This is a genomic window from Pedobacter sp. Hv1 (genome assembly GCF_001412215.1).
GTDB lineage: Bacteria > Bacteroidota > Bacteroidia > Sphingobacteriales > Sphingobacteriaceae > Pedobacter.
On the sequence record NZ_LLWP01000011.1, the window covers coordinates 56,792 to 168,545 of the forward strand.

A 111,754-nucleotide genomic window follows, 5' to 3' on the forward strand; every position below is an offset into this window, starting at 1 on the left:
CATCAAAAACAAATAAGTGAATCAAAAGGATACTTTATTTAAGGAAATTTTCGACAAGAACTCTAAAAAGATTTTTCACTTATGCTATGGTTACACAGGAGATAAGGATTCTGCAAACGATCTTTTACAAGAAACTTTTTTAAAGGTTTGGCAAAATCTGGATAAGTTTAGAAACAAGTCTCTAATTTCTACCTGGATTTACCGTATTGCGGTAAATACTTGCTTAACTTATCTACGTTCGGAGAAAAGACAGGCCAAAGACGAGCTCACAGAAAACATTATTGAAAATAAAATTGAAGAGTTTTCTGAAAAAAACGAACAGGTGGCACTACTCTATAAATCGATCTCGAAGTTAGAAGAAAACGACCGTTTGATCATTACCATGGTACTAGATGAATTGCCATACAATGAAATTGCCGATATCTCTGGAATAAGTGAAGGAAACCTAAGGGTAAAAATTCATCGCATTAAACAAAAATTGACCGAATTATACAATCAGTATGCAGGAATTTGATCATATAGAAGCTCTTTGGGCGCAGCATACGGTTAATGTAACCATATCAGCCGATGAGATGCTGAAACAGGCTAAAAAAGAAGTTAACGGGATGCGTACCCGCTCGCTACTCAACATTGTTGGGATGGGACTTTCTTTTGTAGCTGTAGCCTGCTTGTGGCTTTTTGATTTCCAATCGTGGACCACACATGCTGGAATTGCCATTATTGCCATTGCCGTAGCCGTTTATACTGTTATCTTATACAATAACCACAAAATTATTGCTAAAAGCGATTTTACCGCACATCCAAACGAATTTATCAGTACCCTAAAACATTATCAATTAAATCGCCTTGCCATTTATAACCGTCTCTATTGGTTTTATACTGTTGCGCTTTCTTTAGGAATGGTTTTCTTCTTTGTTGAAATTTCAGGACACATGGAGCTATGGCTCCAACTTCTATTTGTAGTTATAAGTTTTGGTTGGATGCTTTTCTGCTCTACCTTGGTACGTAAGGCTGTAATTAAAAAAGACAAAGAAAGAATTGCCTTATTGATAGAAAAATTTGAACGCATTAGCGATCAGTTTAAAGAACACGAATAATTTATTGGCACGGCTTTCGTTCTATACCTTCAAATGAAGAACAGATTGACCATAACTAAGCTCTTTGCAGCGCTTGTATTTGTTTTTTTGAGCGGATTTAAGACGCAACAAGAGGTAATTCCGACACAATTAGACTGGGACACCCATTTTAAGGCCAAACCCGATGAGCACTCTCCCTATGTTGCATTAACGGCCACTACTTGGCAATACAGCTATTCTTCTACCGTAGGCCGTAACAAGCTGTTAAATATTGATTTTAAATTTGCTGCCGGCGTCGAGCCAGAAAAATCGTGGGTTAAACAGAATAGGATCATTGATAAAAAAGCAAATAGGCAATTGTTAAACCATGAGCAGGGCCATGTTTACATTAATTTTCTACTTTTAAAAGAAGGAGAAATTGTTATTCGCAACCAGAACTACACCCTAACAAATTACAAAAAATTGATCCAAACTACAGCCAACAAGGTCAGTAAATATTATAGTGACATGCAAAGCCGTTACGATGAAGAAACCAAACATGGTGCCGACCCACAAGCCCAAAGCCAATGGGACGATTTTTTAAGAGATCAGATGAATAAATTAAAATAGTTCAATGGTTCATTAGTATAAAGTAGTTAGTATAAAGTATAAAGACGCAATAGCTTGATAGTATAAAGTACATAGACATCACAGCTTAAAAGTATAAAGTACTTAGTACAAAGTATAAAGACACCACAGTTCAATAGTACAAAGTATAAAGACATCCCAGCTTTATAGTATGTAGTACTTAGTACAAAGACATCACAACTCAATAGTTTAACTCAGAAACACCAACTACTCCGGACTCTCGACTTCAGACTATTTACTATTTACTTGAACTTTGGACTCCGGATTACAGACTATTCCCTATTTACTATTTACCCTCAACTCCCGGACTCCAGGCTTCCGACTATTTCCTATTCCCCATTTCCTATTCACCCTCAACTTCCGGACTTCGGACTGCAAACTACTCTTTCACCTCACTTGTAGAAAAGCTATTGCCACTTAATCGATATTGTAAGGTTTTAATTAAAGTTGTTGTTTTGCCGCTATCTATGGTTACTACAGGCACCGAACGAAATAGGTCTCCATTCTTAACAAAAAACTTATCATTGCCTTGGTATCCTTTTTTAAGATTGCTGCTTAAACCGGGGAAACTGATTTTATTGAAGCTATTGCCACTAAACTCGTAAACATTTAAATCGTTTACATTCTTTCTAACTACATATTGAATATACAATTCTGGATTCCCATCATTATCCAAATCCATATTCCATGCATCAGTAATAATCCCTTTCCTTTCATCGGAAAGGGATTTATAATTGTTTTTGATCGAATCAGACATCAATATCAAGTAACCGCCAACGGTATCTACTCCCTTGCCCCAACTTACCACCTCAAAATGATAACCGGGCTTAATTTCGATACTTTTGTAAAATGAAAATGGATTTCCAGATTTTGCTTTTCCTGTGTCTGTTTTCACCACAGCAGTTGATTTGTCATCAGTACTGCAAGCAGTATAAAATAGCATTGTTCCAATCGCTAGAAAGCTAAATTTAAGGGTATCGATCAATTTCATTTGTTAGGTTGGTTTTAAAAACCCAATTTATAAGATTTACTGATGCTTTGCAAAAATTATTAAACTATTTTGTCTTTACCTCTGGTGCGCCATTATTCAGTGTAGTTTCTGTAACCACACTTCTTTTTCCACTTGGTGCAATTACAATGGTCTTCAGTGTTTTCTTTTGTCCTTGTGGCACCACTACTTTAATTGGTGCTTTATATTCTGCCGCATTTTCTGAAGGACGGTAACCATCAAGGGTATAGAATATTTTAGCACCCAATATTGGCGATTTGAGTTCTATGTTAATGTTTTCGCCATTTAATACTGCATCATTCTGACCAATTGGTGTAGGCACCCAATAATTGGCGCTGGTTTGATCCAATTTGGCCAAATGCAAAGGCACTCTTTCTTCGGTAAAGTTTTTAATATCTTTTCTTGCTACTGGGGTCCATGCAATTTCCGAAAGTGCAAATATTCTTGGCAAAATCTGATATTCAACTTTAGCAGGGCTTTCCAAATATTCGCTCCACATATTTGCTTGTACACCAATTACATATTTTCCTTGATCGGCAGTTAATTCTTTCGGAACTGGATCATAATTGTAAACTTTGGTATAAGGGGCAAAACCTCCAATGGTTAATGGCTCGTCTGGAGAATTAGATTGTTTATGGTCGAAATATAAACCTGCAGAACCTGGGGTCATAATTACCTCGTGGCTTTGTTGAGCTGCCTCAATACCACCTTTCTCCCCTCTCCACGACATTACGGTTGCATTTGGCGCCAATCCACCTTCTAAAATCTCATCCCAGCCAATGATAGATCTTCCTTTAGCATTGATGTATTTTTCAATTCTTTGAATGAAATAGCTTTGTAAACCGTGTTCATCTTTAAGGTTGTTATCCTTGATAAATTGTTGACAAAATGGCGATTGCTTCCAATACTCTTTTGGGCATTCATCTCCACCAATGTGGATATATTTTGATGGGAATAAAGCAATTACTTCATCCAATACATTTTCTAAAAATTTGAAGGTATTTTCAGTAGGTGCAAAAACATCGTCGAAAACACCCCAGGTTTGCTGTACTTGTTTACCTTTTCTGCTACCAGACCATGGTGTGTCACCAGAAACAAAGGTATCTCTATCTGGAAAACAACTAAGCTCAGGATAAGCTGCAATGGCTGCAGAAGCATGTCCTGGCATTTCGATCTCTGGCACTACAGTAATATATTTTGTAGCAGCATAAGCAACCACCTGTTTAATTTCTTCTTGTGTATAATAACCTTTGTAGGTCTCGTTATCTGTACCACCAGTACCTGGATAGTTACCTACCACTGTTCCACTTCTAGTTGCACCCAGTGTAGTCAGTTTTGGATATTTTTTAATCTCAATTCTCCAACCTTGGTCATCAGTTAAATGCCAATGGAACTTGTTCATTTTATACTGCGCCAACAAATCGATATATCTCTTTACAAAAGAAACCGGGAAGAAATGCCTAGCTACATCTAAATGCATTCCACGATATTTAAAACGTGGATAATCATTAATTTCTGCTGTTTGAATGGTAATCTTATCCTGATTTTTATCAGGCATTAACTGCATTAACGATTGTACTGCATAAAACAAACCTGCTTCCTTGCCCACCACTTTAATATGATTGGTAGTAATTTGAATGGTATAACCTTCGGCAGGTAATTTATCCGCTCCTACTGAGGTTAACACAATTGATTTTTGTCCGGCAGTTACCGATTTTGCCTCTCTTAAAGCAAAGCCACCCTTGGCTACTATAAATGCGTTTAACAAATCTGCTGTTTTGGCATTTTCAGTTTCATTACTGATCAGCGCAACAGTTTTATCCAGTTGGAATACACCGCTTGTTTTTTTAATCGCAACCGGAGCTGGGATAATGCCCATATTCGCATCGGTTTGGGCGTAAGTGTTTAGCGTTAATAAAGTTGGTAATAACATCAAAAAGATTTTTTTCATAGTTTTCAAGTATTTGGTATGCCCAAGATATAAAATTTACAGGAAAAAATGATGTTATTAAAACGATTTAGTTAAACTTAAAAAAATGAGGTCATCTTTATCTAATTAGCATCTACAGTGAGGCATTTCTTTAGGGTAATATTAACAAAAAAAGGCCAGCTTAAAGCTGGCCTTTTCGTATGCTTTATAATTTTAAGCAACTATTTCTTTTACGGTATCTTCTTTTGCAGCCAAATAACGTTCTGCATCTAAAGCGGCCATACAACCAGAACCCGCAGCCGTTACCGCCTGACGGTAATAATGGTCTTGAACATCTCCACAAGCAAATACCCCTTCGATATTAGTTTTAGATGTACCAGGTATCGTATTTAAGTAGCCAGTTTCATCCATATCTAACCAACCTTTAAAAATATCAGTATTTGGTTTGTGGCCAATGGCTACAAAAAACCCTTCTACATCTAAGGTACTAGACTGTTCTGTTTTGTGGTTAAATACTTTAACACCAGTTACGTTTTTACCATTACCAATAATCTCGGTAGTTTCTGTGTTATAGATAACTTCAATATTTGGGGTGTTCAATACGCGATGAACCATAGCTTTAGAAGCTCTGAACTCATCTCTACGTACCAACATGTATACTTTTTTACACAATTTAGCTAAATAGGTAGCTTCTTCTGCTGCTGTATCTCCAGCACCCACAATGGCTACATCTTGTCCTTTAAAGAAAAAACCATCGCAAACGGCACATGCCGAAACACCAAAACCATTATATTGTTGTTCGCTTGGTAAACCTAACCATTTGGCGGTAGCACCAGTAGCAATAATTACGGTATCAGCAGTAATTGTTTTAATTTCGTCTACCACTACTTTATGTGGCAATTGCGAGAAATCTACAGAACTTACATAACCAAAACGAATTTGGGTACCAAAACGTTCTGCTTGTTTCCTAAAATCTTCCATCATCTCTGGGCCCATAATTCCATCAGGGTAACCTGGAAAATTATCTACATCGGTAGTTTGTGTTAACTGACCGCCCATTTCCATTCCGGTGTACATTACAGGTTTCAAATCTGCACGTGCAGCATAAATTGCTGCAGTATATCCTGCCGGACCTGATCCTATAATTAAACAATTTACGTGTTCTATTTCTTGTTGTTCTGACATTTTATTTTACTTGAGTATACAAATTTAAGGTTTAATTTACGAATGGCAAAGTGCCGTTAGCAAGCCAAAAGTAAAAAGATGGGGCAAAGCATGAAGCTTTTATTTAACTGCCTTATTTGCTTTAAGTAAGCGTACAAAATTACCTCCTAGTATTTTGGTAACTTCTGCTGTTGTATAACCACGTTTAAGCAAAGCAGCAGTTATTTTAGGATAATCTGCCACGCTATTGATACCTAATGGAAATGATTCAGCACCATCAAAATCTGCACCCATACCTACATGGTCAACCCCAATCATTTTAACAATGTAATCCACATGATCAATCAATATTTCGATAGCAGGTCTTGTGGCATCTGCATCTTTTGGGTGTAGGGCAATTAAGGTGTCTATGGCATTGCTACGTCCGTATTTTGCACTTAACGATTTTAATTCTTCCTCATATTTTGCAAAAAATGCTTTTTGCTTGGTATTATAGGTAGAATCTAAAAAACCACTATAGAAGTTTAGCGAAATTACACCTCCATTTTTACCTACCGCTTTAATTTGTTCGTCTTTTAAATTTCTAGGCACAGGGTTTAAGCCGTAAACACAACTGTGTGATACCAATATAGGTTTACTCGACTCTTTGATGGCATCAAAAAAAGTGTGTTCACCCACATGAGACAGATCTACCAATACCCCCAGTTCATTTAGTTTATGAACTACTTGTTTGCCAAAATCATTTAAGCCAGCATTTTCTTTTTTCACTTTACCAGAAGTCTCCTCGGCTGCCGAGCTGGCCCAGGGTGTGCTGTTGTTCCAAGTCAAAGTCAAATAGATCATTCCTCTCTGGGCCAATTTTTCTAGATAATCCAAACGATTTTCAATCATATGTCCACCTTCTACCCCTATCATTGCTGCCAATTTCTGTTCTTTAACAGCTTGTTCCAATTCAGCAGCATTCCGTACCAGGGCAATTCTTTTTGGGTAGCGTTTAATCAAACTATACAGCGAATCAATTTCTTGATTGGCCACATCATAGCCTCCTTTTTCATCGCACCAAATAGAAAACACCTGTACATCTAACCCACCTTGTTTTGCTCTTACCAAATCAAAATTTCCAGTTTTCTGTAATTTTCCAATATCAATCCCCGATTTAATCTGGTTAAACAAAATATCGCCATGTGTATCTACCACTATCGCCTTATCATGAATTTGCTTGGCAGATTGTGCAGCACAAAACATACTAATAAGTGCTAAAAATAAGGTTGAGGTATATTTTTTCATTTAATTGATGGTTCCGCTAGCTTTACTTTGGTTTCTATTTTCTTTTTGGAGTACGCCCATGATATAAACTTCCCTTTTCTTTCCTCTATTGTAAAACCATTCTCCATCTTTTTTATCCATCACAAAATTTCCTGTTTGAATTACATTCCCATTGCTATCATAATAAGCAAACAAGCCATTTTTCTTTCCTGCCACATAAGTGGTAATATTGAGGAGATTGCCATTCGGATAAAACATCATCCATTTTCCAACTTCCAAGCCATTTTCAAATCTACCGGTTTGAGCAACATATCTCGTTTTATCTTTTAAATAAAAGGCGGTATTATTCTGGTAATTAAAGTCTCTATAATCATTATAATATACAAAATTGCCATGTTCAATTTTCAGGGCCCCATCTTTATAAGAGCCTGTCATCTCCAACTCATCATATAGACTATACTTTTTTAGTGTCCATATATTTTCAGATTCAATTTTACCGTACACCCCATACGATGTAGCAATATTAGCGTTGTTTACCACTTGATTTCCACGAAAATAAATAGGTTTTGCTTGGGCAAAGGCTGTAATGCTTAAAATAATAAAAACGATAAAAATAGAAAACTTCTTCATGTTCAATTAGGTTTGGATAATCCCTACATTAAATGCTTTTTTAATTGGCGACTGGTTAGCGGCTTCAATTCCCATTGAAATTACCTTACGGGTTTCTAAAGGATCGATCACTCCATCTACCCATAAACGCGAAGCTGCGTAATATGGTGTGGTCTGGCTGTTATATCTATCAGTTATTTCATTTAATAGTGCCGATTCTTTCTCAGGCGTAATGGTTTCGCCTTTTGCTTTAAGCGATGCCTCTTGAATTTGCAACAATACTTTTGCTGCCTGTGCCCCACCCATTACGGCAATTTTTGCACTTGGCCAAGCATAAATCAAACGTGGATCGTAGGCTTTACCACACATGGCATAATTACCTGCACCATAAGAGTTACCGATTACGATGGTGAATTTTGGTACTACAGAATTGGCTACAGCATTAACCATTTTGGCACCATCTTTTATTATTCCACCTTGTTCAGACCTACTGCCCACCATAAAACCAGTTACATCTTGTAAAAACACCAATGGAATTTTCTTTTGGTTGCAGTTCATGATAAACCTGCTTGCTTTATCGGCACTATCAGAATAGATTACCCCACCAAATTGCATCTCTCCCTTCTTAGATTTCACTACTTTGCGTTGATTGGCTACAATGCCAACTGCCCAACCATCAATTCTGGCCAAACCACAAATGATACTTTGGCCAAACAGCTGTTTATATTCTTCAAACTCAGAGTTATCAACCAAACGAAGAATCACCTCTCTCATGTCATAAGGTTTCTCTCTATTGTCTGGTAAAATTCCGTAGAGTTCTTTTTCATTCAATTTTGGCGATGCTGATTTAATTCTATCAAAACCTGCATTTTCTGGTGCACCCAACATGCTCATGATATTTCTAATACTATCTAAACAAGCTTTATCATTGGGTTGTTTATAATCGGTAACACCAGAAATTTCGCAATGTGTGGTTGCCCCACCCAAGGCTTCATTGTCAATATCTTCGCCTATGGCAGATTTTACCAAATAAGATCCTGCTAAAAACACAGATCCAGTTCCTTCAACAATCATCGCCTCATCGCTCATAATGGGTAAATAAGCACCCCCAGCCACGCAAGAACCCATAATGGCAGAGATCTGTACTATTCCTTCTGAAGACATGATGGCATTGTTTCTGAACATGCGCCCAAAGTGCTCTTTATCTGGAAAAATTTCATCTTGCATGGGCAAATACACACCTGCACTATCTACCAAATAAATAACAGGCAATCTATTTTCCATTGCAATTTCTTGCGCCCTCAAGTTTTTCTTGGCTGTCATCGGGAACCAGGCCCCCGCTTTAACAGTAGCATCGTTGGCCACAATTAAACATTGCCTGCCAGCAACATAACCAATTCCAGTTACCACCCCAGCACTCGGACAACCACCTTGTTCGGCGTACATTCCGTCGGCCGCAAACGCACCTAATTCTAAAAACTCACTTCCCTCATCGGTAAGGTAGGCTATGCGTTCTCTGGCTAAAAGCTTGCCTTTTTCTTTTTGTTTAGCTGCATTTTTTTCACCGCCACCTGCATATATTTTTTTAAGCCTGGTTTTAAGGTCATAAACCATTTGCTTGTTTACATCTTCGTTTTTATTGAATTCTATATTCATGCGAGCAAGTTAGATGATAATTTTTTAAAACTAAAACCTGTAATGGTATTTGGTTTTTCAAAAAGAAACACATGCTAAATTAACGTTTTATTCGTTTCTAATGGTATGCGCTATTTATTTTTGATTTCAGGCCTATTTCTATGCCAATTTAGTTTTGCGCAATCTTTCGTTTTCCCCAAACTTCCGGTTCAAAGCAACGCAATCTCGGCGCTTATCCCCCAAAACTGGAAAGCCATTGACACTGCTTTTGGCGACTTGAACAATGATCAAACCGAAGATATGGCTTTGATCTTGGAATACCATCAAGCTGTTTCAGAAAAACGGGCCTATGGCGATGGAGATACCGAACTGATCAAAGAATTTCAAAAACCCAGAATATTGGCTGTTTATTTTAAAGATATCAAATCGGGTAAATACATTTTTGCCTTACAAAACAACAATTTCATTCTTCGATCTCAAGAAGGGGGTATATTAGGCGAACCTTTAAAAAAACTAAACATCCAAGACAATAAGTTGAATATGGTTTTTGAAGGAGGCAACGAATGGCGTTGGAAACTAGATTACGTTTTTAAATTCCAGCATAAAGATTGGGATTTAATACAGGCCAGCCACACTTATTACAATTCCAGTTCTGGAGAAATGACCATTAAAGCTTACGATTTTACCAATAGAAAAGTAAAACAAACCAAGGGAAATTTATTTACAAGAAACAATACCAATGAGGTAAGCGAAGAAATACTATATTTCTCTCAACTGAGAACCCTAAATAACTTTAAAAAACCATGGACTTGGGAAATTACCAAGGACAATTTTTTATAGCTACCCTCGGTTAGCTTAGGTTTCTATCTCTAAACCAAACCTCGTCTGGTGCAGCAGTAAAGTTTTTCATCTTGTTAACCAAAACCTCAGCATCCGTTTCGTTAAAAACCAAGTCTCTGTTGGTCTGTTTTAAGAACCGATTTTCAACCATTACATCCATTTGTAAAAACAAAGGATCGTAAAACCCATTTACATTTAATACACCAATTGGTTTGGCATGTAAGCCCAATTGTAGCCAAGTTAACACTTCAAAAAGTTCTTCTAGGGTACCAAAGCCACCAGGTAAAATCACAAACCCATCTGCTAAATCGGCCATTTTTTGTTTACGTTGGTGCATATTTTCTGTAACGATCATTTCAGTTACCCCTTTATGCCCTACTTCCTTATCCATTAAAAACTGAGGGATAACACCAGTTACCGTACCGCCCAACCTTAGTATTTCGTTAGCAATTACACCCATTACGCCTACACTACCGCCACCATAAACCATGTTGATGTTTTGGCTAACCATTACCTGGGCTAAATTTTCAATTGCTTGTTGTAAAACAGGATCTCCATTAAAGTTAGAGCCACAATACACACAGAGTGATTTCATTACTTTTGATTAAAAGCCAAAAATAATAAAATTAGTTCATTTGCTCAAAGTTCATTGGTTCATTAAGTTAGTTCACTAAGCATAAGCTCATTAGGTTTAGTTCATTAATCATTGATACCAATGAACAATTGAACCATTGAACAATTGACACCAATGAACTAATGATACTAATGAACCAATGACACCAATGAACCTAAAAAGCATAACGCAATGTAGCGCCGTAAGTTCTTGGATCGCCGAGTACGCCTGCATATAGGCCAGAGTTACCTGCTGCAGCCTGTAATTGTTCGTAGTAGTTTTTATTGGCAATATTTCTGCTCCACACAAAAATTGAGAACTTTTCTGATTTGAATCCTAATCTAGCATTCAATAACGAATAGCCATCTATGTTTAACACACGAGAAGGTGTAGGATTTGAAGAATAGCCTGAACGGTAACTTGCATCGGCAGCAATAAAATACCGACCAGGTTTAGTAGCTAAATTACCAGCAGTACTGAGTTCGGTACCTCCAGAAACATTCCATTTAGAGATACCTGGCAACCTGCCACCAGAAGCGTCTTTAAAGGCAACCTGCGTAGCTGTTCCATTGATAGTTTCTGTATGTCCGGTTTCTTCTAAAGGCAATGGCGCATTGGTGAATTTCACATATTTACCATCAAGATAAGCTACTGCCGCATTTAAAGTTAAAAACCTTTCCAATTGATATGTTCCATCTATTTCCAGGCCTTTTACATTCACTTTTTCGGCATTGGCCAAGTAACCTCTATTTACACCTAATTGTGGCGATTGTACATTGGTTTGGTAATCTTTAATATCAGTATCAAAAGCAGTAATGTTTACAATAGCACCTTTAAATGGCTTAGTTTTAGCACCCAATTCATAATGTTGTACATATTCTGGTTTTACTACTGCTAGCGATAAATCGGCCTGCCCGTTAGTTGTTGTTGGTAAACCACCTACATTCACACCAACCGGTTTATAGGCAGTAGAGAAAGTTCCATAAACATTTAACCGATCATTTGGTCGGTATGATACCGTAATATTACCCGATAAGTTGTTGTTCTCTGTACTGGTATTAAACTGCTGGTTACTATATACAGCCGCTTTAAGAGACAATAAGGTAGCATCTGTAGTTTGCAGGCCACCATAGGTTGCTCTATCATAGTTCACATCTTTTTTATCATAGGTAAACCTTAAACCAGGTAAAACGTGTAGGTGCTTTAAAAACTCCCAATCGGCCTGTGCAAATACAGCTGTACTTAACGATTTGATAGTAGAGTTCGTTTTAATGCCAAAACCATCTAATAAACCAGGGGTTGAATACAAGGCCTGCGTACCCGTGTTACTTGTTTGTACAAATCGCCATTGGTCTTTTCCTACTTCTTCTGTTTGGTTTAATCCTTTCAAATTCTGACTAAGTGCAAATACACCAATTACACCACTTAGTTTATCATTTATTTGACCAGCATACCTCAGTTCTTGCGAATATTGATCGTGACGAGAATTACCTTGAGATTTAGTCAAAGCTGACAATTCTGAGAAATCTCTATCGTTTGTAGGATCCCAATTCCAGAATCGCCATGCAGTAGTAGAGGTTAATGTTCCTTTACCAATCTTGTAATCTACATTTACAGCTATACCACCAATTGATTGATTATGTCGCCAAGGTGTATTGGTATTGATCTCTCTAGAAAAAGGGTCTATTTTAGGTTGCTGATAACCTAAATCGGTAACAATTTTAGCATATTGACGATAAGCACTTCTTTCTGTTGTAGTAACACCAGCAATAACCAATGGATAACCCGCAGGGTGCTGAATACTTACATCGCCACTTAACAACACTTGCAATTTATCTGATGGGGTGTAATACAATTGCCCTTTAAAGCCAAGGTTATTTTGCCCACTATATTTACGTTCTTCTCTGGTGTTCCAAATTGTACCATCTCTTTGTGTACCTGAAATGGATATTTTTGCAGCAAGGTTTTTGGCTATCCCACCCGAAACTGATGTTTTGGCCTGTATAAAATTATAATTTCCAATACCTAATTCTACTTTTGCCGATGGTGTTTGTGTGGGTTTGGTAGTGGTAATGTTAAATGCACCTGCAGTAGTATTTTTACCAAATAAAGTACCTTGAGGCCCACGTATAATTTCTATTTGTTCTATATCTAAAAAGTCTGTAGAGGTAGCAGCCGGACGAGCATGGTAAACTCCATCTACATAAAACCCAACACCGGGGTCAATACCATCGTTGGTTAAACCAAATGTTGAACCCAAACCTCTGATATTTAGTGTGGTATTTCTAGCATTTGAGGCATATAACTGTACCGAAGGAACCAATTCTTTTAAACGGTTTACATTAAAAGCACCTGCATTTTCTGCGGCCTGTCCGCCAATAACGGTAATTGGAATAGGCACATTCTGCAATACCTCAGAGCGTCTTCTTGAGGTTACCACAATCTGATCTAGTAATGCATCTTCAACCAGCACTAGTTCAAAAGGTGTATCCTGTAATTTTAAAATCTGAAAATCTTGAGGTTTATATCCAACTGAACTCACTTGAAGATAAAATGGCAACTCTTGTTTGGAGTTGATGCTAAAAACACCATTATCGTCGGCACTTACAGCGATATTGGTGCCTCTTATCTTTACAGTAGCACGTGGTACCGGACTACCATTTGCACGTTTGATGATACCTGTTATGGGACTTTGCGCAAAAGCAATGTTTGCAAAAAATAAGAACAAAAAAAGAATGAAAAATGATACGTAATTGTGCTTCATTGTAATGACTGATATAAAAGATTGGATGGATAATTAAATAATCTACTATTTCTATAGAATATATAGACAAATGTATTTTAAAAATCTCAACAACCAAATTTTATTTGGAATTAATTTCAAATAATTCCACATACAAAATTTAATATCGAAACCTAATTACAAAACCAAAGCACAAATGGTTTAATAAAGAGTAGGATGAATATAAAACTGAATACATCAAACTTCTACCAGACCAGGTAGTTATAGACTCGATTGTTCTAAATCAACAGTTGAGGCAGATCAGTGAATTAAAAAAAAGCAACAACAAAATTTAACGATTGGTATCCATTAAAAATTTGTTGTTGCTAAATAAAATACCGCATAAGAATAACTACAGTATGGAGAATTTTGCCATTCAGATGGTAATTAGGCGTTGTTTAATCTCATTTGGTGTACATGAAGTCTGCTTTTTTACAAACTGATGAAAAGTTGCTGTACTATCAAAATTCAATTGATAAGAAATCTCTTTCTGCGATAGCTTGCCATGAGCTAACATTCGTTTAATCTCTAATAACAACCGATCATGAATTACCTGTAATACAGTTTTACCCGTTTTTCTCTTTACAATGGCATTGAGCTTTTTATAAGGGATGTCTAAAAATTCCTCATAGGCCTTTATCGCACGATTTGTTCTAAAATTATCCTCTAAAAAGGACGAAAATCTGCTGAATACCTCTGTATCTTCAGAAGAGAGCCTTTTGAGGTCATCAACATCACTATTGATAACTTTCAATAGCAAAATGGAAAGGTAATGTAAAGATATCTGTCTATTTGCCGGCAGAGAATAATCATTATGCAGATCAACATTTATAGCCAAATCATAAAACTCTTTAAATCGTTCCCTACTCAGTTCCAATTGCCAAATGTCGTTTAAAACATAAGGATCTATTGATAAAGTGGCCAAACAATCTATAGAGAATCTAACGATTACACCATTAGAACCCTTTCCTTGGTCCATTAAATGAACTTGGTTTGGACTGATGAGGTATATGGTGTTAGAAGTGATTTCATGTTTTTTAAAATCGATCAATTGTTCACCACTACCCTGCTCAAATAATATCAGTTCATAGTAATTATGGCGATGCAGTGTGCTACAATCGCAGTTATTCAAATGATCTATTGTTTTTACAACAATGTCTACACCATCATTTGGTAGATGATATAAGGGAATATTGATTTCGTCCATTCACAATATGATAGAAAATAATTTGCATTCTTTTTGTTTAGCATTAAGGTCTAGTTCACTGACCTAAAAAGAGTTAACTGCAATAAAAACTATACGGGCTAGAAATGATAGCTAAAACCTACACCTGCACTATAACCAAATGATTTAACCCCATTCAACTGTGTTTGTACAGCAGAACGCGATACATAATAAGCTTCATCGGTACCCTTAAAAGCTTTAGCATAAATTGAACCAAAATGGAGTGCAAGTCCAAATTTCTGGCTTAAAGTATAAATTACTTTCAATTGTCCTCGTAAGGAGAATGCATTAGCCTGATGCTTAAAACTAACAGGTTTTGCAAATTCTTCAATCAAGTTCCAATTTGCTTTGGCGTTATAATCTAATAAACTGGCCGACAAACTGATGTGATATTTAAGTTTTTGTGTCTGTAGGTTTAGGTCAGTGCCCAATATAATACCTTGCCAATTATTTTGATAGCTACTTTTTAACAATTGTTCTGCTGCAACGCCTTCTCGCCCTAGCAAGAAAACTTTTTGTTTTCTAAAGTCGTAGCCTAAAAATGGGCTAATACTAATACCAGGCGTACTGTACAAAGTATAACCAATGGCTAAGGCAAGCGAAAGGTCGGTACCTTTATTAGCCTTAAAAAACTCTTGGTAAAATATCCCTTGTCTATCATCCTGACTATAATCGGTATCGGTTACACGACCTGAAGTAATATCCATCATCGCAAAATCCAATTTGGTAATGAGCTTATTTGTGATGCCATATTTTAGATTTAGGCCAAACTGTGGTCCTTTTAATTTTTCCCACTCCAGTTCAGATAAGACATTAGGATTTTTTCCTTCTTTGTTTCCAGCAATAGACCATTTAAGGTTAGTTTGGTTATAAGCAACATAAGGCTGTACATCGAATTTCCCTTTGGGGCTATCTTGTGCAAAACAAGGCTCAAAAAAGCCAAATAGCCATACAATAGCTAAAGCCTTAGTATAGTTTTTCATAGGTAGTTAAAACTCTAATCTCATAAATAATAAAGATACCCAAAAACCGCAGCAATAATATCACTGCGGCTTTTGGGGTACCACAATTTACTATTTGTGATTATTTAGGATAAACTGAGGCAATAAATGTTTTATCGGTACTAGATAGCACGGTATTGTTTCCAACAGAATATGTACCAATAGTTAAAGATTCTGGTACAGAATAGTGCATAATTGAAAACTTATCGTAGGCACTGTAATTGGTTTGGCCTGTGCTGTATTTTGCAAAAATATTGTTATCAACGCTGGCTTTGCTCCAATAGTTAGGAGCACCGGCATAATAGGCGTAAACTTTTGGTTTGTCCCAAGGAATAGCAACCAATGGATGTTGGTGTTCGTGGATCATACCCAATGCATGGCCAAACTCATGAATGGTTGTGCGACTAAACTCGGCATCCGAAGTACTGCTATTGAACCAGCCAAAGTTCATTGTTGCTTGTGATGAAGCAATAGAAAGTGCATCCTTACCTATGTAAGACCACGATCCATCGTTTGCAAAAGTTACACGAATAGCAGCAGTATTGTCATTGGTTACAAATTGGAAATCAATATTTGCATATTTTTCCCATTCACTTGCAAATTGGATCACCTTATTGCGTACAAATGTTGTACCTCCGTTCAAACTCACTTTGATCTTGGTTCCATTTGCCCATTGCTTTGTTTTAATAGTGGCACCTCTTGGGGTTACGCCTTCGGGATAAAGCTCGGTACAGATATGGATATCTGCAAATTCGGGTGCATTAGCCGTAGTTTGGATTTCTGGTGTAGGCTGCTCTGTTTCTTTATCTTTCTTACAGGCAGCAAGCATAGCAACAAATGCCATTAGTAATAGCGTGGTTCTAAAGTTTTTCATAATTTTTGTTTTAAAATTTTAGGTTAGTTAAGTTTTAGTACATTATTAATAGATGGTTATTATTAAAAGTAGCGGTTTCAAGTTAGAATACGGCAAATAAGGGGATCCTTTCTACCGGAATAGTTGGGTTTGTATGCATAAAATATAGAATTAGTAGATAATACACAACTATGTTACATAAATAGCCATAACAATATTTGCTTATATCAAAACTAATTGTTAAAAAATCTTTTCTTTTAGTGATTTCATCCTTTTTATATTGAAAATCATCCAAAGGCAGTTCAATGCTATTTAAAGGGGTATTTTAACAGAAAACAAAATATATTTTCACAAAAAAAGCGAAATACCATATTTAATATTATTTATTGTATTAGAGAAAGGCTTAGGAAAGCAGGTTTCCATTCTCTTTTAAAGTTAGTTGGGCTTTACATTCCCGTTTAGCGAACACAGGTCTATGCTACTATTTAGGGTTGTAGTACGCCAAGAACCGCTGGCTTTGTGATATAAACCTGATTGGAGTGGATGCCGATTTTTCTTCGGTAGCAACGAAAAGCAGGACAGGACTAAGCTAAGAACTACTGATATTGTTTTTCTGAAACCTCCATAAATATGATTTTTCCTTTATAAGAATTCTGGAAAGCAGGTTGCTGCATGCTTTTTAATGTTAGTCGGGCTTTACATTCCAATCTTTTTCTGCTTCGCAACAAAAAGGATTTTCATTGCAATCCCGTTTATAGAACGCGGGGCTATGCTATTATTTAAGTTACTTTTGCCAAGAACCAATAACTTTGTAAAATAAACCTGATTGGAGTGAATGCCGATTTTTCTTCGGCAGAAACGAAAAGCAGGGCTGAATAGACCGAAGAGCCACTAACAATGTTTTTCAAAAACTCATTAGCTAAGGGTTTAGGAAAGCAAGTTTCTACGTGCTTTTTAAAGTTAGCCGGGCTTTACATTCCAATCTTTTTGTGCTTCGCAACAAAAAGGATTTTCATTGCAATCCCGTTTATAGAACGCGGGACTATGCTATTATTTAAGTTGCTTTTGCCAAGAACCAATGACTTTGTAAAATAAACCTGATTGGAGTGGATGCCGATTTTTCTTCGGCAGCAACAAAAAGCAGGGTTGAATAGACCGAAGCACCACTAACAATGTTTTCCTAAAACTCAATAAGTAGGATTTATATATGAAAACAAAAAGCGGAGCTATCGTAACCGATGCCCCGCTATATTTAATTTTCTGATTAATAAAATTACCTTGTATAGTTAGGTGCTTCTTTAGTAATGGTAATATCGTGAGGATGACTTTCTCTCATGCCTGCTGCTGTAATTTGTACAAACTGTGCTTCTTGTAAAGCTTCAATAGTACCTGCGCCACAATAACCCATACTTGCACGCAAACCACCAACATATTGATACATTACTTCGGCTAAAGTACCTTTAAATGGAACTCTACCTACAATACCTTCTGGTACTAATTTTTTGATATCATCTTCAACATCTTGGAAGTAACGGTCTTTAGAACCTTGCTCCATAGCTTCAATAGAACCCATACCACGGTAAGACTTAAATTTACGTCCTTCATAGATAATAGTTTCGCCTGGCGATTCTTCTACTCCAGCAAATAAAGAGCCTGCCATTACCGTACTTGCTCCAGAAGCAATTGCTTTGGCAATGTCTCCAGTATGTTTAATACCTCCATCTGCAATTACAGGTACACCTGTTCCTTTTAATGCTTTGGCACATTCAAAAACGGCATACAATTGTGGTACACCAACACCAGCTATAATTCTGGTGGTACAGATAGAGCCAGGGCCAATACCAACTTTAACGGCGTCGGCACCTGCATCAGCTAATGCTTTTGCCGCTGCACCAGTAGCAATATTACCAGCAATCACCTGTAAATCTGGATATTTAGCTTTTACTTCTTTCAATTTATCGATTACCCCTTTAGAGTGTCCGTGTGCGGTGTCGATCGCAATTACATCAACTCCTGCCTTTACCAAAGCATCAACACGTTGCATGGTATCGGCGGTAACTCCAACCGCTGCTCCAACACGTAAACGTCCTCTTTCGTCTTTACAGGCCGCTGGGTAGTTTTTAACTTTCTGGATATCTTTAAAAGTAATTAAACCACTTAAATAACCTTCAGCATTTACAACTGGTAATTTTTCAATTTTATGGTTTTGCAAAATCTCTTCTGCTTGTACCAACGTAGTACCTTCCGGTGCAATAATTAGGTTTTCCTTAGTCATTACATCAGCAATTGGTCTGTTCATGTCTTTTTGAAAACGCAAATCGCGATTGGTAATGATCCCTACCAATTTATTATCGCTGCTTACCACAGGGATACCACCAATTTTATGCTCTTTCATAATCTTGAATGCATCGGCCACGATAGAGTCTTCCAATAAGGTAACTGGATCTTGGATCATACCACTTTCAGAACGTTTTACTTTACGTACTTCTTCAGCTTGTCTTTCAATCGTCATATTTTTGTGCAGCATACCCAAACCACCATTTTGAGCAATGGCAATGGCTAATTGTGCTTCCGTAACGGTATCCATAGCTGCAGAAACCAAAGGCACATTCAGCTTGATTTTTTTGGTTAAAAAACTTGATGTATTAACTTCACGGGGCAAAATCTCTGAGTAGGCAGGCACTAACAATACGTCATCGTATGTTAAACCAGTGGCGATAAATTTTTGGGGATCGAGTTGCATAGCAAATAAATTAGGAGTTATTATTTGCCGGGCAAAGATACAACATAATCATTCAATATAAAAATATCATTACACTTTGTTCTGCATAAAAGAAATTAGCACCTTTAAGCAGCAATTCCCAATCATGAAAAAACTCATCTTAATCTTAGCCATTTCTTTTTTCGCTTTACACTCTTTTGCACAGAATTTTAAATATGCTTTTGTAACCGATACCCATATAGGGACAGCCACGGGCGAGGAAGATTTGAGAAGAACTGTTGCCGATATCAATAAACAAAATGATATAGATTTTACCATAGTAACTGGCGATGTAACCGAAATGGGTACCAATGACGAACTCAAATTGGCCAAAGAAATTCTATCTGGATTGAAAAAACCCTTTTATGTAATTCCAGGAAATCATGATACAGGCTGGTCTGAATCTGGTGGTGTAACTTTTATCAAAGAATTTGGCAGCGATAAATTTACTTTTGACCATAATGGCTATCGCTTTATTGCTTGTGCCTCTGGACCCTATGTACGCATGTCTGATGGACATATTCCTCGTGATGCCACTGTTTGGCTGGATGATATATTAAAAAAAACACCTGCTAAAATGCCTATTGTTTTTATTAACCACTACCCTATTGACAATAGTTTAGACAATTGGTACGAAGCCACAGACCGGTTAAAAAAATACAATATCCAATATGCCATTTGTGGACATGGACATCAAAATAAGGCCTACAATTTTGAAGGGATAGAAAGTACCATGGGCCGATCGAACTTAAGGGCAAAGGATAGCATTGGCGGTTATAACATTGTAAACATGACAAAGGATACTGTTTATTTTGCTACCAAAAAACCTTCTGAAACTTTATTACCTGTTTGGAGAAAAATTGCCTTAAAACCTTTTGTACATCAAACTTTAAAGGCTTACGAAAGACCAGATTATTCGGTTAATCAAAAATATAGTGGGGTAAAAGAAGTGTGGACCTACCATTCAAATGCCAACGTAGTCAATACACCTGCTTATACCAACAAACTAGCCATTTTTGGCAATAGTGTGGGTTTGGTAGAAGCCTTAGATTTAAAAACAGGCAAAAAAGCATGGACATTTAATACCAAGGGCGCCATCTATTCTTCTCCAGTGGTAGCCCAACATCTGGTTATTCTTGGTTCTGGAGATGGAAACATTTACGCGTTAAATGCCACTACTGGTAAGGTGATTTGGAAAGTAGAAACGGCTAATGCGGTATTGGGTTCTCCGATTATCGACGGCAACCAGGTATTAATTGGTTCGAGTGACCATACTTTTAGATCGCTAGATATTCAAACAGGTAAAACAAATTGGAAATTTGAAGAGGTAGAAGGAACAATTGTGGGCAAACCACTTCTCTATCAAGGTAAAGTTATTTTTGGTTCTTGGGGAAGACACTTGTATGCATTAGATGCTAAATCTGGCCATTTACTTTGGAAATGGAATAATGGCAGCGCCAACAGAATGTTTTCGCCAGCTATGGTTACTCCAGTAGCGACCAATGGCATTATCTATATTGCTGCCCCAGATAGGTATTTAACAGCTATAGATGCTAAAAATGGACAGACTTTATGGCGAAACAAGGAAGCTACTGTAAGAGAATCGATTGGCTTATCTACAGATAGCACCCTCATTTACGGCAAAACCATGCAAGATGAAGTGGTTGCCTACAAAACACAGGTTACAGACCCTGGAATTGCTTGGAAACTCAACTTAGGCTTTGGTTATGAACATGTACCCTCTATGCTGATAGAAAAAGACGGCAAAGTCTTTTTCGGGACAAAAAATGGAGTAGTATATGCCTTCGACCCTAAAAAACAACAAGCTTTATGGGCTCACAAAATAGACAACTCCATGATCAATACCGTTAACGTAATGAATAGCAAAAACATTTTGGTGAGTACAATGGATGGAAAAGTAACTTTATTACAGAGTAAAGAATAACTATTCTGGCTCGCAGTGCTGTCTCAATTGTTTTGGTCCTTGTGGCCAGATAAATGCTGTAGTTTGTTTTTTCCAACCCATGCTCTTGTAAAAATTATCTGCACCCGGGGCTGCACTTAAATTTACAAAATGATAATCAACCAATTGATTGTTCAAGGTAGTGACTAGATATTTCCCTAGTCCCTGCCCTTGGTAGTCTGGGTCTACAACAATATCGGCTAACATGGCATAATATCTTCCATCGCCCACCACCCTGCCAAAGGCAATCACTTTGTCGTCTTTAAACACAAAAAGTGTAGTGGTACTATTCTTAAATGCAGCAGCAATCTCTTCTGCTTTACGGTGTTTCCATTCAATTTTAAAGAAGAGAGAAATGATATAATCCCAATCTATTTGAGCAAGATCTGGATTGATTTGATAAGTATAGGCTGGGTTTTCTTGAGGGATGTTCATTATCGATTAAAAATAGGGCGTTTGGAATACTTAGTTGATCTTAATGAGATTAACCAATTTAATGATGATATATTGTAAAGAGTGTTTCTATTTTTTACCAACCACAACTTTGGTCATTGCATCCCAATTTAAATAGGTATTGGCAATGGCTTTAATTTCTTCGGCACTTATTGTTTTCACTTTGTGGATATACTTGCTGTAATAACTGTAATCTAAATCTGAAAAATAGATGTTCTTAAATTTATCGGCATGCGAAAAAGCATTTTCTAAACTACCCAACATAGAACCAAGCATATAATTACGTACCAAGTCTAATTCTTCTTCAGCTACCAATTCGGTTTTTAATAGGTTGATTTCTTTTTCTATTTCTTGTAAAGCACTGGCGCAAACATCGGTTCCTACCTCTGTAGCAATAAAGAAATAACCTGCATCTTTTAAAGAGGCAATACCAGAACCAATGCCATAGGTATAACCTTTGTCTTCGCGTATATTGGCCATTAAACGAGAACCAAAATATCCACCCAACAAGGTATTCAAGATTTGCAAAGAAGAAAAATCATCATGCTTACGGTTAATGCTTAAATTACCCATCCTGATAGCAGACTGAACCGCATCTGGTTTTTCAATGTAGATGTCTTCGCCTGTAAGGGCTGCAAAACTAAATTGATTGAGGGTAGAGGCTTCATGGTTTGCCCAAGCTTTACCAAAAGATTGGTTAAGTAGATTAAATTCTACATCTTCAAATTTACCAGCAGCTATAATGGTACAGTTTTCTGGTTTAAATGCAGCTTTAAAATAAACTAAAAGATCTGCTCTTTTCAGTTCATCATAGTCAGCTAAACCGATATCAGAACCATAGGCTGTTGCTCCAAAAATGGTATTGGCAAAAGTTTTACGGGCCAGAAAATCGTTCTTCTGTAAATTGACACTCAATTTTTGCTTTTGGTTCTGAATAAAAATATCCAATTCGTTTTGCGGAAAAATACTTTCATTTAAAATTGACCATACAATTGGCAATACCGCAACCAAATGTTTATTTAAACTGTATAAGGTAATTGTAGTATGGTCTGCCGCATATTCTGTTTGCAAAAAAGCACCATAATAATCTACCTTATCTGCTATTTCTTTTGCTGATAATGTTTGCGTTCCATTATTGATCAAGCTATTTACCGTTACAGCTTGTAGGGGTTGGTTTTGATCCCAGTTTACATTTTGAAATATAAACTCGATGCGAACCAATTCTTGCTGACCGGCATTTACAGTAAAAACTTTAATGCCATTGTCTAATTGTTGTGCCTTTGGCGCAATAAAATTAATTTCATCAACCTGTTTAGAAGCAGGTGCAAGCGTACGGTTAAGCATTGGCTAAATAATATAAGGTAGAAGATTTTTCTTTAACAAAAGTTGTTGCAGCAGCTTGCTTAATCTGTGCTGCAGTAATGGCTAGGTATTTATCAATTTCTATATTCAAAAGCTGCGCATCGCCCAATAGTTCGTAATAGGCTAAATTCATTGCTTTATCCAACAAATTCATCTCGGCAAAAAGCATAATCGATTCTGATTTATTTTTCACCTTGGTCAACTCTTCCTCGCTTACCAAGCTATTGGTCATTTGTTGTAGTTCTTTCCAAATTGCTTTCTCAGCAGTTTCCATTTCTACTCCTGTAACCAGTTTTCCTTCAACCACAAATAAACCTTCGTCTAAACTGCTAGAAATGTAAGCATTGATATCGCTGAACAATTGTTGTTCTTTTAATAAACTGTTGTATAACCTTGAAGATTGGCCTTGCGACAATACATCAGACATTAAATCATAAACCTGATAGGTCTGGTCATTTCTTGCAGGCATTTTAAACGCAATATAAATCGAATTTAAAGGTACATTTTCGTTAACTGTTAACGTTCTTGCCTCGGTTTGCGCTAATTCTTTTGGTAAATTACGGTGGTATTTCTCACCTGCCGGGATGGGTTCAAACCATTTTTCGGCCATTTTTTTAACTTCTTCGGTTTTTACATTGCCCCCAACTACCATAATGGCATTTTGTGGGTTGTAATGTTTTTTGAAAAATGCTTTCACATCTTCCATTTTGGCATTTTCTATTTGGGCCAGATCCTGTCCAATGGTTGCCCATCTGTAAGGGTGTGTTTGGTATGCAAGTGGACGCAATTTCAACCATACATCGCCATAAGGCTGGTTAAGGTAACGTTGTTTAAACTCTTCCATTACCACATTTCTTTGCGTATCCAAACTCTTTTCAGAAAAGGCAAGGCTTAACATCCGATCACTTTCGAGCCAAAAAGCAGTTTCGATGTTTACTGCAGGTAAGGTAATGTAGTAATTGGTAATGTCGTTGCTCGTAAATGCGTTATTTTCGCCTCCCACACGTTGTAAAGGCTCATCATAACTAGGAATATTAACAGAACCACCAAACATCAGATGTTCAAACAGATGTGCAAAGCCAGTTCTCCCCTCTTCTTCATCTCTTGCCCCAACATCATATAAAATATTTAAAACTGCCATAGGTGTTGTTGGGTCTTCGTGAACCAGAACTTTTAAACCATTAGCTAGCGTAAAACGATTAAAATCTACCATATCAATTTTTAGAGCAGTAAAGATATATAAAAAGGTAAGATGTGGAATGCAAAATGGAAGATGTATCAATTAAATGATAATTGTCTAACGCAATCTCTTCTCGTGTTTTTTTACATCCCATAAACCTTATAGCTTTTGCCTTACATCGCTTTTAGCTATCTTTGTAATATGAATACTGCCGAATTATTACAGCGGGCTTTAAAATTCGACTTTTTAACCAAAGAAGAAGGCGTTTTTTTATACCATAATGCAGATACTGCAGCATTGGCCTACGTAGCTAACGAATTAAGAAAAATTCAAGTACCAAGTGGTAAAGTTACGTGGCAAATAGACCGTAATGTAAATACAACCAATGTTTGTATTGCCAACTGTAAATTCTGCAATTTCTTTCGCAGACCGGGGCACGATGAGAGTTACATTACGGACATTGAAACCTACAAAGTTAAAATTGAAGAGACTTTTCGTTTAGGTGGCGACCAATTGTTGTTACAAGGTGGCCATCACCCAGATTTAGGATTAAATTTTTATGCCAATCTTTTTAAAGAGCTCAAAGAATTATATCCTGATTTAAAGTTACATGCCTTAGGTCCACCTGAAATTGCCCACGTGGCTAAATTAGAGGGCATTTCACATACTGAAGTTTTAAAAGAACTGAAAGCCAATGGAATGGATTCTTTACCAGGGGCAGGTGCCGAAATTTTAAATGACAGGGTAAGGCGTTTAATTTCTAAAGGTAAATGTGGTGGACAAGAATGGTTGGATGTAATGCGTGCGGCACATCAATTAGACATTACCACTTCTGCAACGATGATGTTTGGCCATGTAGAAACTATTGAAGAACGTTTTGAGCATTTGGTATGGATTAGAGAAGTTCAGAGTGAGAAACCTGAGCATGCCAAAGGCTTCTTGGCCTTTATTCCTTGGCCTTTCCAAGATGATGGTACTCTATTGAAACGTTTGAGAGGAATTAGTAATAATGTAAGTGGCGATGAATATGTAAGAATGTTGGCTTTAAGTCGCATTATGCTACCTAACGTTAAAAACATACAGGCCAGCTGGTTAACAGTGGGCAAATCAGTTGCCCAAATGTGCCTTCATGCGGGTGCAAATGATTTCGGATCAATCATGATCGAAGAAAATGTTGTTTCTGCAGCAGGTGCACCACACCGTTTTACGGCGCAAGGTATTCAGAATGCAATTAAAGAAGCAGGTTTTGAGCCACAACTCCGTGGACAACAATACAACTACCGCGATTTACCAGCTCATTTAGAAGAGCAAGTCATTACCTATTAAAACAATCTTAAAGGTTAAAGCATAAAAAAGGGAAGAAAGTATGCACTTCCTTCCCTTAACTTAAACCCAATGAAAAACTTATAATTTAAATCCTGTTTTCAAGAATAGATTAGCAATAACTACTACGCTAGCTTTATCTAACGGCTCATCAAAACTTTCTACAGCAACGGCTTTTGTTACGCCTGCATTGCCATTAATTCCAGTAATGTTTACACCTGCTTGTGTGGTTAAATCTTCACCCGCATAAACTGCATCTACTTGTGGAACACCTGAATCGTTTGCCTGACCAGCAGCACCTAAACTTACCCATGGTTTGTAAATTGCTGCCCCACCTGCCAATGCTGTACGCATTTGACGAATGTGAGAAGCGTGACGTGCTTCTACAGAATGGATCTGTAAAGCAGTAGTAAGTACAGCATTACCAGCCAAAACTCCTGCCTGACCTTTGTATGCCCTTACTCCTGTATCTTCGAATCCTTGTGCCACAGCCAAAAATGTTCCATAATTGCTATATACATCAGCAAATGTTCCACCAGCTGTAAAATCTGTCATTGCATAGGTAATTTCTGGTCTAGCAGCAGCACCCAAAGCACCTTTCAACAAGTTAACGTGTGCATTTTCGTGATCGCGGATCAATGTAATTGCCGCTGTTGCAGCTCCAGCCGGAATGGTTAAAGTTGGTGCAGCAACCAAAGCATGGTTATAAAAATGATATTCTAAATATTCTAAGGCCAACGCAAAATTCAATACATCTGTAACTGCAGCTGGCGTACTTTGACCATATGCTTTTTGAAATACAGAACCTAATGCCAATGGCATTGCAGCAAGAGTTATTTTTTTACCCATGTTAAAAAACTCTTTCATTGCTGCTCTTCTCGGGTTTAATCTTTCATAGATCTCACCGTCAACTTTTTCAATTTCTTCTAATATATTTACGATATTCATGATTTCTAATTTTAGGATTAAAGATTAATTACGTTAATTTTCGTTTTGATATATTTTCCTGCGGCACCTAAAACAACATCTGGTGTTAAAGCCATATCAAGACCATTTGAAGCAGTAACCTGTGGAGCAGTAGCAAAAGTTCCATTAGAAATCAGATCTCTTACATAAGCAGCATGGCGAGCTTCTACCGAAACTATTTTACCAGCAGCCAACAAATAAGTTGTGTTTTTTAAACGAACACCTGCACCATTGTAGGCACCCACACCTAAATCTTCAAAAGCCATAGCTGCATTTAACACACTGCTACGATCTGTAAAGTTGATGCTAGAAAAATCTACAGATAAATTACCAATTGCTGCTGTACCTAAAGCATTTTTAAAAAATTCTCTATGGGCTATTTCATGAAATTGAATATCTTGGAAGTATTGTTTTTCTGCAGCGCTAAAGCCAGAAGGTGGAGCAGCTGCAACCTGAATATAAAATGCAGCCTCTAATTGTTCTAAGGCATACGCATAGTTCAAGACACCGAAGTCATCTTTAAAATCTAATGTAACACCAAAGTCTGTGTTTACAACTCTGTCTTTTTTACAACCTGCTGCTGTTAAAGCAACAATGGCGGCTCCTGCTCCTGCGTATTGCAAGAAGGAACGACGCTCTAATTTAGCATCCAAAATGTTGCTTTCTTTTTGCAGTACATCTTGATTTTCGTTTAAACTTTCCATAAGAATAATTTTAATTTTAAGGTTCTAGTTAAAAGGTCATATATATGTCATCTACGAAAGCAATTTGACTTTGGTTTTTGAGATCGAAGAAATATTTTCTATTCCTTCTATTTTTTGATAAATTGAGCCCTATTAAAAACTACGCCGTGTTAAATGCCATAATTGTTGATGATGAAGAGTTTGCCCGTTCCTCCCTTTATTTTCTTTTACAAGAAAATTGCGAGAACGTTCATGTTGCAGGTATTGCAAAATCGGTAAGTGAAGCACGTAATTTGTTAAGTCAACATGCTATAGATCTCATCTTTCTTGACATTGCCATGCCCAGCGAAAACGGCTTTGAGCTTATTCCACAGGCCCAAAATGCAAATGCCACGGTGATATTTACTACTGCTTATGATCAATATGCACTAAAAGCCATTAAAGCAAATGCATTAGATTACCTGCTGAAACCAATTGATATTGATGAGCTTAAAGAAGCTGTTCATAAAGCGGTTAAATATATCAAGTTAAACAAGGCAGAAAACAACAGAAACGAAAGTCTTAAAAATCTGGCCAACGATTTAAATGACAAAACCAGTATCAAAAAAATAACTTTACCAAGTGGCCAAGGTTATCGATTGGTAGATATTGATGACATTATCCATATTGAAGCGGACAGCAATTACTCTGTATTTCATTTAACCAACCTAGAGAAAATTGCAGTATCTAAAATATTGAAAGAATACGAAGAAATATTGCCCGAGAACAGGTTTGTACGTATCCATAAATCTAGTATTGTAAATCTGAAGTTTGTAAAAGAATACAATAGCAAAAATGGGCTTCAGGTTGTACTTAACAACGGAGAAACCATTACTGTTTCTAGAAGGAGAGCGAGTGACTTTTTTGATAAGATTAAATCCTATACCAATATCCAAGGTGAAAATTAGGGCCTACCTATATATTTTAGTTTGCCTATCGATTGTAATGCTATCGTCGAACAGCAAAACCTTTGCACAAATTGCTTATTTGCCACATTACACCACAAAAAATGGATTACCAAGCAACAACTGTTATTACACCTTACAAGATAAAAAGGGCTATATCTGGGTGGCTACAGATGCTGGGGTAAGCCGATTTGATGGTACGGTATTCGAAAATTTCTCTGTAGATGATGGATTGCCTGATAATCAAATCTTACAATTAAGAGAAGACAGTAAAGGCAGGATATGGTTTTTAGCACTTAATGGGCAATTAAGTTATTTCTTTAATGGAAAAATCTACAATCAAAACAATAGCGAAAAACTACAACAACTCAATTTTAATGCTGTAGTGGTTTCTTTCTTTGAGGATAGCAAGGGAAGAATCTGGTTTGGCACCAATAAAAACGTAATTGGCCTATGGGACGAGAAAACGCTGATCAAATATAGCTCACCAAATACTGAAAACCAGTTCATCAATACCTTTATCCACGAAGATAAACAAGGAAATATCTGGGCCTATAGTACACAAGCGGTGCATTTATTTATCAGGAATAATTTTGTGTTGATTAAGGATACATTGCTTCCACTTTCTTATAAAACCATACTCAATAGGCCAGATAAATCGATGTATTTTTTAGACAAACAAGGTCTAAACCTAAAAGTAGGCACCTTTAACAAATTGGTATTTAAAATAGATACGCTTTTATTGAACAATAGCCCTGGGTATATCTATTTAAATGACAAAACGCTTTGGCTAAGTAATAACAATGGCGTATTTGTAATAGATTTTGATGGAAAAACAAAACAGATCTTAAAAGATGTTGATGTAAACCAAGTGATCAAAGACAATAACCAAAATATGTGGTTTACCACAAAAAATGGAATTTATAGGTTACCTGATGTTAAAGAACGGCTGTATATTTTTAACAAGAACAATGGTTTAAGTAACGACATGATCAAGAGCATTACTAAAGATGCACAAAACCGGTTATGGCTAGGCTTAAACAGCGCCAATATTAATATCCTCAACCTAAAAAGTAAAAAATTAGAAAAAATCTCCCTACCCAATCCTAAGAAGTACAATCTGGTTAAACAATTACTTTTCGATCAGAAAAATAAAAATATCTTGTTTGCTTCCGATTATGGCTTAGGTGCTGTATCGTCAAGTTTTCCATTAAAACCTACAATTAGCCATTTAAGAGAGACCAACAACTCTGTATTTGTAATTAAAAACTTCAGCATTGATACTACCCAAAAAATGGCCTTGGCCTTATCTTCTGGGGTAGTAATTATCAATGATAGGCTTCATAAATTTGAGTTTACCTCTTCTAATTATAAAGAAAAGCAAGATTTTTTTAAAGATCGCTCCTACCGGGTGTATTATGATCAACAACAAAATCTATGGTTCTCTAACCTTAATGGAGTATCTGAATTCAATTCGGAAAAGTTAAATAAGGTTTATGAAAACAACCTGCTTTTAACCAAAAGGATCAACGATATGCAACAGTTGAGCAATGGAAGTTTAGCCATGGCAACAGATGGATATGGTATCTTATTGATCAAAAATGGAACATTGATTAAACACCTTACCCAAAAAGATGGTTTAAACAACAATATTATCAATAAATTATTTGTACAGAACGATTACCTATGGGCCATTAGTAGAACTGGGATCAATAGAATTACCTTTAAAAATGATAAAGTAACCGTTAACACATTTGATTATGCCAACGATTTGTTGTCTGATGATTTAAATGACCTCTATATCGATACTGATACTGCTTATTTTGCCACAAACAATGGCCTGGTCTATTTTGCCCACAACCAGAAGACCCAACAAACCAAGGCCCCAAAAACCTATATTTCGTCTGTTACCAACAATAAAGAAACATTAGATTTAAGTGCTGCTAGTTTTGTACTTAGCCCTGGGCAACATAATATTACATTTAACTACAGCGCAATTGATTTTAAAAACAGACGAATAGTTTACAGATACCGATTAAAAGCAGATGCAAACTGGTCTGAAACCAAAAACAGAAGGGTCGAATTGTCTTCACTTGAACCAGGAGAATATACTTTTGAAGTGAGTGCCAAAAGCCAAGATAGCGAATGGAGCAAGCCAGATCAAATCCACTTTATCATAGAAAAAAACTTTTGGCAAACCTGGTGGTTTATCATTGTGCTATTGATTATTGGCGGTTATCTATTATATATCATTACTGTTCGCATAACCAAAAGGCAAAAAAACAAGGAACAAGAGCAGTTGTTGTTAAAGAACAGGATATTAATGTTAGAACAAAGGGCTTTACAAGCGATGATGAATCCCCATTTTGTTTTCAATGTGATGAATTCTATTCAACATTATATCAATACAAAAAATACGTCTTCGGCCAATAAGGTATTAACGGGTTTCGCCAAATTAATTAGAAAAAACCTAGAAATATGTACCAAAAGTTACATCAATATTGAAGAAGAGATTGAATACCTTAATCTTTACCTAAGTTTAGAGAAGTATCGTTTCGGCGAGAAATTTGAATACCACATTCATATGGATGCAGACATAGATAAAGAAGAGACCTATATTCCTTCGATGATCTTACAACCCTATATTGAGAATGCGATATGGCATGGCATTATGCCGATAGAAGAAGGTGGTAAAGTACAGATTAACATTGCTCGAAAAAATGAAAATTATTTATGGATTAAAATCATAGATAATGGTGTGGGGATCAATAATTCTTTGGCCAATAAAAACACCAAACATCAGAGCAAAGGAATGGAGCTTACTCAAGAAAGAATAAACCTGCTCAACCAAATCGAAGCAAAACCTATACAGATTTTCATCGAACAGAACGGTAATAGTGGCACAACAATCACAATTTCTGTCCCTTTAAACTAAAAATTACCGTTTACTCAATTATTACTACCACTTACTAAATTTTCTCCAATCATTCTAATATTAGCATTAAACTTGTTATAAGATATTAAACAAACATTAATTGTTTGTTCAAAAAACGTTCTTATAGGATTGACAAAGATATTTTTTAACCTAACCTAAAATCATATCTCAATTCAGGTTTCATTTGTGTGTTAAAAGCGTCCCGAAAAATCGAGACGCTTTTTTTGTTTCTAACGCTAAGCATATTTAACTAAATTGATTTTATTATACGTAAACAACTGCTTTTCAGGCTAAGAAAAAAATGAAAAAAAGTTTCAAAAAAAATCTTTTTATTCTAATTTTGAATCAAATAAAAAAACAAAAAAAGAGGTTTCTTTCTATTTAAAAAGATTTTTTATAATTTAGAGTACCTTTAAAATTTCCTATTATTAATATTTTTTGTGTTATGAAAACGCCGAAAAAACCGATCCAGAAAAACCCAGTGAACAAGCCTCTTTCCGACAAGGAATCAGATGATGAAGATGATGATATCCAAGACAATGAGATATTAGATGAAGAGGACGATGATGATTTCGACGTTCCATTAGACGACATCGATACTTCTTATAACTTCGATGACGACGACGATGATGATGATGACGATAGATACTAAGAAAAAATATATCATAAATATATAATTTGAAAAAGCATCCTTTATGGGTGCTTTTTATTTTAATCTAACTGCTACTAAATGAAGATTATACTTGTTAAGGATACGGCGACCCAAAAAGATTTTTTAAATGTTGTAAATGACATCTATAAAGACGATAAAGCTTTTATACGTCCTTTAGATCAAGACATTACAAAGGTATTTGATCCAAACAGTAATCCTTTTTTTAAACATGGGCAGTGTGTGCGATGGATCTTAAAAGACAATAACCACCAAACCATTGGTAGAATAGCTGCTTTTATCAACGAAAAAAAAGCATTCAACTACGAACAACCAACTGGCGGAATGGGCTTTTTTGAATGTATCAATAACCAAGAGGCCGCTTTTTTATTATTTGACACCGCAAAAGACTGGCTTCAAGAAAATGGCATGAAAGCAGTTGAAGGCCCAATCAATTTTGGAGAAAATGATACTTTTTGGGGTTTATTGGTAGAAGGCTTTACTCCTCCATCTTACGGAATGAATTACCATTTACCTTACTACCACCAATTTTTTGTCGATTATGGCTTTGAAACCGCTTATGAGCAATTGACAAACCACATTAACTTGACCATCCCTTTTCCTGCTCGTTTTACAAAAATTGCAAATTGGGTAGCTGCTAAACCCGACTACACTTTCGAGCATTTCAAAAAAGACAATGCAGATAAGTACATTAATGATTTAATGGAAATCTATAATGATGGCTGGCAAGACTTTGAAAATTTCGTTCCAATCAAAAAAGAAACCTTAAAAGAGAGTTTCAAACAGATGGAAGTGATCATGGATGAAAATCTAATTTGGTTTGCCTATGCCAATGGTGAGCCTGCTTCCTTTGTAGTGATCATTCCAGATGCCAATCAAATGATCAAAGGCTTAAATGGCAAACTGGGTTTGTTAGAGAAAATAAAATTTGCCTACAGACGCTGGGTTGGAGTTACTAGAATGAGAGCCATTGTAATGGGCACAAAAACTTCCTTCCAGAAACTAGGCTTAGAATCTGCGCTATTCATCAAATTAGGAGAGTATGTACTCCCTAAAAACCAATATACAGAATTAGAGTTATCTTGGGTAGGCGATTTTAATGAAAAGATGATTGCCATTCATCAAGCTACTGGTGCCACTTTTGGAAAGCGACACCTTACCATGCGCAAAATCTTTTAGTTACTTATTTCTAATTTCTTCGTAAAGATCAATTACTTTCTTTTGAAGTTTGATGATCTCTTCTTCTTGACTAGCAAGTTTACTTTTCAATACTGTAATCTCTTCTGGGTTATACGATCGCTGAATCTCTCCATCTTCAGAAATGATCTCTAATGTCGAAACTTCAAATAAGTCGGCTATCTGGTCTAGTCTGGAAATATTAATATCCGTAATACCTGTTTCAATTTTAGAAAAGGCAGGAATTGAAATCTGTAATCTTTTAGCTACTTCTCCTTGGCTCCAACCATTTTTCTGGCGTAGTTGTCTAATATTTTTACCAATGATATTCATCACAATAGATTATTTAATGTTTTATAAGGTTAGTTGTTCCCCTTAAACATTCAACTCTAATGCCAATTTAATCAAATCCATGCCACCATAATTGCCAGAACTCATCAACAAGAGGTTTGTATGTTCAAAATTAAGCCCTCTTAAGTAGCTTTCTAATGCTCCCGCTTCGTTAAAAAATAGGATGTTTTCATCATTAAAAGATGTTCTAACATCATCTCCGCTTAGCGGCTCCATTTTTTTATGTTTAAACGTCTTTTCGTCTATATAAACGATCGCAACATCGGCTGCTTGCATGCTATCGCGATACTGTTGCAAAAATTCTTTATTTAAACTACTAAACGTGTGAAGCTCTATACAAGCCACCAACTTTCTATCTTCAAATTGTGCTTTTACGGCATCAATTGTAGCTTTTAGCTTTGATGGAGAGTGGGCAAAGTCTTTATAAACACTGGTATTTTTTGCACTGTTTAATAGCTCTAACCTCTTGGCTGCACCCGTAAATGAAGCAATGGCCTGATCAAAATCTGCCTCCGCTATATTTAGTTGTTTACACACCAATTTTGCTGCATTTAGGTTCATTAAATTATGATCACCGAACACTTGTAAAGGGGTATGTTGAGGCAAAAGATATGTTACGCCATCTATTACATTATGGGCCGGAATCGAGTAAGGGATCTTTGTAATATTTTCTTCTGAGTTTATAACAATTTTTCTTAATTCTAAATCTTTTTCACAATAAATCAATATTCCATTGGGGAATATCGTCTCGATAAATTTATTAAACTGGGAAATATAATCCTCAAATGTTGGGAACACATTGATATGGTCCCAAGCAATCCCGCTAATTACTGCAATATTTGCTTTGTATAAATGGAACTTTGGTCTTCGATCTATCGGCGATGCCAAGTATTCATCTCCTTCAATAATAATTACAGGAGCAGAGTCGGTTACTTTAACCATGGTTTCAAAACCGGCGAGTTGCGCACCCACCAAGTAATCAAAATCTCTATGGTAATAATTCAACACATGCAAGATCATTGAGGTGATGGTTGTCTTACCATGGCTCCCCCCTATTACCACCCTTAGCTTATCTTTAGACTGCTCGTAAATATATTCGGGATACGAATATATTTTCAAACCCATTTCTTGAGCTTTCAATAATTCTGGATTATCTAAACGGGCATGCATCCCTAAAATAATCGCATCAATATCAGGTGTAATATTTTCTTCAAACCAGCCATTTTCCTTAGGTAGGAGACCATAACTAGCTAACCGGGTGTTAGATGGTTCAAAAATCACATCATCTGAACCAGTTACCTTAAAACCTTTTTTATGGAGTGCGATGGCCAAATTGTGCATTGCACTACCGCCAATAGCTATAAAATGTATCCGCATATCTAAATAATTTTGAATGATCGAATTTTGAATAGGGTGCTACTTACCTGAAATTCTTTCATTCTCTCATTTCATCATTCGTTTATTCTTTTTTTAAAAACTGGGCAGCAACCCAATCTCCAATTTTCTTGTGGTCAACATAAGTAAGATTAAATTCGGCGCAATGCGTTTTAATCATTTCTAAATCTGGATGTTCGTAAAAACCACTAAATAGTATTGTTCCTTTATTTTTAAGTACCGCCGCATAACTGGCAATCTGATCTAACAATATATTTCTATTGATATTGGCTAAGATCAGATCAAAATCAACTGCTGGTATGGCTTCTTTGCTACCACAAAGTGAAATCAAGTTTGGAATATCATTTAATGCTGCATTTTCAATGGCGCTTCGGTAACATACCTCATCGTTATCAATGGCAATAATTTCTTTGGCCCCTCTTTTAGCAACCAAAATGCCCAATATGCCTGTACCAGCACCCATATCTAAAACCACTTTATCTTTTACTTCGGTTTCGAGAATATACAACATCATCATGGTGGTAGTTTGGTGATGACCAGTACCAAATGCCATTTTCGGGTCTATTACAATCTCGTATTGATATTGTGGTTGATGTTCGTGAAAAGTTGCACGCACATAACAATCCTCATTTATAATTAAGGGGCTAAAATTCTTTTCCCACTCTTCATTCCAGTTTTGAGGCTCAATAGAATTGATGGTATAGGTATACTGTAATTCATCTCCAAAACTCATCAGCACATCGTTCAAAGCAGTTTCATTAAACTGCGCAGTTACAATAAATGCATCAAAGCCAGTAGTAGTATCTTCAAAAGTATCAAAACCAATATCTGCCAGTTCAGCAATCAAAAGATCTTTCTGGTACTCTTGAACGTCGTTAAAGCTAAAAGCTACTTGGGTATAATCCATTAGTAATTAAAGGTTTTAACGATATCTACAAAATCGCGAGATTTTAAAGATGCACCACCAATTAAACCACCATCTATGTCGTGTTGTGCAAATAATTCTGCCGCATTTTTAGGGTTACAGCTACCTCCGTATAAAATTGTGGTATCATCTGCAATGTTCATCCCATATTTTGCCTCAACTTTTGCCCTGATAAAGGCATGGATATCTTGTGCTTGTTCTGGTGTAGCCGTTAAACCTGTTCCAATAGCCCAAACTGGCTCATAAGCCAAAACTATTTTAGAAAAATCTTCAGCACTTAAACCAAATACACCATTTTCTAATTGCGATTCTAAAACTTGATAATAACTGCCGTTATTTCTTTCGTCTAAAGTCTCTCCAATACAAAATAATGGAGTTAAGTGATTTACCAAAGCGATTTTTGTTTTTTCGGCTAACAAAGCATCAGTTTCGGCAAAATATTGCCTACGCTCTGAGTGGCCAATAATTACATACTCACAACCTGTAGATTTTACCATTTTTGCTGAGATTTCGCCAGTATAAGCACCACTCTCATTCTGATGGCAGTTTTGGGCACCAATCTTTACAATACCGGCCGACAACTGTGTCAAACTATTTAAATGAATGTAAGGAGCACAAATTACAGCAATCTGATCGCCTTTTTTTTCATCTCTAACCATGTTCACAATCTCAGAGAATAAGGATATGCCTTCGCTATAATCCATATTCATTTTCCAGTTACCTGCAACTATTTTCTTTCTCATAATTTAAAATCTTCTGTATTGTTTTGTAAGTTCAAAAACATGCGATAAAATAGCAGTTTCTGTTGTATCTAATTCTGTATCTCTTCTTTCGTAAACCTTCACCGCTGTTTCTAACATCTTTGGCAGGCTATAAACGTCAAAGCCATGTACACCACCCCAAGCAAAATCAGGGATAAAGTTACGTGGAAAGCCTGCACCAAAAATATTGGCACTTACCCCAGCAACTGTTCCGGTATTAAACATAGTATTAATGGCACATTTGGCATGATCGGCCATAATTAACCCGCAAAACTGTAAACCTGTTTCGCGAAAGGTCTCTTGATCATAATCCCACAGCTTCACATCACCATAATTATTTTTAAGGTTCGAGTTATTGCTGTCTGCTCCAATATTACACCATTGGCCTAAAACTGCATTACCCAAGTAACCTTCGTGCCCTTTTGATGAATAGCCCCAAATTACACTGTTATTGATTTCTCCACCAACCCTGCTCAATGGCCCGATGGTGGTTTTACCATAGATCTTGGCGCCCATTTTAACCTGCGATCCATTACATAATGCAAACGAACCTCTAATGTGACAACCTTCCCAAACCTGGGTATTTTTGCCCAAATAGATTGGCCCTTGCAAACTATTAAAGGTAGAGCACTCTGCGGTTGCACCTTCTTCTACAAAAATTTGGTCGCCCAAAAAGGTATTAGTAGCACTTAATGTAGCAGAAGACCTGCCTTTGGTTAACAGCTCAAAATCCTTAAGTAATTCTTGATGGTTATAGCTAAAGATGTTTTCTGGAAAAACAAGCTGAACAAAGTTTTGCTCATATTTTACAATCGCTAGCTTTTCTAACGCTTCGGTATAACTCAATGAATGATTTTGTGTATGGTAGGCAATTACCAATCCATCTTTTACCAAAACCTCGTTCTCATTAAGCCCTAAAACTGCATCTAGTAATTGCTGATCTGGACATATCGAACCATTGATCAATAAATTTGCTGCTATAGGAGCATATTTTACACTTAAATAGTCTTGGGTTTTAAAACCGAATGATGCATTTAAATATTTTGCCCATTTCTCTGCTATAGTTAAAATACCAATCCTTAAATCGGCTACAGGCCTTGTAAATGTCAATGGCCTTAGCGATAGCCAAGACTTGTCATCAAATAGATTGATCATCATAAGCTACAAAAATAAAAAAAGTCCCGAGCAAATGCTTCGGGACTTCTAAAAATTTTATGATATCGCTAAAATTATTTTTTAGCGTAACGAGTTTTAAATTTATCGATACGACCTGCTGTATCTACCAACTTCATTTTACCAGTATAAAAAGGGTGTGAAGTGTGTGAAATCTCTAATTTATAAAGAGGATACTCATTACCATCTTCCCATTTAATAGTTTCTTTAGTTTCAACGCAAGATTTAGTCAAAAACTGATATTCGTTAGACATATCTTTAAATACTACGAATCTGTAGTTTGATGGATGCAAATCTTTTTTCATTTGAATATTATTTTAAGTTTTATTTATCTGAAACATCAAGAACATACTGATTGCAATTTGCTGGCAACAATGCTTATGATCGTTTCTATTTGTCTTTTTATTTATCGTCTCTTTTTAGAGGATGCAAATATGAGGATTTTATTTGTTAATTACAACACCAAAAACAATTTAAAATGATAAGTTTTTAAACTGCTATTTTAAAATTAAAAATAAATTTAGCTTACATTTAATTTCCTAATGGTAAAATCATAACCAATGAACAGAAGAAATTTTCTAAAAAACAGTTCTGCCGCAGGGCTCATCACTACTTTCGGTATCTCCGACAGTTTAGCTGCTTCAACGCTTGCAGACAAAGATAGCTCAAATTTTCTTGATCATTTTGAATTAAATGAAGTCACCATCCAGCAATTACAAGAGCAGATGCGTAATGGTAAATTATCTTCAAAGGCATTAACAAAACTTTACCTCAAACGCATTGACGAAATTGACAGCAAAGGGATTAAGCTCAATGCTGTCATTGAAATCAATCCTGATGCCATTGCAATCGCAGAAAAATTGGACCGAGAAAGAAAAGCCGGAAAGATAAGGGGTCCACTTCACGGTATCCCTATTTTGATTAAAGATAACATTGATACTGCCGATCAAATGCAAACTACTGCTGGGGCATTGGCATTGCAAGGAAACATCGCATCGGCAGATGCCTATATTGTAAAAAAACTGCGCGAAGCTGGAGCTGTGCTACTGGGCAAAACAAATTTGAGTGAGTGGGCAAATTTCAGGTCAACCAGGTCTTCAAGTGGATGGAGTAGCCGTGGTGGGCAAACAAAAAATCCAAATATTTTAGACCGAAGCCCAAGTGGTTCGAGTGCTGGTTCTGGATCTGCCGTATCAGCCAATCTATGTGCTGTAGCCATTGGTACCGAAACAAATGGATCTATCATTACCCCTTCTGCTTACAACGGTATTGTAGGTTTAAAGCCTACTGTAGGTCTATTGAGCAGAAGTGGTATTATTCCCATCTCTAGTACACAAGATACCCCAGGGCCTATGGCCAGAAATGTGACTGATGCAGCTATTCTACTCTCGGCTTTAACCGGAGTAGACAACAATGACGAGGTTACAAAAAATAGCAATGGCAAAGCACAAAAGGATTACACTCAATTTTTAACCAAAGATGCATTTAAAGGCAAAAAGATAGGTATAGAGAAGTCCTTTCTAAGAGGGCATGAAGCTGTAGTGAAACTCTATAAAAAAGCCATTGAGCAATTGAAGGTTCTTGGTGCCGAAGTAATTGAAATAGATTTTGTAAGTCAATTTAGCAGCCTTGGTGGAGCAAGTTATACTGTGCTTTTATGTGAGTTTAAAGATGGTGTAAACAGCTATTTATCAAAGGCAAATGCAAAGGTAAAAACACTAAAAGACGTAATTGCTTTTAATACAGCAAATGAAGCGAAAGCCATGCCCTATTTTAAACAAGAACTTTTAGAATCTAGTCAAAACTCTCCAGATCTCAATAGTACCGCTTATAAAGATGCCGTTAACAAAACCATCTCTGCCAGAAAGTTAATAGATGATATCTTAAAAAAAGATAACCTTGACGCAGTTATAGGCACAAGCTTTGGCATTCCGAATTGCATCGATCTCTTTAAAGGTGATTATGGTGGCGACTTTTACTTCTGTTCTCCGGCGGCAATGGCAGGTTTTCCACACATCACTGTTCCAATGGGTAAAGTTTTTGAACTTCCAATAGGACTTTCAATTGTAGCCAGTGCATACGAAGAACCTAAAGTTTTAGCCATGGCCTATGCCTTTGAGCAAGCAACACAACATAGATCGGCACCAAAATTCATTAAATCCTCTAATTTTTCTTCCGGCATTTAAGTAAATATATAAGTTGGCATTTTCATTGCTATCAATGGTGTAATTCAAATGGTTGACGACTTTTTATCAGCCGAAACATTAAAAAAATCAATTTATTTATGGAATTTCATTAAAAAATTGATCATTTAAGTACACATAAAGAAATTATAGAATGAAAAATTTAACAAAAAACACCATCTACAAAACTATCTTAAGTCTATTTTTAATACTTGGTACCACCAGCTTGGTAAAGGCTGATGTGATTAGACTCACTATAAAAGAAGAAGTTGCCAATTGTACTGGCGTTGCACCACAAACCTGTTTCCAAGTCAAATATAAAAACAGCAAAAACTGGGAATTCTTTTATGGCCAGATTGAAGGTTTTAATTATAAACCGGGTTATAGATATGTAATTGATGTAACCAGAACAAAAAGAAAAAATGTTCCAGCAGATGCCAGTGCCTATACCTACAAGTTAAAAAAGGTGATTAAAAAACAAAAGATGGCTACAAAAAAAGCAGACAACTGGGCTTTTGTAACCAAACACAATTGGAAACTGATCCAGATGAATGGTGTTACACCAAAAAACACAAGTGCATACCTATCTTTTCAGGCTGATAAAAATGCAATGACCGGATCAGGTGGATGTAACAGAATTTTTGGAGGTTTCGAGTTAAAAGACAACCAAATTACTTTTAAAGGAATAGCCAGTACAAAAATGGCCTGTGCCGATGCTGAAAAAAGTAAGTTAGAAAGCGATTTCTTAAAACTATTATCAGACAATAGCTTTAGGTACGATGTCGCTGACCAAACTTTAAACTTCTACAAAGACAACAAACTAGTCTTGATGTTTGGGATGGCCCCATTAACTAAATAGACTAAAACTATAAAAGTCCAGCTAACCCAAGCTGGACTTTATCTTTTTAACTATATTTTTTCCAAGTTTCAATCTTGGCCTTTTGTCTACTTAAGTAAGCATCAGCAATTACTTCTGCAGAACTTTGATCTGCATTGCTTTCTAATAACTCTTTTAGCTTGTATTGATCTACATCTGCTCGATATAAAATCTGTAGCAGTTTAGAAAAATCTTCTTCAATTAAATAGGCAAAAGAATTCACCATCAATTGGCGCAATTGCTCTTCAGACAAGTTATTGTCTATTTCAAAATCTTTATTGATGATTTTAATTAATGAATGGATATCGCTCATTTTAAAATTGTATTCAATTGATATTTAACCTAATGCAAAACTAACTGCCGCTGCCGCATGGATTTTAGTGGTGTCAAAAACAGGTACAGCAACATCTTCTTGACTAATCATCATCGGAATTTCTGTACAACCTAATATAATTCCCTCTGCCCCTTTGGCAATGAGTTCGTTGATAATGGTCAAATATCTGGCCTTCGTTTCGGCCTTAATTATTCCCCTTCCCAATTCCTCTTTTAAAGTATGTTGTATATAATCCCTTGTTGCTTCACTTTCCAGGATAATCACCTCTAGTTGCTGCTCGCTTAGTTTATTTTTATAAAAATCTAGTTCCATGGTTACTTTTGTACCCATCAATCCAACTTTCTTAAGCCCTTTTTTATTAATCTCAGTTGCCGTCACTTTTGCAATATGGATAAGGGGCAATTGTATTTCGACTTCCAGCTCATCGGCAAATAGATGCGCTGTATTGGCACATAGTACAATAGCCTCAGCCCCACTAGCTTTTAAACTTTTACAAGCATTTAATAAAAGTTCATAAGCCCTATCCCAACCCTTTTCATGGATATCTGCAAAATTTAAGGAATAAATGATACACTCTGCAAAATTAAGTCCACCCAACTTTTCATTAATTCCTTCATTCATCAATCGGTAATAATCTAAGGTAGAAACCCAGCTTACCCCACCTACTAATCCAATTTTCTTCATTGCTAGCTTATTTCTTGACAAAGCTCTACTAAAACACCATTTGTTCCCTTTGGGTGTACAAAACAGATCAACTTATTGTCTGCCCCTTTTTTCGGTTCTTCATTTAAAAGGATAAAACCTTCTGCTTTCAATCGGGCCATTTCGGCATAGATATCAGTAACATCAAAAGCAATATGATGGATTCCCTCTCCCTTTTTGGCCAAAAATTTAGCAATGGCGCTATCTTCAGTTGTACTACTTAAAAGTTCTATTTTATTTTCGCCAACTTTAAAAAAGGCAGTATTCACGTTTTCAGACTCTACCAATTCCTGTTTATAACAAGCTGTTCCGAGCAGTTTTTCGTAAATATCACAGGCTTTAAAAAGGTCGTTTACAGCAATACCAATATGTTCAATTTTATTCATAAACTTTTAAACAGTTAAACAAATGTAAAAATGCAGGTTTTAACTATACCGTCATAGCTATAATTTATAATTGTTAGGAAACTTTTTTCGTATCTTTGTGTATTAATAAGAACAGATACAAATAATGGAACTTCCAATTTACTTAGATAATAATGCTACCACACCACTCGATCCGAGAGTGTTAGAGGCGATGTTGCCCTATTTTACGAACAAATTTGGCAATGCAGCTAGTCGCAACCACGCATTTGGTTGGGTAGCAGAAGAAGGTGTTGATTATGCTCGCGAGCAGGTGGCAAAATTGATTGGTTGTACAGAAAAAGAAATCATCTTTACCTCTGGTGCTACAGAAGCCGATAATTTAGGTATTAAAGGTGTTTTTGAGATGTACCAAGATAAGGGTAATCATATCATTACTGCAACAACAGAACACAAAGCTGTACTAGATACTTGTAAACATTTAGAAAAATTAGGTGCTAAGGTTACTTATTTAAAAGTAAAAGAAGATGGCTTAATTGATTTACAGGAATTAGAAGCTGCAATGACCGAAAAAACCATTCTAGTTTCCATTATGTATGGAAATAACGAAATTGGTGTGGTACAGCCGATTAAAGAAATTTCAGCTATTGCACATAAACACGGTGCTTTATTTATGACCGATGCTACACAAGCAGTAGGTAAAATTCCAGTGAATGTAAATGAAGATGGAATTGACTTAATGGCATTTAGTGCACATAAAATGTACGGACCAAAAGGTGTTGGTGTGTTATATGTACGCAGAAAAAATCCAAGAGTTAAAGTTACTGCTCAAATAGATGGCGGTGGACATGAGCGTGGGATGCGTTCTGGAACCTTAAATGTACCAGGTATTGTTGGTTTAGGTAAAGCTTGTGAGTTGTGTCGTTTAGAAATGGACGAAGAAGCTAAACGTTTATCAGCTTTACGCGATAAATTAGAAGCTGCGCTAACTACTTTAGAAGAAAGTTATGTAAATGGTAACACAGAACATCGTTTGCCACATGTTGCTAACATCTCTTTTAAATATGTTGAGGGTGAAGGTTTAATGATGGCAATGAAAGATTTAGCAGTATCTTCTGGTTCTGCTTGTACTTCAGCTTCTCTAGAACCATCGTACGTTTTAAAAAGCTTAGGTTTATCTGATGACTTGGCACACTCTTCAATCCGTTTCGGATTAGGTCGTTTTACTACGGAAGAAGAAGTTGATTACGCAATAGAAAATACTAAAAAAGCCGTTAACCATTTAAGAGACCTTTCTCCACTTTGGGAAATGTTTAAAGATGGAATTGATTTGAGTAAAATTGAGTGGGCTGAGCACTAAAACAGTAATCGGTTTACAGTTCGCAGTTGAGTACAAATAACTGAGAATTGATAACTGGAAGCTGATAACTAATTAAAAATTCATCTCTGCAAAGAGATTTAAAGAAAATACAAAATGGCATATTCAGAAAAAGTAATGGAACATTATACCAACCCTCGCAACGTTGGTACTTTAAATAAAGACAGCAAATCTGTAGGAACAGGTTTAGTTGGCGCACCTGAGTGTGGAGACGTGATGCGTCTTCAAATTGAAGTAGATGGAAATAATGTAATTACTGATGCTAAATTTAAAACATTTGGCTGTGGTTCGGCAATTGCATCATCTTCTTTAGCTACAGAGTGGTTAAAAGGAAAAACAATTGACGAAGCTTTAGCTATCGATAACATGGACATTGTAGAAGAATTGGCTTTACCTCCAGTTAAAATTCACTGTTCTGTATTGGCAGAAGATGCAATTAAATCTGCAATTAACGATTACCGCGTTAAAAATGGTTTAGAGGCATTCGAATTGGCTAAATCACACCATTAACAAAGTAATAAGTATCTAGTACTAAGTAGTAAGACATATCTGTTACTCTACTTTAATCTTGACACTTTATACTTAAATCTTAATACTATGATTACCATAACTGATAAAGCAAAAAGCAAAATTGATCACCTAATGCAAGATTCTGAATTAGGTTCTGATTACTTTTTACGTATTTCTGTAAAAGGTGGTGGTTGTTCTGGCTTATCTTACAACTTAGATTTTGATAACGAGGCCAAAACCGGAGATCAATTTTTTGAGGACCGTGGAATTAAAATAGCCCTAGACATGAAATCATTTTTATACCTAGCAGGTACTGAACTTGATTTTACCGATGGCTTAAACGGCAAAGGATTTAATTTTATTAACCCAAATGCAAGCCGCTCTTGTGGCTGTGGAGAAAGTTTTTCTGTTTAATATAATTTCTCATAACTAGAAAAGGCATCGAAATATTGATGCCTTTTTTTATGCCTTGTTTTTTTTAACATTCTTGGTTCATGCCTACACGAACCAAGATGGAATCTTACTCCTATCCATACTATCATAATTTATACACAAGTCAATCCTATTGATTAATTTTGTTATCCTATCATTTTTTTAACGTACTCATTTTCTAACCCAATCGCTTTTGCATTTTTAACACTAAAAGTTTATCATTGTTAGTTCAAAGCATAACAAATATTTAACACATGGTCTCATTTAACGAATTTTCTACTGTACCAAGCCTATTACGTAACGTAGTAGAAAATATTCATCAACCTGAAGAAACTTTTTTAATTCACAAGAAAAACACAACTTGGGAAGAGATTTCTTTTAAAGACACTTTACAAAGAGCAGATTCAGTTTCTGCCTTCTTCTTAGCCAAAGGAATTGTAAAAGGAGATCGATTAGGGCTCATGATCGAAAATTCGCCAGAATATGTTTACTATGATCAAGGGATCCAACAGATCGGCGTCATCAATGTGTCTATCTATCCAACCCTATCAGAGCATGAAGTTGCTTATATCATTAATGATTCTGGAATAAAGGCAATTTTGGTAGGCAATCCTTTCTTATTTAAAAAAGTATTAAAAGTTGCCGACAACTGTCAAGAACTCAAATATATTATTCCAACATTTGCTGGTTTCGAGAAAATTAGTATTCCTGAAGATACCAATCTCGAAGTAATTGATTTCAACACCATCTTACAACAAACCGTAAGTGAGGCAGAACAACAAGAAATTACCAAACGTAGAGCAGAGGTACTCCCTACAGACATTTCTTCGTTAATTTATACCTCTGGCACCACAGGAACACCCAAAGGTGTAATGTTAACGCATAACAATTTTGTAGAAAATGTAAATGTTTGTCTACAACAGATTCCTGTGATTGACGAAACTGAGACATTTTTATCATTCTTACCACTTTCGCACGTTTTTGAGCGTACCGCTACTTACCATGTATGTTGTGCTCAGGGCTGTAAAATTGCATTTGCACAAAGTTTAGAACTATTGGCAAAGAACATGGGTGAAGTTAGGCCAACTGTGATGTCTTGTGTACCTCGCTTGTTAGAACGTATTCACGACAAAGCCATCAAATCTGGTACAGCTGGTGGTGGTTTAAAAGCAAATATCTTTACCTGGGCTTTAGAAACAGGAAAAAATTATCGCCAAACCAAAGAAGCAGGGAAAAACCCAAGTTTGATTTTAAGTACAAAAAAAGCAATTGCAGAGAAGTTGGTATTTAGCAAAATCAAAGAAAAAACTGGTGGTCGATTGAAATTTATGATTTCTGGTGGTGCTGCCCTACCCAAAAATGTGGGCGAGTTCTTTGGCGACTTGGGTATTAAAATATTAGAAGGATTTGGTTTAACTGAAACTTCGCCTGTAATGTCTGTAACCGAATACCATCGTCAGGTTTATGGAACTGTGGGACGTGTTATTCCTGGTATTGAAGTGGGTATTCAAGATGTAGAAAGCAAAGCGATCATCAATATCCAAACCCACCATACCTTTAATGAAGATTTTGAATGTGCAGAGGGTGAAGTTATTGTACGTGGGCATTGTGTAATGAAAGGTTATTTTAATAAACCAGCAGAAACTGCCGAAGCCATAGACAAAGACAAATGGTTTCATACCGGTGATATTGGCCGTTTTTACAAAGGCAACCTCCAAATTACTGATAGACTTAAAAATATGATCGTTAATGCTTATGGCAAAAATGTATATCCAACACCAGTTGAAAACATCTATTTAAAAAGTCCTAAAATTGATCAGCTGTTCTTAATTGGCGATAAACGTGAGTTCATTACAGCCATTATCATCCCTAATAAAGAGACTTTACAAGAAACCTTCAACTTAACTGAGGCATTCTTTCAAGAAGCCGATGATTTTATCAGAAATCCGGAAATCATTGAATGGATCGCAAGTGATATCAAAAAAATCTCTAACGAATTGGCAAAATTTGAACGTATCAAGAACTTTAAGATCAAGCGTAATCCATTTAGCATTGATGAGGGTGAGATTACCCCTACCATGAAAGTCAAACGTCGTATAGTAGAAAAGAAATACCTTGAGGCCATCAATGAGATGTACCAAGAAGGTGTTGAGGCTGACTAGTTCTTCATCATTGCGAGGCACGAAGCAATCTTAGCATTACTTTTCATTTAATAGTTTCTTTATAGCTAATAACTAAAAGGAATGTCAATATTGAGCTCGCATTTATTACCACAAACGCTAGTAAATCATTACTTTTGCAAAAATATACGATAAATGAGTACAGGATTATCAGAACAGGAATTATTACGTCGCGATTCATTAAAACAGCTTCGCGAACTGGGTATTGACCCTTATCCTGCAGAAGCTTATGAAATTAATGCCAATGCAGCAGACATTTTAGCCAACTACGAAAAAGATAAAACAGCCTATAAGACCATTAGCCTTGCAGGCAGAATTATGGGGCGTAACATTATGGGAGCAGCATCTTTTGCTGAACTACAGGATGCTACAGGCCGTATCCAGATTTATCTAAAGAGAGATGAGCTTTGTCCGGATGAGGATAAGACGCTTTATAACACTGTATTTAAGAAACTATTGGATATTGGTGATTTTATCGGAATCAAAGGATATGTGTTTACTACACAAACTGGCGAAATTTCGATCCATGTTACCCAATTTACCGTACTTTCTAAATCATTACGTCCACTACCTATCGTAAAACGTGATGACGATGGAAACGTTTATGATGGATTTACCAATCCAGAATTGCGTTACAGAATGCGTTATGTAGATCTAACGGTTAATCCTGATTACAAACAGATCTTTATCAACCGCTCTAAGGTAATCAATACCATGCGCAACTATTTCGATAGCCAAGGCTGGATGGAGGTTGAAACCCCTATTTTACAGGCGGTACATGGTGGTGCAGCTGCTCGTCCTTTCGAAACGCATCACAATACTTTAGATATGCCTTTGTTCTTGCGTATTGCCAATGAACTTTATCTAAAAAGATTAATTGTTGCAGGTTTTGATGGCGTTTACGAGTTCGGAAAAATGTTCAGAAATGAAGGTATGGACCGTACACACAATCCAGAGTTTACTTCAATGGAAATCTATGTGGCCTATAAGGATTATATCTGGATGATGGGCATGGTAGAAGAATGTTTGGAAAAAATCGCAACCACCATCCATGGGCAACCAGTAGTTAAAGTTGGGCAGCACGAAATTAATTTTGCCGGACCATACGAGAAATTAACCATGTATGAGTCTATTGAAAAATATACGGGTATTGATGTTTCTGCAATGACTGAAACTGAAATTGCCGGAAAATGTAAAGAATTAGGTATTGAGATTGACGATTCAATGGGTCGTGGTAAACTGATTGATGAATTGTTCAGTGAGAAAGTTGAAGCAAATTTAATACAGCCTACCTACATTACCGATTATCCTTTGGAAATGACTCCATTGGCTAAAAAACACCGTAGCAAAGAAGACTTGGTTGAGCGTTTCGAGCTATTTGTAATGGGTAAGGAAATTGGAAATGCTTACTCAGAACTCAATGATCCAATTGACCAAAAAGAACGTTTTGAAGAACAATTGAAATTAGCTGCCAGAGGTGATGATGAGGCGATGGCCATGGATGATGATTTTGTTCGTGCATTAGAGTACGGAATGCCTCCAACTTCTGGTCTGGGAATTGGTATCGATCGTTTGGTGATGTTGATGACCAATCAATCAACCATTCAAGAAGTATTGTTCTTCCCGCAGATGCGTGCTGAGAAAAAAGCCAAAGTAACCACAGATCAAGATTTTGTAGATGCTGGTGTAGCTGCAGACTGGGTACAGGTGATCCGTAAAATGGGTTTCAACACCGTTGAAGAGCTGAAAGCTGGAAATCCGAACAAAGTATTTAACGATTTAGGTGGAATGCGCAAAAAACTAAAATTGGAATTGGCCATGCCTACAAAAGATGAGGTAACGGCTTGGTTCTCTTAACATAAGCATAACAAAAACTTAAAGGCTTACTGTATTAAATACGGTAAGCCTTTTTTAATTTTAGGCCGTTGCTAAAATAATATATTTATGAATAGTTCAAGCTTAGAAATTACCGAGAACCAATATTGTATCAAACTGAGTAAAGATGCATTTGACCTTTCACTTGTTCGTCAACTCATCAAACGCATACAGGCAGAAGAATTATTCTTCAATCGTAAAAATGATAACCTTGATGATGATATCATCAGTAGAAATGGTTCAGAGTACGAAGAAAACTTTGATCGTTTGTGCGATAAATAGTAGGAAATTCTAAATAGTAAGTTTTAAGTAATAAGTTCTAAGTTTTACGTTGTAAATGTTGATTTACGATTACGTAAAACTTAAAACGTACAATTTCTTATTTCTTAACGACTATAACGAACTTGTTGTTGTTTATCCATTAATCCCATCTGATCTTTCATTTGTTTGATCTGATCGGCCAATAACTTGTTTTTATCCGCTTTTTTGGCTTCAGTCAAATACATTTGAGCTTCTCTCTTATTTCGTTTACCCATGGCAATACCTGCTAAACTTAATTTAGCTAAGGCCACATTATGATCCATGTGTAAACCTAAACTTAGAGCCTGTTTGAAATACTTTTCAGATTTCATTGGTGCTTTTCTAGATTCGATCAATCCAATTAATAGATTGTAATAACCATGCTGAACTCTATTCAGTTCTTTTTCGTAATTTTTGATCCTTCCCAAAAAGGTTTCGGCTTTAGCCATATTGTCTTTACGCAAAAACCATTGTGCAATTAACATGTTCTCATTGTAAAAATAAGTGATGAAGATGAAGATGCTTAGAAAGATCAAAAGTATCCCCCAGCCCCAAAAACTGAAGATCATTAGTGCAATAGCAGCACCCACAAAAGCAAAACCTATAATAAGACGTAGTAAATTTGGCATAGTTATAAAATATTTGTGCAAATATCGTGTTTATATACCAAAAAATAGATTTAAAATTTATAATTTCAACAAAAATTAAACTCAAAACTAACGCAAGCCTTACCCATAAAATTAAACCATTTACACAAAAGGTACTCTTACCAACACAAAATTATTCAACATGAGAAATATATTTACTGCCCTTATTTTATTATTCGCCATCAATGCTGGCGCACAAGAATTGAACAAAAAATTTGAAGACCCAAATAGACACAAACAAGTGATGTTAAACCTATGTACAAGAGAAGGAATTACCAGCTTTGCCGAGTTTAAAGAAAGCTACGACCCGAACTATAAAGCCTATGTACCCGATTCTACCGCTTTACCAGAATTGAGTAAACTATTGAAAGGCAAAAAAATCACCATCGTTTTAGGTACTTGGTGTGGTGATAGCAAATTTCAGGTTCCACATTTTCTAAAAATTATGGATGCCCTAAAAATAGCTGAAGATAAAATTACTTATATCGCTGTTGATGGATCAAAACATGCAGAAAATGGATTGATCGACAATATGAAAATTACCAATGTACCTACTTTCATCTTCACCGACAAAAAAGGTGTTGAAGTTGGCCGAGTTACAGAAAGACCAATTGAAACGTTAGAAAAAGACATGATTAAAGCGTTAGCTGAAGCGAAAACAAAATAAAATGGCTACTGCTTTAGAACCTGGATGGCTAAAAGTTTTAGGTCCAGAACTAGAAAAACCTTATATGAAGGAACTTAAATCCTTTTTGCTTGAAGAAAAGCAAAAAGGATTTACTGTTTATCCCAAAGGCTCAGATATATTCAATGCCTTTAACCACACCCCTTTTGATCAAGTTAAAGTAGTTATTTTAGGTCAAGACCCTTATCATGGCCCAGGACAAGCGCATGGTTTATCTTTTTCTGTGCAGAAGGGTATCACCGTTCCACCTTCTTTAAAAAACATGTATAAAGAATTGGCAGCGGAGTTTAAAGACTTTAAAATTCCAAACCATGGCAATTTAACAGCTTGGGCAGATCAGGGCGTATTGCTACTCAATGCAACGTTAACGGTAAGAGCCCATGAAGCCGGTTCGCACCAAAACAAAGGATGGGAAAATTTCACCAACCATGTTATCGCCGAACTGTCGGCACAAAGAAGTGGCCTCGTATTTTTACTTTGGGGCAGGTTTGCACAACAAAAAGAAAGCTTGATCGATACCAACAAGCACCACGTACTGAAAGCAGCACACCCTTCTCCTTTTTCTGCCTACAATGGGTTCTTTGGTTCTAACCACTTTGCTAAAACTAACGAAATCTTAACTCAAGAAGGCTTAAGCCACATTCATTGGCAAATAGAAGATTAATCTCGCTTTTACCATCTAAGACATCTTAGAAAACCTAAGTATTTATTGAAATAATAATTATATTAGTCTATCCCTATTGATCAATTTAAAATAATTAAATATGATTAATAAAGCTTTTTTAGATGATCTAGAGTATAGGGTTACTGGTGCCTGTATTGAAGTTCATAAAATATTGGGCCCTGGTTTACTTGAAAGCATTTACCATCAATGCTTAGCTAGAGAGCTTCAAGTAAGAGATATAAATTTCAGTTCTGAATGCAAGATCCAGATTGTATATAAAGGTACACTAATTGATAGCTCATTAAGAGCGGATCTATTTATTGAAGACTGCTCGGTACTCGAATTAAAAGCAATTGATAACATTCTTCCTATTCATGAGGCTCAAATTCTAACTTATATGCGAATTCTAAAGGCGCCAAAGGGACTTCTTATTAATTTTAACTGTACAAATATTATCCAATTTGGCAAAAAGCCTTTTGTAAATGAATTTTACCACCCATTTTTAGAATGATAGTTTAAACTAAGATGTCCTAAGATTTCTTAGGTGGTAAAATTTTATTCAAAATTAATACTCCAAAGGCACAATCGGCTCTTTTTTGGTGGTAGACATGATCATCATGGTCTGGAAAGTTTTTACTACAGATATTTTGCTGATCTTATCCATAATTAAACGTTCGTAGGCTTTAATATCATTGACATAAACTTTCAATAAAAAATCTGCCTGACCTGTAACGTGATGGCATTCAGTAATTTCATTGATTTGATTTACCTCATCTAAAAAAATCTGAATGGTATTGTTTTTATGAAAGTCTAATTGTACTTGGATAAAAGTTTTAATTCCTAACCCCAATTTTTCTTCATCAACTAATGCATGGTAGCTTTTAATATAACCTGACATTTCAAGTTTGCGCACTCTTTCTAAAGTTGGAGCTGGCGATAAGCCAATCTCTTGCGATAAAAGCAAATTGGTAATCCTACCGTTTTCTTGTAAAAGTTTAAGGATTTTAAAATCGGTTTTGTCTAATTCTGTGGCCATAAATATTTGTGTTGTTACCCAAAGGTAGGATACTAACGCTACTTAGCCAAATTTTATTCTACAAACTCACAATAAATTTACTTTTTATTTTACAATATAATTTTTAGATTTGTCTAAATTTATAGTTAGACTAACAAAAATGCAATCTTACACCGAAGAGAATTATCTTAAAATAATTTACCACTTATCAGTAATCAGTAATCCTGTTCAAACCAATGCCATTGCCGAGCGCATCCAAACTAAGGCCGCATCGGTAACGGATATGTTGAAGAAACTTTCTGAGAAAGAACTGGTTGATTATGTAAAGTATCAAGGTGTTACTTTAACTGAAAAAGGAAAACTAACTGCGATTAGCATTGTAAGAAAACATCGCCTTTGGGAAGTTTTTTTAGTAGAGAAGCTCAACTTTAAATGGGATGAAGTTCATGAAGTTGCAGAAGAACTAGAACATATCAAATCTACTTTATTGGTAGAACGTTTAGATGAATTTTTAGAGTTTCCAAAAGTAGATCCTCATGGTGATCCCATTCCGGATCAATATGGAAATTTTGCAGATTTATCTTTTGTAAAATTGAGCAAACTCAAAGTAGGCGAAAGAGGGACAATTACAGGGGTAAGTGAACACTCCTCTCCTTTTTTAAGGCACTTAGAAAAATTAGGATTAACCTTAGGCAAAAAGATAGAAGTATCTGAAATTATCGATTTTGATGGCTCTGTAGAACTCTTAATCGATCAGCAAAAATTAAACATCAGTAGAGAAGTAGCTAAACATATCCTAATTAACAAGTAAATATGAGCCAGAAGCAATCTTTAAGCGAAGTACACGAAAGTGTAGCCACAGATAAACGTAAAGGTTGGAGAAGGTTAATGGCCTTTATAGGCCCTGCCTACTTGGTTAGTGTAGGTTACATGGATCCTGGAAACTGGGCCACAGATATAGCTGGAGGTAGTAAATTTGGCTACCAACTGATCTGGGTATTGTTAATGTCTAATTTGATTGCCCTCTTATTGCAATCGTTAAGTGCCAGACTAGGTATTGTTCGCGGATTGGATCTGGCCCAAGCTTCTCGAAATGCCTATCCAAAATGGGTTAATTTTCCGCTCTTTATTTTGGCACAGACTGCAATTATTGCCTGCGACTTGGCCGAAATTATTGGAATGGCGATAGGTTTAAATCTCTTATTTGGTTTGCCCTTAATCTGGGGAATTTCCATTACCATTTTTGACACCGTATTGTTATTGTTCCTGCTCAACAAAGGAATGAGAAAAATGGAAGCATTTATAGTTTCTATGGTGTTTATTGTAGGTATTTCATTTTTGATAGAAATGTTTATTGTAGAGCCTTCTTTAAAAGAAATTGCAAAAGGATTTGAACCCTCTATGTTATCTGGCGAAGCTTTATACATTGCCATTGGTATTATTGGCGCTACCGTAATGCCACATAACTTATACCTACATTCTTCTTTGGTACAAACCAGAAAGTTCGAAAGAGACAACAAAGGCATTAAAGAAGCTATTAAATTTAATTTTATTGATACTGCGGTTGCCTTAAACCTTGCTTTTTTTGTGAATGCGGCAATTTTAATCTTAGCTGCTGCTGCCTTTTTTAAAAATGGTTTTCACGAAGTTGCAGAGATCCAAGATGCACACCGATTATTGAGTAATATCTTCGGTAATGTAGCTCCTGCCCTTTTTGCCATTGCTTTAATTGCAGCCGGACAAAGCTCTACTGTTACTGGTACCTTAGCCGGACAAATTATTATGGAAGGGCACTTGAACCTAAGGATACAACCTTGGCTACGTAGGTTAATTACACGTTTATTAGCTATTGTTCCTGCATTTTGTACCATTTTATTTTTTGGCGACGATGCACTGGGAGGCTTGTTGATCTTAAGTCAGGTTGTTTTGAGCTTACAGCTAGGCTTTGCCATTATTCCATTGATCCATTTGACCTCTGATAAAAAGGAAATGAAAGACTTTACCATTAAAACATGGGTAAAAGTATTGGCCTGGATGAGTGCCGTAGTTATTATCAGTTTAAACATCAAATTGGTGATAGAAGAGATCAATACTTGGATAGCAGCGGCAGATGGTTGGTACATCTACGTAATTGTAATTCCAATGGCCATTTTAATTGGTTTATTACTCCTCTATATTTTTGTTTATCCGCTAATCAGTAAAAAGCAAAGAGTGGGCAATATCCCACATGGCAATGCTTTAGAAATAGCACATATTGAGAAAATCAATTACAAAAAAATTGGCATTACGGTAGATTTCTCTGCGAATGACCGAAACACCATTCGACATGCCTTAATCCAAGGTGGAAAAGATGCACATTACCATTTGATCCATGTTGTAGAAACAGCAGCAGCACGCTACCACGGAAAAACAGTAATGGATCACGAAACACAATCTGATACTGAAAATCTTGAAAAATATCAGCTGAATTTAGCTGAGCTAGGTTACAAGGCTACACCACATATTGGTTTCGGTGGTACAGCAAAAGCCATTGCCGAAATCAGCAACCAAAACCATATTGAATTATTGGTAATGGGGGCGCATGGGCACAAAGGTTTAAAAGATTTGATTTTCGGAACTACTGTAGATTCGGTCCGTCATAAAGTAACGATACCTGTATTAATTGTCCGTTAGTTTTTATTGGTAAAATGTTTCAATACCTCAATCAATTCATTTGCTTTCACAAATTCATGTTGTTGATATAAAATTCTGTTTTGACCATCTAAGATACAACTGGTTGGAAAAGCTAGTTTTCCATTTTGGTTGCCAAGTGCAAAAGCCAAATCATGCACCCCCTTATTGGCCTTGAACTCAAATTTTTGATTGGCATAGGTAATTGTCGATTTTTCTTCTGCATCCAATCGTACAAAATAATACTCATCCCTCAATAGCTTAGCAACAGTTTTATCTTTAAATACCACCTCATCCATCGCTTTGCAATAACTGCACCAATTGGTATGTATAAACACAAAAACCGGTTTAGGTTTAAGCTTTTGCAAACTATCTAATTGATTAAAATGAATAGCTGTCTGTTGTGCTTTTACAATTGATGCACAACAAAGCAATACCATGGTGATTATTATTTTCATTTGTTCTTTTTTTATTTCAACCATAAGCCCCCTAACTTTATTGGTTAGAGGGCCATTGCTCATTAAAAATTATTTTATCGTTAACCGTACACCTAAAAAACCTCTAATACCTTGATTTGGTGCATAAACATAACTTGGATCAAAGGTTAAACCATAAGGATTATCTGCCGTTGGAATAACTTGGCCACCTGCATTGAACTTAACATTTTTATCGAAGGGATCGTTTGCTCTGGCAATGATAAATGGGGTGCCTTTATTTGGTGTAAAATTGAGTAAGTTTTTTACCCCACCATAAATTTCAATATTTTTAAATCCATCATAAACCAATTGAATGTTCTGGATACTCCAGGTTGGCGAATAAGGCCTACGTGGATCCAAATCGCCTAACAATGGCAAACGCATCGGACTATAGACATTGCCTGTATAATCAATACCTAAGTTCAATTGATTAATTTTGTAAGATATAGCCCAAGTACCAGAAAATTTCTCAGTCAATATTTGCTGCTGTTTGATGCCTTTCTCTACAAAACCGACATCTTGATAGGTTAAACCCGCGGTAATCTTTAGCCCAGAACTGAAAGCTACGTCAACATTGGCCGTTAAACCTTTACTTACCGCATGCCCATCCAAATTATCGTATCTGATTTCATTAGGATTGGTATCAAAATCGCCTATAATCCGATTGTTGAAATAGGTATAAAAGGCCGAAAGATCTAAACCTACAAACGATCCATTTTTTAGATAGATTTTTTTCAGGAAGTTTAAATTTACATTATAGGTACGTTCTGGTTTTAATTCATTACTAATTACCACTTCTCGAGCACCGGTTAATGCTGCATGGTCTTCCGTAAAAATATTCACTACCCTAAAACCTGTACCTGCATTTAATCTGATAATATTTTTTTCATTGACACTCCATTTATAGGCCAATCGAGGTGTAAATATATTTCCATGAACGGAGTTGTAATCGTACCTCAAGCCCGCCAAAATAGAATGGGTTTTGGCTACCTTAATCTCATCTTGAATAAAAATACCGGGTAAAAATATTTTTTCAGGACTATTCACCAAATCTTTTGAAGCAGTTGCCGGAGTATTGTCGTCGTAATAAGTATAACGCAAAGCTGTACCGATCAACAAGTCATTGATTCCAATCTTTTTATCCCAGGTTAGCTGACCAAATGCAATTTTCTGTTGTGCAATATATGATGTAGTTCCATATCTACTGTCTTGGTCATGGTCGGTAAGTGAAAAAGCCAAAAATATCTTTTCTTCAATAGGAAGTTGGTAGTTACCAATCAGTTCAAATCTTCTGGTATAAATGCTTTCACCATAACGTTGATCGCCACCCCTAAATGATTTGTTCCAATTCATTTCGCCTCCCCAGCGGTCTTCATATAAATATCGCCCTGCTAAAGAAAACAACCTGTTCTTTTTACAGTCGATGTTCCATTTCTGGAATATTGAAATTCGGTCTTGAAGTGTCACATCCGTAAATCCATCGTGGTTATGGTCTACCCTGTTTCCAAATTTAAAATAATTGAGGCCTGTTAAAAAGGATACTTTTTTATTCAAATTGAGCTTAAATCCCAAATCGGCATTGTACTCTCCATAACCTGTTGCCATGGCATCTGCAGAAAATAAGGCTGCATTTTGCACCTTTTTGGTAATGATATTGATCAACCCACCAACGGCCTCACTTCCATAAAGCGAGGAAGCGGGGCCTTTCACCACCTCAATCCGTTCAACCAAAGCATTCGGAATGCCTGATAAGCCATAAACTGTAGATAAGCTACTCACAATTGGCATTCCATCTATCAATACCATGGTGTATGGACCCTCTAGCCCGTTGATATGGATATCACCCGTATTGCAGATATTGCAATTGAGCTGAGGCCTTACGCCATTTACATTTTGCAAAGCGTCGAATATGCTGGGTGTAGGGTTCTTTTTAAAGAATTTTGCTGTATAGATTTCAACCGGAACTGGACTTTCGAGTCTATTCACCTCTTTTTGTGTTCCGGTTACGACCACTTCATTTAAGTTTTCATCTAAAGACTCCAACTTTAGCTGGGCCAGAGTAGTATCTTTTTTCAAGTCGAGTTTGACAGTCAAACTTCGATAACCAAGCATACTTACTTTTAAATAATAGATGCCAGCTTTTACTTTATCTAGGGTAAATTTTCCAGCACTATCTGTAATTGTGGTGCGTTTAAGCTCCAACAAAGAAACTGTTGCTTTTTGAGCAGGCTCATTGGTGGTTACCAAACCCTGTACTTTAAACTGCTGGGCTTGAGCTTGATGAAATATAAAAATGAAAAGAAATAAGAGTATGATTTTTTGCATGATGCGTGTATTAGTTTAGCAAAAATATAAATTTAGACTGATCTAAAAAATAATTTAGATTAATTTATTTCAAAATAATAGACAACACTAAATATTATAGCCTTGAGCTGATTGAAATAGGCCATTATTTTTTGCTAAAAGTAGGATATTATTTTTTAAATGCAACAATATTGCATTTAAAAAATAAACAATATATTCTTCTACCAGAAGGGCTAGAGAAATAACCAAGAAATAACGATATTTGTAATTATGTCAAAAGATATCCAAATCAAGAACAAAAGAGCTTATTTCGACTACCATATATTAGACAGTTATGTTGCTGGAATTGCGCTACTTGGCACTGAGATTAAAGCCGTTAGACAAGGAAAAGCCAATATGACCGATGCTTTTTGCATGTTTATTGACGATATATTGTATGTAAGAAATCTACATATTTCTGAATATAGCCACAGTTCTTTTCATCATCATGACATTAAAAGAGATCGGGTTTTGCTTTTACACAAGAAAGAACTGAAGAAATTAAAGATCAAAGGCGAAGAAAAAGGCTTCACCATTGTGCCTTTAAGAATTTTTACCAATGAGCGAGGTTTCGCCAAAATGGAAATTGCGATTGCACAGGGTAAAAAGGAATTCGACAAACGTGACAGCATCAAAGACCGCGAAAGCAAACGCGAAATGGATAGAGCGATGAAGGTTTAGTTCATTGGTATTATGAGTTCATTGGTATCATTGGTTTATTTCAGAATTCCAATCTTGATACTTGATACTTACTACTTGATACTCTACATTACCAAGCCTGATCACCTACCAATGGTACAAATCTGAAGGTATCTAGTTCAATTTTATCGTAATCGTTTTCGTTGACACGGATGACTGTAATCATTTTTTGAGATTTCTCGTCCCCTACCGGAATTACTAAAATCCCTCCAATTTTAAGTTGCTTCAATAAAATCTCTGGAACAAATGGTGCACCTGCTGTTACAATAATTTTTGCATAAGGTGCGTGTTCTTCAATCCCCTTAGAACCATCACCCAAGAAGAAATTAGCCTTATAACCCATCCCTGGCAGTACTTTTAGGGTATGGTTGTAGATATTTGGCTGACGTTCTATGGTGTAAACTTTAGCCCCCAACTCCATTAAAATACAAGTCTGGTAACCTGAGCCCGTTCCAATTTCTAGCACTTTATCTCCTTTTTGAATATGTAAGAGTTCGGTTTGATAAGCTACAGTGTAAGGTTGAGAAATGGTTTGGCCATCGCCTATCGGGAAAGCAATATCTTTATAGGCCTGGTTCCAAAAAGTTTCATCGAAAAAGAAATGACGGGGCACTTTGCCGATTGCTTTTAAAACTCCCTCGTCTGCAATTCCTCTTTCTCTAAGCAATTCAACCAACTTTTTTCTCGCACCCTTTTCTCTGTAATTATCTATAAACTTATATGCCATTCTAGTCAAAAATAGCGTTTTAAACGCTTATTTTAGCAAATAATTATGAGTTTATATTGGGGTTAACGATAACCTCCACGAAATCAATCTAAAAAGTTAAAGACAAAAGATCAAGTGTAAAGGAGCATTGATTGTGACTAAGCACTCAGTCTTGATACGTGATACTTTGTACTTTATACTTCATACCCTAATAAGGATCCACATCAATTTGCGTAATTACACTCTTAAAGTCTTTTTGTGCGTTAAAATCTTTAATGGTTTCTTTTAATACTGCTTTTACCTTTTGAATTGCAGCATTTTTTTCTGTTTTAATAATGATTTGTTTGATGTAGTAATTTCTTATCCTAGCTACCAGTGGTTGTTCTGGTCCTAAAATCCGATTGCCCAATTGCGATTTCAAGGCATTGGCCAAGGTTTGTGCGGCAACATTGAGCACATTGGCATCCTTATGTTTAACGTTGATAAAGATTAAACGTGTAAAAGGTGGGTAATTGAACTGCTTGCGTTCGGCCATTTCATCCTGATACATTTCTAAGTAATTATTCGCCATCACTTGTTTGATAATCCGATGCGAATCGTCATAAGCTTGAATACAAACTTTGCCCTGTTTATCTCTCCTACCAGCTCTTCCGGCTACCTGGGCCAACAATTGGTAACTTCTTTCAAAAGCCCTAAAATCGGGATAGTTCAATAAGGTATCGGCATTGATTACCCCAATAAGACTTACATTGTCAAAATCCAAACCTTTGGCCACCATCTGCGTACCAATTAAAATCTGCGTTTTTTTATCCTGAAAATCAGAGATGATCTGTTGCATCCCATTTTTGGTTCTGGTACTGTCTAAATCCAGTCGGGCTATTTTAACATCTGGAAAGATCAAACTTAGCTCTTCTTCTATCCGTTCTGTTCCAAAACCTTTTTGCTCAATGTGTACCGAGCCACAGGCCGGGCAGGTATTGATGCTATTTTGGTGGTAGCCACAATAATGGCAATGGAGTTTACCACTGGTTTTATGAAAAGTTAAACTGACATCGCAATTGACACATTTCGGGGCATAACCACAAGTTGCACAAATTAAGATGGTAGCATAACCCCTCCTATTTTGAAATAAGATGATCTGTTCTTTATTCTCCAATGCAGTTGACATATCATCTATCAATACACTGGTAAAATAAGATGTCATTTTTTTACGCTTGGTTTCTTCTGCAATACTCACCACTTCTTGCAAAGGCAATTGAACTCCACCAAATCTTTCGTTCAATACCACTAAGCCATATTTATCCGTTTCGGCATTATGGTAACTCTCTATTGATGGGGTTGCCGAACCTAAAACAACTTTGGTTTGATGCAGGTGTCCAAGAAAAACTGCAGCGTCTCTGGCTTGGTACCTAGGCGCTGGCTCATGCTGTTTATATGATGATTCATGTTCTTCATCAACAACAATCAGTTTGAGGTCTTTAAATGGCAGAAATACAGCAGAGCGTGCACCAAGCACCACTTGATAAGAACCATTCAATACCTTATTCCAGATCTCTACTCTTTCATTGTCGTTAAATTTAGAGTGATAGACTCCAATTTTATCTCCAAAATAACGTTTAATCCGTTCTACAATCTGGGTAGTTAAAGCAATTTCCGGCAATAGAAACAGAACCTGTCCGCCATGGCTAATTGCTTTTTCTATCAATTTAATATACAGTTGCGTTTTACCCGATGCGGTAATGCCATGCAACAACACTACATCTTTGGTAGCAAACTGAGTTTCTATTTCATTAAAGGCTTTTTGTTGTGCTGTACTCAATTCAAAGTTAACCTCAAACTCGTCATCACCAGTATTTAAACGACTTACCTGCCTTTTCTCAACCCTAAAAATCTCTTTATCAATTAAAGCTTTTAAAGCGCCTTGTCCACTTCCACTTTCTTCGAGCAGTTGTTGTTTTGGAATAGTACTTTCAATTTTACTCAATTTGAGATAAGCCAGCAAGGCATCCAATTGTTTGGGCGCTTTTTCTAAAATTTCAAAAAGCTGTTTTAAATTCTGCTCTTCTCTATAAAAAGGATTGAGCGTAATAAATGATTTGAGTAGTGGTTTATATTTTTCAATTACTTCTTCGGCAACATAGATTACTTCTTTTGCTATTAACGAATTAATGATGGGATAAACAGTTTTTTGCCCCAGAAGCTCAACCACATCATCAATACTGATGCGTTGTTGTTTATGTAGCACCGAAACAATTAGACTCTCTTTTTCTGTTAATTCTAATTCTTCGGGTAATTCATCTCTCAGCACTAGAATGGTTTCGCTGGCCAATTTTAAACCGGTAGGCAAAGCTGCAGCCATTACCTCGCCTTCATTGCACAAATAATAAGAAGTAATCCAATCCCAAAATTCAAATTGTTTTGGGGTAATTACAGGCCATTCGTCAACAACATCTATGATATATTTTGCCTGATAAAATTCTGGGGGTTGATCTCCAATACTTTTTACTAGGGCAGTATATATTTTGTGTTTGCCAAACTGAACCACCACACGTTTACCTACAGCTACCCTATCATTCAGTTCAAATGGAACCCGGTAAGTATAATTGATGGCTAATGACAAAGGCAAGATCACTTCTACAAAAAGTGTTTCCCGCTCAGAAAAATCTATGGGGCTTGCAAACTGCATTATTTATCTTTTAGCGCTGCCAAAAACAGACTGATCCACCCTAAAATAAAGCACAATCCACCAAGTGGTGTAATTGGTCCAATAAATTGTACCGATAAATGATAGGCATCTTTTAAGGCCAAAATGTACAACGAACCAGAGAAAAGTACAATACCAAGTGTAAAAAACACGAAGGCAAAACCGATCAATTTATTTTTATACCGGGCAAAAGTAGAGAGATATAATAACGCAAAAACATGATAGAATTGATACTCCACCCCTTTTTGCCAAATTTCTAGAGATGATGAACTGATTAATGTTTTTAAACTGTGTGCACCAAATGCACCTAAAACTACTGCCAAAGCTCCAAAAAGAGCAGCAGTAAGGATAATACGTTTGTTCATGAATTAACGACTTTATACAAGTGCTAAATTAAGAAAATGCCCTTATAATCTCTGTAATCCCAAAATTAAATTAAATTTGTAGGTAATAGCCATGAAAAGAATATATATCACATTAGGAATATTACTGACAGGAGTGATTGCAATGGCTTACTTGTATTTTTCTAACTTAAATACAGAAACAAATGCAAATGATTTATCGCTAAATACAGTAGCTTCAAATTCTGGAATCATTTTCAGTTTTGAAAACGACAAAAGCTTTTATGAAATTTTAAGTGGTCAAGATTTATTTCAGCACATTTTAGGTGAAACTAAGTCTAAGCAGTTTGCTGCACTAAGAGATCATTTAATGAGTCAACAAGAAATTGTAAATGCCTTAAATGGTCAAAAAATTTATATTGGCCTCATTCCAGGGTCAGAAAATACAATTGATTTTTTAATCGGCACCCAACTCAATTCGAATACCAATTCTCAAAAATTATTCAACAGTTTAAACACCGGTCAAACCAAGGTCAATAAGGTGGGCGAAATCTATCAACTCACTTTTACAGATAGCACAAAATGTTTTATAGGCATTAAAAATACAATGATTGTATTGTCAAATATACTTTTACCTATCCAGAATGCCTTAAAGGCCCAAAAGACCGAAAAACAGGATTTCGTTAACTACATTAAGAACAATAGCCGTTTCAACAAAAATACTTTGGCCAGTCTTTATCTTGATTTTAACCAAATGCCTTTATTTCTCAAAAGCATTTTGAACAGCAACCTTAATGGCGAGTTGAGTATATTTAACAAACAAAATACTTATGCAGCCCTAAGTTATAACTTTAGCAAGGAGAAGCTCTTATTTAATGGCAACACACAGGTTAATGATGAGCACAATTATTATAAACTATTTGATCATATTTCTGAGCAAAAAATAACCATCAACACTATTCTGCCTCAAAAAACTGCCAATTACACTATTTATGCCATTTCTGACTATGACAACTGGCATAAAAATTTATTGGAGCTGATGACAAAAAATAAAGAAATAGATAAGGTCAATCAAACCATCGCTACCATCAATCAAAAATATAGAATTGACCTAGACCAGATTCTTCCAAAATATTTTAAAAATGAACTGGTTACTTTTCAATTGAGTAGTGGTGAAAAATTTGCAGCAATTGCATTGAGCAACGGAGAAAAGGTAGCACAGTTATTAATGGATCTAAGTGGTAATTATGCCCCAGAAATTAAGGTATTTAAAGAAGCAGGAATTGCCTATGCTTATTTTGGAGAACCATTTAAAAAATTTGAAAGACCTTTTTATGCTGTGGTTAACAATTATCTGGTAATGGCCAATAATGCCAGCAGTATCCAAGTATTTTTAAATAGTTATGAAAATAATTCGCTATTAATTAGCGATGAAGATTATCAAGATTTCAGCAATCAGCTTTCTTCATCTGCTACCATTTCATTCTATGTCAACCATAAAAATTCGAACGATATTTTTGGCAGAAACCTCAAACAACCTTATTTCAAACAGTACCAAGCTAAAGCTGGTTTTAAATCTTTTGATGCCTTTTCTTATCAACTTTCTGGAGATAAAGGGAAATTCTTAAGCAATGTATTATTGTATAAAAAACTAGAGAAAATAACTCCCAAAGATACTTTGTCAGTTCAAGCGATACCAATCAACAAGTAAGCACAAACAATTTGCTTTACTGAATTCTTACTAACAGCAAATCATATTTATAGAAATTTCAGAAAAACAGTGTCAGTAGTTCTTAGGTAGGCTAGCCCCGCTTTCCACTCCTGCCGAAGAAAATCGGCATCCGCTCCAATCAGGTTTATATCACAAAGCCACAGGTTCTTGGCATACTGCAGCCCTAAATAGTTGCACAGACCTGCATATACTAAACGGGATTGTAATGGAAATCCTTTTTGTTGCCAAGCACAAAAAGATTGGAATGTAAAGCCCGACTAACGTTAAAAAGCACACAACAACCTGCTTTCCCGAATCTCTTCTAGTCACAAATCATATTTATAGAAATTTCAGAAAAACAGTGTCAGTAGTTCTTAGGTAGGTCTAGCCCCGCTTTCCACTCCTGCCGAAGAAAAATCGGCATCCGCTCCAATCAGGTTTATATTACCAAGCAAGCAGTTCTTGGCATACTGCAGCCCTAAATAGTTGCACAGACCTGCATATACTAAACGGGATTGCAATGGAAATCCTTTTTGTTGCCAAGCACAAAAAGATTGGAATGTAAAGCCCGACTAACGTTAAAAAGCACACAACAACCTGCTTTCCCGAATCTCTTCTAGTCACAAATCATATTTATAGAAATTTCAGAAAAACTATATCAGCACTTCTTTGGTCAGTAGATCAGATTTGTGTTTAGTACAACTAATTGGTTTTACTTTTCGGGGTGGTAAATACAAAATCCTTTAGATAAAAAGGCTCAAAATAGGCTACATCTTCAAAATTTTGGTTATCGAAAGCTTCTTTTGCCAAGCTGCTCATATTGGCAGCAGAGTTGAAGTTTAAATTGGAAAAATGTGCATTTTGATGGTCTAAAACAGGAATACATTTTTCGGCACCATCGCCAATAAAAGTGACATAATGTTGGTTCAGTTCTAAAATAAAACTTTTCTCGTCTACAATTTTAGCATTTACGGCTTCTATTTCTTGGAGTTTATTGGTATAAACCGCTGTAAAAACCTCCATTCGTCTGGCGTCAATCATAGGGCAAATCAATCCACCATAATTTGGGTGTTGGAGTAAAAATCCATTGGCCATCATCTTCAAAGTTGGGATAGCAATAAAGGGCTTATCCAATGCAAAACACAATCCTTTAGCGGTAGACACACCAATACGTAAACCTGTATATGAACCCGGACCTTTACTCACTGCAATGGCATCTAAATCTTTATACTTTAATCCAGCTGTTTGCATTACCTCTTCTATAAACAATGTTAAACTAGAGGCATGGATATTTTGTGCTGCTTGCTCTTTTAATGCAATTGTTTCTCCGTTGATAGCCAGAGCAACTGAGCAAACTGGTGTAGCTGTTTCAATTTGTAGGATAGTAGCCATTGTTAAAATTAAAAAGTTAAAGTTAAAAGTTTAACGCAAAAAATTCTCCATCTTAAAATTTTAAGGTACGGGATCGTGCCCATGTTTACCCCAAGGATGACAACTTCCAATTCGCTTTAAGGTTAACCACCCGCCTTTAAATGGACCATGTTTTTTAATCGCTTCTACACCATATTGCGAACAAGTAGGTGTAAACCTGCAATTGGCACCCAATAAAGGAGATAAAAATAGTTGGTATAACTTGATAATACCCAAAAACAACCAAGAGAAGAAAAGTTTAATTATTTTCATTGCTAGGTTGAGGATTTAATGTGATTGGATCTACAATATTAGCAGTATCAGCAGAAATTTGTTGAATAAGCTTTTTAAGGCCCTGTGTCAATTTCTTTTCAAAGAAACCATAATCGTACTTTTCTTTACCAATATATTGTAAGGATAAGAGCAATAGATCTTCTTGCTTGCTTAAAAAAGAATAGAGTTGAAGTTCTTTTTGTACTCGATAAACCTCACGTGTTCGTCTTTTGATCAAATTACGATCGACTGCACGTTTGTAACGCTTTTTGGCAACGTTAATTACTACTTGCGCAGGGTATTGATGAGGTTCAGCTACAAAAAAATAGGTAATCCGAAAGGGATATAACAAAAAAGAAGAACCGTTTTTAAATAGCAAGTCTAATGACTTTTTGCTACATAACCGTTCTTCTTTGTTAAATTTGTTCATGTTTTTGATTGCAATTGTGCAGCATTTACTGACTGCTAACACCTAAAAGGTGGCAATCAAAATTATGCTTTATGACGACGCTCGTCAGAAACTGATAATCTTTTTCTTCCTTTTGCACGGCGAGAAGCTAATACTCTTCTACCGTTTGCTGTAGCCATTCTTTCGCGGAAGCCATGCTTGTTTCTTCTCTTTCTTTGCGAAGGTTGGAATGTTCTTTTCATAACTGTATAATATCTTAACTAGAGTTTTTTAAATAAGAGGTGCAAATATAACGTGATTTTTCTATAAATGCAAGTGTGATTTCTTTTTATTTTTCATAGAAATACAAATTTAGTATTTTCTATCCATTCTATGCCTCTTTTATAAGCCATAAAAATGTCGATTAAGGCATTAAAGTCCCAATGCTGCTTTCAATTTCACATATCCTGTTTTGCTTACAGGCAGCCAAATACCAGATTTTAAAAGTACCACATAGCTCTCTTTTTCTTTCAACTCTATCTTGGTCACCTCTACCAAATTAATGATATAGGAACGGTGAATACGAATAAACTGATTTGGATCGAGCGTTTGTTCGAAAAAGCTCATGGTTTTATTTTTATGGAAATTACCTTCGGTGGTACTCAATTTCACATAATCATCATCGGCTTCAATGTAATGCAAGTCGGTAACTGGAATAATTTTAATTACTCCAGCATTTTTAACCACTATCCTATTGTTTTGTGCTGGCGATAAAGCGGCTGTTTCCAATAATTCATTACTGGTTTCGCCCTTGGCCAATTTAGCTGGTAATTTTTGCATGGCTTGGTCAAACCGGTTTTTTTCTATGGGCTTCAACAAATAATCAACGGCATTTACTTCAAATGCTTTAATTGCATATTCGTCAAAGGCTGTTGTAAAAATTACTGCGGGATGGTTTTCTACCAGTTCCAACATCTCAAAACCACTAATTTTTGGCATTTGGATATCCAGAAAAATAAAATCTGGTTGGTGTTGACCAATTGCTTTTAACCCTTCAAAACCATCTACACATTCAGCAACTATTTCTATATCAGGATACGATTTTAAATAATGTTTAACCACATCCCTAGCTAAGGCTTCATCATCAATTAGTATCGTTCTTATCATCTTTTTGGGGTATTTTAAGGGTAGTAATATATAAATTATCGTCCTGTGTTTCTGTTTGTAACAGGTTACTATCTGCAAATAGCAGGTACAATCTACGACGTATTGCCGACAAACCAAAACCTGTACCTTTTGTAGCTGTCATTTCTGGATCGTATGGGTTAGCCACACAAACAACCAAAGTTCTATTTTCCAATTTAACCCTAATGGTAATTGTGATTGCTGCAGAGGTGTTATACAAGCCAAATTTAATGGCATTTTCTACAATAGGTTGCAATAAAGTGCCCGGCAAACACAAGCCTAAAGTGTCTTCTTCAATCTGTACATCTAAATTTAACCGATGGCTAAAGCGCACTTTTTCTATATCTAGATAAAGTTGGATGTATTCCATTTCTTCTGCCACATTTACCCAAACCTCATCATCTCGTTTTAGCGTTCCTCTTAAAAAAGCAGCCAATTTGGTAATCATGGTGCCCGCTTCTGTTGGGTTTACAATTGTTAAGGCATAAACCGAATTTAAGCTATTGAACAAAAAGTGCGGTTGCAACTGATGTCTTAATTTATTCAATTCTGCTTCTTTAGCCAAATTTTGTGCGGCTAACAAACGTCCTTGAGTTTCTGATTGTTCTTCTAACCTGTACCATAAAATGTTTGCCAAAGCGCACCAAGTTAAAGACAGAAAAGCAACTATGGCCCTAAATGGCAAAGAAAAATCCAAAAAGAGCTCGTAAAGCTTCTGCTTAATGAAAAGGTAATTGAGTGCATACTTGGATGTAAAAATTACGATAACGGTTAATATGGCAGTTAACAATAAAAGAAATAACATGCGCTCGTTTTTAGGCTGATAATAGCCTAACATATTGCTGATAACGATACAGCCAATGGCCAACAGACCATTACTAATGATGCTATCGGCCAAAGCTATTTGCCAACTAAAGTTGAGCGTATAATAAATAAATAAAGCACAGACTCCCATCCAACAGGCAAGTATGACACTGGAGACAAGCTTTATTTGCTTTACTGATAATGGAGTTGTCGTCACGACATGAAGTTTAGGTTAAAAGTTTGTTTAATAGTTCCTAATATCTACCCCACCAAACAAGGCTATTCCTCTAATGATTAACATCTTGTTCTGTCCTTCTACCGCTGGCTGTATACTTCTTTTATCATCCATACCTCCAAAAATTGCGGTTACTTCAGGTTTTACTTGCCATCCTGGTGGAATGATGATCTTGCAGCCACCAAAAATTGCAGTTACATCTATGATAATTTCACCTTCAAAATCTGCTTGCGTTAAATTCAGGTCGCAACCTCCGAAAACCGCTATAATTTCTCCTCCTTTAAAATTCTTAGAAAAAACGTTCTGCTGGCTTCCTCCAAAAACATTTACTGATTCTAGATGATCATTGGAAGTTGTTTTTTTTTCGTCGCTTGGACCAGGTTCATCTCCTGAGTAGGTTTGAAAAGAATCTGCTTGCCCACCAAATCTATTTCTCCACTTCTCCTCTCTTTTTTTCCATTTGCGTTCTCTATTGCCAAAATCGCTTTTCGGTTTTACAATGAGGTAAAAACCTAGGCACACCAACATAATAGGTAGCACCACATGCGACATATTGATATCGTCTATTGCCTTATCTAAGGTAAAATAGGTACCTATTAGCACCATTACAAACCAACCACTGTTTCTAAAATTATGCTTAAAGCCTACAAATAGTCCAATTGCTATCAGCAGTGTACTCCAGCTAAATAGCCATCCTGGTAAATCGAGCCCCACATTTCTAAGGAGTAAAAGTGAACCTATTACAACTATAAATAAACCGGCCCAAACCTTGCCAGAGCGGTTCATCATTTGATTATTTTGATTAGTATTTTCCATGTTCTTCTGTATTGTATAGTCAAATGTAGGTTGAATACGAACATGAGCCTATAGCAATCTTGCGTTTGTAAGTTAATTATCGGTAAAAAGCATTAATTATTCGGTAAAAAATATTTTATTTTTTGGCTATCCGTTTACCGAAGTTAATAAAACACCATACGATAAGCGATACAGATGCAAAACTGCTCAATTTAAGGTTATAAATGGTTAATATCAGCAAAATAGTTTTTTGTATTTAGCAGTACCTTACCTTCTCCTAAAACCTTCATATTTTAACTTTAACAGCAAACAAATTGATCATGAACGGAAAGCAGCTACATTTATATCTCTTGTCTTTATTTTTTACTACCATTCTCTTTTGCACAAAAGAAAGTTGGGCTCAGGGTAAAATTGAAGATTACCAAAGGGCCGAATCATTAAATGGCCAGATCCAAAATAAAATATATCATGCCCCCAATAGTTTCAAATGGCTTATCAAAAAGCAACAATATTTCTATCAGGTATTAACTGAAAAAGGAACGGAATTTATTTTGGTAGATGTGAAAGATTTGAGCAGAAAACCTGCATTTGATCAAGGAAAACTGGCCGCTGAACTTTCGACCATTACAAAAACACAACTTAATCCTTATCAACTTCCAATAAGCAACGTAACCATGCCTGCCGACGGTTCAGAATTGCAGTTTACTTACAACAATAGCACATGGACCTATGATTTGGCTACTTTCAAATGTAAGGAAGTTAAAAAAACAGAAAGTCCGAGAACTCCAAACTATTGGGGCAATCAGGCCAATGAACAAGCAGAAAGAAGAACCAAATCTCCAGATGGGAAATGGGATGCCTACATTAAGAACTTTAATGTTTACATCAAAGCCAATGATGGCCAAAAAGAAGAATTTCAATTGAGTTTTGATGGCTCGGAAGGCGAATATTATAGCGCTTTCGTGGCATGGTCTCCAGATTCGAAAAAATTAGCAGCCAATAGGGTTCGACCAAATAAACCGCATCTAATTTATCTCATTGAGTCTTCTCCTGTTCAACAATTGCAGCCTATACTTCAATCTAGAAACTACCTTAAACCTGGCGATGCCTTACCTCAAATGCAACCCACATTATTCTTGATCAATTCTAAAAAGCAGGTGGCTTTAGATCAAAAAAATATCCAATCTCAATATTCACTGAGCAGCCTAGAATGGCGAAAAGACAGCAGGGCATTTACTTTCGAGTACAACCAACGAGGGCATCAAAAATATACCGTTGTTGAGGTTGATGCTACAGGCACAATGAAGGAACTGATCAAAGAAGAGAGCAAAACCTTTTTTAGCTATAGCGGCAAAAAATACAGATATGATGTTAATGATGGTGAAGAGCTCATTTGGGCATCTGAAAGAGACGGATGGAACCATTTATACTTATACAATGGCAATGGCACCTTAAAGAACCAAATTACCAAAGGAAACTGGGTAGTGCGCAGTGTGGTTAACGTGAACGAAAAAGACAGGACCATTATTTTTGAAGGCAGTGGAGTGGAAAAAGACCAAGACCCTTATTTTATTCAATATTATAAAATCAACTTTAATGGCACAGGCTTGGTTAAATTAACCACAGAGAATGGCAATCACAAAGCCTTCTTTTCTGATGATTACAGCTATTTTATTGATACTTACTCTAGAATTGACCAACCACAGCTTACTTTATTAAGAGATGGTAAAACCGGAAAAATATTAAAAGAATTAGAAAATGCCAATATTGATGCCTTATTAAAAACTGGCTGGAAATTACCAGAGGTATTTAGTGCCAAAGGAAGGGATGGCAAAACAGACATCTGGGGAATGATCATCAGGCCAAGTAATTTTGACCCTTCAAAAAAATATCCAGTAATAGAATATATTTATGCCGGACCACACGATTCTTTTGTACCCAAGAGCTTTGTAAATGATTCTAGAGGATCATTACATGAATTAGCAGAACTGGGCTTCATAGTAGTGCAATGCGATGGTATGGGCACTTCCAATCGTTCAAAAGCATTTCACGATGTGGCATGGCAGAATCTAAAAGATGGTGGTTTCCCAGATCGGATAGCATGGATTAAAGAGGCGGCTAAAAAGTACAACTACATGGATATAGAAAGAGTGGGTATCTTTGGCAATTCTGCAGGCGGACAAAGCTCTTTGGGCGCCTTGCTTTTCCATCCAGATTTTTATAAAGTTGCAGTGTCTTCTTCGGGCTGCCACGACAATAGGATGGATAAAATGTGGTGGAATGAGCAATGGATGGGTTATCCAATTGGTCCAGCTTATGCCGAATCATCAAATGTTGACAATGCTTATAGGCTTCAGGGTAAGCTTTTATTGATTTTAGGCGAATTAGATGACAATGTTGATCCTTCTTCAACCATGCAGGTGATCAACCAATTGATTAAAGCCAACAAAAATTTTGATTTTTTAATGGTACCTGGAATGAAACATTCTTTAGGCGGCGATTATGGCGAACATAAACGAAGAGATTTCTTTGTCAAACATTTATTGGGTATTGACCCACCAGAATGGACCTGGAAAACAAATATTACCATACCAAAGCCATAGTTTGACAGTTGATTTTAAGAAACAGTTCCTTTTTAATACATTCGCAATACCTCGATATGGGTTAATTAAAGCACTATGATCAAAAGAAAACTATTTATTTTAATCTGCCTCCTCATTCCAATAATAGGAATGGCGCAAGACATCAGTAGACACTACAAAATTTATGATGTTAAAAAGCAAAAAACCATTAGTCTCGATGATATCATTACCGACCTTGGTGCAGCCAATGTATTATTCTTTGGCGAGGAGCATAACGATTCTATTGGTCATTACTTGGAAGTTACCTTATTTCAAAAGATAGCGGTTGCCTACCCTGGTAAAGCAGCTTTAACAATGGAAATGTTCCATACAGATGTACAACCCGTAATAAATGAGTATTTGAGTGGAATAATTAGCGAAAAGAATTTTATAAAGGAAGCTAGGGCTTGGAATAATTATAAAGATTATAAACCAATGATCGAGTTTGCAAAATTGAACAAACTAGATGTAATTGGAGGTAATGGTGCTGCCAGATATAGCAATGCGGTTACTAAATCTGGTTTAGAAACTTTGAATCAATTGTCTGCCAACTCTAAAGAGTTTATTGCGCCCCTACCTATCGACACTGCAACTGGAAGGTATTACGATAAGTTTATTGAAACGCTTGGAGGCCATAGCATGGGGCCAATGAAGATTTACCAGACCCAAAATTTTTGGGATGCCACCATGGCTTGGTCAATTGCTAAATATGCGAAGAACAATAAAGACAAAAAGATTTTTCAGGTAAATGGCCGTTTCCATAGCGATGAAAAATTAGGCACTTTGGCCAAACTGAGCAAATATGCGCCCAAATTAAAGATTTTAAATATTTCAGCTTTTTCTGCAGCAGACTTTGACAATCCAGATTGGAAAAAATATGCAGCTCTGGGAGATTACATTATTGTAACTGACCCGACTTTAAAGCGAACATTCTAAAAATAAAAAATCGTTATTTCGAATCTATTTAAAGTATTCGAAATAACGATTCAACTTCTTCCTTTTGTTTATTTCTTCAATAAATCTCTAATTTCGCTTAAAAGTACTTCTTCGTTAGAAGGCGCAGGTGGAGCTGCTGGTGCTACTGCTTCATCTTTGCGTTTCATAGCATTAATTCCTTTAACCAATAAGAAAACAACAAAAGCCAACAGTATAAAATTGATAGCTACTGTTATAAAATTACCATAAGCAAAAATTGAAGTTCCAGCAATTTTTCTAGCCTCTTCTAATGCCAGCCCCGTTGGTACAGTACCTTTAAGTACAACATACAAGCTACTAAAATCTGGTTGTCCAATAATTGCAGATACCAATGGCATTACTAAATCTTTAACAACGCTATCGATAATTTTACCGAAAGCACCACCAATGATTACCCCCACTGCTAGGTCCATCACATTGCCTTTAACGGCAAACTCTTTAAATTCTTTAACAAAGCCCATAAATAGTGTTTAATTTTTAATCCAATTGATTCGTTTAGTTAGTTTAAATGTAATAAACTTTACAAGTATCACAAAGCTTTTTGATCAAAAATTAGGCCATCGGTAAGATTAGCGTATTAAATATTCCAATTATCTAAAGCAAATGCTTAAATTTGGAAATCAAAACATCTCCCTAAGAAAATATGCTTAAACAACATCTACAGCAAAAACTACTACAGAAACTCTCACCGCAGCAAATTCAATTCATTAAACTGTTGCAAGTGCCTACTGTTGCTTTAGATACCCGCATAAAAGAAGAACTAGAGGATAATCCTGCACTTGAGGATCCTAGCTTAATGACAGCTGAAGAGCCAAAAAGTGAATACGACGATTTAAATGAAGATCGCAACGAATATGATTCGGATTCTGGGGAAGAAAGTAGCACTGATGAATTTAATGTAGAAGATTATCTACAAGACGATAATACGAACGATTACAGCACATCTTACAATAACGGAGATGATGATGAAGATAAAAAAGAAACTCCAATTGCAATAGAAAGCACATTTTTTGAAAGTTTGCAAGAACAATTAGATCTGGTACCCTTATCAGACACTGATTTTATTGTAGGTAAACAAATTATAGGCAGTTTAGATGATGATGGCTATTTACGTCGTCCGATTACTTCTATGATCGACGACCTTGCATTTTCTCAAAATGTAATGGTTGAAGAAGAGGATGTATTAGAAATGCTCAAAGTAATTCAAAGCTTTGACCCTCCAGGTATTGCAGCACGTGATTTACAGGAATGTTTATCCCTACAATTAAAACGTAAGGATGTAAACAATCCAATTGTTAAAAAAGCAATTGCGATAGTAGAGCATCACCTAGATGAGTTTACACGTAAACATTATGATAAGCTTGAGAAATCTGTTGGTTTAACCAGTGAAGAATTAAAGGAGGTAGTGGCAGAAATCTTAAGATTAAACCCAAAACCAGGCGATTCTAACCAAGTAACAACCAAGCAACTCCAAATTATACCCGATTTCCATATTAGCAATAACGATGGTGTACTGATTTTAACATTAAACTCTAAAAATGCACCAGAGTTAAGGGTTAGTCGTTCTTACATGGACATGTTTGATCATTATGATAAAGCATCGCAAAAAGATAAAAAGTTAAAAGAGGCTGTTCAATTTGTAAAACAGAAGTTAGATTCTGCCAAATGGTTTATTGATGCCATTAAACAAAGACAACAAACTTTGCTCAAAACCATGAATGCGATTATGCATTACCAATACGAGTATTTTTTAACTGCTGATGAGCGTAAAATGCGCCCAATGATCTTAAAAGATATTGCTGATAAAATTGGCATGGATATTTCGACGGTATCTAGGGTGGCCAACTCTAAATATGTACAAACTGAATTTGGTACTTTCTTACTTAAATCTTTCTTCTCTGAAGCTATTCAAACAGAAAATGGAGAAGAGGTTTCTAACAAAGAAGTAAAGAAAATTTTAGAAGATTGTATTGGAAACGAGGATAAACGCAGACCTTTGGCTGACGAGAAATTAACTGAAATCTTAAAAGATAGAGGTTATAACATTGCCAGAAGAACTGTAGCGAAATACAGGGAGCAGATGAATATCCCAGTTGCCCGTTTAAGAAAAGAACTTTAGTCAGTTAGCAGTTTTTAGTTGGTAGTTTTCAGTTTACATTGAACGATTAACCAGTTTAACAATTTAGCAATTAAACAATCCACAAAATTTACAGTTTTCGGTTGGCAGTTTACAAGAACAGTTAACCAGTTTAACAATTCAGCAATTAAACAATCCGCAAAATTTACAGTTTTCGGTTGACAGTTTTCAGTTCTACATTAACAGTTAAGCAATTGATCAATTAAACAATCTATAAAGCTTTCACAGCACAGTTAACCGGTTAAACAATTAAAACGATTAAACAGCATAGCCCTACCACATCCTTGTTGAGCGTATTGCCTGGTAAACATTATTGAGTTGTAATCCTAACACAATTTCATGACTTCCATTGCTGTAACTTTTAAGTTCTGAAGTAGTTAGATCATAAGAGTAGGTTAAATTAACCAGCTTACTAAAATTGAATCCTGCCATAGCCGCATAAGAATCTTTGTGCCTGTAGCTACCACCTACCCAAAAACGATCTCTAAAAGACATTTTTACATTGGCGTCAAAAGACAGTGGCGCAGGCTTTACATATTTGAGCATAAAAGATGGGATGAAAGAAATTTCATCGTCTACATATAATTTATAACCTGCCGTTACAAATACATGCGGAACTTCTTTTCCAAGTGCATAGATATTATCAGTAGTAAAGGCTAGCTTTTGTGGCAGAATTTGTTGAACAGAAGCTCCGGCAAAAAACTGCGCACCATACAACCAAACCCCCATAGCTAAATCTGGCTTGGTTTGCCCAACTATGGTATTCCTCAATGCTGGGTCATTCTCAGTTTCCAACACCAAGTCTCGATTATTCAAATTCACCCTTTTAATCCCTGCCGCTACACCTACGGATAAATTTAATGTACCTGCCAACTGTAAATGATAGGCATAGGTTAAACTTGCATTTACTGTAGAAAGCGGTCCAGCCTTGTCATAGAACACAATGGCTCCCACCCCATGATGTGCTGGCGATGCAGTATAGTTTTGGGTATAATCATCACTTCTGGGATCATCGTTTTTATCTGGTTGCGAAAGTGGATTTTTCCATAAATATTTATCACCTAAACTCCAATGTACAGCAGCAAAAGTAGTTTGAGGTGCATCATTAATTCCTGCCCATTGTTTTCGATAACCCGCCTTAAAATCAGTATAGTTCTCAATTCCGCTTAGTGCCGGATTCAATAGAAAATTATTAAAGATATACTGGGTATACTGGGGCCGCTGCTGTGCATTGCTATATACACCGTTAAACAAAAGCAATATGATGATGATTTTTTTCAATTTATTTGATAATGGTTAGAGGGCCTGTAATTGCTTTTCTTCCGTTTTTTGGTGTAATGACATAATAGTATACCCCTACTGGCAAGCGCTCGCCATGGTATGTTCCATCGAAAGGCGCAGTATAGCCAACACTTGAAAAAACTTTTTGTCCGTTTCTATTGAAAACCTGAACCAATGCCTCTGGGTATGAATCTATAGATTTGATATTCCATACATCATTTATTCCATCTCCATTTGGGCTGAAAGAGTTTGGAGGATTGATTTCGCCAAGTACTTTCACCAAAACTTTGGCGGTCACTTCACACATTCCATCAACCGTAACTGATAAGGTATATTCGGTATCTTTTTCAGGTGAAGCTACTGGATTTAAAATATCATCCTTATCCAACCCAGTTGCAGGGGTCCATTTGTATTTATGCTTGGCACTAGGATTCGAGATCGTTGCAGGCATGGTTTTATGTCCACCAGAAAGGATATAAATTTCGGGTTCTACAATTATTTTAGGCAGTGCATAAACTTCTATGTCTCTTGTAACTGTGTTTACGCAACCATCAACAGAGGTAAATGTATAGGTAATTTTATGAATGCCCGCACCAGCAACTGCAGGATCAAATAAACCATTTGCTGTAACACCATCTCCACTAAACACCTTTTCTGCAGCGTTTAAACCTAGGGTCTCATTTGCTGTAAATTGTTTCTTAGGTGCATTGATACAAATTGGTTCCAATGCATTAAACACAAGCACAGGTAAATACTTTTTAACGATTAAATCCTTTGTTAAAATATCAGACCAGCAACCAGAGGCATTCGCAACACTAAGTTTTATTTTATATGTTTTAGCCGTAGGAAAAATAAATGTAGGGTCTTTCTCTGTTTTAATGGTTCCATCAAAGTCCCACTTCCATTGTGTAATGGCACTTCCTGAGGCAGCACTTAAATCCGTGAATTTAATTTCTGCACCAGCACATATGTCTGTTGGCAAGTTAAAATCAGGTGCGGCCAATGCATTCACCTCTACGGTAAAACTCAAGTCTAACTCGCCATTGATGCATGATGAAGTATTATTTGCCAAAACAGCAGTTGCTGATACCGTTGATATACCCGTTCTGGTAAAAATCTTATGCACTGGAGAGGTATAACTATATAAAGTTTGTCCATTTACCACACTCGTTGTATAAACAGGATTATTATCAACATAACTTGGCGAACCGTCATCGTACTTCCAGGTAATTTTGCTCAATAGGTAAGGAAAAGTCAATTTAAAATCTGTTTCCTGACCAATACAGGTTGTTGAATTGATACTATTGGAAAAGTTATTTACCAATTCTAAAAATTGGGAAGAGGCTAAATTTGTACCAGCAGAATAAGCATACGATTCTGTTTGACCAAAACCATAGGCAATCGCATTAAATCCATCATCAGCACGAAGATTAAGCGATTCTTCATATACCTGAATTTGGATATAAGAATAAGATGGATCTGATGGCATAGGCAACCAAGTTCCGTTTGTTGGTATACTGCCATTAACCCTAAAAGTAGAGGTTTTAGCCGTCTTCATGAAAACATTAATGTACTTTTCTAAAATCCTAAAATTATTGGAAGAAAATACGGTAATGTCTTTAATGTTAAATTCTATAGGATTAAGCAATACCATTTCTGGATCTCCAATTTGGAGTTGTCCGGTTGATGATGAACAGTTTTGAGATAATGAATATTCTGCAACACAGATCAATTTATCTGCCGCAACAATAGTGGATGAGGTGATTTCCCTTTCAATAAATTGTCCTTTATTCAATATCCCCATGGCAGTTCCATTTAAACTCACTGCTGTATTGTCTTCTTGTGCTAAAACTCTAATGATACATCGTCGGTTAATAAATGGAACCACCCCATAAATTTTACCCCAACTGTTAACCGAGTACAATTGTTGCAACAAGGGGTCTCTGCCATTGGTACAAACAATACCTACAGAAGTGCTTCCAGAAAATGCCGCAAAACGTTTACAACTTGAAGTATTGGGATCTGCTTCTACATAAACACCCGTTAAATCTACCGTATAACTGCTAGGTATATATTCATATACATCGCCTGCTTTTAATAGTTTTACCGTTTGTGTAGTTCCATTAGGTTCACGAATAATCACATCGGTTTTATCCTCGGCCGCTACCAATACCAGAAAATTCCTCGCCGTTATTAACCCTATATCTTGGGTATAATTCATGGAGAAATATTTTTGTCCCAATGCATCATATGGTAAAATTAAGGTGGCTGCCGAACGGGCAGATGCAAAAACATGGCTATAGGCTACTACTTTTGGCTTACCAGGTGTTACTGTGATGTGAATACCTCTATTGGTTAACACCTTATTTCCATCAGCATAATCTATATATGATGCTGATCTGGTTACCAAAAATGTAACCACTGTATTTGCTGGTATTGGTTTCGTTTCTCTATAGGTACCACAGGTTACCGTAACCTCCGAATTACTTTTAGAAGTTACATTTACGTTCATGGTAGCCAAACTACTGCCATTCGGATCATGCGTTGGAAAAACAGTCCAGAACTCTAGACCTTCATTTGAAATATTCTGCGCAACAGCTTTTGGAACAAAACCCGCAACAAACAACAGCACAATAAAGAAATAGAAATTCTTCATTAAATTAGAAACAGCGTTAACTCAACCGTGTATTAAAAATAAACAGTTTAATACAATAATAATAATTTATTGTACTAAGCTAATCTTTTTTGTGAGTTATGAATGGTTAAATGCCTAAATTTTAATATTCAAGCAATTAGCAGATAAAATAAAATTAGTAGACGGTACTATTTGTAAGCTTTAAATCGGCAGGAGCTATAAATTTATAGCCCATATTTTTCAAACTAAATATGGGCTATATACTTTAAAGAGAGAAAGGAAATAAAAACGAGATAGCTAATCTATTTTGTTTCTATTTCAAAAGTGAACATCTACGAAAGTAAGTTCTGGCGTGCGATAAATTCTAGTTGTTTATTGGCCACCAATAGTTTTTCTGTGAGTTCTTTATTTTCTTTTCTGAGGGTGTAAATTTCGATTGCTTTTTCGATGTTGATTCTTAAATCTTCTTCCATCCAAGGCTTTTGGATATATCTGTAAACTTGGCCCTTATTAATTGCATCAATTACGGCATCAATATCGGTATAACCCGTTAAAATCATACGGATCGGATCAGGGTGTGCTTCTAAAATTGAAGCTAAAAATTCTACCCCAGTCGTTTTTGGCATCCGCTGATCTGTTATAATAATGTGTATATCTTCTTTGTCTAATATCTTCCTGCCCTCGTCTGCAGACTCGGCAGTAAAAATTTTGTATAACCTACGATAAGTTGCTGCAAATGCACTCAAGTTATGTGGTTCATCGTCTACGTATAAAATATTTGCGTTCATCGGATCTTAATAAAAAGATAAAAATACTTTTTTATTATAACTCTTAAAAGACTAATTTAGTTGTTTTAACAGATAATCGTGTTTTTATTAATTATAACTCATTATTTCCTACTATAAATGCCTTCTAAAACTGGTTACGCACAACAATTATCCATGCTCATTGATCAAACATTTGAGCAAAAAAACACTTATAAGCCGCTCATTTTTAATTTAGTAGATCCCACGCAAAAATCAGCTTTTGAAGCACTCCTCCAAAACAAAAGTAATTTACAAGTTTACGATCATATTTATTCGCAAGTTGAAGAATTAATTAAGTGTTTACAGCCTACTATTGTTTTTTTACCCCCAACAGAATTAACTAAGGCTGTAGAAAATCATTTTGGCAATACAACAAGTGATGAGTATGGGGTTTGGGTATATTATCCATGGGCTGAAAAATTAGTACACATCTTAGCCGAAAATGAGTTTGCTATTGTAAGAACCAATCGCAACAAGCACAAAATTACTGCCAAAGAACAAGAGATTCTTTCTACAAAAAAAATTGGGGTAATGGGCCTTTCTGTTGGCCAATCTGTGTCGCTTACCTTAGCTATGGAACGTGGTTTTGGAGAGTTGCGCATTGCTGATTTTGACGAACTCGATTTGAGCAATATCAATAGAATCAGAACTGGGATATACAATCTTAAAATTAGAAAAACGGTCATCGTTGCTAGAGAAATTGCCGAGATTGATCCCTTTTTAAAAGTGGTTTGTTTTGATGATGGAATTACAGATCAAAACCTAGCTAATTTTTTAGAAGAAAATGGTAAATTAGATTTATTGATTGATGAGTGCGATAGCTTTGACATCAAAATCAATGCTCGAAATAAAGCAAAAGCACTTGGAATACCTGTGCTGATGGAGGGCAGCGATAGAGGCACCATTGATATTGAAAGATTTGATTTGGAGCCACAAAGACCAGTTTTACATGGTATGGTTGAACATTTAGACATGAGTAAGTACAAATCTTTGACCACTATGGACGAAAGGATTCCTTACATTACCGCTGTAACTGGTGTAGAAACCTTATCTCCTCGAATGAAAGCCTCTGCTATCGAGATCATGACTACCATTTCTACTTGGCCACAACTGGCTAGTGCTGTTACTTATGGTGGTGGAATTACGGCAGACTTGGCCAGAAAAATCATGTTGAATAACTTAAAGGTTTCTGGTCGATTTTTCATTGACATGGACGAATTGATCCATGATCCTTTAAAAACAACCAGCAAAGCACCTGCAATAGAAATTAGCCCATTGCAAACAGCAGATCTTAGTCAATTTATTGCCACACACCATTTATCAGCCAAAACTAATTTTCAGCCTACGGCAGAAGTTCTAAACGAACTAATTATTGCAGCAGGTAAAGCACCTTCTGGTGGTAATAACCAACCTTGGCGTTGGCATTTTGAAAATGGCTTATTGCATTTATTTTTAGAACAAAGTGCTGCACAAGCTTACCTCGATCCTCAACAAATTTCATCTTATATTTCTATAGGTGCATCAATTGAAAATCTATTGATAGCTGCAACAAAGCACAACCTTAATGTAGATTGGCAATTGACACCTGAATTTGCACCAATGCATTTGGCATGGTTTAGTTTTACTGAAACCCATTTGGCTAATGAAGGTGAAAAAGAACTTGCCAATCAAATCAATTTAAGGCATACCAATAGACAGGTTACACCAAAGCAAGAAATCAGTACGACAGATTTAGCTCATTTACAGCAATTGATTGAGCCCATTAAGGGTGCCCAACTCAAATGGCTGAGTGACCCAGAGCAAATTAAATCTCTAGCTGCTACATCGGCACATACTGATCTGCTCAGGATGTTTATTGAAGAAGCGCATGACGATTTCATCAATAGAGAGATGCGCTGGAACCTTACCGAGGTAAATGAAACCGAAGACGGCATCGGCATCCATACTTTAGACCTTAGCAATAACGACCGCATAGGCTTAAATTTGGTAAAAGACAAACGTACAATTGACTTTCTACAGCAGATAGAAGGCGGCAGTGCTTTTAAAAGATTAGCCATGCAGCAATTCATGTCATCGCCAATTATTGGACTCATTACCATGCCCACTACAGCTATTCAGTCATTTATAGCTGCAGGTAGAGCCGCAGAAAGAGTTTGGCTAGGCGCTACTGCATTAAACTTACAAGTACACCCCGTTAATGTTCCATTGATATTTTTCCATAAAAATTCCATTGAAAATAATTTAGACCTACCAGAAAAAGAAAAAGCACGCTTACATCAATTAGAAAATAACTTTAAAGAAACATTTGAACTAGAAAAAGGCGAACAAGCCATGTTTATGTTCAGGTTATTTAAAGCCAATGCATCTCCAGAACGAACAATCAGAAAATCAACCGCTAAAATATTTTCAATTGGAAGACCATAAACCACATATCGAGAATTTATATTTCAGATCATTCAGAGCAGTTGATGACAGAGCATCCTGCATGAAATTTATTGAAGGACACACCCATGTATTAGAAATTTTTGGGATTACCCAAATTACCTCAGCAAAAATAGATTGGGTTTTAAACCCCAATGTTTATGTGATTTTGGTAAGCGCAGAGGAAAATGGAAAAGCATTGGCGGGAAGTAGGATACATGTTGCTGATGGTAAAACCCCCTTACCTATTGAGGATGCGGTTGGAGAAATGGACAGTAGAATTTACGACATGGTTGAAGAACGTCGAGCAGCTGGTACCGGAGAATTTTGCGGTTTATGGAACTCGTGGGAAATTGCAGGTTTAGGTATTGGAAGTATGCAATTGAGCATTGCTTGCGTAGCTTATGCAGGCTTGATTAATTTAAACACCTTATTTGGTTTATGCGCTCCTGCAACTTATCGCAACTCTATTAGAGGTGGCTTTAGGGTGATTAAGGAAATCGGGATCAATGGGAAATTTTATTACCCCAAAGAAGACTTGACCGCAACTTCTATCTTAATTGACGATATTGAGAACTTACAATTGACCTATGATGATGTAAAAGCAGATATCATGACTTTAAGAAATAATCCAATTTCTATGCGACAGATTCCTTCTAAAACTGGCGAAATGATTAACTTACATTTTGATTTAACCTTACGCTAGGTATGAAGAAGATATTTACTTCGCTATTTTTATTTGTTCTTCTACTTTCCCATTATACTGGTTACTGTTCGCTTTATCCAAACGACCTTGTATCTCAAGGCTTTGGCGTTTCTGTATATAGAGATGTAACCAATAAAGACGACATCAAACAGGTATTGCAGAAAAAATTTGTAGCTACAGATGCTAAAATTTTCAATTTTGGATTAGACAAAGCTACCTATTGGATTAAGTTGGATTTAAAAGAAAATCATCACTACATCAATAGGGTATTGTTTATTGATCAAGCTAGGCTTTCGTTAGCGGAAATGTATGTTTATCGCGATCAACAAATAGAGCAATCGCCAGAATATAACCCACTTTCTTATGTGCAGACCAAATTTACACAGGGTAAAATTTTTAAAGTTCCAGATAGCTTAACCAAGGGAACTGAGCTCTATCTTCGTTTAAAATCAAAGGAAACCTTTCTAGCTCCAGTAACGATAGTTGAAGAAGGTTATTTGTTAGAAACATTTTCTTTAAGAGGTATTGTATTTGGGTTTTATACTGGCATTATGGCCATTATGTTTGTATACAACCTTTTCTTATATATCATTATCAGAGATAAGAGTTACCTATACTATATTTTTTATATCTTTTCAATTTGGCTTACCCAGGTTACCATACAAGGTTATTCATCTAAATATTTTTGGGACGACAATTCTCAGATCAACAATTATGCTGTGGTATTGTTCTCCTGTATTGGGTTAATCTTCGCTAGTTTTTTCACCTTATCTTTCTTAAATACAAAAGTATTTTCTAAGGTATGGAACAACTTGATTACTGGACTATACATCCTCACCTTCCTTAACCTGATCATTTTATTTGCTTTCAGTATCAGTGTTGCGTTTATCATTATGCAGGTGTTAACCTTAACCGGTGCCATTTTTGCCTTAGCAGCTGCCTATTTTGTATATTTTAAAAAACATTTCAAACCTGCTGGTTATTATTTGGTGGCCTGGTCTGTATTACTTTTTGGGGTAATCCTTTTCATCATGAAAGATTACAGTATTATTCCATACAATAACTTTACCATTTATCTTTTACAGATTACCTCTTCTATCGAAGTAATGTTGCTTTCTTTTGCGTTGGCAGATAAAATCAATTTCTTTAAAAAGGAAAATGAAGTAGCGCAGGCACAAGCCTTAAATGCCTCTTTAGAGAATCAGAAATTAATTAAAGAACAGAACATTGTCTTAGAAAAACGGGTACAGGAAAGAACGGAAGAGTTACAGAACGCAAATTCAACACTTAATGTAACCCTAACCAATCTAAAAGACACTCAATCTCAATTGGTCGACGCCGAAAAGATGGCTGCCCTTGGTCAGTTAACTGCTGGTATTGCTCACGAAATTAACAACCCGATCAATTTTGTTACTTCTAACATCAAACCTTTAGAGTTAGACATTAAGGATCTAAAAGAAATCATCACCCGATATGAAGAGATTGATTTTTCTAAGGATGTAAAAGAGCAAATGGATGAGATCGAAGCTTTCAAACAACAAATAGATCTCAATTTTGTGAATAACGAAATCACATCGTTACTCTCTGGTATTAGTGAGGGTGCCAAACGTACAGCAGAGATTATTAGAAGTTTAAGAAACTTTAGTAGAGTTGACGAGACTGACATGAAGCCTATTGACTTGAATGAAGGCTTGCAATCGACATTGGTTTTGGTAAGAAATAATATCCCAGATAATTTAACTGTTGTAAAAGAATTTGGCAATTTACCGAAGGTAGAATGTCAGCCAGGAAAGATCAATCAGGTATTTATGAATTTGGTTTCTAATGCTATCCAAGCTATTAAAACTAAAGAAAACCAAAGAGATGAAGAGTTTTTAACGATCAAGAGCTGGTATGCAGATCAACAGGTAAAAATTAGCATCAAAGATACTGGTATTGGTATGACTGAAGAGGTAAAACATCGAATTTTTGAACCTTTTTTCACTACTAAAGACATAGGAGAAGGAACAGGTTTAGGATTATCAATTGTATTTAGTATTATTGAAAATCACAAAGGTCATATAGATGTTATTTCAAAGATTAATGAAGGAACAGAATTTATTATTACCTTGAACGTAAATCCCTAAATAACGCCAAGACCATGAGACCCCCTAGTGTTAGAGTATTATACATTGATGATGAGGAGAACAACTTATCAGCATTTAAAGCCAGTTTCAGAAGGCAGTATGAAATTTATACCGCCATATCTGCAGCAGATGGCTTAAAGATCCTTCAAAGCGTTGATATTCAAGTGATCATTGCCGATCAAAAAATGCCCAACACTACCGGAGTAGAGTTCTTTAAAAGCATTACCGAAACCTATCCAGATCCCATCCGTATTCTTTTAACAGGTTATACCGATATTGAAGCACTGGCAGATGCGATTAACCATGGAGACATTTATCGTTACATTACCAAACCTTGGAATGACCTAGAGCTGCACAACTCTATTAAAAATGCATACGATGCTTATAAAGCAAAAATAGATCTCAGAAATAAAATTGCGGAATTAGAAAAAACAAACGACGAGTTAAATCGCTTTATCTACAGCATATCTCACGAGTTAAGGGCTCCATTGGTATCTGTTATTGGTATTGTAAATTTGGTAAAACTAGAAAACATGTATAATTCTAGTGGCGAATATTGGAGTTTGATAGAAACATGCTCAAATAAGCTCGATTATTATATTCAGAAAACCCTACAGTACTACAAAAACAATAAAACAGTAGCAGAAACAAGTGAGATAGACTTCAAAACCTTGGTTACCGAATTAATTGAAGTACATGCTTATGCTGATAAGGATACCCAGTTTACCGTAAATGTAGTTCAAAACATGCCTTTTAAAGGTGATCTTTTCAGGATAGAGGTAATTTTAGGCAATTTGATCTCTAATGCCATCAAATATCAGAAAGTTAACGAATTAAATAAAAAGGTAAATATTGACATTGAAGTAGGTGCTGCACTAGCAGAAATTAGCATCAGCGATAATGGAATGGGTATCTTAAATGAGCACCTAGAAAAAATATTTACGCAATTCTTTAAAAGCAAGGTACACCACGGTAGTGGTTTAGGCCTATTTATAGTTAAAGAAGCATTGAATAAAATCAACGGTCGTATAGCAGTGAGCTCTGATGTTGATAATGGAACAACCTTTACAATTACTATTCCAAATGCAAAGTAAAACTAAAAGAGTAATGCTGATTGATGATAATGAGATTGATCTTAAAATCAACGCAAAACTGATCAGTTTAACTAAATTATTTGAAGAAATCATCATTTGCCAATCTGGCGAAGAGGCACTTAATTATTTAAATAAGCACCTTCAGAACGAAAATAAATTACCCACTTTTATCTTATTGGATATACAGATGCCAGAAATGGATGGTTTTGAATTTCTGAACCACTACAAACAATTTTCAAGATCTTTTACCGATACCTGCCCTGTTGCTATGCTATCATCCACTTTAGATTTTGGGGATATCCAAAGAGCAGAGGCAAATCCTTATGTAATTAAACTTTTAAAAAAGCCATTTTCGCCAAAAGAACTTTTGGCCTTACTTTAAAATAGACCAATACTCTTCTTTATCGACTATATAAAAATATGATCACAAAAAAGCCGCTCTGAAATTAATCAGAGCGGCTTTTTTTATTTAAGGTTTACGCTTACAATTTAAAACCGTAAGCCAAACGTAGGCCAAAATAACCTGTATTTACGCTATTTTTAGATAAACCTTCATATTTGGCACCTAAATCTAAACCATTACTCCATGAGTAACCAATTGCTGGCGAATACACAAACGAAGTACCACCACCAGATTGCGTAGAAAAACCAGCACCTGCCTCTGCTAAACCATAAGCACCAGAGCCAGAATCGTTAAAGAAATACTTTAAACCAACTTTAGCTGGGATATAGCCAAAATCTGCATAATCAATACCTGTATTGCCAATTTCTTTTCCCATTAATCGGGTATAACCAGCTGTAATCGGAACTGATAATTGTTTGTCTATATCAAATTGATAGCGAAGATCAGCTCCAATAGCAAAATTATAAGCATCACTTGTAGGGACACCCACATTAACACCTACTCCTAATTTTGGAGATTGAGCATTCGCATTTGTAGAGAAGAATAAAGCTACTGCAGCTACTGCAGTGGCTAAAAATTTAGTAGATCTTTTCATTTTATTTTTACTTTGTTAAATTCATAACTATAGGCTTTATTACCTAATGTATGTGTTTAAACAAATTGTATGCCACAAGGTTCTTACCAAATGTCAATATTTGATAATTACCTAGCATTTAAGGAGCTACAAAACCCTCAAAAAATCCAATTTACACTGGTATTACAATTCTGTTGCACAAAAAATTGAGCTGTAGCATTTGGCAGAAACCGAACCATCTGCCTCAATAAGGAAACATAGCGAGTTGAATAATTTAATAATTTCGTTATAGTTAATTATTTGTTCGTTATAATTAAATGTTTAACTGCTCTGTTATTTCTGCCCCTCACGTTGTAGGTATAACTCTTATCGAAGGTTAACATTTTCACTTTAGGATGTGTATATATTTTACGAATAAATTCTGTTTCTTTAATAATCACCATCCATTGTGCCTTGGTTTGAATTAAAAAAGAAGCTAAACGCTGCTGATCGTTTTGTGTAAATGCACTTTGGTCGTATTCAGAAAACTCACTGTCATAGGGTGGGTCTAAAAAGATAAAATCTTTGGCTTTTAAATCAATCTGCGAAAGGAAAGCTTCAAAATCTAAATTAAACAATGCTGTTTGTTCAAACAATGTAGTTACTCCATCTCTAAAAATTTTGCCTGCCTTATGGCGGAACTTTCTGCTGTTGTAGGCAATACCTCCATAAGGGATATTAAATTCGCCCTTGGCATTGAACCTAAACATAGATCCATAACAAAATTCTCTTACAAAATACCAGTTGGCAGCTGCCTTTGCCGGTTGCAGTACTATAGTTTGTTTGTATTGTTGATTGAGTAATTTTCTAAAAAAAAGATAAACCCCACTCCTAATCCCAGTTTCGAAATGAGATTCCAGTTCTGCAGTATTAAATTTTCTGGTTTCCTTTTTACAGATATTTTTGATACGCCTGGCTTTATCAAAGATACTGCCCAGAAATATTTTTTTGAATAAGGCAATATCAATCACAAAATCTTCTCGATTAAACAACAAGCTCGATTTTAAAACTAGCGTATATTGTTTCAGTAAAATTTCTTTCAGCTCTGCTTCACTTTTGGTGTCCTGAATATATTTTTTAAATACTGCCAAACATTTACTCCATAATTTCTCATTAATCGTTTGGAGCTCTTCCCAAGCATCAACATATTTATAAAGTTCGCTCTTAAATTCGGGCTGACCAATCTGTCTGTAAAAATTAATCAGATCGGTACTTTTATCGTTAATGAAAGATTTTCCTTTGGGCTGCAATGCAAAAAACACACCCCCACCACCAAAAAATGGTTCAATGTATCTATCAAATTTTGGAATGTGATTGGCAAATGAGGCAAATTCATCGTACTTTCCCCCCGTCCATTTTACAATTGGCCTCAACTTTTTGTTCATTAATTTTGATGTTTTAATAGTCTGCATGAGTTCGCCCTAATGCTCGATTATTTACACAACGAATATGCGATTATTTTAAATCAATTTTATGTTCGATCAGCTGAATTGCATTTTCTTTTAAATGCGGATCATCGGCAAGCAGCCAATTGATCTTTATGCCATCTTTCTCCATTTTTCTAAAAAAAGTCATCTGTCGTTTGGCAAATTGACAAATAGCGATCCCTAGGCGTTCTCTAAGCGTTGTAAAATCCATTTCATTAGCCAGATAAGCTGCAATAAACTTATATTCCAATCCGTAAAAAATTAACATTTCTGCACTAATTCCATTTGCCATTAAAGCACTAACTTCTTCAATAAGTCCATTTTTTAGCCTGTGGTCTAATCTTTCAATTATTTTGCTCCTTCTGGTATCTACATCGGTATAAAGACCAATAACAAGTGGTTCGATCTCTGGCCTTTCTATCTTTTCTAGGCTATTTTGACTTAAATAAGCCGCTATTTCTATCGCTCTGATCAATCTTTTAGCAGAAGAATAATCAGCATGTTTCCGTAGGTCTTCTGCATAAGTATTTAATTTTTCGCTTAACTGTTCTTTGGTAAAGCCCTGCAATTGCAAGCGCAAATCTTCATTCACCGGAATAGCCGTCAGTTCGTGGTTTTGTAAAACACTATGGATGTACATTCCTGTGCCGCCACAAAGAATTGGGAGTTTATCTATAGCCCGAATGGTTTGATAAGCTTCGTAAAAATCTTCTTTAAAGGCATTCACCTGATATTTTTCTCCAGCAGCTTTGATATTGATGAGGTGATACGGTATCTGTTGATCACCAAGCTGGTATTCATTCAGATCTTTTCCGGTACCAATATCCATATCTTTAAAAACCTGTCTGCTATCTGCACTAATTACCTCTCCATTCAATTGAGCGGCTAGTGCAACAGCCAATTTGGTTTTACCTGCTGCTGTTGGGCCAAGTATTACAATTAAAGGGTTAGACATTTTAAAAATATAGGTGATACTTTAGGTTTCCGGTATTGAAAAGTTTGACATAGCCATTCTCTGCCAAGAAATCATCCAAATTTAAAACATTTTGAGCTTCAAAAGCGGTCAATATGTTTTTTGGTAGTCGATGTTTAAAATAACGTATTAAAGTGGTAGTGTTTACATACAAAATTCCTGGTTCGGTTAGCTCGCTCAGGTTAAATCCAAGTTTATCATAACCTTTACCTAAAGACCAATCTCTGTCTGCATAGGTCATGAGGTCGTTGATTTTAATTTGTTTGCTAAAATGTTTGATCAATTTACTTAGCCCACCCACTATGGTCAATCCATCTTTTGAGGCAAAGCGAACCAACTCTGCCGATTGATAGTCGGCACCTTTGCTTTTCATTGGTCTGGTATCGCTAAAACTGGCTACAGCAATCAAATCTCCGTCAGCAACCAAACCATAACTATATTTTGCCTTGACGTAACCTTGGAGGTGATAGGTATTGAAGAAATTTAAGGTCTGCTTTTGATCAACTGTTTCAATCTTGGCTTTTCTTCCATGGAAACTTTTATTTAACCCCAGAAAAGATCGAAAACGGCTCAACACCTGTTCTCTTCTTGAGAGCCAAACATCTTCCCAGAGATGCACCAAATGCACCCCTTGCTTTTGAAACCTTTCTTGTAGGGCAATAAGTTCTGCTGGTGTAAAATGATGAACTATAGAAATGAGATGGACAAAAAAATGTTCATTACAGGCAATAATGGCATAAGGTTCGGCAGGTAACATCTGCACCTGATGATTAAAATCTTGTACAGTTAAAAAAACATCTTCTTGCCAAAAAGGATTTAAACCCACCCTTTTTGCTTATAAAATGTAAAAGTTACCGCAAGTGCCTCATCAATTTGAGCCATTAAGGTATCATCCATCCTTTTGATGTTAAAACATGATTTGCCTTTTAACAGCTTCAATAGATCTGGATGGAGCATTGCTTTCAGTTCTGGTTCGATATACAAAGACATCAAATAAAAACCTACATAGCCTTTAAGTATTTTCACGCTCGTAAAATACATCGGTGCTTCTTTCCTTCCCTCAAATGACACCTTTCTTTCACTCCACAGCTCATAATTTGTTTCGCTGTTAACCAGCGCTGTAAATCCATTAGCAGTATAAGGCTGAAGGCCTGCCCTAATGGTTTGAAATATCTCTACAAAATCTGTCTTCATAGCTGATCGTTTTTATGGTGTTTTTTTTAACAACACTAATTTAACACCAATTGTTCATTTAAACGAAATTATAAATTTAACCACCATTTATAGGTCGGATTATTTTCTCCTAAAGTAAAAGATTCGCCCAATTGCGGAGTTACTATTGGCAATTTAAGCTCTTCCGCTTTTTTCACTACAAGTTTAATCGGTTCATCCCAGTCATGTAAGGCCAACTTATATTTGCCCCAATGTACCGGCATAAACACTTTTGCATTCAGGTCTATGCTAGCTTGTGCAACCTGCTCCGGAAACATATGGATCCACGGCCACATTTTATTGTATTGTCCACATTCTAAAATGGCCAGATCAAATGGTCCGTAGGTAGCACCTATGGTTTTAAAATGTGCATCATAACCAGAATCGCCACCGAGATAAATGTTGTTGTTTTTTGTTTTAAGCACAAATGAAGACCATAAAGTTTGGTTCCTTTTAAATAACCTACCCGAAAAATGTCTTGCAGGTGCTGCCGTAAAACTGGTACTTGGCAAAGGCGATGTTTGTTCGCCCCAGGCCAGTTCGGTAATTTGGCTTGGTTTTACCCCCCAATGTTCCAAATGTGCACCAACCCCTAAAGAAGTAATGAAATGAGTAGTCTGATCTTTCAATGCTAAAATTGAAGCATAATCTAAATGGTCGTAATGATCGTGCGTAATTAAAATAACATCTAGTTTTGGAAAATCTTTTGGTGCAATAAAATCAGTTCCTGCAAACCTTTTGGTACCCATAAATTGGAAAGGTGAAGTTCTTTCGCTAAATACAGGATCTACCAAAATATTCTTTCCATCTACCTGAATAAGATAAGACGAATGCCCAAACCAAGTTATTTTTAGTTTTTCAGAACGATTAAAATCAGGTGTAACATGAGGCAGTGCTTTTTTGGGCGAACCATTTTCATTCCCCTCAATCATCTTTTTGATCATTTGCCAATAAGAAACATCATCTGGCTTGGTGGGCGTTAGCGATTGATTTTTAATTTCTCCATCTTGGTACATGGCCAGATTTTTAATTTTCTCTAGCCTTTTTCCATTGGGATGTTTTCCAAAAACAGGAAGGTTTAAGATGTAAATGACAATTAAAACAATGACAACAAGAATTACTGCCCAGGAATAGTTCATCTTCAAAACAATTTAAGCCACAATGATAGACACAATTTCATTAGCCTACAATTAAACCAACTCTAAAACCTATTCAAATGCTATAATTTGACATTTGACAGGTACAAAAAAGCCCAGACAATGGTAATTGCCTGGGCTTTTTTATTTATCATAACGAGTACTTAGTTTTTCTTTTGTACCCTACCGCTTTTTCTATCTTCTGCTCTACCAATGGCGTAACCAGCACCTGCACCTGCTAAACCACCAATAATAGCACCCCTACCATCTTTTTTATCAATTAATATACCGCCCAATGCCCCAACTCCAGCACCTATTGCAGTACCTTTGGCAGCATCGCTCCAACCTTTTTTCTTGTTAGTAGTAGTTGTTCCTCCAGAATAGGTAGTTTTAGAACCACTAGAAGTATATACCGTATTGGCACGTCTGGCGGCGGCTAATTCTGCCTGATGTTTTTCTTCAACCAACCTTTGTTTCTCTGCAACTTCTGCCCTTTTAAAACTGTCTAATTTTAAACTGTCTTTAACAGCAATTATAGCTTGTTGTTTTGCCAAAGCCTCTTCTTTTGCTCTATTGCCACATGATGCTAAAACTGTAGCCAATGCAACTATTGCGAATATCTTTTTCATGTCTGTTATAGAATTTAATTAATAAGTAAATACCATAAAGAAAAAATGATGCCAAGATTGACCATTGTGGAGAATACTTTTTCTCGAGACCTTAAAGGTTGACGCTATGATTATTACACAACAACGATAAAAATCCTTTAATTTTCGCCTAAAAATGCCTATATTTGCACAACGGAATATCAATATGCTATTCTCTTAAATACCTACGAAACAATTTTAACATTGTTTCAGCATTCCAATCTTTAGCAGGCCGTACCGTTGTCCTGCAGGATAAAACAGATGTCTTGATCACATTTCATCCTTAACTATTTCTAGTTAAAAACAGATCAACAACAGGTAAAACCAGAGAACAGTCGGTTTTTTAATTAATACAATTTAATATGGCAAAGTCTCAGGCTACTTTCATGAAAAAACAGTTAGAGAAAAATAGACAAAAGAAAAAAGAGGAAAAATTAGAACGCAAGCAAGAACGTCAACAAAACTCTACAGGTGGAGATTTGGAAAGCATGATGGCCTACGTTAATGAATTTGGAGAAATTGTTTCTACACCTCCAGAAAAAAAATAATTGAGTATCACAACTCCCGCAATTTGAAGCGGGAGTTACCAATTCTACCCCTAAAAATCTTGACGATTTATTGGCTTTTCAGCTATGATTTAGGGTTAAAAAATGATATCTTGCCCAAAGCTAAGGAAAGTATTGATACATGAAATTAACCATTTGGGGAGCTGCTCAGCAAGTAACGGGCAGTATGCATTTATTACAATTAGATAACTACTCGATACTGATAGATTGTGGTTTAGACTACGAAAAAGGCACCTATCAAGAAGAGAATCAACATTTTCCTTTTGATCCTGCAGAGATAGATCTCGTGATCTTAACCCACGCACACATAGACCATTCTGGCAATTTACCTACCCTATTGCGCATGGGTTTTGAAGGCCAAATTTTGTGCACTTCTGCCACTGCCGATCTAGCTGAATTATTGCTCTTAGATTCTGTAAATGTATTTTTGGGCAAACAGAACAAGAAAACTAAACATAGAAAAGGACGCTCTGGACCGCAGCCACTCTATCTTCAAAAACATGTAATGGAAACCGTTGATCGGTTTGTGACCATTGCTTTTAACAAGCCTTTTAAAATAAATGGTGCTATTGAGCTCACGTTTATTGCTGTAGGCCATTTGTTAGGTGCTGCAGCGGCTGTATTAACTATTACAGAAAATGGAACCACTAAAAAAATTGCGTTTACTGGTGACATTGGCAGAAAAAACTATCCTGTTTTAATTGATCCGCAACCCCTACCACAGGTTGATTACCTCGTTTCAGAATCTACTTATGGCGGAAGGTTCCACAGTACAGATACCACTTTACAAGAAAAACTTATTCAAACCATTGAAGAAACCTGTATTAAAACTCCTGGAAGACTAATTATTCCTGCTTTTAGTATTGGCAGAACGCAATCATTGGTATTTATGCTCAATCAGATTTTTAGCAAGGGCTTGTTACCTCCGGTGCAAATCTTTGTTGATAGCCCACTTGCCAATTTTGCGACAGATGTTTACCGCAAACACCACGATCTGGTAAGTGATGAGGCCAAGGAGTTTTACCAAACCAAAGGCGATGAATTTGAATTTGACAACCTAACTTATGTACATGATCGAAAAGAAAGTCTTTCTATCAGCAATTATTTAGAACCTTGTATCATTATCTCTTCTGCCGGAATGTTAGAAGGTGGTAGAATTCAGGATCATTTGTATTACAATATCCAAAACTACTATTGCACCATTTTATTTATCGGTTATTGCGCAAAAGGAACCTTAGGCGATCGTTTATTGCGTGGCGACCCTATTGTACGTTTACGCAACCGCGATCTGATGGTTTATGCTGCCATTAAAAAAACTGACCTATTAAGTGGACACGGAGACCACCACGATTTAATGAATACCATTAAACAACAAGACCCTCAAAAACTTAAAAAGGTATTTTTGGTACATGGTGAGCTTAAAAACATGAATGCATTAGCCACTGCACTGAGCACAGAGTGCTATGATGTAGTTATTCCAGAAAAAGGTGAGGTAATTGAGCTTTAAACTACCAAAAAGACATTAAATTTTGCATTTCTTATGGGCTGGCCTTTAATTGACAAGGTTTCGCCTTTATAATCACGCATCGGTCTAATTACAAATGGTTCGTCAGTTTTTTCAAATTCATCGAAAGCTAACTTTAAACGATCAAGATAAGTATCGGCCTTAACTCTCCATTTTTTATCGTTATACCAAAAGTAAGCAAACGTATTTCTGGTATCGCCTTTTAGTTTACCATCAAGCCTGATGTAAGAAATATTTGCTTTTTTTAAAGGTTCAACAGCTTTTTTATAAAATGTTTTAAAGTCTTTAAATTCTGGGATCACGTTGGTCTCGCTCATTGCTTTCAATTTTGGCGCAATTTACAATATTTTAGCCGATAGCCGTAGCCTGTTTTCTTTTTAAGATCAATGCACTGATCAAAGTAATGACCAAACCAACCGGTAAAATTTCCATATAGGTTAATAAAATTACGCCAATTGGGGTTTTATACATCTCTTTATAATCTGCCATTTCGGCTATTGCCTTATTGATTTCTACTGTGCTTTTGCCTGCAGCCCTTGCCTGATCGATAACATGTGCAGCATATTTATCCATAAAATCTGGAATAAACCCATAATAAGCAATGAGCCAAGTAACCACATAAACGGTTGATGCAATGAGTGCAATTGAAATACCTATTTTAAAAGCTTTTCCAAAGCTGATCACTCCATTGTTAAATTTATCTCTGTAATTTTTTATGCCCACAAAAATAAAAGAGAAGGCCAATATCATGAGGGTAAAACCCATCACCATATTACCAGAAAAATCTTTGTTGTTATAACATTGAACTGCTGCAACAATCAACATTGAACTGGCAATTAGGCCAGACAATAATCCAAAAATGAGTACGTTTTTTTTCATCTGTATATTTTAATTTACCCTGCAAAGTAAGTCCAATCGTTTCAAATGGCATTCATACTTTTGGGTGATTTTAATAAAAAACAGGTATTTACTACTAAATTAAGAAAATTTTTAAGCGATTAAAGCCAGTTTCTTAGCCTTTTCAATGGCTTGGGTCCTGCGCCTTACCTCCAATTTTTCAAACAAACGGCTAATATGGGTTTTAATGGTATTGAGTGATACGAACAACTGATCGGCAAGTTCTTTATTGCTCAAACCTGTGGCCATTAGCTGTAAAACTTCCAACTCTCTTTTGCTCAAACCAAGATCATCAAAAGCAGACTGGTTAAATTCGAATTCATCTGAACTCGACTTAAAAACAGCTTTCTCTATAATCTTCGTTTCAATTTTAGGCTTGCTCAACTTTAAGGCCAGCCAAATTCCTAATAGCGTAAAAATAAATGCAATGGCGCCCGCATAAATTTCAAATGCATGTTGCATCACAATAAAGCGAAACTCTAACCATCTAATCAGAATAATTAAAGTGGCCAAACCTATCCCATATAAAATAGTCTGGATGTACTTTTTAGCACGCATACAATTGAGCGAATTGATCTTTTGAAATTAAAACGGTTAACTGATCAAAAATATAGAAACTGTTTAATTTTCAATTAAATATTTTATCACTCCTCTCACAAAGTTTAAGGTGAGCGAATGTACATTTTGTTACTGATTAATTTGTTTAAGATTTAAAACTAACTATCGGTTTAAATTGTAATCTTTATCTTAGTTACACCATATTTGCACAATAATGAACCCAATGCTCAAAAAGAACAACATCCTCATCTGCCTATTTGCATTGATCATTAGCTTTGTGCTGCTCAGTATCTTTATCGTTCATCACCCCATACCCACCATAGACCTTAAAATTTCGCTATTTATTCAAAAACACCATTCTGATCTTTTGGATAAAATCATGTTGGCCATTAGCTTCTTTGGCGAACTACCCTACTCTTTGCTCATGGTGCTTGTAGTAGCATTTATATTTTACCTCTTTAAATTTAAGAGAGAAGCTTATTTCATCACTTCAATTTTAACATCTGGGCTCATTATTTTAGGTATCAAAAATATAATTGATCGGCCAAGACCTACAGAATTTTATGTGCGCTTAGTAGAAATCAATAGATTTCAGAGTTTTCCAAGCGGCCATGTGCTCTCTTATGTACTCTTTTTTGGCTTTATGATTGTTTTGATGAGGGAGCTCAAAACGATCCCTAAGCTTACTAGAAATATCGTTACTGTTATCTCGGCATTTTACATGATCACCATCGCATTTTCTAGAATTTATTTGGGGGCACATTGGTTTACAGACACTTTAGGTGGATTTATTTTGGGATTGATCTGCCTATTTCCACTTTGTTATTTCTATTACAAAAATAAACGGGGATAAAGCCTAAGCCCACCCCCGTCATTTAAATTAACGCTCTAGTATATAAAGACGCTCAATTCTGGTAATTATTGTACAATCGTATTTTTTTGTTTTTCCTTAAGCTTCAAAGTGATAAGGAATGTATTCATTTTCTACACTTCCGTCGGCATATAAACGCAATAAGGCATAACCCGGAGGGGTTTCTTCGTAATAATAGGCCGCTGCTGATTGTTTATCGCCTTTGCCCCACCAAAATCCACACATGGCACCATTGCAAAAATAGTTCACATCGTTGTACCAAACCTTATCTAACAAATGTTGATGACCACTTAAACATACCTTTACTTTATCTTTATGTTTATAGAACAAGGCTTTTAATGCTTTATAATCACCATGTTGTCCACCTGCCCAAATATTGGTTACAGAAAGCATCGGGAAATGCGACATCAACAATACTGGTGTATTTGGAGCAAGTTTGTCTAGTTCTTTTGTTAACCATTCCATTTGCTCAGGATCAAGTGTTGTTCCTTTATTGTTCCCATCTAAAATGATGAAATGCCAACCTTTACGGCTAAAGCTATAATATCTGTTTGGAATTTTAAGTCGTTTAACCACATATGGAATACCATACATCTCATCTGTTTTAGCTGGTGCTTTCCACCAAGGATCGTGGTTTCCGATACAACTGTAAACATCTAACGTGGTGTTTTTGATAAAGCCATCCCAAACTGCCCATTGCTCGGTTACCATTTCTCTGGTTACATTATCATAGGATGCATCCATAATCGAATCGCCACCATTTAGAATGAAATCTACTTTATTTTTAAGCGTTTCATTTAAGCACTTTTTTGCTCGTTCTGGTACATTGTCTTTTCCATGGATATGCACATCGGTAATATGCGCAATAGTTAAGATTGGCTTTTTTGTTGGCTTTACAATAGCTTCAGCAGCACCTTCTGGGATTACACTGAGCGTTCCAAGCGCCAAAGCACCTTGCATAAAATGTCTTCTTTTCATGTGAATATATTAAAATCGTTTGTGTATTTCTAGAACTTTGGAATGGAAAAAGAACCTTTGATTGCGCCAGCTTGATCAGGTCTTTGTGCTGCGAAACTAGATGTTCATTGTTAAGCTGATAAGAAGTCTGTGTTAAATGATGATAAAGAACAATTGGTATCGGCGGTAAAGCCGTAATTTTGGCCTAATTTATCAATCGCGATGTTACAGATTATATTGACCAGCATTGGTTGGCTTGGTGTGGTGTTATGCACCCTAGGATATTTATTATTGAGCATGAAAAAAGTAAGCGCAGAGTCGCTCAGTTTTCAATTGCTGAATATCATTGGCGGTTTATGCCTAGTAGCTACCGCAGTAGACAGTAATGACATACCCAATGCCGCCGCCAACCTACTTTGGATGTTTATTGGTGTTTATGCACTTAATCGTCAATTAAGAGGTCAAAATACCCGTACTAAGGCTTAGAGGTTCTATCCCTAAAACTTGATAGGCAATATTTTTATAGTAGGCCAAACGTTCGCTATAGATCTTTTTATTGTTTTCTAACGAAAGGTAAAAATAAGCCCCATCTACCAAAACAAATATCAGGTCGGCCGTATTCTGAGGGTCGGTAACCTTGATCAGGTTTTTGCTATTGCATTGTTCAATCATGGTGGCCAATGCCAAACGAAGAGAATCTAAAATGGTCTTGTATTTTGCCTTAATCTCTTTTTCTCTAAATGCCAAAGCATAAAAAGTATAAAACAGACCATCATCAAACAGAAGGTTCCATTTTTTTGAAAACAACATCTCTATCGTTTTTTTCAGTTCAGCCAATGTAGCTCCATCTTTATTTTTGATGGTATAGATCAACAAATATCTTTCTAAGATATACTCGATCAATGAGTAGGTCAATTCTTCTTTGGTTTCAAAATAATGAATGATCAGGCTTGGATTGATATCCATTACCTTGGCAATTTTAGCGATCGAGGTATTCTCATACCCTTCCTTTTTGGCAACCTTGTAAAATACCTTTATAATTTCTTGTTGTCTTGTTTCTTTAAGACTTTTTCTGCCCATAGCAATAATTAACGAATTGGAAAACTACTAAAAAGTAATGGAAAGGACCAAATTAAATTTTTTAATAGATTGAATGTATGTTCAATTAATCTTTTAATTTGACCTTAACCTCGGCTTAATATTATAACTGGAATTTAGCAGCGCTTCAAGCAGTCAAAATTTTATAAACCAACAATTAATATTAATGTAACAATGAAGAAAAAACTACTTTTTTTTGTCTTGTGGGGTAAAAAAAGTCATTCCTTATTTTGGGTGATGTGCCTCCTATTTATAACCACAAATAGTTTTGCTCAAAGCTTAACCCTATCTGGTAAAGTTGCTGATGCAGAAACCAAAGAAACGATCCCATTCGTAAACATTAATGTTAAGGGTACCAACATTCATGCAGCAACAAACGAAAAAGGATTGTACACACTTAACAATGTACCTTCAAAAGCCATATTGGTATTTACCTATATCGGCTACAAACAACAAGAGCTGGCTGTAGATGGCCAAACAGTTTTAAACGTGGAATTAACACCCGACAACAGCAAGCTAAATGAAGTTGTTGTGGTTGGTTTTGGTACCAAGAAAAAATTGAACATTGCCGGTGCTATCGACCAGATATCGGGCAAACAGTTAGAATCTCGCCCAGTGGCCAATGTTATTCAAGCTTTACAAGGCATTAGCCCAGGCTTAAACATTAGGTATGGTGGCGGTAGTCCTGGTACCGTTCCTGTGATTAACATTAGGGGATTTACTTCAATTAATGGAGGTTCTCCTTTAATTGTAATTGATGGTATACCAGCCACAAGCAATGATGACATGTTGAGGTTAACGCCTTCAGACATTTCATCTTTTACCGTTTTACGTGATGCTGCATCTGCTGCCATTTATGGCGCAAGAGCGGCTTTTGGTGTAATTTTAATCACTACCAAACAAGGGGCAATTGGTCGCCAAACCATTAGCTACAATACCAGCACCTCTTGGGGCAAACCTACTGTATTGCCAAAACCGGTAACCGATCCATATATCTACTCGAGAGTTTTAGAAACTTCTACAGATAATACCCCATGGGATTATGTAAATTATTCTGATGAGCACTACAAATGGGCTAAAGAAAGATCGGATAATCCATCTATTCCAGATACCCGTATCAATCCAACCGATCCTACCAAATGGGCTTATATGGGTAGTAACGATTGGTATAAATACTTTTTTAACAATGCCAGCTTATCTCAAAACCACACTATTTCATTTTCGGGTGGTGTAAACGTAAACAACACTCCTGTTAACTATTATCTTTCTGCAGATTATACCAAAGAAAACGGTTTAAATAAACTTACTCCAGATTTCTGGGATAGATATGGCCTTCGTTCTAGGGTAAGTTTTTCTCCATTAAAATGGTTAAAAGTAGACAACAACCTTAACATTTACGAAACAAAACGAGCATTACCTAATACCAGTATTACAGATCTTTACTACCTACAGCCAACAGATGTAGCCAAAAACCCAGATGGTACTTGGGCCAATACAGCAGCTGGCCGTTTAGGAGCCCGATTGGTAGATGGAGGAAATAACAACCAAAAAATGTTCGGTTTCCATAACATTACAGGTGCAATAGCCAGCTTTTTAAATGGCGATCTACAAGTAAATGCTGATGCCTCTTTTAAAAGAGAATTATGGAAATACCATAACGATAGCAAGAAATACAAGATCGGTTATGGTCCAAATGACGTGAGAGAAGAAGGTGGAACAGGTTATGTAAGCGAAGACAATGGCTATTTATACAACAATGCTTTTAACGTATACAGTACTTACAAAAAAACACTGGGCGACCACTTTTTCAGTGCCATGGTGGGTTACAACAATGAAGACTATAACTATGCTGTAATCAGTGCAAAAAAAGATGTGTTAATCTCATCTTCTCTTCCTTACATTGGCTTAACTAGTGGTGCAGCCTCAATAGGTTCTAGTTATAGAGCTTATGCAACTACAAGTGCATTTAGTAGATTAAACTATACTTACAAAGACCGATACATTTTAGAAGGAACAGGCCGATATGATGGTTCATCTCGTTTCCCTACACAAAAACGTTGGGGCTTTTTCCCTTCTGCTTCCCTAGCGTGGATTGCAAGTTCAGAGTCGTTCTTTAAACCGCTTTCGCCAGTATTAACAACTTTTAAATTGCGTACTTCTTATGGCGACCTCGGAAACCAAAACGTAGGCGATTTTGGATACATCCAATCTTTACAAACAGGGGTTTCTAATTATTTAATTGGTGGCGCTGGTCAGAATCAAATTATTACTGGTGCACCAGGTTTATTGGTAGATCCTAATACTTATACATGGGAGCGCGTATCGACCTTGAACATGGGTACAGATATTGGAATGTTAAAAGATAAATTACAATTTACCTTCGATTACTTTATTCGCGATACTAAAGGAATGCTTGTTCCGGGACAAGAATTGCCAGGTGTATTGGGTACTTCATCTCCAAGTCAAAACGCTGCCGACCTAAGAACAAAAGGTTGGGAACTATCGGTAAGTTATAAAGACAGATTTCCATTGGGCGCCAAATCATTTGGTTTTGAAGCAAAAGTATTCCTTGCCGATTCGCGTTCTAAGATTACCAAATTTAAAAACGATCAAAACTTGTTCTCTAATTACCGTGTAGGGCAAGAGATTGGTGAAATTTGGGGATTAGAGAATGATGGTTATTTTAAAAGCAAAGCCGAAATAGATGCATTAGACGAAACAGGAATTATTCCTTGGGGAGCATTGAGCATTGTTGAAGGCTGGCCTAAATACAAAGATTTGGATGGCAATAAAAAAATTGAACGCGGTTTAAGTGCCAACGACCCTAAAGACCTTAAGATTATTGGTAACAGTACAGACCGTTACAGTATCGGTGCCAATTTAAGTATGGACTGGAATGGCTTTGATGCTTCAATCTTCCTTCAAGGTGTTTTAAAAAGAGATTTCTATCCTCACCATTATTTATTCTGGGGTCCGTACCAACAGCCTTATGCCAACGTGTACCCATGGAATTTAGATTATTATAGATCGGTAGCCGATTCGCCAGAGCAAAGAGCTAAACACTCGGCATCTTACATTGCAGCTGGTTTAGCCGATGCAAACCCGAACTCAGCTTATCCTATCTTACAATCATGGTTGGCAGATGCCAATGAAGGTAAAGGCTTAGATATTCCACAAACTAAATACCTTTTAAATGGGGCTTATTTAAGAATCAAGAATGTATCGATCGGCTATACCGTTCCTGCTAAAATTAGCAATAAGTTAAAAATAAGCAGACTTCGTGTATTTGTAACTGGAGAAAATCTTTACGAGTTCTCTTCTATCAAAAAATACATTGATCCAGAAGCTGTAAACCAAGGTTCTAGCGCATGGGCTTATCCATTCCAAAGAAAATATGCTATTGGCTTAAACCTAGATTTTTAATCCTATAAAGTTTAACAATCATTAAAATTAATCATGAAGAAGAACTTATATATCTTATTAATTGTACTTGCAGGCAGCATTGTTGCTTGTAAAAAGGGCGATTTGGATCGTTTCCCACAAACGTCAATCTCTCCAAACCTTTTCTTCAATACAGAAGAAGACTTATCGTTATACATTAACGGACTATTATCGCAACCAGACAGAAATACGTATCTAAACGACCAAAGTAGCGACAATACAGCTACTACTGCAGCAGTAGAAGTAAAAAACGTAATGGCTGGAAGCACAAGTGCACAAAATATAACCAGCGGATGGAGCTGGAGCAGGTTACGTAACATTAACTACTTTTTAGAAAGCTATAAAAAAGCAAGTGTAAGCAACGAAGTAAAAAACCACTATGCCGGATTAGCTCGTTACTACCGTGCCGAATTTTACATGGACAAAATCAAGCGTTTTTCTGATGTGCCTTGGTATTCTACATCTCTAAGTCCTGGCGATCAAGCTTTGTACAAAGGTCGCGACCCTAGGGCATTGGTAATGGATAGTGTAATGGCCGATTTTGATTTCGCTTATAAAAATGTGAGAGAAAAAGTTCCTGTTGGTACTCCTGGTAAATGGGCAGTTGCTACTGCTTATGCACGTGCTGCGCTTTACGAAGGCACGTTCCGTAAATACCATTCAGAAATCAATTTAGCAAGCAATGCAAATACTTTCCTAGACAACGCTTCAAAAGTAGCCGGAGAGATCATTGCCTCAAAAAAATTCTCTATTTACAATACGGGTAAAACTGATCAAGATTATGCTACTTTGTTCAACAGTCAAGACCTTACTACTAATCCTGAGGTTATTTTAACTAATATTTTCGACCTCAGTAAAAGCAAAAGCCAGAATGTGAATTCGGTAGTATTTGGCGATTATGAGCAAGCACCAGCAAAAGACTTGATCCAAACCTATTTAATGAAAGACGGTAGCCGTTTTACAGATCAGCCCAATTATAGCCAGCTGGGTTTTGTAAAGGAATTTCAAAATCGCGATCCACGTTTAATGCAAACCGTAGCTTACCCAGGTTGGGTTAGAGTACCCGATGCAGTGCCTTACATTCAGCGTTTAAACAAGAATTTTACAGGCTACCACCAATTAAAGGGATATGTAAACAGTACAGACAATACCATTTTAAACAGTGTAGATTTTCCTGTTTATCGCTATGCAGAAGTGTTGTTAATTTATGCAGAAGCACTTGCTGAACTGGGTACATTAACTCAACAACAGTTGGATGCCTCTGTTAATTTATTAAGAAAAAGAGTTGGATTGCCAGACCTTAACCTTGCGCAAGCAAATGCTTCACCAGATCCATTGTTACAACAGCAGTTTGACAATGTGGGTGCTAACGTGGGTGTAATTTTAGAAATAAGAAGAGAACGCCGAGTAGAATTTGCGTTTGAAAACACCAGATACGATGACCTGATGAGATGGAAATCTGGAAAACTATTGACAAAAAGCCCTGAAGGAATGTATTTTGCTGGACTAGGAAAATATGATTTAACTGGCGACGGCGTAGATGATATCATCTTAATAGACAGATCATTGACCATACCAGGAGAAGATCAAAAAGAGAAAAACTCACTTGGTGTAAAATTGATCTATTACCGTACAGGCTTAATTGGAACTGACGCTACTGTTTATTTAAAAAATGGCAATACAGGTGGTGCCATTGTAACCGAAGCTGTTACCCGTAATTTTCAAGAACCCAAATATTATTATCGCCCTATTCCTCAACAACAGGTGGTATTGAATCCAAACCTTAAACAAATTTTTGGTTGGTAAAACCCTTAAACCCATTTCGAAACACCAACGAAATGGGTTTAATTTATCATTTCATTTGAAAAAATATTCCTTATGTATCGAAAAATATTTACACTCGCACTCCTTTTTATTAGCTTCAACACTTTTGCTCAAAAAACAAAAAAGACAGTTTTTATCATTGCCGATGGCATTTCTGCCGATGTAATAGAAAGGCTTAATCTTCCTAATATGAACAGGATCATTAAAAAAGGCAGTTACACCCGAATGTACGTTGGTGGCGATAAAGGAGGCTATAACCAAACGCCAACCGTTTCTGCTGTAGGCTACAATAGTCTTTTAACTGGCACTTGGGTAAACAAGCACAATGTTCCAGATAACGACATTAAAGATCCCAATTACAATTACCACAATATTTTCAGGTTATTAAAAGCTCAATATCCTCAGAAAAAGACAGCCATTTTTTCGAGTTGGACAGATAATCGTACTAAATTATTGGGCCATAACCTAAGTAATGCTGGCAATTTAGTGGTAGATCAACATTTTGATGGTTATGAATTAGATACTATTCGGTTTAAACCTGATAAAAGCAGAAATTTTATGCACAGAATAGATGAGCAAGTAACTGAATCGGCAGCAACAACCATCAAAAAAGATGGACCAGATCTTTCTTGGGTTTATTTAGAATTTACAGACGATATGGGCCATATGTATGGCGATGGTCCACAGTTTGAAGATGCCATTAAAAAATTAGATGTACAATTGGGTAAAATATACGACGCTGTAGCTTACCGTGAGCAAGCATTTAAAGAAGAATGGTTATTTGTTGTTACTACAGATCATGGCAGAACCGAAGCCAACGGAAAAGGCCATGGAGGTCAATCGCCAAGACAACGCAGCACTTGGATGATCTCTAACTATCCACAATTAAATAGCTATGCTCGCTATTACAACCCTGCCATTGTAGACATTATGCCTTCTATTGCTAGATTTATGAACATTACTATTCCAAAAGCACAATTACAAGAAATAGACGGAACAGCACTAATTGGTCCAATTTCTATTGCAGATGCAACAGTAAATTATGTAAATGGCAATGCAGACATTAGCTGGAAAACATTAGATCAAAAAGGTACAGTTAAAATATGGGCAGCAACAACCAATAATGTTAAAACTGGTGGCAAAGATAATTATACATTAATGGCAGAATTACCAATAGCAACCAAACATGCTTTTATCGATCTGAAAAAATATCCATCATCATTTTATAAGATCGTATTGGAAGCACCTTACAATACTATCAATAAATGGATAGTAATAGAGCCTAAGAAGTAAGCAAAAAGGCTGTAAAAAGAAACAGGGATAAAGCCTAGGCCCTATCCCCGTTATCTAAATTAACGCTCTCACTGCATATATACGGTTAAAAATTTAAATTAAAAAAAATTGTTGCATTTTTTTTCAAAATAGCCTTAAAAAAAGAGACGGAGATAAAGCAATGCCCTATCCCCGTCATCTAAATTAACGCTCTCGTATATATAGACGTTGCATTTAAAGATTTATTATATCGACCTACATTTTTTTATCTTTTATTCCTATTAGCTCTAATCATTATGAGCATCGTAAATTACTGACATACATACAATTGAAACAAATATATGCTAAAAANNTTTTTAGCATATATTTGTTTAACCATTTCATAATTATGTTGTATGCAGTTGTAGATATTGAAACCACAGGAGGTTATGCCGCCTCTCATGGCATAACAGAAATTGCCATACACATCCATAATGGCAGGGAGATTATAGAAAGTTACGAGACCCTGATCAACCCACATCAAAACATTCCGATATACATTCAGGCCTTAACCGGAATTGATGACGAGATGGTTGCTTCGGCCCCAGAGTTTAGAGATATAGCTGAACGCATTTATGGATTACTGCACGACAAAATATTTGTTGCACACAATGTAAACTTCGACTATTCTTTTGTTCGCCATCACTTGGAGGCTTGTGGCTACACGCTCAATTGCAAAAAATTGTGCACCGTTAGGCTAAGCAGAAAATTATTTCCCGGCCTGGCATCTTATAGTTTGGGTAAACTTTGTGCTGATTTATCAATTCCATTAAACAATAGACACAGAGCCGGCGGCGATGCCAATGCAACGGCTGTTCTTTTAGCATTATTAGTTGAAAAAGATACTGAAGGATTAATTGAAGACACTTTAAAAAGAAGTTCGAAAGAACAAACATTACCTCCTAACCTACAAAAAACAGAAATTGATAAATTGCCAAATACACCTGGAGTTTATTATTTTAAAAATGAAAAAGGCAAGGTTATTTATGTAGGAAAAGCCAAACAATTGAAAAAACGTGTTTGCACACATTTTAGTGGACATAACATTAGTCAACAGCGACAAAATTTTCTAAAGAGCATTTACAGCATTGATTTTCAGACCTGTGGTACAGAACTGATGGCCTTTATTTTAGAAGCGGCAGAAATTAAAAAGCTATGGCCAGAAAACAACAGGGCAATGAAACGTTTTGAGCAAAAATATTCGCTCTATCAGTTTGAAGACCAAAATGGGTATATCCGCCTCGGTATTGACAAGTATAGAAAAAATGGCTCAGTTTTATACAGCTTTAATAACCTATTAGAAGGGCATCAATTGTTAAGGACTATTGCTAGTGAGCATCTTCTCTGCGAAAAACTGTGTTTTATCCAAACTCATAAAGGTGCTTGTAGCTTATATATTGATGGTGGATGTGAAGGTGCTTGTGTAGGCGAAGAAAGTCCAGAAGATTACAATTACCGCGTAGCAGAGGCCATGAAACAATTGCAAAGTCTACTTCCATCTTTTGCCTTGATAGACAATGGCAGATCTGAAGAAGAGAAAAGTTGTGTTTGGGTAGAAAAGGGGAAATTTTATGGCATGGGCTATATTTCAGAGTATTGTGATATTAATGATCTGGAAACCTTAAAATCTGCCATTACACCTTACCCATCTAACGACTACATTATGAACCTGATTTTATCTCACAGCAGCCAATATCCACAAAAAACCATTCCATTAGCTGTAAGAATTTAAAAAAAACTTATACATCAATCAGTAAAAAGTACTATTTTAAGTAAGGATTATACCTTTAGTAAGCCATTATAAATAGGTACTTTTGTATATGAAATCTGATATCCCTGTTTACGATATTCAAAACTTTAAAACTTACAAAAATGATGGTATTTTGGTAAGTAGGTTTGGGTATTATGCGCAACAGCATCAGCATTTGCATTCGGCTCATCGACATTCCTTTTATCACTTGGTATTTTTCACCTCAGGAACAGGAAACCAGCAAATAGATTTTAAAAAATTTGAAGTGAAACCGGGATTGATCTATTTCATGATCCCCGGGCAGGTACATAGTTGGGATTTCACGACAGAGCCCGATGGCTATATCATCAACTTTTCTAGCAATTATTTAAGTTCATTTCTTTTAAAGCCAGATTATTTAGCAAATTTTAGTTTTTTTAGTGGGCAACCAGACCATCAGGTGATGGTTTTACCAAACTTTACTCAAGAAAGGATTACCCCTATTTTTGAAGACATTTTAAGAGAGGGCCAAAATGAGCAACCTATTAACGACGATCTAGTAAAAACCTTACTGATCAGATTGTTTATAGAAATATCGCGAACAACAAATGTTGGCCAAAATGTAAATGGTAATTCTTACAACCATACTTTATTAAAGAATTTCCAAAACCTGATAGAGGAAAATTATGCGAAACTAAGGCTACCTAAGCAATATGCAGAATTATTGTACATTACCCCTAACCATTTAAATGCTTTATGCAACGATTTTTTAGGGGTTTCGGCAGGGATATTGATTAGAAATAGAGTGATTTTAGAAGCCAAACGTTTATTGATCAATTTAGACTTGTTGATCTCTGAAGTTGCCACTAAACTTAATTTCGACGATCAATCTTATTTTATTAAATTCTTCAAAAAATACGAAGGCATTACACCAGAAAAATTCAGAAAATTAAATACCAATACACATGGAAGCAAATAAAGAAAATAAAACCTTATATATCTCTCAATGGCAGGGAATGGTAAACGCTAAATGTCCTCGTTGCAGAGTTGGAAATGTATTTTCGGGTCCAACTTATGGCTTTAAGATCCAAAAAATGAACGAAGTTTGCCCACATTGTAATCTTAAATTCGAACGCGAACCTGGTTATTTTTATGTTTCGATGTTTGTAAGCTATGCCATGAATGTTGCCGAAATGATTAGTGTGAGTGTGGCAGCTTATGTTTTCGGTCTTAAACTAGAATATGATAACCTATGGTATTTTGTAGCCATTTTATTTGGAACAACCGTATTGTTTTCTCCATTTAACTACCGTTATTCGAGAATAGCTTTATTGTATTGGCTATCGCCTGGATTGAATTACGAACCGGAAAGAAGTATCAAACAAAAGAAATAGTTTAGAAAATTGCATAGCGATAACTGATCAATTCATCCCAATTAGATTTGGTTTGTTTGGCCTGTGTGATTTCTTCTTCTTCTTTTTGAGCTTGTTCTTCGGCCTTGTCCCTACGTTTTTCAACATATTGCTCTACGATTAGATTAGCCTGATTAGTTTTTTGTTCTTTTGGCAAATGGGCTACTGAAGCAGTACCACCGTCTTGCTGTTTTGATAATTCCATTGACACCTCCCCTTATTTTAAAGATTAAACCCTATTTAATGAACACAGATAGGGTTTAAAAGTTTTGAATAAGTTAGCAAATGTTAGGTTAAGAACAAAACTTAATATAAATTTCTTAAGATTGGTATTTTATTCCCTTTTTTAAAGTGAACTGTTCTATCTAATAGTACCTCTATTTAATTGATGGAATGGAAACATAGATTGATTTAGAATAGCACACCAAGTCCAATTTCGAAATTACCACTAGAATAATTCCTTAATGCAGAAGTGCCAGAAGTATGCATTCCAAATATTGAAAAACTATTAAAATTCGCCCCCATCCCAACAGAGATGCTATTGGTACTATGATAGATAATGGTACCATAGATTTTATTTGAATTCATTGTAACGTTTACTCCTATATCGAGCATATCATCATACCCCTTAACTCCTCTATAGCTCAGCTTAGGTTCGATCACAAATGCACGTTTAGTGCTATCTGTCATAAACTTATAGCTAATTGCCGTAAAAAAAGTATTCCAGTTTAATGTATTGTAACGTTCGGTTGCAAAGAAATTTTTCAGATTAGGCACGGCTACTTGAATATTGAAGCGCCCTGAGGTATAAGCCATTCCAAAGTCGCCATCTAAGGTAACCGGACGTTCATTGAAACGTTGCACCGAGATATCAAGTGGTGTACCATCTACATCTTCACTAGTTAATCGCTCAGAAAGTGCACCCAAAGAAATACCAAAATGTAATTGATCATTGTCGGCACTAAGTGGTAGATGGTAAGCATAGGTTGCTACAGCTCTTGTGCGTTTCAATAAACCTGCCTTGTCGGCATAAAAACTTAGTCCAAGCCCAACTTTATTAGAGCGATGATCAACAGTAATGAACTGCGCCTTTGGCGATCCGGGAATCTGGCTCCACTGTTGATTGAAACCTGCATTTAAGCGAAAACCTTCATTTAGTCCCGCCATTGCAGGATTGCCCAAATATTGATTTTGATAAAAAGTAGCACCTAAGGGATTCAATTGTGCTTTTGCAGCCATCCCCATTCCTATGATCAAACCTATTAATAGTTGTATTCTCATCTCAATTCATATTTTTCGTTTCCCTTTTTAACTAGGGTATAATTAAGGGTGGGGTTTCATTTTGCAAAGATCTCCCACCTTTATTTCTTAAACTTTAGTCCTTTACAATTGTAATAAATCCTCTTTTCGCATTTAATTTTCCATCTCCAAATTCGATCAGGTAATAGTATGTTCCTTCTTCTAACATTACCCCATTTACACTTCCATTCCAATCGTTCTTATACCCCTTCACTTTGTGTAAAATTTTACCTGTTCTATCTAAAATGGTAACCGTATTATTCGGATAGGCATCAATGTTTTTTACAATGAAGTAATCATTCACCCCATCACCATTTGGCGATATGATATTTGTTGCTGAAGATTTTACGGTGACTACCTGCAAATTTTCCTTTACTGTAATGGTAATGAATTGGGTACTGGTTCTACCATATTGATTGGTACCTGTAACGATATAAGTAGTGGTCACAAATGGTCTAATGGTAAGTGTGGCGGTTTGTTGTCCAGTAATTATGCCTTCTGCATTGCTCCAGCTATAGCTTACTGCACCTATTGCCGTTAACTTGGCCGTTTCACCTTTACTAATGTCCTGCCCAATATCACTGGTAATTACAATATTTGGTGCCGGATTGTCAATAATTTTTAAGGGCTGTGCTACAGGAATTGCTGCTGCATAGTTGCTATTACCTGCTTGACTTGCCGTAATGGTTACGGTGCCTGCTTTCAATATTTCTACCTGATTACTATTGATAATTCTTGCAATAGTTGCATCGCTACTGCTATAGGCAATGGTTAAGCCAACATTAGAGCTTGCAGTTAAGGTAAATGCCGCATCAGTAGATAATTTATCTGCTAAAGGCGCAAAACTGATTGTCTGGGTATTTGCACCAATGGTTAATGTACCATTTACATAGTTAAAACTATAATTTGGAGCAGCCGCAGCACTAGCAACAATAGGGTATGTACCCGCAGGTGATGTAATTGTTGCCGTAGTAGTTAATGTAGGCAAAGTTGTTAATGCACTTTCATTTTCTGCATTTACAAAACCGCTATAGTTTGCCGTTAATAGCGGGTTAATTACGTTAAATGGTCTGTTCTTATCTGTTGCCGTAATGGTGAGCATTTTCTTATCAATGATAAAGCTGGCACCCACAAAGGTGATACGATAGTTATTGCCCGCTGTTAAGGTTCCAAGGTTAATGGCATAGGTACCTACATTATTATTACCGCTTTTATTTAAACTCCCTGTCATTTGATCAACTCCAACCAAAGTCCCATTTGAAATAAGGTAGGTTAAAGTAGGGTTTATATCACCATAGGTAATGGTTTTTGCTTCTGCTGTAATGGTAATTGGTCGCTGATCGATATCTGCAGTAGTTTCAGTTACGGCAATAAGTGTATAGTTTCTCGCACTTGTACCCTCTAAGAACATATCGGTCGAGCTGACGATTTTCCCTACCCCAACATTAGGATTAGCAAAGCTTGCCGTTCCTCCAGCTATTTGCACGTTTGACAAATCAATGGTGAGGATACCGCTAAGAAATCTATCTGAAATTTTTGCGATTATGTTACCATCGTAAGTTTTATTCATTGCAGTAAAAGAGCCTGTTACCGGTTTAGGTGTGATGATTAGAGACCTATCAACCGATGTTGCCGCATTGTAGTTCCCATTGCCGGTTTGAGAAGCGGTGATGGTAGTATTACCAGCTCCTACAATAGTTACCATATTACCTATAATTGTAGCCACACTTGTATTCGAACTCACATAAGTAATGGTTTGGTTTGAACCCCCACCCGTTGCGTTTAGCGCAAAAGCCGCATCGCCATAGGTTTTGTTGGTTAATGCATTGAAAGTAATGGTTTGAGCAGCTTTACCAACCGTCAAAGTCTGATCAATAGAACTTGCAGCATTATAATTTCCATTGCCAGCCTGCGAGGCAGTAATGCTACTACTACCCGCACCTATAATAGTAACCGTATTACCCACAATGGTAGCCACGTTGGTATTAGAACTCACATAAGTAATGGTCTGGTTTGAATCGCCACCCGTAGCATTTAAAGTAAAAGGCACATCTCCGTATGTTTTGTTCGCTAACGCGGCGAAGGTGATGGTTTGAGCAGCTTTATTCACGGTTAAAACCTGATCAACAGAGTTTGCTACATTATAGTTCGCGTCACCTACTTGCGAGGCAGTAATTGTAGTGCTACCTGCTCCAACTATCGTAACTTGGTTACCTACAATGGTAGCTACATTTGTATTAGAACTTACATAAGTGACGGTTTGGTTAGAGCCACCACCAGTAGCGGTTAATCCAAAAGGAGCATCTCCATAGGTTTTGTTTGCTAATGCAGCAAAGCTGATAATTTGACTAGCTTTACCCACCGTCAAGGTCTGATCAACAGGTGTTGCCGCATTATAATTCCCATCACCAGCCTGCGAAGCCGTAATGGTGGTATTGCCAGCGCCTACAATGGTAACGAGGTTACCCACAATGGTAGCCACGCTAGTATTTGAGCTTACATAAGTAATGGTTTGGTT

103 protein-coding genes are annotated in these 111,754 nt (G+C 36.2%); 43 read left to right on the forward strand and 60 right to left on the reverse strand.

Features of this window, described 5'->3' with window-relative positions; all coding sequences use genetic code 11:
- Nucleotides 1–16 precede the first annotated feature (16 nt).
- The 3 genes from AQF98_RS19670 to AQF98_RS19680 are packed head-to-tail and all read left to right on the forward strand — an operon-like array spanning nucleotide 17 to nucleotide 1,685.
- Complete coding sequence (locus AQF98_RS19670) at nucleotides 17–514, forward strand: RNA polymerase sigma factor (protein ID WP_055133685.1); 498 nt, start codon at nucleotides 17–19, stop codon at nucleotides 512–514.
- The gene (locus AQF98_RS19675) at nucleotides 501–1,097 is read left to right on the forward strand and encodes a hypothetical protein (protein WP_055133686.1); all 597 of its coding nucleotides are present in this window, start codon (nucleotides 501–503) and stop codon (nucleotides 1,095–1,097) included. Before AQF98_RS19670 ends, AQF98_RS19675 begins: the two co-directional genes overlap by 14 nt.
- A gap of 33 nt (nucleotides 1,098–1,130) precedes the next feature.
- On the forward strand, nucleotides 1,131–1,685 hold the full coding sequence (locus AQF98_RS19680) for a hypothetical protein (RefSeq protein ID WP_055133687.1): 555 nt from the start codon (nucleotides 1,131–1,133) through the stop codon (nucleotides 1,683–1,685).
- A 397-nt stretch (nucleotides 1,686–2,082) separates the two neighbouring features.
- Here AQF98_RS19680 and AQF98_RS19685 read toward each other — a convergent pair whose 3' ends face one another.
- The 6 genes from AQF98_RS19685 to AQF98_RS19710 all read right to left on the reverse strand — a co-directional run bounded on the left by AQF98_RS19685 (nucleotide 2,083) and on the right by AQF98_RS19710 (nucleotide 9,337).
- On the reverse strand, nucleotides 2,083–2,694 hold the full coding sequence (locus AQF98_RS19685; protein ID WP_055133688.1) for a hypothetical protein: 612 nt from the start codon (nucleotides 2,692–2,694) through the stop codon (nucleotides 2,083–2,085).
- A 64-nt stretch (nucleotides 2,695–2,758) separates the two neighbouring features.
- Nucleotides 2,759–4,663: a beta-N-acetylhexosaminidase gene (locus AQF98_RS19690; protein WP_055133689.1), complete on the reverse strand. Its 1,905-nt coding sequence runs from the start codon at nucleotides 4,661–4,663 to the stop codon at nucleotides 2,759–2,761.
- Between the two features lie 192 nt (nucleotides 4,664–4,855).
- Nucleotides 4,856–5,827 carry a thioredoxin-disulfide reductase gene (gene trxB / locus AQF98_RS19695; protein WP_055133690.1) on the reverse strand — a complete coding sequence of 324 codons (972 nt, stop codon included), beginning with the start codon at nucleotides 5,825–5,827 and terminating at the stop codon, nucleotides 4,856–4,858.
- Between the two features lie 99 nt (nucleotides 5,828–5,926).
- The gene (locus tag AQF98_RS19700; protein ID WP_055133691.1) at nucleotides 5,927–7,093 is read right to left on the reverse strand and encodes a dipeptidase; all 1,167 of its coding nucleotides are present in this window, start codon (nucleotides 7,091–7,093) and stop codon (nucleotides 5,927–5,929) included.
- Complete coding sequence (locus tag AQF98_RS19705) at nucleotides 7,094–7,702, reverse strand: toxin-antitoxin system YwqK family antitoxin (RefSeq protein WP_055133692.1); 609 nt, start codon at nucleotides 7,700–7,702, stop codon at nucleotides 7,094–7,096.
- A gap of 6 nt (nucleotides 7,703–7,708) precedes the next feature.
- The gene (locus tag AQF98_RS19710; protein WP_055133693.1) at nucleotides 7,709–9,337 is read right to left on the reverse strand and encodes an acyl-CoA carboxylase subunit beta; all 1,629 of its coding nucleotides are present in this window, start codon (nucleotides 9,335–9,337) and stop codon (nucleotides 7,709–7,711) included.
- 105 nt (nucleotides 9,338–9,442) lie between these two features.
- Between AQF98_RS19710 and AQF98_RS19715 the strand changes: the two genes are divergently transcribed.
- On the forward strand, nucleotides 9,443–10,156 hold the full coding sequence (locus tag AQF98_RS19715) for a hypothetical protein (protein WP_055133694.1): 714 nt from the start codon (nucleotides 9,443–9,445) through the stop codon (nucleotides 10,154–10,156).
- 10 nt (nucleotides 10,157–10,166) lie between these two features.
- Here the strand turns inward: AQF98_RS19715 and AQF98_RS19720 are convergent, their stop codons facing one another.
- From AQF98_RS19720 to guaB, 7 genes are all read right to left on the reverse strand, one after another.
- Nucleotides 10,167–10,751: a TIGR00730 family Rossman fold protein gene (locus AQF98_RS19720; RefSeq protein ID WP_055133695.1), complete on the reverse strand. Its 585-nt coding sequence runs from the start codon at nucleotides 10,749–10,751 to the stop codon at nucleotides 10,167–10,169.
- 193 nt (nucleotides 10,752–10,944) lie between these two features.
- Entirely contained in the window at nucleotides 10,945–13,533 is a 2,589-nt protein-coding gene (locus AQF98_RS19725; protein WP_055133696.1) for a TonB-dependent receptor domain-containing protein, read from the reverse strand.
- A 394-nt stretch (nucleotides 13,534–13,927) separates the two neighbouring features.
- Entirely contained in the window at nucleotides 13,928–14,758 is an 831-nt protein-coding gene (locus AQF98_RS19730; protein WP_055133697.1) for an AraC family transcriptional regulator, read from the reverse strand.
- A 98-nt stretch (nucleotides 14,759–14,856) separates the two neighbouring features.
- Entirely contained in the window at nucleotides 14,857–15,759 is a 903-nt protein-coding gene (locus AQF98_RS19735) for a hypothetical protein (RefSeq protein ID WP_055133698.1), read from the reverse strand.
- 100 nt (nucleotides 15,760–15,859) lie between these two features.
- A complete protein-coding gene (locus AQF98_RS19740; protein WP_055133699.1) occupies nucleotides 15,860–16,651 on the reverse strand; it encodes a M12 family metallopeptidase in 792 nt (263 codons plus the stop codon).
- Nucleotides 16,652–17,409: 758 nt separating this feature from the next.
- Nucleotides 17,410–17,538 (reverse strand): hypothetical protein, encoded by a 129-nt coding sequence (locus tag AQF98_RS22410; RefSeq protein ID WP_255352941.1) that lies wholly within the window; start codon nucleotides 17,536–17,538, stop codon nucleotides 17,410–17,412.
- 365 nt (nucleotides 17,539–17,903) lie between these two features.
- Entirely contained in the window at nucleotides 17,904–19,373 is a 1,470-nt protein-coding gene (gene guaB, locus AQF98_RS19745) for an IMP dehydrogenase (RefSeq protein WP_055133700.1), read from the reverse strand.
- A gap of 124 nt (nucleotides 19,374–19,497) precedes the next feature.
- Between guaB and AQF98_RS19750 the strand changes: the two genes are divergently transcribed.
- Nucleotides 19,498–21,336, forward strand: a complete 1,839-nt coding sequence (locus tag AQF98_RS19750) for a PQQ-binding-like beta-propeller repeat protein (protein WP_055133701.1) — start codon at nucleotides 19,498–19,500, stop codon at nucleotides 21,334–21,336.
- On the opposite strand, the gene AQF98_RS19755 is transcribed toward AQF98_RS19750, so the two are convergent.
- From AQF98_RS19755 to AQF98_RS19765, 3 genes are all read right to left on the reverse strand, one after another.
- Nucleotides 21,337–21,789, reverse strand: coding sequence for a GNAT family N-acetyltransferase (locus tag AQF98_RS19755; protein WP_055133702.1), 453 nt, complete (start codon nucleotides 21,787–21,789; stop codon nucleotides 21,337–21,339).
- An 87-nt stretch (nucleotides 21,790–21,876) separates the two neighbouring features.
- Nucleotides 21,877–23,151 (reverse strand): pitrilysin family protein, encoded by a 1,275-nt coding sequence (locus AQF98_RS19760; protein WP_055133703.1) that lies wholly within the window; start codon nucleotides 23,149–23,151, stop codon nucleotides 21,877–21,879.
- Nucleotides 23,144–24,382: a pitrilysin family protein gene (locus tag AQF98_RS19765; RefSeq protein WP_055133704.1), complete on the reverse strand. Its 1,239-nt coding sequence runs from the start codon at nucleotides 24,380–24,382 to the stop codon at nucleotides 23,144–23,146. The genes AQF98_RS19760 and AQF98_RS19765 overlap by 8 nt, the downstream gene beginning before the upstream one ends.
- Nucleotides 24,383–24,550: 168 nt before the next feature.
- Between AQF98_RS19765 and AQF98_RS19770 the strand changes: the two genes are divergently transcribed.
- Nucleotides 24,551–25,675, forward strand: coding sequence for a CofH family radical SAM protein (locus tag AQF98_RS19770; RefSeq protein WP_055133705.1), 1,125 nt, complete (start codon nucleotides 24,551–24,553; stop codon nucleotides 25,673–25,675).
- 78 nt (nucleotides 25,676–25,753) lie between these two features.
- On the opposite strand, the gene AQF98_RS19775 is transcribed toward AQF98_RS19770, so the two are convergent.
- The gene (locus tag AQF98_RS19775) at nucleotides 25,754–26,620 is read right to left on the reverse strand and encodes a ferritin-like domain-containing protein (protein ID WP_055133706.1); all 867 of its coding nucleotides are present in this window, start codon (nucleotides 26,618–26,620) and stop codon (nucleotides 25,754–25,756) included.
- 17 nt (nucleotides 26,621–26,637) lie between these two features.
- A complete protein-coding gene (locus AQF98_RS19780) occupies nucleotides 26,638–27,342 on the reverse strand; it encodes a ferritin-like domain-containing protein (protein WP_055133707.1) in 705 nt (234 codons plus the stop codon).
- Between the two features lie 77 nt (nucleotides 27,343–27,419).
- On the opposite strand from AQF98_RS19780, the gene AQF98_RS19785 reads away from it, so the two are divergent.
- From AQF98_RS19785 to AQF98_RS19800, 4 genes are all read left to right on the forward strand, one after another.
- Nucleotides 27,420–28,268: a LytTR family DNA-binding domain-containing protein gene (locus AQF98_RS19785; protein ID WP_235524273.1), complete on the forward strand. Its 849-nt coding sequence runs from the start codon at nucleotides 27,420–27,422 to the stop codon at nucleotides 28,266–28,268.
- 37 nt (nucleotides 28,269–28,305) lie between these two features.
- On the forward strand, nucleotides 28,306–31,200 hold the full coding sequence (locus AQF98_RS19790) for a two-component regulator propeller domain-containing protein (protein ID WP_161805893.1): 2,895 nt from the start codon (nucleotides 28,306–28,308) through the stop codon (nucleotides 31,198–31,200).
- Nucleotides 31,201–31,645: 445 nt separating this feature from the next.
- Entirely contained in the window at nucleotides 31,646–31,852 is a 207-nt protein-coding gene (locus AQF98_RS19795; protein ID WP_055133708.1) for a hypothetical protein, read from the forward strand.
- Nucleotides 31,853–31,930: 78 nt separating this feature from the next.
- Nucleotides 31,931–33,049 carry a hypothetical protein gene (locus AQF98_RS19800; protein WP_055133709.1) on the forward strand — a complete coding sequence of 373 codons (1,119 nt, stop codon included), beginning with the start codon at nucleotides 31,931–31,933 and terminating at the stop codon, nucleotides 33,047–33,049.
- Here the strand turns inward: AQF98_RS19800 and AQF98_RS19805 are convergent, their stop codons facing one another.
- The 6 genes from AQF98_RS19805 to AQF98_RS19830 all read right to left on the reverse strand — a co-directional run bounded on the left by AQF98_RS19805 (nucleotide 33,050) and on the right by AQF98_RS19830 (nucleotide 37,956).
- On the reverse strand, nucleotides 33,050–33,379 hold the full coding sequence (locus AQF98_RS19805) for a helix-turn-helix domain-containing protein (protein WP_055133710.1): 330 nt from the start codon (nucleotides 33,377–33,379) through the stop codon (nucleotides 33,050–33,052).
- A gap of 42 nt (nucleotides 33,380–33,421) precedes the next feature.
- The gene (gene murC / locus AQF98_RS19810; RefSeq protein WP_055133711.1) at nucleotides 33,422–34,774 is read right to left on the reverse strand and encodes a UDP-N-acetylmuramate--L-alanine ligase; all 1,353 of its coding nucleotides are present in this window, start codon (nucleotides 34,772–34,774) and stop codon (nucleotides 33,422–33,424) included.
- 82 nt (nucleotides 34,775–34,856) lie between these two features.
- A complete protein-coding gene (gene prmA / locus AQF98_RS19815; RefSeq protein ID WP_055133712.1) occupies nucleotides 34,857–35,699 on the reverse strand; it encodes a 50S ribosomal protein L11 methyltransferase in 843 nt (280 codons plus the stop codon).
- Nucleotides 35,699–36,460 (reverse strand): triose-phosphate isomerase, encoded by a 762-nt coding sequence (tpiA, locus tag AQF98_RS19820; RefSeq protein WP_055133713.1) that lies wholly within the window; start codon nucleotides 36,458–36,460, stop codon nucleotides 35,699–35,701. Before tpiA ends, prmA begins: the two co-directional genes overlap by 1 nt.
- Before the next feature lie 3 nt (nucleotides 36,461–36,463).
- Nucleotides 36,464–37,636, reverse strand: coding sequence for a GlmU family protein (locus tag AQF98_RS19825; RefSeq protein WP_055133714.1), 1,173 nt, complete (start codon nucleotides 37,634–37,636; stop codon nucleotides 36,464–36,466).
- Nucleotides 37,637–37,707: 71 nt separating this feature from the next.
- Nucleotides 37,708–37,956, reverse strand: coding sequence for a type B 50S ribosomal protein L31 (locus AQF98_RS19830; protein WP_055133715.1), 249 nt, complete (start codon nucleotides 37,954–37,956; stop codon nucleotides 37,708–37,710).
- A 255-nt stretch (nucleotides 37,957–38,211) separates the two neighbouring features.
- Here AQF98_RS19830 and AQF98_RS19840 point away from each other — a divergent pair, with 255 nt between their 5' ends.
- Both AQF98_RS19840 and AQF98_RS19845 read left to right on the forward strand, forming a co-directional pair.
- Nucleotides 38,212–39,837 (forward strand): amidase, encoded by a 1,626-nt coding sequence (locus AQF98_RS19840; RefSeq protein ID WP_055133717.1) that lies wholly within the window; start codon nucleotides 38,212–38,214, stop codon nucleotides 39,835–39,837.
- 151 nt (nucleotides 39,838–39,988) lie between these two features.
- Nucleotides 39,989–40,693 carry a DUF4377 domain-containing protein gene (locus AQF98_RS19845; RefSeq protein WP_055133718.1) on the forward strand — a complete coding sequence of 235 codons (705 nt, stop codon included), beginning with the start codon at nucleotides 39,989–39,991 and terminating at the stop codon, nucleotides 40,691–40,693.
- A gap of 46 nt (nucleotides 40,694–40,739) precedes the next feature.
- Here AQF98_RS19845 and AQF98_RS19850 read toward each other — a convergent pair whose 3' ends face one another.
- Genes AQF98_RS19850 through mce form a run of 3 tightly spaced genes read right to left on the reverse strand, consistent with a single transcriptional unit; the run spans nucleotide 40,740 to nucleotide 42,133 of the window.
- The gene (locus tag AQF98_RS19850) at nucleotides 40,740–41,024 is read right to left on the reverse strand and encodes a hypothetical protein (protein WP_055133719.1); all 285 of its coding nucleotides are present in this window, start codon (nucleotides 41,022–41,024) and stop codon (nucleotides 40,740–40,742) included.
- Between the two features lie 24 nt (nucleotides 41,025–41,048).
- Nucleotides 41,049–41,729, reverse strand: coding sequence for an aspartate/glutamate racemase family protein (locus AQF98_RS19855; protein ID WP_055133720.1), 681 nt, complete (start codon nucleotides 41,727–41,729; stop codon nucleotides 41,049–41,051).
- A gap of 2 nt (nucleotides 41,730–41,731) precedes the next feature.
- Complete coding sequence (gene mce, locus AQF98_RS19860) at nucleotides 41,732–42,133, reverse strand: methylmalonyl-CoA epimerase (RefSeq protein ID WP_055133721.1); 402 nt, start codon at nucleotides 42,131–42,133, stop codon at nucleotides 41,732–41,734.
- Between the two features lie 124 nt (nucleotides 42,134–42,257).
- Here mce and AQF98_RS19865 point away from each other — a divergent pair, with 124 nt between their 5' ends.
- The 6 genes from AQF98_RS19865 (at nucleotide 42,258) to AQF98_RS19890 (ending at nucleotide 48,766) form a co-directional block, all read left to right on the forward strand.
- Nucleotides 42,258–43,469, forward strand: a complete 1,212-nt coding sequence (locus AQF98_RS19865) for an IscS subfamily cysteine desulfurase (protein WP_055133722.1) — start codon at nucleotides 42,258–42,260, stop codon at nucleotides 43,467–43,469.
- Nucleotides 43,470–43,583: 114 nt separating this feature from the next.
- The gene (gene iscU, locus AQF98_RS19870) at nucleotides 43,584–43,997 is read left to right on the forward strand and encodes a Fe-S cluster assembly scaffold IscU (protein ID WP_055133723.1); all 414 of its coding nucleotides are present in this window, start codon (nucleotides 43,584–43,586) and stop codon (nucleotides 43,995–43,997) included.
- An 87-nt stretch (nucleotides 43,998–44,084) separates the two neighbouring features.
- Nucleotides 44,085–44,411, forward strand: coding sequence for an iron-sulfur cluster assembly accessory protein (locus tag AQF98_RS19875; protein WP_055133724.1), 327 nt, complete (start codon nucleotides 44,085–44,087; stop codon nucleotides 44,409–44,411).
- Between the two features lie 272 nt (nucleotides 44,412–44,683).
- Nucleotides 44,684–46,591 (forward strand): long-chain fatty acid--CoA ligase, encoded by a 1,908-nt coding sequence (locus tag AQF98_RS19880; protein WP_055133725.1) that lies wholly within the window; start codon nucleotides 44,684–44,686, stop codon nucleotides 46,589–46,591.
- Nucleotides 46,592–46,744: 153 nt separating this feature from the next.
- Complete coding sequence (gene lysS / locus AQF98_RS19885) at nucleotides 46,745–48,466, forward strand: lysine--tRNA ligase (protein ID WP_055133726.1); 1,722 nt, start codon at nucleotides 46,745–46,747, stop codon at nucleotides 48,464–48,466.
- A gap of 87 nt (nucleotides 48,467–48,553) precedes the next feature.
- Nucleotides 48,554–48,766, forward strand: coding sequence for a hypothetical protein (locus tag AQF98_RS19890; protein WP_055133727.1), 213 nt, complete (start codon nucleotides 48,554–48,556; stop codon nucleotides 48,764–48,766).
- A 104-nt stretch (nucleotides 48,767–48,870) separates the two neighbouring features.
- On the opposite strand, the gene AQF98_RS19895 is transcribed toward AQF98_RS19890, so the two are convergent.
- On the reverse strand, nucleotides 48,871–49,413 hold the full coding sequence (locus AQF98_RS19895; protein ID WP_055133728.1) for a hypothetical protein: 543 nt from the start codon (nucleotides 49,411–49,413) through the stop codon (nucleotides 48,871–48,873).
- Nucleotides 49,414–49,573: 160 nt separating this feature from the next.
- Here AQF98_RS19895 and AQF98_RS19900 point away from each other — a divergent pair, with 160 nt between their 5' ends.
- The 3 genes from AQF98_RS19900 to AQF98_RS19910 all read left to right on the forward strand — a co-directional run bounded on the left by AQF98_RS19900 (nucleotide 49,574) and on the right by AQF98_RS19910 (nucleotide 51,291).
- Nucleotides 49,574–50,098 carry a thioredoxin family protein gene (locus AQF98_RS19900; protein WP_055133729.1) on the forward strand — a complete coding sequence of 175 codons (525 nt, stop codon included), beginning with the start codon at nucleotides 49,574–49,576 and terminating at the stop codon, nucleotides 50,096–50,098.
- 1 nt (nucleotide 50,099) lies between these two features.
- Nucleotides 50,100–50,780 carry a uracil-DNA glycosylase gene (gene ung / locus AQF98_RS19905; RefSeq protein ID WP_055133730.1) on the forward strand — a complete coding sequence of 227 codons (681 nt, stop codon included), beginning with the start codon at nucleotides 50,100–50,102 and terminating at the stop codon, nucleotides 50,778–50,780.
- Nucleotides 50,781–50,880: 100 nt separating this feature from the next.
- Nucleotides 50,881–51,291, forward strand: a complete 411-nt coding sequence (locus AQF98_RS19910) for a GxxExxY protein (RefSeq protein WP_055133731.1) — start codon at nucleotides 50,881–50,883, stop codon at nucleotides 51,289–51,291.
- 54 nt (nucleotides 51,292–51,345) lie between these two features.
- Here AQF98_RS19910 and AQF98_RS19915 read toward each other — a convergent pair whose 3' ends face one another.
- The gene (locus tag AQF98_RS19915) at nucleotides 51,346–51,816 is read right to left on the reverse strand and encodes an Lrp/AsnC family transcriptional regulator (RefSeq protein ID WP_055133732.1); all 471 of its coding nucleotides are present in this window, start codon (nucleotides 51,814–51,816) and stop codon (nucleotides 51,346–51,348) included.
- Nucleotides 51,817–51,955: 139 nt separating this feature from the next.
- Between AQF98_RS19915 and AQF98_RS19920 the strand changes: the two genes are divergently transcribed.
- Together AQF98_RS19920 and AQF98_RS19925 are read left to right on the forward strand one after the other, a co-directional pair.
- Complete coding sequence (locus AQF98_RS19920) at nucleotides 51,956–52,606, forward strand: metal-dependent transcriptional regulator (protein WP_055133733.1); 651 nt, start codon at nucleotides 51,956–51,958, stop codon at nucleotides 52,604–52,606.
- A gap of 2 nt (nucleotides 52,607–52,608) precedes the next feature.
- Nucleotides 52,609–54,468, forward strand: coding sequence for an Nramp family divalent metal transporter (locus AQF98_RS19925; RefSeq protein ID WP_055133734.1), 1,860 nt, complete (start codon nucleotides 52,609–52,611; stop codon nucleotides 54,466–54,468).
- Here the strand turns inward: AQF98_RS19925 and AQF98_RS19930 are convergent.
- Nucleotides 54,465–54,923, reverse strand: coding sequence for a thioredoxin family protein (locus tag AQF98_RS19930; protein ID WP_161805894.1), 459 nt, complete (start codon nucleotides 54,921–54,923; stop codon nucleotides 54,465–54,467). The two genes, AQF98_RS19925 and AQF98_RS19930, sit on opposite strands and share 4 nt — an antisense overlap.
- A gap of 69 nt (nucleotides 54,924–54,992) precedes the next feature.
- The gene (locus AQF98_RS19935; protein WP_055133736.1) at nucleotides 54,993–57,266 is read right to left on the reverse strand and encodes a TonB-dependent receptor; all 2,274 of its coding nucleotides are present in this window, start codon (nucleotides 57,264–57,266) and stop codon (nucleotides 54,993–54,995) included.
- Between the two features lie 249 nt (nucleotides 57,267–57,515).
- On the opposite strand from AQF98_RS19935, the gene smpB reads away from it, so the two are divergent.
- Nucleotides 57,516–57,965 carry an SsrA-binding protein SmpB gene (gene smpB, locus AQF98_RS19940; protein WP_055133737.1) on the forward strand — a complete coding sequence of 150 codons (450 nt, stop codon included), beginning with the start codon at nucleotides 57,516–57,518 and terminating at the stop codon, nucleotides 57,963–57,965.
- Nucleotides 57,966–58,053: 88 nt separating this feature from the next.
- Here smpB and AQF98_RS19945 read toward each other — a convergent pair whose 3' ends face one another.
- The 3 genes from AQF98_RS19945 to AQF98_RS19955 form a co-directional block, all read right to left on the reverse strand.
- The gene (locus tag AQF98_RS19945; RefSeq protein ID WP_055133738.1) at nucleotides 58,054–58,710 is read right to left on the reverse strand and encodes a protein-L-isoaspartate(D-aspartate) O-methyltransferase; all 657 of its coding nucleotides are present in this window, start codon (nucleotides 58,708–58,710) and stop codon (nucleotides 58,054–58,056) included.
- A 187-nt stretch (nucleotides 58,711–58,897) separates the two neighbouring features.
- Entirely contained in the window at nucleotides 58,898–61,375 is a 2,478-nt protein-coding gene (gene priA / locus AQF98_RS19950) for a primosomal protein N' (RefSeq protein WP_055133739.1), read from the reverse strand.
- Nucleotides 61,375–61,758, reverse strand: coding sequence for a DUF423 domain-containing protein (locus tag AQF98_RS19955; protein WP_055133740.1), 384 nt, complete (start codon nucleotides 61,756–61,758; stop codon nucleotides 61,375–61,377). Before AQF98_RS19955 ends, priA begins: the two co-directional genes overlap by 1 nt.
- 91 nt (nucleotides 61,759–61,849) lie before the next feature.
- Between AQF98_RS19955 and AQF98_RS19960 the strand changes: the two genes are divergently transcribed.
- Nucleotides 61,850–63,445 (forward strand): hypothetical protein, encoded by a 1,596-nt coding sequence (locus tag AQF98_RS19960; RefSeq protein WP_055133741.1) that lies wholly within the window; start codon nucleotides 61,850–61,852, stop codon nucleotides 63,443–63,445.
- Nucleotides 63,446–64,147: 702 nt separating this feature from the next.
- Here the strand turns inward: AQF98_RS19960 and tsaB are convergent.
- From tsaB to AQF98_RS19995, 7 genes are all read right to left on the reverse strand, one after another.
- Nucleotides 64,148–64,837, reverse strand: coding sequence for a tRNA (adenosine(37)-N6)-threonylcarbamoyltransferase complex dimerization subunit type 1 TsaB (tsaB, locus tag AQF98_RS19965; protein WP_055133742.1), 690 nt, complete (start codon nucleotides 64,835–64,837; stop codon nucleotides 64,148–64,150).
- A 60-nt stretch (nucleotides 64,838–64,897) separates the two neighbouring features.
- Entirely contained in the window at nucleotides 64,898–65,128 is a 231-nt protein-coding gene (yidD, locus tag AQF98_RS19970; RefSeq protein WP_055133743.1) for a membrane protein insertion efficiency factor YidD, read from the reverse strand.
- On the reverse strand, nucleotides 65,115–65,558 hold the full coding sequence (gene rnpA / locus AQF98_RS19975; protein ID WP_055133744.1) for a ribonuclease P protein component: 444 nt from the start codon (nucleotides 65,556–65,558) through the stop codon (nucleotides 65,115–65,117). Before rnpA ends, yidD begins: the two co-directional genes overlap by 14 nt.
- A 62-nt stretch (nucleotides 65,559–65,620) precedes the next feature.
- A complete protein-coding gene (rpmH, locus tag AQF98_RS19980; protein ID WP_055133745.1) occupies nucleotides 65,621–65,779 on the reverse strand; it encodes a 50S ribosomal protein L34 in 159 nt (52 codons plus the stop codon).
- 169 nt (nucleotides 65,780–65,948) lie between these two features.
- Complete coding sequence (locus tag AQF98_RS19985; RefSeq protein ID WP_055133746.1) at nucleotides 65,949–66,683, reverse strand: LytTR family DNA-binding domain-containing protein; 735 nt, start codon at nucleotides 66,681–66,683, stop codon at nucleotides 65,949–65,951.
- The gene (locus AQF98_RS19990; protein WP_082435198.1) at nucleotides 66,661–67,656 is read right to left on the reverse strand and encodes a sensor histidine kinase; all 996 of its coding nucleotides are present in this window, start codon (nucleotides 67,654–67,656) and stop codon (nucleotides 66,661–66,663) included. Before AQF98_RS19990 ends, AQF98_RS19985 begins: the two co-directional genes overlap by 23 nt.
- Before the next feature lie 93 nt (nucleotides 67,657–67,749).
- Entirely contained in the window at nucleotides 67,750–68,556 is an 807-nt protein-coding gene (locus tag AQF98_RS19995) for a LiaF domain-containing protein (RefSeq protein WP_235524274.1), read from the reverse strand.
- A 299-nt stretch (nucleotides 68,557–68,855) separates the two neighbouring features.
- On the opposite strand from AQF98_RS19995, the gene AQF98_RS20000 reads away from it, so the two are divergent.
- Nucleotides 68,856–71,138 carry a S9 family peptidase gene (locus tag AQF98_RS20000; RefSeq protein ID WP_055133747.1) on the forward strand — a complete coding sequence of 761 codons (2,283 nt, stop codon included), beginning with the start codon at nucleotides 68,856–68,858 and terminating at the stop codon, nucleotides 71,136–71,138.
- Nucleotides 71,139–71,213: 75 nt separating this feature from the next.
- A complete protein-coding gene (locus AQF98_RS20005; protein ID WP_235524275.1) occupies nucleotides 71,214–72,092 on the forward strand; it encodes a ChaN family lipoprotein in 879 nt (292 codons plus the stop codon).
- 68 nt (nucleotides 72,093–72,160) lie between these two features.
- On the opposite strand, the gene mscL is transcribed toward AQF98_RS20005, so the two are convergent.
- Nucleotides 72,161–72,592, reverse strand: a complete 432-nt coding sequence (mscL, locus tag AQF98_RS20010; protein WP_055133748.1) for a large conductance mechanosensitive channel protein MscL — start codon at nucleotides 72,590–72,592, stop codon at nucleotides 72,161–72,163.
- Nucleotides 72,593–72,774: 182 nt separating this feature from the next.
- Between mscL and rpoN the strand changes: the two genes are divergently transcribed.
- Nucleotides 72,775–74,250: an RNA polymerase factor sigma-54 gene (rpoN, locus tag AQF98_RS20015; RefSeq protein ID WP_055133749.1), complete on the forward strand. Its 1,476-nt coding sequence runs from the start codon at nucleotides 72,775–72,777 to the stop codon at nucleotides 74,248–74,250.
- A gap of 291 nt (nucleotides 74,251–74,541) precedes the next feature.
- Here the strand turns inward: rpoN and AQF98_RS20020 are convergent, their stop codons facing one another.
- The 3 genes from AQF98_RS20020 to AQF98_RS20030 form a co-directional block, all read right to left on the reverse strand.
- Nucleotides 74,542–75,549 (reverse strand): type IX secretion system membrane protein PorP/SprF, encoded by a 1,008-nt coding sequence (locus AQF98_RS20020; RefSeq protein WP_055133750.1) that lies wholly within the window; start codon nucleotides 75,547–75,549, stop codon nucleotides 74,542–74,544.
- 1 nt (nucleotide 75,550) lies between these two features.
- Complete coding sequence (locus AQF98_RS20025; RefSeq protein ID WP_055133751.1) at nucleotides 75,551–78,205, reverse strand: gliding motility-associated C-terminal domain-containing protein; 2,655 nt, start codon at nucleotides 78,203–78,205, stop codon at nucleotides 75,551–75,553.
- A gap of 311 nt (nucleotides 78,206–78,516) precedes the next feature.
- Nucleotides 78,517–78,972, reverse strand: coding sequence for a response regulator (locus tag AQF98_RS20030; protein WP_055133752.1), 456 nt, complete (start codon nucleotides 78,970–78,972; stop codon nucleotides 78,517–78,519).
- A 117-nt stretch (nucleotides 78,973–79,089) separates the two neighbouring features.
- Here AQF98_RS20030 and AQF98_RS20035 point away from each other — a divergent pair, with 117 nt between their 5' ends.
- From AQF98_RS20035 to AQF98_RS20055, 5 genes are read left to right on the forward strand one after another with little or no spacing between them, the layout of a single operon-like run.
- Nucleotides 79,090–81,414 (forward strand): Rv1355c family protein, encoded by a 2,325-nt coding sequence (locus tag AQF98_RS20035; RefSeq protein ID WP_055133753.1) that lies wholly within the window; start codon nucleotides 79,090–79,092, stop codon nucleotides 81,412–81,414.
- Entirely contained in the window at nucleotides 81,401–82,117 is a 717-nt protein-coding gene (locus tag AQF98_RS20040) for a hypothetical protein (RefSeq protein WP_152969771.1), read from the forward strand. Before AQF98_RS20035 ends, AQF98_RS20040 begins: the two co-directional genes overlap by 14 nt.
- 2 nt (nucleotides 82,118–82,119) lie before the next feature.
- The gene (locus tag AQF98_RS20045; protein WP_055133755.1) at nucleotides 82,120–84,243 is read left to right on the forward strand and encodes a 7TM diverse intracellular signaling domain-containing protein; all 2,124 of its coding nucleotides are present in this window, start codon (nucleotides 82,120–82,122) and stop codon (nucleotides 84,241–84,243) included.
- Between the two features lie 14 nt (nucleotides 84,244–84,257).
- Nucleotides 84,258–85,337, forward strand: a complete 1,080-nt coding sequence (locus AQF98_RS20050; RefSeq protein WP_055133756.1) for a hybrid sensor histidine kinase/response regulator — start codon at nucleotides 84,258–84,260, stop codon at nucleotides 85,335–85,337.
- Entirely contained in the window at nucleotides 85,327–85,719 is a 393-nt protein-coding gene (locus AQF98_RS20055; protein WP_055133757.1) for a two-component system response regulator, read from the forward strand. Before AQF98_RS20050 ends, AQF98_RS20055 begins: the two co-directional genes overlap by 11 nt.
- A 100-nt stretch (nucleotides 85,720–85,819) precedes the next feature.
- On the opposite strand, the gene AQF98_RS20060 is transcribed toward AQF98_RS20055, so the two are convergent.
- The 7 genes from AQF98_RS20060 to AQF98_RS20090 form a co-directional block, all read right to left on the reverse strand.
- Complete coding sequence (locus tag AQF98_RS20060; protein WP_055133758.1) at nucleotides 85,820–86,335, reverse strand: outer membrane beta-barrel protein; 516 nt, start codon at nucleotides 86,333–86,335, stop codon at nucleotides 85,820–85,822.
- A gap of 275 nt (nucleotides 86,336–86,610) precedes the next feature.
- Nucleotides 86,611–87,738, reverse strand: coding sequence for a DNA adenine methylase (locus AQF98_RS20065; RefSeq protein WP_055133759.1), 1,128 nt, complete (start codon nucleotides 87,736–87,738; stop codon nucleotides 86,611–86,613).
- Nucleotides 87,739–87,808: 70 nt separating this feature from the next.
- Nucleotides 87,809–88,735 (reverse strand): tRNA (adenosine(37)-N6)-dimethylallyltransferase MiaA, encoded by a 927-nt coding sequence (gene miaA / locus AQF98_RS20070; RefSeq protein ID WP_055133760.1) that lies wholly within the window; start codon nucleotides 88,733–88,735, stop codon nucleotides 87,809–87,811.
- A 1-nt stretch (nucleotide 88,736) separates the two neighbouring features.
- Nucleotides 88,737–89,579 (reverse strand): hypothetical protein, encoded by an 843-nt coding sequence (locus AQF98_RS20075; RefSeq protein WP_055133761.1) that lies wholly within the window; start codon nucleotides 89,577–89,579, stop codon nucleotides 88,737–88,739.
- Entirely contained in the window at nucleotides 89,570–89,947 is a 378-nt protein-coding gene (locus AQF98_RS20080; protein WP_055133762.1) for a hypothetical protein, read from the reverse strand. Before AQF98_RS20080 ends, AQF98_RS20075 begins: the two co-directional genes overlap by 10 nt.
- A gap of 68 nt (nucleotides 89,948–90,015) precedes the next feature.
- A complete protein-coding gene (locus AQF98_RS20085; RefSeq protein ID WP_055133763.1) occupies nucleotides 90,016–91,104 on the reverse strand; it encodes an MBL fold metallo-hydrolase in 1,089 nt (362 codons plus the stop codon).
- 161 nt (nucleotides 91,105–91,265) lie between these two features.
- A complete protein-coding gene (locus AQF98_RS20090; protein ID WP_055133764.1) occupies nucleotides 91,266–91,730 on the reverse strand; it encodes a YMGG-like glycine zipper-containing protein in 465 nt (154 codons plus the stop codon).
- Nucleotides 91,731–92,110: 380 nt separating this feature from the next.
- Here AQF98_RS20090 and AQF98_RS20095 point away from each other — a divergent pair, with 380 nt between their 5' ends.
- Together AQF98_RS20095 and AQF98_RS20100 are read left to right on the forward strand one after the other, a co-directional pair.
- On the forward strand, nucleotides 92,111–92,296 hold the full coding sequence (locus AQF98_RS20095) for a hypothetical protein (RefSeq protein ID WP_055133765.1): 186 nt from the start codon (nucleotides 92,111–92,113) through the stop codon (nucleotides 92,294–92,296).
- A gap of 139 nt (nucleotides 92,297–92,435) precedes the next feature.
- The gene (locus AQF98_RS20100; protein ID WP_055133766.1) at nucleotides 92,436–93,821 is read left to right on the forward strand and encodes an MBL fold metallo-hydrolase; all 1,386 of its coding nucleotides are present in this window, start codon (nucleotides 92,436–92,438) and stop codon (nucleotides 93,819–93,821) included.
- Here AQF98_RS20100 and AQF98_RS20105 read toward each other — a convergent pair.
- From AQF98_RS20105 to AQF98_RS20115, 3 genes are all read right to left on the reverse strand, one after another.
- Complete coding sequence (locus tag AQF98_RS20105; RefSeq protein ID WP_055133767.1) at nucleotides 93,818–94,156, reverse strand: hypothetical protein; 339 nt, start codon at nucleotides 94,154–94,156, stop codon at nucleotides 93,818–93,820. The genes AQF98_RS20100 and AQF98_RS20105 overlap by 4 nt on opposite strands.
- A gap of 31 nt (nucleotides 94,157–94,187) precedes the next feature.
- Entirely contained in the window at nucleotides 94,188–94,718 is a 531-nt protein-coding gene (locus tag AQF98_RS20110) for a DUF4199 domain-containing protein (protein ID WP_055133768.1), read from the reverse strand.
- 111 nt (nucleotides 94,719–94,829) lie between these two features.
- Nucleotides 94,830–95,294 carry a response regulator transcription factor gene (locus AQF98_RS20115; protein ID WP_055133769.1) on the reverse strand — a complete coding sequence of 155 codons (465 nt, stop codon included), beginning with the start codon at nucleotides 95,292–95,294 and terminating at the stop codon, nucleotides 94,830–94,832.
- Between the two features lie 214 nt (nucleotides 95,295–95,508).
- On the opposite strand from AQF98_RS20115, the gene AQF98_RS20120 reads away from it, so the two are divergent.
- Complete coding sequence (locus tag AQF98_RS20120; protein WP_055133770.1) at nucleotides 95,509–96,147, forward strand: phosphatase PAP2 family protein; 639 nt, start codon at nucleotides 95,509–95,511, stop codon at nucleotides 96,145–96,147.
- A gap of 96 nt (nucleotides 96,148–96,243) precedes the next feature.
- Here AQF98_RS20120 and AQF98_RS20125 read toward each other — a convergent pair whose 3' ends face one another.
- Nucleotides 96,244–97,143 (reverse strand): metallophosphoesterase, encoded by a 900-nt coding sequence (locus AQF98_RS20125; protein ID WP_055133771.1) that lies wholly within the window; start codon nucleotides 97,141–97,143, stop codon nucleotides 96,244–96,246.
- A gap of 201 nt (nucleotides 97,144–97,344) precedes the next feature.
- Here AQF98_RS20125 and AQF98_RS20130 point away from each other — a divergent pair, with 201 nt between their 5' ends.
- Nucleotides 97,345–97,608, forward strand: coding sequence for a hypothetical protein (locus tag AQF98_RS20130; protein ID WP_055133772.1), 264 nt, complete (start codon nucleotides 97,345–97,347; stop codon nucleotides 97,606–97,608).
- On the opposite strand, the gene AQF98_RS20135 is transcribed toward AQF98_RS20130, so the two are convergent.
- On the reverse strand, nucleotides 97,576–98,202 hold the full coding sequence (locus tag AQF98_RS20135; protein WP_055133773.1) for a TetR family transcriptional regulator: 627 nt from the start codon (nucleotides 98,200–98,202) through the stop codon (nucleotides 97,576–97,578). The two genes, AQF98_RS20130 and AQF98_RS20135, sit on opposite strands and share 33 nt — an antisense overlap.
- 192 nt (nucleotides 98,203–98,394) lie before the next feature.
- Here AQF98_RS20135 and AQF98_RS20140 point away from each other — a divergent pair, with 192 nt between their 5' ends.
- From AQF98_RS20140 to AQF98_RS20165, 6 genes are all read left to right on the forward strand, one after another.
- The gene (locus AQF98_RS20140) at nucleotides 98,395–101,643 is read left to right on the forward strand and encodes a TonB-dependent receptor (RefSeq protein ID WP_055133774.1); all 3,249 of its coding nucleotides are present in this window, start codon (nucleotides 98,395–98,397) and stop codon (nucleotides 101,641–101,643) included.
- A 33-nt stretch (nucleotides 101,644–101,676) separates the two neighbouring features.
- Nucleotides 101,677–103,467: a RagB/SusD family nutrient uptake outer membrane protein gene (locus AQF98_RS20145; protein WP_055133775.1), complete on the forward strand. Its 1,791-nt coding sequence runs from the start codon at nucleotides 101,677–101,679 to the stop codon at nucleotides 103,465–103,467.
- 72 nt (nucleotides 103,468–103,539) lie between these two features.
- Nucleotides 103,540–104,778 carry an alkaline phosphatase family protein gene (locus AQF98_RS20150; RefSeq protein ID WP_055133776.1) on the forward strand — a complete coding sequence of 413 codons (1,239 nt, stop codon included), beginning with the start codon at nucleotides 103,540–103,542 and terminating at the stop codon, nucleotides 104,776–104,778.
- A gap of 367 nt (nucleotides 104,779–105,145) precedes the next feature.
- Complete coding sequence (locus AQF98_RS20155; RefSeq protein ID WP_055133777.1) at nucleotides 105,146–106,528, forward strand: exonuclease domain-containing protein; 1,383 nt, start codon at nucleotides 105,146–105,148, stop codon at nucleotides 106,526–106,528.
- Nucleotides 106,529–106,616: 88 nt separating this feature from the next.
- Nucleotides 106,617–107,504, forward strand: a complete 888-nt coding sequence (locus AQF98_RS20160) for an AraC family transcriptional regulator (RefSeq protein WP_055133778.1) — start codon at nucleotides 106,617–106,619, stop codon at nucleotides 107,502–107,504.
- Nucleotides 107,491–107,919, forward strand: a complete 429-nt coding sequence (locus AQF98_RS20165) for a hypothetical protein (protein WP_055133779.1) — start codon at nucleotides 107,491–107,493, stop codon at nucleotides 107,917–107,919. Before AQF98_RS20160 ends, AQF98_RS20165 begins: the two co-directional genes overlap by 14 nt.
- A gap of 1 nt (nucleotide 107,920) precedes the next feature.
- Here the strand turns inward: AQF98_RS20165 and AQF98_RS20170 are convergent, their stop codons facing one another.
- The 3 genes from AQF98_RS20170 to AQF98_RS20180 all read right to left on the reverse strand — a co-directional run.
- Nucleotides 107,921–108,142 (reverse strand): hypothetical protein, encoded by a 222-nt coding sequence (locus tag AQF98_RS20170; protein WP_055133780.1) that lies wholly within the window; start codon nucleotides 108,140–108,142, stop codon nucleotides 107,921–107,923.
- 206 nt (nucleotides 108,143–108,348) lie between these two features.
- Nucleotides 108,349–109,218, reverse strand: a complete 870-nt coding sequence (locus AQF98_RS20175; RefSeq protein WP_082435200.1) for a PorP/SprF family type IX secretion system membrane protein — start codon at nucleotides 109,216–109,218, stop codon at nucleotides 108,349–108,351.
- Between the two features lie 94 nt (nucleotides 109,219–109,312).
- A partial coding sequence (locus AQF98_RS20180; RefSeq protein WP_152969772.1) for an MBG domain-containing protein occupies nucleotides 109,313–111,754 on the reverse strand: 2,442 nt, incomplete at its 5' end.

Bases quoted from the DNA above. Each gene is read 5' to 3' on its own strand.
- AQF98_RS19735 (WP_055133698.1), bottom strand. From the start codon at position 15,759: ATGAAAAACTATACTAAGGCTTTAGCTATTGTATGGCTATTTGGCTTT.
- ung (WP_055133730.1), top strand. From the start codon at position 50,100: ATGGCTACTGCTTTAGAACCTGGATGGCTAAAAGTTTTAGGTCCAGAA.
- AQF98_RS20125 (WP_055133771.1), bottom strand. From the start codon at position 97,143: ATGAAAAGAAGACATTTTATGCAAGGTGCTTTGGCGCTTGGAACGCTC.
- AQF98_RS19675 (WP_055133686.1), top strand. From the start codon at position 501: ATGCAGGAATTTGATCATATAGAAGCTCTTTGGGCGCAGCATACGGTT.
- AQF98_RS19890 (WP_055133727.1), top strand. From the start codon at position 48,554: ATGAATAGTTCAAGCTTAGAAATTACCGAGAACCAATATTGTATCAAA.
- AQF98_RS20025 (WP_055133751.1), bottom strand. From the start codon at position 78,205: ATGAAGAATTTCTATTTCTTTATTGTGCTGTTGTTTGTTGCGGGTTTT.
- AQF98_RS19765 (WP_055133704.1), bottom strand. From the start codon at position 24,382: ATGGTAGATTTTAATCGTTTTACGCTAGCTAATGGTTTAAAAGTTCTG.
- AQF98_RS19910 (WP_055133731.1), top strand. From the start codon at position 50,881: ATGATTAATAAAGCTTTTTTAGATGATCTAGAGTATAGGGTTACTGGT.
- AQF98_RS20130 (WP_055133772.1), top strand. From the start codon at position 97,345: ATGTTACAGATTATATTGACCAGCATTGGTTGGCTTGGTGTGGTGTTA.
- AQF98_RS19720 (WP_055133695.1), bottom strand. From the start codon at position 10,751: ATGAAATCACTCTGTGTGTATTGTGGCTCTAACTTTAATGGAGATCCT.
- AQF98_RS19925 (WP_055133734.1), top strand. From the start codon at position 52,609: ATGAGCCAGAAGCAATCTTTAAGCGAAGTACACGAAAGTGTAGCCACA.
- miaA (WP_055133760.1), bottom strand. From the start codon at position 88,735: ATGTCTAACCCTTTAATTGTAATACTTGGCCCAACAGCAGCAGGTAAA.
- AQF98_RS19800 (WP_055133709.1), top strand. From the start codon at position 31,931: ATGAAGATTATACTTGTTAAGGATACGGCGACCCAAAAAGATTTTTTA.
- AQF98_RS20095 (WP_055133765.1), top strand. From the start codon at position 92,111: ATGGCAAAGTCTCAGGCTACTTTCATGAAAAAACAGTTAGAGAAAAAT.
- AQF98_RS20145 (WP_055133775.1), top strand. From the start codon at position 101,677: ATGAAGAAGAACTTATATATCTTATTAATTGTACTTGCAGGCAGCATT.
- AQF98_RS19715 (WP_055133694.1), top strand. From the start codon at position 9,443: ATGCGCTATTTATTTTTGATTTCAGGCCTATTTCTATGCCAATTTAGT.
- AQF98_RS19770 (WP_055133705.1), top strand. From the start codon at position 24,551: ATGAATACTGCCGAATTATTACAGCGGGCTTTAAAATTCGACTTTTTA.
- AQF98_RS19740 (WP_055133699.1), bottom strand. From the start codon at position 16,651: ATGAAAAACTTTAGAACCACGCTATTACTAATGGCATTTGTTGCTATG.
- AQF98_RS19760 (WP_055133703.1), bottom strand. From the start codon at position 23,151: ATGCTTAACCGTACGCTTGCACCTGCTTCTAAACAGGTTGATGAAATT.
- AQF98_RS20035 (WP_055133753.1), top strand. From the start codon at position 79,090: ATGCCTTCTAAAACTGGTTACGCACAACAATTATCCATGCTCATTGAT.
- AQF98_RS19880 (WP_055133725.1), top strand. From the start codon at position 44,684: ATGGTCTCATTTAACGAATTTTCTACTGTACCAAGCCTATTACGTAAC.
- AQF98_RS19955 (WP_055133740.1), bottom strand. From the start codon at position 61,758: ATGAACAAACGTATTATCCTTACTGCTGCTCTTTTTGGAGCTTTGGCA.
- AQF98_RS20005 (WP_235524275.1), top strand. From the start codon at position 71,214: ATGATCAAAAGAAAACTATTTATTTTAATCTGCCTCCTCATTCCAATA.
- lysS (WP_055133726.1), top strand. From the start codon at position 46,745: ATGAGTACAGGATTATCAGAACAGGAATTATTACGTCGCGATTCATTA.
- AQF98_RS19865 (WP_055133722.1), top strand. From the start codon at position 42,258: ATGGAACTTCCAATTTACTTAGATAATAATGCTACCACACCACTCGAT.
- AQF98_RS19690 (WP_055133689.1), bottom strand. From the start codon at position 4,663: ATGAAAAAAATCTTTTTGATGTTATTACCAACTTTATTAACGCTAAAC.
- AQF98_RS19725 (WP_055133696.1), bottom strand. From the start codon at position 13,533: ATGAAGCACAATTACGTATCATTTTTCATTCTTTTTTTGTTCTTATTT.
- AQF98_RS19920 (WP_055133733.1), top strand. From the start codon at position 51,956: ATGCAATCTTACACCGAAGAGAATTATCTTAAAATAATTTACCACTTA.
- AQF98_RS20055 (WP_055133757.1), top strand. From the start codon at position 85,327: ATGCAAAGTAAAACTAAAAGAGTAATGCTGATTGATGATAATGAGATT.
- AQF98_RS20150 (WP_055133776.1), top strand. From the start codon at position 103,540: ATGTATCGAAAAATATTTACACTCGCACTCCTTTTTATTAGCTTCAAC.
- AQF98_RS20165 (WP_055133779.1), top strand. From the start codon at position 107,491: ATGGAAGCAAATAAAGAAAATAAAACCTTATATATCTCTCAATGGCAG.
- smpB (WP_055133737.1), top strand. From the start codon at position 57,516: ATGTCAAAAGATATCCAAATCAAGAACAAAAGAGCTTATTTCGACTAC.
- AQF98_RS20155 (WP_055133777.1), top strand. From the start codon at position 105,146: ATGTTGTATGCAGTTGTAGATATTGAAACCACAGGAGGTTATGCCGCC.
- AQF98_RS19830 (WP_055133715.1), bottom strand. From the start codon at position 37,956: ATGAAAAAAGATTTGCATCCATCAAACTACAGATTCGTAGTATTTAAA.
- AQF98_RS19900 (WP_055133729.1), top strand. From the start codon at position 49,574: ATGAGAAATATATTTACTGCCCTTATTTTATTATTCGCCATCAATGCT.
- AQF98_RS19930 (WP_161805894.1), bottom strand. From the start codon at position 54,923: ATGAAAATAATAATCACCATGGTATTGCTTTGTTGTGCATCAATTGTA.
- rpoN (WP_055133749.1), top strand. From the start codon at position 72,775: ATGCTTAAACAACATCTACAGCAAAAACTACTACAGAAACTCTCACCG.
- priA (WP_055133739.1), bottom strand. From the start codon at position 61,375: ATGCAGTTTGCAAGCCCCATAGATTTTTCTGAGCGGGAAACACTTTTT.
- iscU (WP_055133723.1), top strand. From the start codon at position 43,584: ATGGCATATTCAGAAAAAGTAATGGAACATTATACCAACCCTCGCAAC.
- AQF98_RS20105 (WP_055133767.1), bottom strand. From the start codon at position 94,156: ATGAGCGAGACCAACGTGATCCCAGAATTTAAAGACTTTAAAACATTT.
- AQF98_RS19780 (WP_055133707.1), bottom strand. From the start codon at position 27,342: ATGGAAAGTTTAAACGAAAATCAAGATGTACTGCAAAAAGAAAGCAAC.
- AQF98_RS20175 (WP_082435200.1), bottom strand. From the start codon at position 109,218: ATGAGAATACAACTATTAATAGGTTTGATCATAGGAATGGGGATGGCT.
- AQF98_RS20100 (WP_055133766.1), top strand. From the start codon at position 92,436: ATGAAATTAACCATTTGGGGAGCTGCTCAGCAAGTAACGGGCAGTATG.
- AQF98_RS19755 (WP_055133702.1), bottom strand. From the start codon at position 21,789: ATGAACATCCCTCAAGAAAACCCAGCCTATACTTATCAAATCAATCCA.
- trxB (WP_055133690.1), bottom strand. From the start codon at position 5,827: ATGTCAGAACAACAAGAAATAGAACACGTAAATTGTTTAATTATAGGA.
- AQF98_RS20065 (WP_055133759.1), bottom strand. From the start codon at position 87,738: ATGAACAAAAAGTTGAGGCCAATTGTAAAATGGACGGGGGGAAAGTAC.
- mscL (WP_055133748.1), bottom strand. From the start codon at position 72,592: ATGGGCTTTGTTAAAGAATTTAAAGAGTTTGCCGTTAAAGGCAATGTG.
- AQF98_RS20110 (WP_055133768.1), bottom strand. From the start codon at position 94,718: ATGAAAAAAAACGTACTCATTTTTGGATTATTGTCTGGCCTAATTGCC.
- murC (WP_055133711.1), bottom strand. From the start codon at position 34,774: ATGCGGATACATTTTATAGCTATTGGCGGTAGTGCAATGCACAATTTG.
- AQF98_RS19990 (WP_082435198.1), bottom strand. From the start codon at position 67,656: ATGGGAGTCTGTGCTTTATTTATTTATTATACGCTCAACTTTAGTTGG.
- AQF98_RS19855 (WP_055133720.1), bottom strand. From the start codon at position 41,729: ATGAAGAAAATTGGATTAGTAGGTGGGGTAAGCTGGGTTTCTACCTTA.
- mce (WP_055133721.1), bottom strand. From the start codon at position 42,133: ATGAATAAAATTGAACATATTGGTATTGCTGTAAACGACCTTTTTAAA.
- AQF98_RS20120 (WP_055133770.1), top strand. From the start codon at position 95,509: ATGAACCCAATGCTCAAAAAGAACAACATCCTCATCTGCCTATTTGCA.
- tsaB (WP_055133742.1), bottom strand. From the start codon at position 64,837: ATGGCTACTATCCTACAAATTGAAACAGCTACACCAGTTTGCTCAGTT.
- yidD (WP_055133743.1), bottom strand. From the start codon at position 65,128: ATGAAAATAATTAAACTTTTCTTCTCTTGGTTGTTTTTGGGTATTATC.
- AQF98_RS19840 (WP_055133717.1), top strand. From the start codon at position 38,212: ATGAACAGAAGAAATTTTCTAAAAAACAGTTCTGCCGCAGGGCTCATC.
- AQF98_RS20085 (WP_055133763.1), bottom strand. From the start codon at position 91,104: ATGAACTATTCCTGGGCAGTAATTCTTGTTGTCATTGTTTTAATTGTC.
- AQF98_RS19995 (WP_235524274.1), bottom strand. From the start codon at position 68,556: ATGGAAAATACTAATCAAAATAATCAAATGATGAACCGCTCTGGCAAG.
- AQF98_RS19685 (WP_055133688.1), bottom strand. From the start codon at position 2,694: ATGAAATTGATCGATACCCTTAAATTTAGCTTTCTAGCGATTGGAACA.
- AQF98_RS19845 (WP_055133718.1), top strand. From the start codon at position 39,989: ATGAAAAATTTAACAAAAAACACCATCTACAAAACTATCTTAAGTCTA.
- rpmH (WP_055133745.1), bottom strand. From the start codon at position 65,779: ATGAAAAGAACATTCCAACCTTCGCAAAGAAAGAGAAGAAACAAGCAT.
- AQF98_RS20160 (WP_055133778.1), top strand. From the start codon at position 106,617: ATGAAATCTGATATCCCTGTTTACGATATTCAAAACTTTAAAACTTAC.
- AQF98_RS19935 (WP_055133736.1), bottom strand. From the start codon at position 57,266: ATGCAAAAAATCATACTCTTATTTCTTTTCATTTTTATATTTCATCAA.
- AQF98_RS20045 (WP_055133755.1), top strand. From the start codon at position 82,120: ATGAAGAAGATATTTACTTCGCTATTTTTATTTGTTCTTCTACTTTCC.
- AQF98_RS19710 (WP_055133693.1), bottom strand. From the start codon at position 9,337: ATGAATATAGAATTCAATAAAAACGAAGATGTAAACAAGCAAATGGTT.
- AQF98_RS19700 (WP_055133691.1), bottom strand. From the start codon at position 7,093: ATGAAAAAATATACCTCAACCTTATTTTTAGCACTTATTAGTATGTTT.
- AQF98_RS19875 (WP_055133724.1), top strand. From the start codon at position 44,085: ATGATTACCATAACTGATAAAGCAAAAAGCAAAATTGATCACCTAATG.
- AQF98_RS19775 (WP_055133706.1), bottom strand. From the start codon at position 26,620: ATGAATATCGTAAATATATTAGAAGAAATTGAAAAAGTTGACGGTGAG.
- AQF98_RS19680 (WP_055133687.1), top strand. From the start codon at position 1,131: ATGAAGAACAGATTGACCATAACTAAGCTCTTTGCAGCGCTTGTATTT.
- AQF98_RS19805 (WP_055133710.1), bottom strand. From the start codon at position 33,379: ATGAATATCATTGGTAAAAATATTAGACAACTACGCCAGAAAAATGGT.
- AQF98_RS19825 (WP_055133714.1), bottom strand. From the start codon at position 37,636: ATGATGATCAATCTATTTGATGACAAGTCTTGGCTATCGCTAAGGCCA.
- tpiA (WP_055133713.1), bottom strand. From the start codon at position 36,460: ATGAGAAAGAAAATAGTTGCAGGTAACTGGAAAATGAATATGGATTAT.
- AQF98_RS19960 (WP_055133741.1), top strand. From the start codon at position 61,850: ATGAAAAGAATATATATCACATTAGGAATATTACTGACAGGAGTGATT.
- AQF98_RS20000 (WP_055133747.1), top strand. From the start codon at position 68,856: ATGAACGGAAAGCAGCTACATTTATATCTCTTGTCTTTATTTTTTACT.
- AQF98_RS20080 (WP_055133762.1), bottom strand. From the start codon at position 89,947: ATGAAGACAGATTTTGTAGAGATATTTCAAACCATTAGGGCAGGCCTT.
- prmA (WP_055133712.1), bottom strand. From the start codon at position 35,699: ATGGATTATACCCAAGTAGCTTTTAGCTTTAACGACGTTCAAGAGTAC.
- AQF98_RS19945 (WP_055133738.1), bottom strand. From the start codon at position 58,710: ATGGCATATAAGTTTATAGATAATTACAGAGAAAAGGGTGCGAGAAAA.
- AQF98_RS20140 (WP_055133774.1), top strand. From the start codon at position 98,395: ATGAAGAAAAAACTACTTTTTTTTGTCTTGTGGGGTAAAAAAAGTCAT.
- AQF98_RS19795 (WP_055133708.1), top strand. From the start codon at position 31,646: ATGAAAACGCCGAAAAAACCGATCCAGAAAAACCCAGTGAACAAGCCT.
- AQF98_RS19895 (WP_055133728.1), bottom strand. From the start codon at position 49,413: ATGCCAAATTTACTACGTCTTATTATAGGTTTTGCTTTTGTGGGTGCT.
- AQF98_RS20030 (WP_055133752.1), bottom strand. From the start codon at position 78,972: ATGAACGCAAATATTTTATACGTAGACGATGAACCACATAACTTGAGT.
- AQF98_RS20135 (WP_055133773.1), bottom strand. From the start codon at position 98,202: ATGGGCAGAAAAAGTCTTAAAGAAACAAGACAACAAGAAATTATAAAG.
- AQF98_RS19915 (WP_055133732.1), bottom strand. From the start codon at position 51,816: ATGGCCACAGAATTAGACAAAACCGATTTTAAAATCCTTAAACTTTTA.
- AQF98_RS19790 (WP_161805893.1), top strand. From the start codon at position 28,306: ATGCTATCGTCGAACAGCAAAACCTTTGCACAAATTGCTTATTTGCCA.
- rnpA (WP_055133744.1), bottom strand. From the start codon at position 65,558: ATGAACAAATTTAACAAAGAAGAACGGTTATGTAGCAAAAAGTCATTA.
- AQF98_RS19730 (WP_055133697.1), bottom strand. From the start codon at position 14,758: ATGGACGAAATCAATATTCCCTTATATCATCTACCAAATGATGGTGTA.
- AQF98_RS19705 (WP_055133692.1), bottom strand. From the start codon at position 7,702: ATGAAGAAGTTTTCTATTTTTATCGTTTTTATTATTTTAAGCATTACA.
- AQF98_RS19850 (WP_055133719.1), bottom strand. From the start codon at position 41,024: ATGAGCGATATCCATTCATTAATTAAAATCATCAATAAAGATTTTGAA.
- AQF98_RS20115 (WP_055133769.1), bottom strand. From the start codon at position 95,294: ATGCGTGCTAAAAAGTACATCCAGACTATTTTATATGGGATAGGTTTG.
- AQF98_RS20060 (WP_055133758.1), bottom strand. From the start codon at position 86,335: ATGAAAAGATCTACTAAATTTTTAGCCACTGCAGTAGCTGCAGTAGCT.
- AQF98_RS20050 (WP_055133756.1), top strand. From the start codon at position 84,258: ATGAGACCCCCTAGTGTTAGAGTATTATACATTGATGATGAGGAGAAC.
- AQF98_RS20170 (WP_055133780.1), bottom strand. From the start codon at position 108,142: ATGGAATTATCAAAACAGCAAGACGGTGGTACTGCTTCAGTAGCCCAT.
- AQF98_RS19750 (WP_055133701.1), top strand. From the start codon at position 19,498: ATGAAAAAACTCATCTTAATCTTAGCCATTTCTTTTTTCGCTTTACAC.
- AQF98_RS20090 (WP_055133764.1), bottom strand. From the start codon at position 91,730: ATGAAAAAGATATTCGCAATAGTTGCATTGGCTACAGTTTTAGCATCA.
- guaB (WP_055133700.1), bottom strand. From the start codon at position 19,373: ATGCAACTCGATCCCCAAAAATTTATCGCCACTGGTTTAACATACGAT.
- AQF98_RS19985 (WP_055133746.1), bottom strand. From the start codon at position 66,683: ATGATAAGAACGATACTAATTGATGATGAAGCCTTAGCTAGGGATGTG.